The following is a 112,850-nucleotide window of genomic DNA, read 5'->3' on the forward strand; positions in this document are numbered from 1 at the left end:
ACCCTACGGGTTCGAGCTTAGTACGCCCCTCCGGGGCGCCAAAGCAATGCCGCCTTCTATGAAGGCGGATTTTTACTAACCCAATATCGTTAACCGATGATCAGGTTTCCTGCAGACCCAGCTTCTTCTCCAGATAGTGGATATTGGTACCACCATGCTGGAAGTTTTCGTCGGTCATGATCTTCTGCTGCAGTTCAACGTTGGTTTTGATGCCATCAATGATCAGTTCAGCCAGAGCGTTCTTCATGCGGGCAATCGCCACATCACGGTTTTCACCGTAGGTGATCAGCTTGCCAATCATGGAATCATAGTACGGCGGTACGGTATAGCCAGCGTAGATATGAGACTCCCAACGCACGCCGAAACCACCAGGAGCGTGGAAGCGGGTGATCTTGCCAGGGCTTGGCAGGAAGGTGTTCGGGTCTTCGGCGTTGATACGGCATTCCACCGCATGACCTTGCACCTTCACTTCGTCCTGTTTGATCGACAGCGGCTGACCGGCAGCGATACGCAGCTGCTCTTTGATCAGGTCCACGCCGGTGATCATTTCGGTTACCGGGTGTTCCACCTGGATACGGGTGTTCATTTCAATGAAATAGAACTCGCCGTTCTCATACAGGAACTCAAAGGTACCTGCACCTCGGTAGCCGATTTCCACACAGGCTTTTGAACAGCGTTCGCCGATGTAGCGGCGCAGCTCTGGGGTGATCCCTGGTGCTGGTGCCTCTTCGACCACTTTCTGGTGGCGGCGCTGCATGGAGCAGTCACGCTCAGCCAGATAGATGGCGTTGCCCTGGCCGTCTGCTAACACCTGAATTTCGATGTGGCGTGGGTTTTCCAGGTACTTCTCCATATACACCATGTCGTTGTTGAAAGCCGCTTTGGCTTCCGCTTTGGTCATGGAGATGGATTGTTCGAGGTCTTTGTCGCCGCGTACAACGCGCATGCCGCGACCGCCGCCGCCGCCGGACGCCTTGATGATCACCGGATAACCGATGCGCTTGGCGAAGGCACGGTTTTTGTCCATGTCATCGGTCAGCGGGCCGTCGGAGCCTGGTACGCAAGGTACGCCGGCTTTTTTCATCGCGCTGATGGCAGAAACCTTGTCGCCCATCAGGCGAATGGTTTCGGCGCGTGGGCCGATGAAGATAAAGCCAGAGCGCTCGACCTGCTCGGCAAAGTCGGCATTCTCAGACAGGAAGCCATAGCCCGGGTGGATCGCCACGGCGCCGGTAATTTCGGCGGCGGAGATAATGGCCGGGATGTTCAAATAGCTTTTCACCGACGGTGCAGGGCCGATACAAACGGTCTCATCCGCCAGCAGAACGTGTTTCAGATCGCGGTCGGCACTTGAGTGAACGGCAACGGTTTTGATGCCAAGTTCTTTACAAGCGCGCAGGATACGTAGCGCGATCTCGCCACGGTTGGCGATAACAATTTTATCTAGCATGGTGCGCCTCGTTATTCGATGACGACCAGTGGCTCGTCAAATTCAACCGGTTGGCCGTTTTCTACCATGATCGCTTTAACCACACCGGATTTGTCCGCTTCAATCTGGTTCATCATTTTCATGGCTTCAACAATGCACAGAGTATCACCGGCGTTCACTTTCTGGCCCACTTCCACGAAGGCTTTCGCGTCTGGGCTTGGGGTGCGGTAGAAGGTCCCTACCATTGGTGAACGAACGATATGGCCACTCATGGCCGCTGGTGCTGCTGGGGTTTCTGCGGCAGCAGGGGCAACGGCGTTGGCCAGAGCAGGTTGCTGCTGCTGGGCTGGCATTGCGTACTGTTGCATCATTGGGTAAGCCTGCACCGGTGCGGCACGGCTGATGCGAACCGACTCTTCGCCTTCAGAGATTTCCAGTTCAGAAATGCCTGATTCTTCAACCAGTTCGATCAGTTTCTTGATTTTACGAATATCCATGAGTGTGATTCCGTACTCTTTTTGTGTAGCAATTAGTGGGTTTTTGACAAACGGCGAACCGCTGCCTGTAAAGCAAATGTGTAGCCATCCGCGCCGAGGCCACAGATCACGCCTACCGCGATATCAGACAGGTAGGAGTGATGACGGAAAGGCTCACGAGCGTACACGTTGGACAGGTGGATCTCGATAAACGGGATCTGTACTGCCAATAGTGCATCGCGCAACGCCACGCTGGTGTGCGTGAACGCGGCAGCGTTAATCAGGATAAAATCCGTATTGCCGCGTGCCTGATGAATGCGATCGATGAGCGCATGCTCGGCGTTGGACTGCAGATGGCTCAGGGTGATATCTAGCGCGAGCGCCTGGTTTTCCAATCCGTTAACAATCTCTTCCAGCGTAGCGCTGCCGTACTTCTCCGGCTCACGCGTCCCCAGCAGATTCAGATTGGGGCCGTTCAGAAGCAAAATGTGAAACTTATCCGCCATTGTGCTGGTATCTCCGGCAATAAAACCATCATCGTAGAAAATAACCCGATGTCAGCGATTTGTCACCTGTTACGCGCAGATTTTGCTGCCGCGACAGGTTCAAGGTCGGGCATTATAACGATATCGTGGCAATTCGCAGCTAAATACTGGTCTTATCAGCGAAGATATTCAACCCTAAATCGGCAAACACCAAGTGCCGCTATTGGATTATGAGGGGTAGAACACAGAAAAGTTCCGTGCCCCGCCAGGGGATTTTTACCGTCAATCTTGCCGGTTTTAGCGCGGTTTACGCCACCACGAGCGGAATTTCTTGTAACGCAGAGCTAACAACAGCAGCGCCAGTGACGCGTAAATAAAAGGCTGCGGTGACAACGTTTTTACCGACCAAAGGTAGTGGATCGGTGCCAGGATCGCCACCAGATAGACGAAGTTATGCAGCTTCTGCCAGTTGGCCCCCAATTTACGCTGTGCCCATAGCGTTGAGGTGGCCGCCAGAGCCAGCAAGATCAACCAGCAGAGGATACCTAGCGTCAGATAGGGGCGAGTTACCAGCTCGCGCCCCAGCAGGCCTATGTTGCTCAGCCCCAGTTCCAGCGTCGAGTAGCTTACCAGATGCAGGGTTCCCCAAGCAAAACACCACAAACCCAGCAGGCGTCGGCAACGGATCAGCAATGGCTGGCGCGCGTAGCGGGCCAATGGAGTGACGAGCAGGGTGGCCAGCAGCAATTTCAACGTCATCCTGCCGGTAAAATGCTGGATATCCTTGGCCGGATCGGCACTGAACCAGCCCTGATCGACGGACAACACCAGCCACAGAAAGGGCAGGAATGCCGCCAGGTAGATGGCTACTTTTAGCCAGGTGATCTGCTTGGGGGTTAAGCGCACTCAGAAGTTCTCCCGTAAATCGAGGCCGCGATACAGCGAAGCTACCTGCTCGGCATAACCGTTGAACAGCAGCGTCGGCTGACGTTTCACATCCAAAATGCCACCTGAACCGATGAAACGTTCGGTAGCCTGCGACCAGCGCGGATGATCGACATGGGGGTTCACGTTGGCGTAAAAACCATATTCGTTGGGAGCAGACAGATTCCAGGTGGTTGGCGGTTGTTCGCGGGTCAGGGTGATCTGCACGATGGACTTGATGCCTTTGAAGCCATACTTCCATGGGGTGATCAGGCGTACCGGAGCACCGTTTTGCGGTGGCAGCATCTTGCCATACACGCCCACGGTTAACAGAGCCAGTGGATGCATGGCTTCATCAAGGCGCAAACCTTCGACATAGGGATACTTGAGGCCACCGCCGATAAAGCGATCTTTCTGGCCAGGCATCTGTTCTGGATCGTACAGCGTTTGGAAAGCCACGTAGCGCGCGTTGCTGTTGGGTTCGGCCAGCTTAAGCAGTTTGCCCAGCTCAAAGCCGATCCACGGCACCACCATCGACCAGGCTTCGACGCAGCGCATGCGATAAATGCGTTGCTCCAGCGGGAAACGCTTGAGTAAATCGTCGATATCCAGCGTCATTGGCTTGCCGACTTCGCCGTCGATTTTCACCTTCCAGTCCGCTGTTTTCAGGGAGCCGGCGTTGGCGGCGGGATCGGCCTTATCCAGACCAAACTCGTAGAAATTATTGTAACCCGAGACTTTCTCTTCTGGCGTCAGTGGCAGATTGGCTTGCCAGATTTCGGGTTTGCTGAAATCCAGCGCTTTGCCCGGAGGAGCCGCAGGCCGATCGTTACCTTTGAACCATGACAGCAAGCCGGCCTGTGCCTGGATGGGCAAAGCCAGCGAGGTTGCCGTGATCCCTAGCGCTTGGAGTACCTTGCGCCGTTGATAGAACACGCTTTCCGGTGTGACATCGGCTTCGGTCAGTTTTTGCTGTTGTTTCATTTTTTTCTCCGCAAGTGATGGTGTAAGCATGGCGTGAAAGCCAACTTTCTGCGAGAGGGTGGATGCAAATAGAGGTAAATGAGAGGTGATTTCTTGTGAGGAATAAGCAGGCACCGCATGCAGCGCCTGCGCCCCTACATGTTATGAATGGAGTTGAATCATTAACGGATCTTCACCAGGGTGCGGCCAGTGATCTGATTGTTCATCAGCGCGGTGGCTGCAGCGGGCGCGTCTTCCAACGGAATTTCCTGCGTGGCTTGCTCATAGAAGCTTTCTGGCAGGATCCCGGCCAGACGTTCCCAAGCGGTTTGACGACGATGCAGTGGCGTTAGCACCGAATCAACGCCTTGCAGACGCACGTTACGCAAAATAAACGGCATCACGGTAGTCGGTAACTGGTAGCCTCCCGCCAAGCCGCAGGCGGCGACGGTGCCGTTGTAATTCATCTGTGCCAGCACGCGAGCCAGTAATTTGTCGCCGACGGTGTCGATGGCGCCGGCCCACAGCTGTTTCTCCAGCGGGCGCGGTGTTTCAATATACTCGCTACGGGGCAGCACAGTTTTGGCTCCCAGGGATTGTAGATAGTCGGTATTGCTGTCGCGCCCGCTGATGGCGGTGACGCTATAGCCCAGAGCGGACAGCAGGGCGACCGCTGTGCTCCCCACGCCGCCGCTGGCTCCGGTGACCAGAACGTCGCCGTCCTCCGGTTTCACTCCGCCTTCTTCCAGTGCCATCACGCATAGCATGGCAGTAAAACCGGCGGTGCCTAGGATCATCGCTTTGCGTTCACATAGCCCTTTTGGCAGCGGTACCAGCCATTCACCGCTAACGCGGGCCTGCTCGCCCAACCCGCCCCAGTGATTTTCACCAACGCCCCAGCCAGTGAGCACTACGCTTTGGCCTGGTTTAAAACGCGGATCTTTGCTGCTGTGTACCTGTCCGGCAAAATCGATACCAGGAACCATTGGGAAGTGACGAATGATCTTGCCCGTGCCGGTGATCGCCAGAGCATCCTTATAGTTGAGGCTGGACCAGTTGACGTCGACCGTCACGTCACCTTCTGGAAGCCGATCATTGTCAATATCCTTGACTTGTGCCAGGGTTTTATCGCCAACTTGTTCCAACAATAATACACGCATGTCATTGTTCCCCGCTTTTTTCATATATTATATGAATGTATGGTTCAGTATTGTCTGACTATATGCATAATAAAAAAGCCTGTCCTGATAAAGGACAAAAAAATAGTGCTTAATGGTTTTCTTCGCCGGCCAGGCTTGATAGCTTTGTAAAGCTAACCTGATGCTTGGCAAAGAAATTGAAGTCGCTTCATGATTTTTAATATCAGGGTATTGCGTTGTTTTTATTCGAGCAGGAACGGGGCCTTGTCACATCAAAAGGTGACTCTTCATTTTATCATCGCGCAGAAGGCACAGGGATGAGATTTACAACCAAACTCTCTGCTCTAATCACCCTGCTCGTCGCATTGGCTATGTTTTTGATGCTGATGGGGTGTTCATACAGTTTCTTTTACGTGACCCAGGAGCGCCTCGAGCGCCGTTTTGAAGCCTTGGCAACCTCCATCGATCAGGCAATGCTGTTCCAACCTCTGCAGGCTCAGGATAACTGGTTGCCCTTGGTGATGCGGCCGCTAGGCATCGTTGCGATTCATGTAGATACCGAAACCAGCAACCTTTTCTCCTACAGCCTGCCGAGCATCAAAGCCCCTTGGGCATCGTTGGCCGGCTACCGGCAAACCTCGCTAACCATGATGCATCACCCCGGCACTCGGGTTAATGTCACCTACCTCGATCCGTTCGCCAGCGACGTGCGCTCATTGCAGTCCACGGCGGCGGTAACGCTGTCGATAGTCATCATGGTGGTGATCCTGCTGCTCAGCTTACGCTGGCTGCGCGAACAGGCGGTAGGTGAAGATCGCCTGGAGCGCCGAGCGCGGCGCATTCTCAACGGCGAGCGTGAACAGGTGCTGAAGGGTGACGTTCGCGAATGGCCCGCTAGCGTCAGCGGTGCGTTGGATCGCCTGCTGGCCGATCTGGCCGAAGCGCGTGAGGAGCGCAGCCGGGTGGATACCTTGATCCGTGCTTTTGCCGCTCAGGATGCGAAAACTGGCCTCAATAACCGCCTGTTCTTTGATAACCAGCTCACTACTCAGCTGGAAGATGTCGGGTCACACGGTATCGTCATGATGGTGCGCCTGCCGGATTTCGATACCCTGCGTGAAATTCACGGCAATGCGGCGGTGCAGGAGCTGATGTATTCGTTGGTCAACCTGCTGTCCACCTTTGTCATGCGTTACCCAGCCGCCTTACTGGCCCGTTATTTCCACAGTGACTTTACCGTTCTGTTGCCACACCGCACGCTGAAAGAAGCGGACGGCATCGCGGCGCAGTTGGTCAACGCGATCGACTCTTTACCCTCAACGGCGCTGATCGACCGTGAGGCGTTCTTGCATATCGGTATTGTTGCCTACCGCAGCGGGCAGACCACGGAAGAGATCATCGATTACGCCGAACAGGCGACCCGTCATGCCGTGCTGCAAGGTGAAAACGGCTGGTACGTCTATGATAGCGATGTGCCAGAGAAAGGGCGCGGCAGCGTTAAATGGCGTACGCTGCTTGAACAGGTGCTGGCACGTGGCGGCCCTCGTTTATATCAAAAACCGGCGGTGACGGTGGATGGAGATGTGCATCACCGTGAAATCATGAGCCGGATTTATGATGGCGCACAGGAACTGTTGCCTGCCGAGTATATGCCGCTGGTCAATCAGCTTGGTTTAGCTGAAAGCTATGACCGCCAGCAGATGAATCGGATTATTCCTTTATTGGCGCTGTGGCCGGAAGAGACTCTGGCGTTTCCGCTATGCGTTGATTCATTATTGCAGCGCAGTTTCCAGCGTTGGCTGCGCGATACCCTGTTACAGTGTGAAAAAAGTCACCGTCGACGAATTCTGATTGAACTTGCAGAGGCAGATGTGTGTCAACATATCGACCGTTTGCGTCCGGTGTTGCGATTGCTGACCGGAGTGGGCTGTCGTCTGGCGGTTTCTCAGGCCGGATTGACGGTGGTGAGTACCTCTTATATCAAGTCGTTACCGGTGGAGATCGTCAAGCTTCACCCAGGATTGGTGCGGAGTATTGACCGTCGGGATGAGAATCAGCTGTTTGTTCAGAGCCTGACCGGTGCCTGTGAGGGCACTCAAGCGAAGGTTTTTGCCGCCAGCGTGCGTACGCGCAACGAATGGCAGACGCTGAAAGAGCGCGGGATCCTCGGTGGGCAGGGGGACTTTTTCGCCTCGCCAGAGCCGATCGACATAGCTCGCAAAAAATATTCGCGTCGATATCGTGTTTAATCTGATGACCGGGCAAAAATTAACGTAGAATGGCCCGTCTTTTCCTGTGGGCGTCAGTAGGTGCTTACCACCGGTGACAATCAGGAAAAATGTTAGATTTTATGAGCTGTGTTACGCCGTTGGCATGTTGATTTGGTGGCTAGCTGAGCCTTTGTTGAGGGATATCAGGCCCCCATTCGCCTTCCGTGCATTCGGTCACAAATAACGCAGACTATTTTTCACCGAAGTAGGACGTTTTTGCGCCTTGTCGCTGCTTCGTGTGGTTGGTAAAGTAGGCGGATTTTATTTTCCGCCCCCAGCTTGCAGGATTATCCTTTCGTTATGTTTAAGAAATTTCGTGGCATGTTTTCTAATGACTTGTCCATCGACTTGGGTACCGCCAATACCCTGATTTATGTTAAAGGGCAAGGCATTGTACTAAATGAACCGTCGGTGGTTGCCATTCGCCAGGATCGTGCCGGTTCACCCAAGAGCGTTGCGGCCGTCGGTCATGACGCCAAGCAGATGCTGGGGCGTACGCCTGGCAATATCGCAGCTATTCGCCCGATGAAAGACGGCGTGATCGCCGACTTCTTTGTCACCGAAAAAATGCTGCAGCATTTCATCAAGCAGGTTCACAGCAACAGCTTTATGCGCCCAAGCCCGCGCGTATTGGTTTGCGTACCTGTTGGTGCCACCCAGGTTGAACGCCGTGCGATCCGTGAGTCCGCTCAGGGTGCAGGCGCGCGTGAAGTCTTCCTGATTGAAGAGCCTATGGCTGCGGCGATCGGTGCGGGTCTGCCAGTATCGGAAGCCACCGGCTCCATGGTGGTTGATATCGGTGGTGGTACCACTGAAGTGGCAGTGATCTCGCTTAACGGCGTGGTGTACTCTTCTTCCGTGCGTATCGGCGGCGACCGCTTTGACGAAGCCATCATTAATTACGTGCGCCGTAACTACGGTTCACTGATCGGTGAAGCTACCGCAGAACGTATCAAGCACGGTATCGGCTCGGCCTATCCGGATGACGAAGTACGTGAAATTGAAGTGCGTGGCCGTAACCTGGCTGAAGGTGTGCCGCGTGGGTTCACTATGAACTCCAATGAAATTCTCGAAGCTTTGCAGGAACCTCTGACCGGCATCGTCAGCGCGGTCATGGTTGCGCTGGAACAGTGCCCGCCGGAACTGGCTTCCGACATCTCCGAACGCGGTATGGTGCTGACCGGTGGTGGCGCATTGCTGCGTAACCTGGATCGCCTGCTGATGGAAGAGACCGGTATTCCGGTGGTGGTGGCAGAAGATCCTCTCACCTGCGTGGCTCGCGGTGGTGGCAAGGCGTTGGAAATGATCGACATGCATGGCGGCGATTTGTTCAGCGAAGAATAGTGAGCAGCCCCAGAATGGAGGGATCGTAGCGGATGACGGCATTTATCGGGCATCTGGTGCGTTCCCCTTTCTGTTGTCGAGGAACGTGCATAATTTATGAAGCCGATTTTTAGCAGGGGGCCTTCCCTGCAACTACGACTTTTCCTGGCAGTGATCGTGGCGATTGCGCTGATCGTTGCCGACAGCCGGCTCGGTACGTTCGTTAAAATACGAAACTACATGGATACCGCCGTCAGCCCTTTTTACTTCTTGGCTAATGGGCCGCGTAAAGTTTTGGACAGCGTATCGGAAACGCTGGCTACCCGCCAACAGCTAGAGCTGGAAAACCGTGCTCTGCGGCAGGAACTGTTACTCAAAAACAGCGATATTCTTCTTCTTGGCCAATTCAAACAGGAAAATGCCCGTTTGCGTGAGCTGCTAGGCTCGCCGTTGCGCCAGGACGAACATAAAATGGTCACCCAGGTGATCTCCACCGGTTCTGACCCTTATAGCGATCAGGTAGTGATTGATAAAGGCTCGGACAACGGGGTGTATGAAGGGCAGCCGGTTATCAGTGATAAAGGCGTGGTCGGGCAGGTGGTGGCGGTGGCTAAAATGACCAGCCGCGTCCTGCTGATCTGTGATGCTTCCCATGCGTTGCCAATCCAGGTCTTGCGCAATGATATCCGGGTGATTGCCGCAGGCAGTGGCTGCACCGATGACCTACAGTTGGAACACCTGCCGGGCAATACCGATATCCGCGTCGGGGATGTGCTGGTCACCTCTGGTTTGGGCGGGCGGTTCCCGGAAGGTTATCCGGTGGCTGTGGTGTCTTCGGTAAAGGTGGATAACCAACGAGCTTATACCGTGATCCAGGCGCGGCCAACCGCTGGCCTGCAACGCCTGCGCTATCTGTTGTTATTGTGGGGCGCCGATCGCAACGGCACCATGCCGCTGCCGCCAGAGGAAGTTCACCGCGTAGCCAATGAACGCCTGATGCAGATGATGCCGCAGGTATTGCCACCGGCCGATGCCATGGGCCCACCGGCTCCGCTACCAGCACCCGCTACTGGTACCGTTCAGCCTCCGGCGGGGGCAATCCGATGAATCGCTATCGCAGCAACGGGCGCTGGATTATCTGGCTGTCATTCTTGGTGGCATTAGTGCTGCAAATCATGCCGTGGCCGGAGCAGATCTACATGTTCCGGCCATCCTGGCTGCTGCTGATCCTCACTTATTGGGTAATGGCGTTGCCACATCGGGTTAACGTCGGCACCGGGTTTATCCTCGGGCTGATCATGGATCTGATCCTGGGTTCCACGCTCGGTGTACGTGCGCTGGCCATGGGCATTATTGCTTATCTCGTCGCGTTCAAATTCCAATTATTCCGCAATATGGCATTGTGGCAGCAAGCGCTAATCGTCGTGCTGCTGTCATTGGCTATGGACGTGGTGGTGTTCTGGGCTGAGTTTTTAGTGATCAACGTCTCTTTCCGCCCCGAGGTGTTCTGGAGTAGTGTGGTCAACGGCGTACTTTGGCCGTGGTTATTCCTGCTGATGCGCAAGATCCGCCGTCAGTTTGCCGTACAATGAGGTTATAACGATGTTTTCGCTCTATCTTGCTTCTGGTTCTCCCCGTCGTCATGAACTGCTGACTTTGCTCGGCGTACCGTTCGAAGTCATTTTGACGCATACTGAAGAGCAGCGGCAGGAAGGGGAAGCGGCGGAAAATTACGTTCGCCGTCTGGCGCAGGATAAGGCCAGGGCGGGTGTATCCCTGGCGCAACATGGTTGGCCCGTGCTGGGTGCAGATACTATCGTGGTGTTGAACGGCCAGGTGTTGGAAAAACCGCGGGATGAAGAGCATGCGGCACAGATGCTGACAGCTTTGTCCGGGAAACAGCATCAGGTGATGACCGCCGTGGCGATCGCCGATAAACAGGGCGTTTTATGCCAGCTGGTGGTCACCGACGTGACGTTCCGCAATCTGTCACCACAGGATATCTGCGACTATATCGCCACGGGCGAACCGATGGATAAAGCGGGTGCTTACGGAATTCAAGGCAAGGGTGGTTGTTTCGTCAGAACGATAACCGGCAGTTATCACGCGGTGATGGGATTGCCGTTGGTCGAAACACATGAGCTGCTCAGTCATTTTGTCGCATTACGAGAGGTAAGAACCGATTGATGTCACCACTAGATTTCCCGTCGCCGCCATAGCGTGAGCGCAGGAAAGATAAGGGGCAGGCGCTAACCGGCTCTGAGGAGAAAGCATGACAGCTGAGCTACTGGTAAATATTACGCCGTCGGAAACGCGGGTTGCCTATATTGATGGCGGCATTCTGCAAGAGATCCATATTGAGCGCGAAGCCAAACGTGGCATCGTGGGCAATATCTACAAAGGGCGTGTTAGCCGCGTGTTACCCGGCATGCAGGCGGCCTTTGTCGATATTGGCCTGGATAAAGCGGCCTTTCTGCACGCCTCCGATATCATGCCGCACACCGAGTGTGTTGCCGGTGATGAACAAAAGAATTTCTCCGTGCGTGATATCGCCGAACTGGTGCGCCAGGGGCAGGATCTGATGGTTCAGGTGGTGAAAGACCCGCTTGGCACCAAGGGGGCACGCCTCACTACCGATATCACTCTACCTTCGCGTTACCTGGTCTTTATGCCGGGCGCTGCGCATGTGGGGGTTTCCCAACGTATTGAAAGCGAAGCCGAACGCGAGCGTCTTAAGCGTGCGGTGGCGGGATATTGCGACGATCTGGGCGGCTTTATCATCCGCACCGCGGCGGAAGGGATCGGCGAAGAAGAGCTGGCGCAGGATGCGGCCTTCCTCAAGCGCTTGTGGACCAAGGTCATGGAGCGCAAAAAGCGTAACCAGACCAAGTACAAACTGTATGGCGAACTGGCCTTGGCGCACCGTATCCTGCGTGATTTTGCCGGGGCGGCGCTGGATCGTATCCGCGTCGATTCACGCCTGACGCACGACCAACTGGTGGAATTTACCGGCGAGTACATCCCGGATATCACCAATAAGCTGGAGCTGTATACCGGCAGCCAGCCGATCTTCGATCTGTACGACGTTGAGAACGAGATCCAGCGAGCGCTCGAGCGCAAGGTCGAGTTGAAGTCCGGCGGTTATCTGATTATCGATCAAACCGAAGCCATGACCACCGTGGATATCAACACCGGTGCCTTTGTCGGCCACCGCAATCTTGATGAAACCATCTTCAATACCAACATCGAAGCGACGCAGGCCATTGCCCGCCAGCTGCGGTTGCGCAATCTGGGTGGCATCATCATCATTGATTTCATCGATATGAACAATGATGAACACCGCCGCCGGGTATTGCACTCGTTGGAGCTGGCGCTGAGTAAAGATCGGGTAAAAACCACGATCAACGGTTTCTCTCAGCTAGGATTAGTGGAGATGACGCGTAAACGCACGCGTGAAAGTATTGAGCATGTGCTGTGTAACGACTGCCCGACCTGCCAGGGCCGTGGCACGGTGAAAACGGTGGAAACCGTCTGCTATGAGATTATGCGTGAGGTCGTGCGCGTGCATCATGCTTACGATTCAGATCGTTTCCTGGTCTATGCCTCTGCGGCTGTAGGTGAGGCGCTGAAAAGTGAAGAGTCACACGCGCTGGCGGAAGTGGAAATCTTCGTTGGCAAACAGGTTAAGGTGCAGATCGAACCGTTATACAGCCAGGAACAGTTTGACGTTGTGATGATGTAATCCGGGGCACAAGCGTTAGGTTATATATTTGGTCATTAAGGAGAAATGCGTGAGGCGACTGCCCGGGATCCTGTTAGCCACAGGCGCCAGTTTGATTGTTGTTGTGGCGTTGCTGATCAGCGGGTTGCGTTTGGTGCTGCCCGAGCTTAACCACTATCGCCCGTTATTGCTGGAGAAGGTGCAGGCCATCGCCGGGGTGCCTGTCGAAGCCGACTTTGTCCAGGGCAGTTGGGAAACCTTTGGCCCAACGCTGGAAGCCCGCAACATCCGTTTGGCCTTGCCAACAAGCAAGATCCAGATCGAACGGGTTACGCTGGCGCTGGACGTGTGGCAATCCCTGCTGCATTGGCGCTGGCAGTTCCGCGATCTCACCTTCTATCAACTGCAGCTCGATCTTGACGCGACGCTCGGGGGAGAAGGCAGCAATGGCAATGGCCTTACCCCGAACGGAGTCAGCGATCTGTTCCTGTATCAGCTGGATCACTTTGATCTGCGCAACAGCCGCCTCTCGTTCCTTACCCCATCAGGCTCCCGTGCTGAATTCCATATCCCGCAAATGACCTGGCTTAACAGCCATAATCGCCATCGCGCGGAAGGCCAAATCAGCCTGACCAGCCTGAATGGCCAGCACGGGGCGGTACAGCTACGCCTGGATCTGCGGGATGAACAGGGGTTGCTCAACACCGGCACCATCTATATGCAGGCCGATGCGATTGATATGAAGCCCTGGTTCAGCCGCTGGCTGCAAACCAATACCGGTCTCGAAAGCGCCGACTTCAGCCTGGCAGCCTGGCTCAATATCAAAAATGGCGACATCTACAGTGGTAATGCCCTGCTTAATAAAGGCACTGCCAGCTGGTCGGTGGGCAGCGACCAACACCGGCTGGACGTCGATAATCTGGCGTTGGCAATGAGCCGCGAGGGTAGCGGCTGGCAGGTACATGTGCCTGCCCTGAACCTGAAAACCGATGGTCAAGTCTGGGCACCAGGAACCCTTACTGCGCTGTGGCTGCCGGAAAATACCCAATTTATCGGGCCAAACCAGAGTGAAGAACTCCGTATCCGTGCCACCGGCATCCAGCTGGAACGGTTGGAAGCATTGCTGCCTACCTTCTCGTTCCTCAGCCCGGACGTGCTAGAGCACTGGAAAGACTTACAACCTCGCGGCATGCTCAGGGCGCTGGCGCTGGATATTCCGTTGCAGCAGCCGGAAAAAACCCGTTTTCAGGCATGGTGGCAGGATCTGAGCTGGCAACACTGGAAACTGTTGCCGGGCGTCGATCACTTTTCCGGTGCGTTAACCGGGGGGGTAGAAAACGGCCGTCTGACGCTGGGGCTGAACAACAGCACGCTGCCTTATGGCGATATGTTCCGAGCACCGTTGGAAATCAGCAGTGCCAGCGGGGCGCTGACCTGGCAAAACAACGATCAAGGCTGGCAATTGGCCAGTAAAAACCTGGATGTGCAAGCCAAATCCCTGTGGATTAACGGTGATTTCCGCTATCAGCAACCGGCCAACGGCGAGCCTTGGCTGGATATTCTGGCAGGCATCCGTTTGTATGACGGCGCTGATGCCTGGCGTTATTTCCCTGAACCGCTGATGGGTAAACATTTGGTGGATTATCTCAGCGGGGCGATCCAGGGCGGGCAGGTTGATAATGCTTCCCTGATTTATGCGGGCGATCCGCAGCACTTCCCGTATGAGAAGAACGAAGGGCAGTTTCAGGTGTTTGTCCCACTACGCCACGCTACCTTCCAGTTTCAGCCGGAATGGCCAGCGCTGAACGATCTGGCGATCGACCTCGACTTTGCCAACAATGGCCTGTGGATGAATGCGCCGCAAACCAAACTGGGCAACGCGACGGGCAGAAATATTAGCGCCGTCATTCCGGACTATAGCAAACAACGCCTGTTGATTGATGCCGACGTTGCGGGTACCGGGCAAGCTATCCACGACTATTTCATGCAGACCCCACTGGATGACTCTGTCGGGGCGGCATTAGATGAGCTGCAGGTGGGTGGCAATGTAAGTGGGCGCTTACATCTGAATATTCCGTTGGACGGTGAGCTGGTTAACGCCAGCGGTGAAGTGACGCTGAATAACAACTCGCTGTTGGTCAAGCCGCTGGAGAGCCAGCTAGAGAGAGTGAGCGGCAAGTTCCGTTTCGACAACGGCAACCTGCAGAGCGATACCCTGACGGCCAACTGGTTTGGGCAGCCGCTGACGGTCAACTTCGATACGCTGGAAGGCAAACAGGATTATAAGGTTAACGTTGGGCTGAAAGGCGATTGGCAACCGGCTAAGGTTGAAGGCCTGCCGCCAGAGTTTGCCAAAATGTTGGCAGGCAGCGCCGCCTGGCAAGGTAAAGTGGCGATCAACCTGCCGCATAAAGGCCAGCCGAGCTATGAGATTGGCGTGAATGCCGATCTGAAAAAAGTAAGCAGTCACTTACCTTCTCCCCTGAATAAAGCCGCAGGGGAAGCGTTACCGGTCAGCGTAAAAGTGAATGGCGGCCTGCAAGGATTTATGCTCAATGGCAGTGCTGGCAAGCAAAACCACTTCAACAGCGAATGGCTGCTGGCCAAACAGCAGGTGACGCTGGCACGTGCCGCCTGGCAAACCGGCGGTTTCTCGACCCCAACGTTACCCAAAGATAAATCCCTGGTGCTTAATCTGCCCGAGCTGGATGGCGAGCAATGGCTGGGGCTATTGGCACCGGCGATGAAGCAAAGCAGCGGTGCAGGCAAGGTGGGCAACTTTGTGTTCCCAACCAGCGTAACGCTCGAAACCCCACAGCTGACGCTGGGCGGACAGGCGTGGCATAACCTTCAGCTGGCGGTCGTGCAGCAGTTGGCGGGAACGACCGTCACCGCCAAGGGTAAAGAGATTGATGGTAGCCTGTCGATGCCGGATAAGGGCGTGTGGCGCGCGGATCTTGGCTATCTTTACTACAACCCGCAGTTTGCCAGCGGCGACGGCAGTGCTGGCGGAACCAACCCGCTGGACTCGGCGGAGCGGATCTCGTTACAGGATTGGCCTTCGTTGATGTTGCGTTGTAAATCCTGCTGGATGATGGGGCAGAATCTTGGCACGGTGGAGGCCGATCTCAAACGTGACGGTGACTCGCTAGTGCTAAGCCATGGGCTGGTGGATACCGGCTATGGTCGCGTGAGCGCCACCGGCCTGTGGAAACAGAACGCTCAGGAAGAGCGTAGTGCGTTAAAGGGCAAGCTGCTGGGCAGCAAAATCGATCGTACCGCCAGTTTCTTCGGCGTGATCATTCCATTAAAAGACGCACCCTACGATATCGATTTTGATCTGCACTGGCATGGGCAGCCATGGAAACCGCAGATCAACACGCTCAATGGCACCATGAAGGTCGATCTGGGGAAAGGCGAGATTGACAACGTCGGCGGTGGCCGGGCTGGGCAGTTGTTACGCCTGGTCAGCTTTGATGCCCTGCTGCGCAAATTACAGTTCGACTTCCGTGATACCTTCGGTAATGGATTTTACTTTGACTCCATACGCGGCACTATCTGGGCGAAAGATGGCATAATGCATACAGATAACTTTTTGGTGGATGGGCTGGCGGCGGATATTGCCATGAGCGGCCAGATCGACCTGGTGAAACGCCAGATTGATATGCAGGCCGTGATAGCGCCAGAGATCTCGGCGACGGTTGGTGTGGCGACCGCGTTTGTGATCAACCCGATTGTGGGGGCGGCGGTGTTTGCGGCCTCGAAAGTGCTGGGGCCGTTGTGGAGCAAGATCTCGTTTATCCGCTATGACATTACCGGTAGCCTGGACCACCCAAGTATTCATGAGGTGTTGCGTAAGCCAAAAGAGGATAAATCGCCATGAAAAATGCTAACGTTGCGTTATTACAGCTGTGTAGCGGTGAGCAGATACGGGACAACCTGGCCCAGATTGAGCAGCAGATCAAGCAGCTTAATCCCGGGATAAAACTGGTGATGACTCCGGAGAACGCCTTACTGTTTGCCAACTCGGCCGCCTACCGTGAACATGCGGAAACGGAAGGTCACGGGCCGTTGCAGCAAGCGGTGCGTGATATGGCTCGCCGTTATGGAGTATGGTTACTGGTTGGCTCTATGCCATTGATCAGCCGCGAAGATCCGACACGCATCACCACCAGCAGCCTGCTGTTTGACGATCAGGGCGAAATCCGTGGCCGTTACGACAAACTGCACATGTTCGACGTGGATATCAATGATATCCATGCCCATTATCGCGAGTCGGATACCTATCAGCATGGCCAACAATTAACGGTGGTTGATACGCCGGTTGGCCGCTTGGGCATGACGATATGCTACGACCTGCGCTTCCCTGGCCTGTATCAGGCGCTGCGTGCGCAAGGTGCGGAACTGATCTCGGTGCCCGCCGCATTTACCCGCGTGACCGGTGAGGCACACTGGGAGATTTTGCTGCGCGCCCGCGCTATCGAGAACCAGTGTGTGATCCTGGCTCCCGCGCAGGTGGGCCGCCACGGAGCTACCCGCCGCACCTGGGGCCATTCCATGGTGGTAGACAGCTGGGGCAATGTGTTGGCAGAAAACCCCGACGCGGTTTCCGCGCTGAAAGTGCGCGTGGATACCGGCAAGTTGCATACGGTGCGCAAGCAAATGCCGGTGATGCAGCACAACCGATTCCAGCCGACGCTGATTGCGCCGGTTGAAAACTCCTCCAATAAAGAGTGAAAAAATTATGAGCCTGTCGTTTGTCAGTGAGCAGTTACTCGCTGTGAATAAGCTGAGTCATCAAGACCTGTTCTCCGTATTGGGTCAACTGGCCGAACGCCGCCTCGATTACGCCGACCTCTATTTTCAGTCCAGCTACCACGAAGCCTGGGTGATTGAGGATGGCATCATCAAAGATGGCTCGTACAATATCGACCAGGGCGTTGGCGTACGCGCGGTCAGCGGTGAAAAAACCGGCTTTGCCTATGCGGACCAAATCACCCTGAACGCCCTGAACCAAAGCGCTCAGGCCGCTCGCAGCATCGTGCGTGACAGCGGTAATGGCAAAGTCCATACGCTGGGCGAAATCGGCTATCAGGCGCTGTATCCTTTGCTCGATCCGCTGCAAAGCCTGCCGAGGGAAGAAAAGATCGCGCTGTTGCACCGGGTAGACAAGGTCGCGCGTGCTGCAGACAAGCGCGTGCAGGAAGTGACGGCCAGCATCACCGGCGTATACGAACAGATACTGGTTGCGGCAACGGATGGTACCCTGGCGGCGGACGTTCGCCCGCTGGTGCGTTTCTCCGTCAGCGTGCTGGTGGAAGAAGACGGCAAGCGTGAGCGCGGAGCCAGCGGTGGCGGTGGTCGTTTTGGCTATGACTACTTCCTGGAAGTGGTGGATGGCGAAGTGCGTGCCGATGCTTTTGCTAAAGAAGCGGTGCGTATGGCGCTGGTTAACCTCTCTGCTGTGGCGGCCCCGGCGGGCACCATGCCTGTTGTACTGGGCGCGGGCTGGCCGGGCGTGTTGCTGCATGAAGCGGTCGGTCACGGACTGGAAGGTGACTTCAACCGCCGTGGCACTTCAGTATTCAGCGGCCAGATGGGTCAACTGGTGGCTTCTGAGCTGTGCACCGTGGTGGATGATGGCACCTTGCAAGGCCGCCGTGGTTCACTGGCGATCGATGACGAAGGCGTGCCGGGTCAATACAACGTGCTGATCGAGAACGGCATCCTGAAAGGCTATATGCAGGATAAACTCAACGCACGGCTGATGGGCGTGGCGCCTACCGGTAACGGCCGCCGCGAGTCTTATGCTCATCTGCCAATGCCGCGCATGACCAACACCTACATGCTGGCGGGCAAGTCGACGCCAGAAGATATTATCGCCAGCGTAGAATATGGCCTGTATGCGCCGAACTTTGGCGGTGGTCAGGTCGATATCACCTCCGGGAAATTTGTCTTCTCTACCTCTGAAGCCTATCTGATCGAAAATGGCCGCGTCACCAAACCGGTGAAGGGGGCCACGCTGATTGGTTCCGGCATTGAGGCGATGCAGCAGATTTCGATGGTGGGCAACGATCTGGCGCTGGATAAGGGCGTGGGCGTGTGCGGTAAAGAAGGGCAGAGCCTACCGGTAGGGGTTGGGCAACCAACGCTGAAGCTGGATTCACTCACCGTGGGCGGTACGGCGTAATAAGCGCGGTTTAATGTATCTTGGCCCTAACTCATGGTAGGTTAGGGCCAAAGCTAATAGCGTCAACTAAGAGCGAGGAGCGGACGTTACGCTTCCAGCAGGAATGGCATAGAAGTGTCTAGATTAGACGTGGCAATTCATTGGTCATTCCTTGGCTCATAACACTACGCTCACTGGAAAATCTGTAACGCTACGTAGAATTTCACGAATCAGCGCTTTGTTATGTCCCAAGAAACCATACTCAGACATGCAACTCTTTTTCTTTGATTTTAGTATATAGTTGAAAAATTCGATTAATAGATGCCTCATCTCCGAGTTCTACTCTCCAGCCAATTTTTTTAATTTCAGTCAAAAATGACTCGGGAGCACAATGACTTTCTCTAAGAAAAAGCATCATGTCATAGGATGTGACTCCATTGCTAAAACTATCTAGCACAAGTAACTCACCCTTGTGAACCATTTGAGCATATTCGTTGTATATATAGCTTCCCACGAACGATAAGCGGGATTCCAAACTAGAATAACCATTCTTTGTCTTTATGGCTCTCTCTGCCCAAAATTCAGCATACCTAGATGAATGATCTATAAGAAGTAAACCGCTTGCAGATATTTTAAGCCGCTCTGACCAATTAAGCTTGCCAACGACCAAGTCTCTACTGCTTGATAATCTAGGGTGCTGTCTTCGCAATAGGGCTATGGTACATTTATATAAAACTATCCATCCGCGCACTACTTTAATTAATTCGGCTTCAGGTACTTTCCTCAACCCCCCTTTTTCTTGACGACCTAATCTCCCTAAGAATACTTGATGAATATCCATAAAACGGCCAGCTAACTCTTGATCTGATATGTCGGCCTCAATATTTAAAACCCAATAAGCCGCAGTTAAATCGTTAAATAAAAATATAAACTTATCGTTCTCGACTGAATAGATGGCGTTATTAGTCAAAGCGGTTCCAACCTTTAGTCTCTAAGGGTCTAATTCTCCGCTGCTTGCGACTTTGTTGAATCACAGTGTCTGTAGCGCACTGTAAAACGATGACTTGCCGCGAGCATACAAGGCAGAGTTCCGTTACTACTCCGCCCCTCGGTGAGTAGGTTTTTTATTTTCACCAACCTTTCCACCCCCAATCACGAGCAAGTGAAACTTTTTCCTCATCAATATCAAGTTCTGCAATAACGTCGACTGGTAACCCGGAAGTGGTTTTAGGAACAACAGAAAGAGTTTGTCGCATGGCTGAGAAAAGACCAATTAGTTCTCCGGCGACGTTTAACTGGTCCTGTCTTTTCAATGAAAACACTGGCACTGTTATTACTGTATTGCTGCCTTTATTAACATTGAAAGCCTGAATGGGGTCAGTTGCGGACAAGATATGCACTGTTGCAGTAGCCGTGGCCGTGCGTCCTGTCTTAGGTCCGCTAGCTTCGTTGATTCCGAATGAAATGCTATTTCCTTGAATAATTACATCCAGACTTCCTTCTTGATTGTCCGATTCAAAATCGTATAGCACACCAATCAAGTAAATATTTCTTATTCTAAATATTGAAACATGCTGTACGCTTGCTTCTATTTTTTTCATTGTAATCTGCCTTTTTGTTTGAAGTGTTAGCAATTAAGGAAAAGCCATCATCTTCTGTGGCCGTATGGGATGCGCTAACCATTCATGAACTTTGAATCCATTGAGCCGAGCGCTTGAAAGCGACTATTAGCAATGGAATAAAAGCGACAAACCCGTATCAAGCGTAGTAAGCAATCAGCCAAGTGTCCACCCGTGGTCATGGTTTAGATGCTCCCTCTCAAACCTCAACTTCCCCAATCCGTTCCAACGCATCCACAATCAGATCCCAGAAAGCAGTCTGATAGGGTTTAACCACCACCTGAGCCTGCTCATACCTATGGCCGGAAAAACTCGAGCAGTTCGACCACAAATCATGCGGAGTTAATTAACCATCAGCCGCAAAGCCAAATTCTGCGGATAGGGGTCAAAGTATTTTTGCGTCAGCAGGTAGCGGTCTGGGTATTCGCCCAGGTAATGCTTAAGCAGCGTCAGCGGCGCGAGTATTGGCAGCAGCCCCTCGCGATAGTGGAGGATCACGTCGCGCAGCTCGCCGCGCTGACGCGCGTTCAGCTGGTTACGAAAATACCCCTGAATGTGCATCAGCACGTTGGTGTGGTTCTTGCGCGAGGCGGGTTCTCTCAGGATCGTCATCAGTTTTTCGCGATAAGCCACGAAGAATGCGTCCAGGTCTTCCCACTCGTGCAGCGAGGCGACAAACTGTCCAATTTCTCGGTAGCCCGCTTGATGGTGCGCCAGCAGCTGGAGTTTGTACCGGCTGTGGAAGTCCAGCAGCGCATGGCGGCTCAGACCGTTCGCCTTCAGGGTGTTCAACTCGTGCAGGGCGAAGATGCGCTCGACAAAGTTTTCCCGCAGCACCGGATCGTGCAGGCGTCCATCTTCTTCGACCGGTAACCACGAGTATTTCTCCAGCAGCGCCCTGGTAAAGACGCCCACCCCCTCTTTACGCCCGCGATTGCCCTTTTCATCATACAACCGTACGCGTTCCATACCGCAGCTCGGCGATTTGGCGCAGACGATAAAGCCCGACAGTTCGCCAAGACGTGAGAGATAGGAATCCGTGAATTCGGCCATTTTCTCCGTCATATCGTCGTGTGGTGCTTGGCTGAAGTGCAGCCGGAAATCCCCTTCGGTGGTCTGAACCAGGCGCAGGGCCGGACGGGGCGAGGGCAGACCGATAGCCATCTCCGGGCAGATGGGTTTGAAGGTCACCCACTGCGCCAGCCCGTCCATGACAAAGCTCATGCGTTTATGTCCGCCGTCAAACCGAACAGTCGAGCCGGTTAAACATCCGCTGATCCCAATGACGGGTTGCTTATTCATGTCGCGATCCTCTTACTGTTCTTTTCGGGTGAAGAAAAGCGTTACCTGACCGACGGTGATGCCGAATTTCTTCATCTCTGTTTTATTAAACAGATGCGTGTCATCTTGCAGGTACATCCAGTCATCAAAGTGAAGCAGCCAGGTACTGCCATTGGCTTTCACGTTCATGCTGTAACGCCAGTTAAAGGCATTGCCTTCCGCTACGCCAGTGGCCACACCTTCAATATCGCCTGCGGTGCCTTCGTAGCGATTGGCGCCGACGCGCCGGATATGCCACACCCGTTGCTGCTTCTCGCCATCGTCATAAACAAAGTGTTCATTTAGCGTCAGCGTGTCGCCGATGACCTTGCCACTGATTTCCACATGGAAGCGGCGCAGCTGTTTTCCGCTGCGGTCTTGTACCATGCCCCATGCCTCGGTTTTCCCCTGGAAGTAGCGGAAGATATCGAGCGGCGGTTGTTGATGCCGGTAGTCGCTGATGTCTGTGCTACAACCCACCAGAAGCATCATCAGCGCCAGGCCAATTATCAGAATGCGTTTCATTTTTCACCTCCGATCAACTGCTGACGTAGTTCGGGATATTGCGTGCGTGGATCGAGCCAGATGGCTAGAAAGTTGGTACTGAAGGTTGCAGACTGGCTGGGGCCGAGCGGGGTAAAGCTTTTTTCTGCCGCCGAGGAGCGATACCAGAACTGCCCCTGCTTACCGTTAAGAACAAAGACCAGTTGCGTGCCCGGCGTGGCGTCCGGCCAGAGTGACTGCAGCATGCGCAGCCAGGCTTCGCTCTGTGGTTCGCGCTCCAGGATACCCTGCGCCTGCCACTGGTCACGAGTGGCGTCGACCAACTGATCGCGGGCGATGTCGCGTTTGTAGGTAATAATCAGCGCCTGATCCTGCTCCGGCCCGTGATACCGACCATCCGGCGTGCTCAGTTGGGAGGTATAAACGGTAAACGGCCCCCATGTGAGGGTTGCATCACCCACTTTGCGCCAGCTTAACCAGTCGGCGGCATGGGCGACGGGCGTGATGGCCGCCAACCACAGCAACATCAGTAAAGAGGTTCTCATTGTCGTCTCCCCATCAGAATATGGAACAACAGCATCAGAACCAGCCAGCCCGGCGCCATCCAACTGACGACGATAAAGGTCGGCTCCCGGAAGATAATGGCGCCCAGACGTTCGCCAATCACATACGCTACGGGGCCGCCAGCGGTTGCCAGCAGAGCCAGCATCCACCCCGGCAGCGTGGTCGTGAGGGTCAAGTGGGTCCAGACGGTGGCGAACATCAGCCACAGCGCCATCATCCACAACGGCAACAGCGCGTCGCTGTTAAAGCCGATCAGCCCCGTCAGCACCCAGAAGGCATCCAGACCGCTGCCTGCCGCGGCCAGTAGCAGGGCGTAAACACGGTGTGCAGGCGACAGCATCAGACAGGCCAGGATCGCCAGGGCGAGCCACAGAAACAGGCCACGCTCGCGAAACAACACTACCAGCGTCCAGTAGAGATCGAACGCGAGAGCCATCAGCACGACCTGCACAGAGCGGTTCATACGCGCTCTGCGGTCAGTTGCACCACGCTGATGGTGCGTGCGTTAAAACCGGCTTCGCAGTAGCCAAAGTAGTAGAGCCACATACGGCGGAACCTTTCATCGAAACCGAGCTTTTCAATGTCCTGCCAGGCGTGCAGAAAACGCTGCCGCCAGTGCGTCAGCGTGCGGGCATAGTCTGGCCCCATATCGAACAGATTACGGACGACAAAATCGGTGTGACGCGTCATCAGTTCACTCATTGCCGTGATGCTCGGAAGGAACCCGCCGGGGAAGATGTAACGCTGGATAAAATCGACGCTTTTGCTGTAGTCGCGGTAGCGCTGATCCTGAATGGTGATGGCCTGAATTGCCATTTTGCCGCCCGGGCGCAGACGCGCCTGACAGGTGCGGAAGAAGTCCGGCAGGTAGCGTTTACCCACGGCTTCAATCATTTCAACCGATACCAGTTTGTCGAATTCTCCGGTCAGGTCGCGGTAGTCGCACAACAGAACCTGTACTCTGTCCTGCAATCCCGCGCGGGCAATCCGCTCTGTAGCCCAGATGTGCTGCTCCCGCGACAGCGTTGTGGTAGTGACGCGGCAGCCATAGTGACGGGCGGCGTATTCAGCCATTGCCCCCCAGCCGGTGCCGATTTCCAGCAGGTGATCGCTTGCGGTCAGCGCTAGTTGTTCGCACAGGCGCGCCATTTTTGCCTGCTGGGCTTGGGAGAGAGCCTGGTCGTCGGCGGTGAACAGTGCGCTGGAGTAGAGCAGCTCTTCATCGAGAAAGTGCGCATAGAGTTCGTTACCCAGATCGTAATGGGCGGCGATGTTTTCCCGCGCCTGTTTGCGGTAATTACGCCGCGTCCAGTGGCGAAGCCGCTCCATGGGATTGCCCAGCAGGCGAAAGCCACTTTCCAGCCTTCCCAGCACCTTGCCGTTGAGGGCCAGGATCTGCAAAAGCGGGGTTAACTGATGCGTTTCCCATTCACCCTCCATCCAGGATTCGGCCGCAGCGAGGCTGCCGCCGGTGAGCAGACGCCAGTAAACACCCGGCGCGAGGATCTGCACTTCAGCACGCAGCGCGGAAGACTCATCGCCAAAATGGAGGGTCTGCTGTCCTTCACGCACGGTGAGCGAGCCCTCGCGGATACCGCTCAGCAAACGAAAGAGTAGCCAGCGCGCGATACGGGCGTTACGAGGGATATCGGATTCAAGCGCAAAGGCAGGATCGGTCATGAGCGCTAACTCCTTCTAACGGGATGGTTGTACAACGGCACGCGTTTAAGCCACAGCCGTAACGCTTGCCAGTAAATCGCCAGGACGGTTTTCAGGGTCATCAGCGGTATGCGCAGCAATATCGATCTCAGGGTCGCGCACGTAAGGTGCTCACGGTGAAGCGCGAGCGTGGCGTCGAACACCTTCGACTCCTGATGATTTTCGATATGCATATGCAGTGTTTTGCCGGGGGCGTTGAAGCGCCAGTGATAGACCATATCCATCGGATTAAACGGGGAGACATGGAAGGCTTTCGGCTGCGGGCGAGCCGCTTGGCCATCCACCGCGTAGTAATGGCGCTCGTTCCACGGGGTGTTGCGCACTTCTGCCAGCACCCAGCGCAGGATGCCCGTACTGTCATAGCAGTAGTAGAGATTGATCGGATTAAAATGGAAGCCGAAATAACGAAGCTGTGTCAGGAGCATGACGCGGCCATCAGGACGTTGCCCGGTCAGGGTTTGCAGCCGGTTGAGGGCGTTCTCTTTAAGCGGTGTGCCGAGTGGATAATCCGCATCATGGAAGGCGGCCGCGGCAAATCGATTACGGCGGATCCCCGCCGACGGCAGCACGTCCAGTTCGTCCAGATCGAGCCAGGCCATAAACACGTTGTAGCGAAAATGGTGTGATTTCGGCTGGAAGCGACGATGGCGTAACACACCATGGTAAAGGCAGCTGTTCATGTTACAGGTCCTCCCCAGCAGCGATCCCCTTCACCACGTCCAGCGCGCTGCGTACCCCATCTTCGTGAAAACCGTTGTACCAGTAAGCTCCACAGAACCAGCTCCGTTGGTACCCGTTAATCTCGCCGCGGCGCGACTGGGCGCGCCAGCTTTTCGGATTAAACATCGGGTGCTCGTAGACAAAGCGTTTCCAGACGTAGCGTTCATCCACCGGCGTTTCCGGGTTTAGGGTGACGCAGAACAGGGGGCTACCCTCAGGTAACCCTTGTAAGATATTCATGTTGTAGGTGACGCAGGCGCTGACCTGGTCCCGTTCGCTCAGGCGATAGTTCCAGCTTGCCCAGGCACGCTCGCGCACCGGCAGCCAGCGTGGATCGCTGTGCAAAACCACCTCGTTATGCTGCCAGCCAATATCGCCCAGAACCTCGCTTTCTGCAGGAGTAGGATGAGCAAGCATCGCCAGCGCCTGTGAGGAGTGGCAGGCGAAGATCACCTGGTCGAACGTGTGGCTCGACTGCGCAAGCTGGATTTCAACGCCTTTGTTATGGCGGATGACCTGTTGCACCGGTGCGTTGAGGTGCAGGGTCAGGCGGTCACCTAACTGGGTCAAAATGGCGCGTACGTATTCGCGAGAACCGCCGGGCACCACATACCACTGCGGACGTTGGGTAACGTCCAGCAGGCCGTGATGCTCAAAGAAGCGCAAAAACAGCGGAAGCGGGAAGCGGCGCATCTCTTGCAGCGACGAGGACCAGATGGCAGCCCCCATCGGCAGGATATAATGACGCGCGAAAAACGCGCTGAAGCCGTGTTGTTCGAGAAAAGTCTCCAGCGTGGCGTTTTCGTTAACGTCGCCCGCCAACGCCTCTTTTGCCAGACGGTTGAAGCGCACGATATCTCTCAGCAGCCCCCAGAATGCCGGATTAACCAGGTTACGACGCTGTGCAAACAGCGAGGTAAGGGTGTGGCCGTTATACTCAAGCCCGCTTTGCGGATTATGTACGGAGAAGCTCATCTGCGTTTTTTGCCCGCTGATGCCCAACTCGCTGAGCAGGCCCATAAAGCGCGGATAGGTACGGTCGTTGTAGACGATAAACCCAGTATCGATGGCATACGTGCCCTGCGGCGTGCTGACATCTACCGTGGCGGTATGTCCACCCACCGTGGGTTCCGCTTCAAAAAGCGTGACCTGATGATGTCCGGCCAGCCGCCAGGCACAGGTGAGCCCTGCGATACCGCTGCCGATAATAGCGATGTTCATGAGCGAACCATCCTGCGCAACAGCCTGCGCTGAAGGAAATTCGGCAGCCCTGAAAGCAGCCTCATGACCAGGCTGAATCCGGTGGGAAAGGCGATGTGCTTTTTCCCTTTCGCCAGACCGCGTCGGATCGCCTTCACGGCATCGTCGACGCTCACCTGGCCGGGCATGGCAAAATCATTTTTACGGGTAAGCGGCGTATCCACAAAGCCCGGTGAGACAACCGTGACGGCAATGCCTTTGGGTTCCCAGTCAAGGCGCAGGCTATTGGCAAACCAGGTGAGGGCGGCTTTTGACGCGCCATACGCCTCTGCTCGTGGGAACGGCAGCCAGTGCGCCATCGAACTGACCAGCGCCACGCGGCTTCCTGGAAGGAGCTGGGTCTGAAGTGCGGCCAGACAGTTCACTGGCCCCAGGAAGTTGGTACTCATCACACGTTCCACCAGAGCGGCATCCACCACACCTTGCTCCAGGTATTCGCAGGTTCCCGCACAAAGAACGATCAGATCGGCACTGCAATCTGCAAGTGCCAGACGGCAGGCCTCCTTGTCCGTCATATCGAACAGGCGTACCGTGATATTCGGGTTGTACTGTTGCAGTGCTTCCAGCCTGACCCGGTCTCGCCCGCAGGCAATGACGTGGCAGCCGTCATCGGCCCAGGACTTCGCTAGCCCGGCACCAATGCCGGAGCTTGCGCCGGTGATGAGGACAGTCATCATGAGCGCATTCTCCTTTTTACACTTCGCACCGCCCAGCCAAGCAGGGGAAGATGTTCGTAGATCATCTCCCCGGCATCGTAGTAATCGCGCTGACGAATAATCAGGTCGTCTTGCACATCTACAATTGAGCATCCTGCGAGGACGAGTGTTTCTCCCCCTGAAATCCGCGGGTGAGACCAATGCATTGCCCAAGTTACGGCAAAACGATGGCCTTCGCAGAGGGGGGTATCGATGGTAAAGCTGCAATGCTTTACGTTGGCCAATAGATGAGTGAAGTAACGCTGGATCGCCAAAAGACCCTGATGCTCACCAAACGGATCGCTCAGCCTGGCATCAGTATGATAGATCTCCGCCAACGCAGATGGCGGCTGGTTATCCAGCTTGCTGTAGTAATCAACAAACTGGTTGATGATGGAGGGCATAGAGCTCATGAGTCTCACCTGGAAGTGAACAACGTAGCGTTATTGCATAGTTAAAACTTACACAATTATTTCTATTTGTCCAACTTTGGAAAGGTGATAATTATTTTCTCAGTAGCTTCAACGTATTAAGTTTGCATGCTCATGCTGTTAACTGCGCAACATGAGCATGCTTTAACTTTAACTTCCTTTGTAGGTAGAGTATCCATACTGACTTAACAGCAGTGGGATGTGCAGTTTTTCATTGGTCTTGGTGACGGTGAACTGAACTGGGATCTCAGGGAAGAACGACGTTTGCTGCTGTTGGTGGAAATAGTCACCGGTTTTGAAGGTCACTTTGTAAATTCCCGGCAGCATATCCTGGTCCTGTGGATAGAGAGATTTGATACGCCCGTCTTCGTCCGTTTTACCGCTAGCCAGCGTGACCCAGCTGTTTTGCTGCTCTTTTTCGAGCGTAACGGTAACGTTCGGCGAGGGAATACCTGTCTGTTGGTTTAGAATATGGACGCTCAGCGTGCCAGCAGGGGCACTGAATGCGGCAGGAACCATTGCCAGAGAGGTTAACAGAATAAGGCCGGTAGCTTTTTTCATCATGATTTCCTGTAGGGGTTAAACAAACAGGAAAAAGGTAGCATCTTGGTGAAAAATAAATATTCAACCTTTTGTGATAATTAAGGGCGGAACAACGTCAAAGTGTGATGACCTCAAGAGACATCACCTGTTGCTGCCACAGTTCAATCTGTTGTTTGCGGACGGGGGTGAGTTTACCTGTCATGACAAGTAGCCATTTTCGTTCAGGAAACAGCTCCGGAGCCAGACTGGCAGGCGGAACGGGAAGGACATCGATGTGCTGCCCTCGACCAGTACGCCTGAGCGCTTCCAGCCAGATTTCACACGGGTCTGACAGGTACCAGCCGGTGATCAGATAGTTATCCCCTGCCGTTTTTTTGTCCCTTTCGAGGCAAAATGAGGTATAGGATATGATAATGCCATCCAGGATCTCGCGCAGGGTCATCATCGCTGGAATATTGGCAGAGACTTTACTGCGCAGCGGGCGCAGCACTTCCGTGACCAACTCCGGGCGAGGATATTCGCGGCCAGAGTCGTAAATCTGCTGGCGCAGCGATTCGATTTTTCCCTCTTTAAGCAACTGCAGCATTCTCTCTTGCAGGATGAGCCAGTTGTTTGTCTGACCTTCTGCCGGGCGAGCCAGCAGGGGTTTAACCTGACTGATGGGCACCCCTTTTTTTACCCAGTCGAGAATTTTGAGCGCCTGCTGGATATCATCATCGCTATACTGGCGATGTCCACCATCGGTGCGCATCGGTTTAAGCAGGCCGTAACGACGCTGCCAGGCGCGTAATGTGGTTGCGTTTATTCCGCAAAGCCGGGCAAATTCGCCGATAGAGTAAGCCATGAGAGACATCCGATAACAAAGAACACTTTCAATATACTACGCATAATGCCGGCTTGAATGAAGTGTCGGACGTTTGCACGACACTTTACTCCTAACCGTGCCTCAAACCTCAACTTCACCAATTCTTTCCAACGCATCCACAATCAGATCCCAGAAAGCGGTCTGGTTGAGCTTCACAGCCACTTGAGTATGGCAATCTGCCGGGGCCGGGAAGCGGAAGTCCGCGACCGTCATCCCCAGCGTCAAGGTACCGGTCAGCTCAATATCGATGGGCACCTTACGCACCGTCATCACGTTGGGGTTGATCACATAGGCGACCGCGCAGGGATCGTGTACCGGTGGCGAAGTGAAACCCTGCGCCTGCTTATACATATGGCCGAAGAACTCGAGCAGTTCGACGACAAATTTCGCAGGACCGGTGCCAATGGCGGCGATGCGCGCGCTAACTTCTGGCGTGGCCAGCGCCTGATGCGTCAGATCCAGCCCAACCATGGTTAACGGCCAGGGTTCGTTGAACACGATATGCGCGGCTTCGGGATCGATTTTGATATTGAATTCAGCCACTGCGCTCCAGTTACCCACGTGGTAACCACCGCCCATCAGCACCACTTCCTTCACGCGTGTGGCAATGCGGGGTTCCTTGCGCACCGCCATGGCGATGTTGGTCAGGCCTGCGGTGGGCACCAGTGTTACGGTGCCTGGCGGGTGGGCCATGATTGTTTCGATGATCAGATCGACGGCATGGATATCGGCCAGTTGCAGAGTGGGTTCCGGTAAGACTGGGCCATCGAGTCCCGATTCGCCGTGGATGTCGGGTGCGACTTCAATTTGCCGTACCAGCGGCCGCGAGCAACCAGCGGCAAAGGGTACGCCGGTGATGTTGGCAATGCGCGCCACGGCCAGCGCATTACGCGTGACCTTCTCCAACGTTTGGTTGCCGACGACGGTGGTGACGGCCAGCAGCTCAATGTCTGGGTTGCCCCACGCCAGTAGCATCGCGATAGCATCGTCATGCCCCGGGTCGCAGTCCAGTATGATTTTCTTCATGATTTTTCCTGATGCAGGGGGATTTTTTCGAGCATAACCTAGCGGCGGGGGGAGGGGTATGAGTAGTGGGTCGTTTTGTTAACGTCATCAAAGGATTGAATAAATCTGCAGTTTAATAGTATTAAACGCTATATATGAGAGCCATTCCCCTGGAGAGCATCCCCCAGGGATAAAGGGGGTCAACGATAGCCCTGATACACTTCTGCCACACGTTTAAAGTATTCCGTCAGGTAATTGATACATACCTGCACCTTGAGCGGCAGCTTGTCCTTTTCGGTGTACAGTGCGTAAACCGGGCGGGGTTCTGAGTGGTAACGCTTGAACAGGATCTCAATCTCGCCGCGTTTGATCTCTTCAATCACCCACATCAGCGGTGCATAGGCAATCCCGGCCCCGGCCTTGAGCCAGCGGATCATGGTTTGCGAATCGTTGGTCACGAAGCGCCCCTGTGGGGAAATACGCGTGCTGATGCCTTCTGGGGCCATCAGTTCAAACTCACTGTCGGGCCGCACGCTGTATTCCAACCAGGAAAAATTCACCATATCCGCCGGTTTTTGCGGTGTGCCGTGTTGTGCGAGGTAGCTTTTGGCGGCGCAGACCACCATCGGCATTGAGCCTAGGCGTTTGGAAAACAGGCTGGAGTCCTGCAGTTCGCCAGTGCGGATCACCACGTCGAGGCCATCGGCAATCAGATCCGGGGCCGGAATGCCGGTGACCAGGTTGACCGTCAAGCCAGGATACTCTTGCAGCATGTCGGCGGTCATGGTCGCCAGGACGTTTTGCGCCATGGTGGAGGAGCTGCCGATACGCAGCGTGCCGATAGGCGTATTGTTCAGCGCATAAAGCTGCTCATGGACCTCGGTGGCTTCCTGCAACATGCGGCGGCAGCCCTGATAGTAGATTTTACCGGCCTCGGTCAGGCCGATACTGCGTGTGCTGCGGTTAAGCAGCTTCACTTGTAGCTCATTTTCCAGTTTGGACACTGTCTGGCTGATGGATGAAACGCTCATGTCGAGCTGGCGTGCCGCCGCGGTAAATGACCCACATTCAACGACTTTGGCAAACACGGACATCCGTTTTAGTCTTTCCATTGTTCACTCTGGCTTAAAAGTGATTTAGATCACAGATTATAGATGAGTTGATAGTAAGCAGGCTAATATAACGTGTCGGGTGTAAAGATCTTCTGAACGCTTGAGCGTGGTCAGCTATGCCGCGGTATACTGCCGTGGCCGCGCGATCCCTCCGGTCATCCATACATTCCCTCTCGTGGAAGCCTGCTCTTAGCTTAACCCTTTTTCAGGTTTGTGACCTGGTCAACTGCCAGATCATGACGTTTGGCGTCCGTGCGCTAGAATGTAAATGGAATGTGAAATCAGCAGGGAAACCCCCGGTGCAGTAAACAATTAAGGATAAAGTGATGAGTTTGCTTCCGGTTATGGTCATTTTTGGACTGTCGTTCCCGCCGGTATTTTTTGAGCTGTTAGCGTCGTTGGCCCTGTTCTTCGTCATACGTCGCCTGTTGCAGCCGACCGGGATTTACGATTTTGTCTGGCATCCGGCGCTGTTCAATACCGCGCTGTATTGCTGTTTGTTTTATCTGATTTCGTGTCTTTTCGTTTGAGGCTGCTGTGAAAACTCTGTCATTAAAAATAATCCGCGTAGCGATCACCCTGTTGCTAGTTCTGCTGGCAACCATCGCCGTGTTCAAGGCCTGGGCGTTTTACACCGAATCTCCGTGGACGCGTGATGCCAAATTCACCGCCGACGTGGTGGCGATTGCTCCGGACGTCAGCGGTTTGCTGACCGACGTGCCGATCATCGACAACCAACTGGTGCAACAGGGCCAGATCCTGATGGTGATCGACCAGCCACGCTACCAACAGGCGCTGGCCGAAGCCAACGCCGATGTGGCCTATTACCAGACGCTAGCGGCTGAGAAGAAGCGTGAGGCGGGCCGCCGTGTGCGCCTGGGGATCCAGGCGATGTCACAAGAAGAGATCGACCAATCCAATAACGTACTGCAAACCGTACAGCATCAGTTGGCCAAGGCGATCGCCGTGCGCGATCTGGCACAGCTGGATCTGGAACGGACCACGGTGCGTGCGCCAGCAGATGGGTGGGTCACTAACCTTAACGTCCACGCGGGGGAATTTATCACCCGTGGTTCTACGGCGGTGGCGTTGGTGAAGAAGAATAGCTTCTATGTCATTGCTTATATGGAAGAAACCAAGCTTGCTGGGCTGAGTAAAGGCGATCGTGCCGAGATCACCCCGCTGGGCAGCAACCGTATTATGCACGGTACTGTCGATAGCCTGGCTGCGGCGGTGAATAACAGCAGCAGCACCCCAAACAGCAAGGGGCTGGCATCGATCGACAGTAATCTGGAGTGGGTGCGTCTGGCACAGCGCGTGCCGGTGAAAATCATGCTGGATGAGAAAGATCAGCAACACTCTTACCCGGCGGGCACCACCGCGACCGTGGTCATTACCGGTAAGAACGATCGTAGCGTCGACAGCGGTTCGCCGTTTATCCGGCTGATGCATCGGTTGCGTGAGTTCGGCTAATGAACAGCCCAACTTTTCTGCGGCTGCGGTTTGCCTGCAAGCTCAGCTTTGCGATCGTCTTCGCCCTGTTTGTCGGTTTTCACCTCAATCTGGAAACCCCGCGCTGGTCGGTGCTGACGGCGGCCATTGTGGCTGCTGGCCCGGCTTTTGCCGCCGGGGGTGAACCTTTCTCTGGTGCCATTCGCTATCGTGGCTGGCTGCGTATTATCGGCACCTTTATCGGCTGTTTTGTCGGTTTGCTGATTATTGTGACCTGCGCCCGTGCACCGGTAGTGATGTTGATGCTTTGCTGTGTCTGGCTGGGGGTCTGTACCTGGATTTCCTCGTTGGTGAAGGTCGAGAACTCCTACGCTTGGGGGCTGGCGGGCTACACGGCGCTGATTATCATCGTCACCTCCGCAACCACCACAACTTCACTGTTGGACGCGCCACAGTTCGCCGTAGAGCGCTGTAGCGAGATCGTTCTCGGTATTCTCAGTGCGATATTGGCCGACTTGCTGTTTTCCCCGCGTTCGATCAAACAAGATATCGATCGCGCGGTAGATCAACTGCTGGTGGGGCAGTACAAGCTGATGCAGATGTGTATCAGCGATGCAGGGAAAGAGGATATCGATCGTGCCTGGAGCGATCTGGTAAAAAGCACCACCGCCATCAACGGGATGCGTAGCAATCTGATGTTGGAGTCGTCACGCTGGCAGCGGGTTAACAGCCGTTTGCATGCGCTGCATACACTCTCGCTGACGTTGATCACCCAGGCCTGTGAAACCTACCTGATTTTGCTCAACTATCCGGATGCGGTGAAGGAAAATATCCGCGAGCTGCTGATGGTCCCGGCGGAAACCGCGCAGGAAGTCCATAAGCGTCTGAAGTTGGTGCGCCAGGTGCTGGCAACCAACCGTAGCGATGAACATCTGCAAACGGTCACCGGTTGGGTGGGCGCGGCGACGCGTTATCTGCTGGTGGCAAAAGGCGTGCATACCAATAGTGGCATCAATGCGGTAGAAAACGAGATACTGGCCGGAGAGGTGGTGGTGAAAAGGCCATCGGCAGAAGGCCACCATGCGATGATTAACGGGCTGCGGGCCTGGGCGGCGACCTCAATAGGCTGCCTGTTCTGGTTGTGGACGGGCTGGACGTCCGGCAGCGGCTGTATGGTAATGATCGCCGTCGTAACCGCATTGGCGATGCGCACGCCAAATCCAAAAATGATGGCGCTCGACTTCCTGCTGGGCGTGCTGGTGGCGTTGCCGCTCGGTGCGCTGTTTTATATGTTTATCCTGCCGGAGACACAGCAGAGCATGTTTTTGCTGTGCCTGAGCCTGGGTATCATGTCCTTTGTCATCGGTATCGAAGTGCAGAAACGCCGTTTGGGATCGCTAGGCACCCTGGCAAGTACCCTTAATATCATCGTGTTAAGCAACCCGATGAGTTTCCATGTCTCGTCATTTATCGACAGCGCCATCGGCCAGATTATCGGCTGCTTCGTGGCGATGATCGTGCTGTTCCTGATCCGTGATACCTCACGTGAACGCACTGGCCGCACGCTGATGAATCAGTTGGTCAGCAGCGCCGTTTCTGCGTTGACCACCAAGGCGGCGCGCCGTAAGGAAAACCATCTGCCCGCGCTCTATCAGCGCCTGAACCAACTGCTGATGATGTTCCCGAACGACATTGCCAAATATCGGCTGGCGCTCAACCTGATTATTGCCCACCAGCGGATGCAGATGACCGAGATCCCGGAACGGGAAGAGCTTTCGGTGTTCCACAAGCAGATCCGCAGCACCGCCGACCATGTGGTCGCCGCCAAGAATGATGTGAAGCGGGCTTACTACTACGATCGTTTACTCAAAGAGATGAATGAATATCAACAAAAGCTGGTGGATAACCTCGCTCCGCTTAGCGTCACCGGGCCGGTAAAACGCCTGGCCGATATGCTGCATCGCTACCGCCACGCGCTGATTGATTGATATCTTCACTTTCCCGCCAAAGGCTATACTGCATGGTTTACGTCCCCCGACTACGGGGGCTAAAATGTATGTAGGAAGGCCTCACTAACCATAATAATTCCGTATCAATTGCGGCATTTGCTCGGGCGTCAGGCCTTTGGGCAGTGAAATGGTTATATCTTGGTCATCTTTGATTCATTAATTTTTGCTATATATGCAGGGACGGTATGAATAAACGTACGCTTATTGCGATGTTGATTGCTTTGCTGGTGGCGGGTTTCAGTGCGCTGCAGGGGGATGGCGATCGGGCACTGACCAATGATTCGACCCCGGCGGCAGAGAGCATTGAACAACTGACGCAGCAGCAGCGGGTGGTCAGCTATGTGCAACAGCACCAGCGCCTGCCTGATTACTACATCACCAAAAAACAGGCACGTGAACAGGGTTGGGATGCGCGTGACGGTAATCTGTGCAAGGTATTGCCGGGCAAGGCCATTGGCGGTGATCGTTTTTCCAACCGTGAAGGGCAGTTGCCTACCGCCAACAACCGGGTATGGCGCGAAGCGGATATCAACTACCAATGCGGCCGACGCGGTGCCGATCGGCTGTTGTATTCCAGTGACGGTCTGATTTATGTCACGCGCGACCATTATAAGAACTTCATGCGGATGGAGTGAGCCGATGGGAAAAATAGAGTTCGATTTTAACCAGATAGCGGACTTACCAGCGTTCTATCGCCACTTTGCCGAGCGGTTTGCACTGGGTGAAGGATTTGGCGCCAACCTGGACGCGCTGTGGGATGTGGTGACCGGCGACATCAGCCTGCCGGTCGAGATTGAATTTCTCAATCTCAACGCCCGCAGCAAACGCCGCTTTGGCGCCATTATTCTGTTGTTTGAAGAAGCGGAGGAAGAGCTGGAGGGCAACCTGCGGTTCAATATCCGTGAAACGAGCAGCACAGCGGTGCATCAGCGGGGATGAACGGGGTCCATCCCGCAGCGATGCCGCTGACGATCACTGTTGTGCCTCGGCCAGCTCTCGTAAGTACTGGAAGATTTGGCGGAATGATTTTGGCGGCTTGTTAGCGGCCTGCTCTTTCTGCGCGTTACGTATCAGGGCGCGCAACTGCTGGCGATCGGCCTCTGGATACAGATCCAGCACGGACGGGATCGCATCATCACCTTCTGCCACCAAACGATCGCGCAACGCTTCCAGCTTGTGGAACAGCGAAACCTGTTGGTTATGGCGGTTCTTCAGCTTGTCGAGCGCGGTTTGGATCGGTTCGACATCGCGGGCACGCAGCATCTTGCCGATCAGTTGGATCTGGCGGCGGCGGCCCTCTTTCTTGATCTTCTGCGCCAGTTCGATGGCAGCACGCAGATCTTCATCCAGCGGGATACGCTCCAACGCGTTTTTACCCAGTTCAACCAGTTCGGTTCCCAGGTCTTTCAGCGCTTCGGCATCACGTTTAATTTCACTTTTACTGACCCAGATAATCTCGTCATCGTCCTCGTTTTCGTTCTCCGGGACATCGTCGAGCCAGTCTTCAGGCTGTTTGTTCATGGTAGGCTCCGTTAAAAAGAGGCTAATCCTAACAGGTTGCCGGCTTTATGCGAAATTCCACGCGGTTCCTGTTAGACTCAAAAGTACATTGGGCTGTGGCCAGCGGGTGCAGCCTGAAATTATTTTGGCGCGTTATTGCGTGCAAAACCATGCCGACACGGCACTTTTCTCAACGATTTTCTGATTAAGTATGGCCGATTGATGAAAGTAGTCACCCAAGTTGCAGAACAGCGCAAAGCGCTGGAACACGCCGTTTCACAGGCACTGGAGCTGGCACGCGCCGGTTCCGATGCGGCAGAAGTTGCCGTGAGCAAAACCACCGGTATCAGCGTCAGTACCCGCTTCGGCGAAGTGGAGAACGTCGAATTCAACAGCGACGGCGCGTTAGGTATTACCGTCTATTATCAAAACCGTAAAGGCAGTGCCTCCTCCACCGATCTCAATCCGGATGCCATTGCCCGTACTGTGCAGGCGGCGCTGGATATCGCTCGTTACACTTCACCAGATCCCCATGCTGGCCCGGCGGAAAAAGATCTGCTGGCGTTTGACGCGCCGGATCTGGACCTGTTCCACCCCACCGAGCTGGATGCCGAACGCGGTATCGAGCTGGCAGCCCGGGCCGAGCAGGCTTCGCTGGCCGCCGACAAGCGGATTACCAATACCGAAGGCGGCAGCTTCAACAGCCATTACGGTATCAAAGTCTTCGGCAACAGCCACGGCATGCTGCAAAGTTATTGCTCCAGCCGTCACTCGCTCTCCAGCTGTGTGATCGCCGAGCATGATGGTGATATGGAACGGGATTACGCCTACACCATTGGCCGGGCGATGAATGATATGGCCAGCCCCGAGTGGGTTGGCCAGGAATGTGCCCGCCGCACGCTGGCGCGTCTTTCCCCACGTAAGCTATCAACCATGAAAGCGCCGGTGCTGTTCGCCTCAGAAGTGGCTACCGGTCTGTTTGGCCACCTGGTTGGGGCTATCAGCGGCAGCAGCGTTTATCGCAAATCCACCTTCCTGCTGGATTCGTTGGGTAAACAGATCCTGCCGGAGTGGATGACCATTGAAGAACATCCGCACTTGCTGAAAGGGCTGGCCTCTACGCCGTTCGATAGCGAAGGTGTACGCACCCAGCGCCGCGACATCGTCAAAGACGGCGTGCTGGAAACCTGGCTGCTGACCAGCTACGCCGCGCGTAAACTGGGGCTGCACAGCACCGGCCACGCGGGCGGGATCCATAACTGGCGCATTGCCGGGCAGGGCGATGACTTTGCTGGCATGCTCAAACAGTTGGGCACCGGTCTGGTGGTCACCGAGCTGATGGGGCAGGGTGTCAGCGGGATTACCGGCGATTATTCACGCGGGGCTTCTGGCTTCTGGGTCGAAAACGGTGAGATCCAGTATCCGGTCAGCGAGATCACCATTGCCGGTAACCTGAAAGATATGCTGCGCAATATCGTCAGCATCGGCAGCGATATCGAACTGCGCAGTAATATCCAGTGCGGTTCGGTGCTGCTGCCGGAAATGAAGATCGCCGGGCAGTAATTCCCTCACCCTAACCCTCTCCCACAGGGATAGGGTTAGGGTAGGGGTATCTCGGCTCCTCCCAACTCCCCGCTTCAACCTTCCTTACAAATATCCGGTATCGGTATTATCGTTCTATGCCTATGTTAATAACGGGGTAAATAAAACAATAACGGGAAGGTGAGCATGAAGAAGACATTGAAAGTGTTGGCAGCACTGACGCTGCTGGGAGCCAGTTCATGGGCGATGGCTGCCGATCTGGCCGATGATATGGATACGCTGGCCGCCAATTACAAAATCGTATTGAAAACCGACTCTACCGATACCTTCAAGCAGAGCCTGCAGAATATGCGCGCTGCTGCCACGGATGCCCAGAAAGGCACACCGCCGAAGTTGGAAAGCAAAGCGCCAGACAGCCCGGAGATGAAGGAATTTCGTCAAGGGCTGGCGACGTTGGTCGGGCAGATCGATCAGTCAATGGCGTTGGCGAATCAGGGCAAGCTGGAGGATGCACGTAAAGTGGCACAGGGCTTCAAGCAAACCCGCGATGCCAATCACAAGAAATTCCGCTAAACGTCAGAACATCCTTGGTGACCGCCGATGGCGGTCATCACCATTACCCCAGATAAGAAGACGGTGCTAACCCTAACACCCTACGGAACATCGCCGAAAAGGCCGCGCTACTCTCATAGCCCAACTCTATTGTCACCTGGGTAACGCTGTTGCCCGCCGCCAGGCGTGCCAGCGCTAATACCACACAGGCTCGTTGACGCCACTGCGGAAATGACCAACGACATTGAGGCGTTGTAGGGTAATGGCTGATATTTTACCTGTGCTGTTTACCGGCTTTTTGACCGGCATGACCACCATTTTGTTTGGTTTTGGTGGCGGCTTTGTGGTGGTGCTGATCGCGATTTGCCTGTAAAGGCGCAAACAGGGCGGCTGAATGGCCGCCCGGAAACCTGGCTTAGCGGTGATACTCGCCCGCAGCTTCAGGTTGATAGAGCAATTCCAGCACTTCAATGCGGGCTTCTTCGCCGTTTGGCAACTGCCAATTGATCTGTTTACCCACGTGCATTCCCAGCAGTGCAGCACCTAGTGGTGCCATCACCGACAGCTGTTCAGCGCTGTCTTTGAGCGAGGCAGGGTAAACCAGCGTGCGCACATGTTCTTCTGAAGTATGCAGATCGCGAAAGCGTACGCGGCTGTTCATGGTGACGACGTGTGCAGGGATCTGCGATGCCGGCACAATGTCAGCACGATCCAGTTCGGCGTTCAGCGCGGCGGCGACGTCAGTATTGGCAAAGGCTGGCTGTGCCAGTAGCGCATCCAGACGTTCCGCATCCAGCTCATTAATGGTAATGGTTGGTTTGGTCATTCCACTCTCCAGTCCAATCAAAGGGCGCCCTTTCTGCGCCATAAATTCGGAAAACAACACAAAAGCAACACCCCCGCACCTTTGGGAGCGGGGGTGTGAAAAATGTCGGTTTGTCCTACTGATAGTAGGCTGTTAGGGCAGGAAAAGAAAGAGATCTCGATCACGAAGTTTTTTGCGCCCCGACGCCAACTGGCAACTCTGCGTTGCAAACTCTTTTTGCAATCTCATTTACTTAGCGTAAAAACCCCCGGTTTTGCGAAATGGATCCCCTGGCGTCACTTAATTTCCAGTTCGAACTGGAAAAAAACGCGCTACACAAGCAATGCCCCAAAGGTTAGGGTAAAGACATCAAAGAAAGCGGGTAAAGGAAAAGCGCTTTACCGCTAACGGATAAATAGCTGGATCCAGAGGTGACTGCAAAGTGAATGACGGAACTGCTTCGGTAAGTAACAGGGAACAGACTGATATCAGTGAGGCCGCAGCGATTACCACTCAACTGCTGGCCGATATTACTGCCATGTTGGGTGAAGAAAATATTTATACCAATGCGGTGCAACAACAAATGTTGGAGTCTCATATCCGCGCGATGGTGTTGCGCTCAATAACGGGTGAACCCTTGCCGGAAGTTGATAAATCACTGTTTGATGAAATTTCTGCCGGTTCGATGCGGCTGGCAGAGCGAGTGGTAAATAAGTTTTCCACGTTACCGATTGAAGAGGCGTATCTGCTTTCGGTTCATTTTGAAGTGGCTAAAGATAACGACCAATAGCATTTAATCCATTAAAATTATTCAGGAGAAGAACCCCATGGGACAAATTACCGTAGTGATCGGCGATCGGCTGGGTAAAGGCCAGAAAGTGGGCCAGGGCGTTGAGAATGCAGGTGCCAAGGCGATTGTGATCCCTGGCATGGCGGCGGATATGAAGCTGGGCGATGTGATGAAAGCAGAGAATGCGCAATTGGGCATTTCCTTCTGTGGCAGCGGCGGTGCCGGGGCAATTACGGCACAAACCAAATATGGTTATAAATCCAGATATGGTATGCGTTCTATCGAAGAAGGCGTGACGGCAATTAACGAAGGCTGCAATGTATTAGGCTTTGGCTTTATGGATAAAGAAGAATTAGGCCAGCGGCTAGTAGAAGCGTATGTCAAAAAATACGGCAATCCTTAATGAAAGAAACTTATACCACCTCGGTTAACGTAGAGGGCAAAGGCGATAGTAAAGCTAAAGCCTTTGCCGGTGCATTAGCGAATGTACAGGGCGTGATTTTAAAATCCACCAATAATGTTCTGCTGCGTATCGAACCGCAGGACGTCAAAATATTAAAGGCGGAAGAGAAAACTACCAAAGAAAAATTTCTTTTCTTCTTCCTGGCACGCGAAAGAAAAAGCTATGCCGTTTCATTAGAAATAACCGTGAACGTGACGATCATCAATACCGAAAAGGTGGTCTTCACCCAGAAATAAAAACGTTATATCCGTCGTGTTTCAAGCTACAGCAGCTATGGCTGCGTCTTGGGATCCACTGGGCATGACATAAGAAGGATATTCTGATGTTTTTAATCATCTTATTTAAGTCGATTATTATCGGCGGGCTGGTTGGCGTCGGTGTAGGGGCTGGTGCCGCACGTATGTTCCACGCACCGACGACGCAGGGTATGGGGGCGTTCCGTACCTTGGGTGAGCTGAACTCCTGCGAAGGCGATCCGGCTTCTCATTTCTCATTTGGTCTGGGCTTCTTCTTCAACGCCTGGGCGTCTTCTGTGGCGGCGGGGGCCTTCACGCAGGACGTTGACCATCGCATCATTCCTAACTGGGGCGCAGCAGCCCTGATGATCAAAAACCGCAACGTTGCGGAAACCATGCACGATCCAAAAAAGATGGCCATCGCGTGCGGCATCATCGGCATTCTGGTCGTGGCCTTCCTTAATACCACCGCTTCGGCAGTGCCTGCGGCCTTGCAGGTTACGGCCATCAAAGTGCTGGTTCCGGCGGCCAACCTGCTGGTGAACACCGTCATGCCGGTGATCTTTTGGCTGGCGGCGATTGAAGCGGGCAAACGTTCTGGCTTCTGGGGCACCATCTTCGGTGGTCTGGCACAGCTGATCATGGGGAACGCCGTACCGGGTCTGGTGCTGGGTATCCTGATTGGTAAGGGCGTTGAAGAGAGCGGCTGGAATAAAGTCACCAAGATCATGATGGTGGCGATTGTGCTGCTGTTCGTGCTGAGCGGCTTCTTCCGCGGCTTTGATATGAAAGTTCTCGAGTCCTTCAGCCTGGGCGTGCCTGGCTGGCTGGATGCCATTCATAACACCCTGAGCGGAAAATAAGGAGCTGAATGATGGAAGCACAAGCAGACAAAGGCTTCTGGTATGCCGACTGGTCGTTCCCGATTTTTGTTGGCCTGCTCTCGTCCGGCGTGTTCGCCGGGACACACATGTATTACCTGTATGGCATAGGCGCGTTTAACGAAGTGGCTTTCGTTTCCATGCTGCGTGCCGGGATGGATACCGGAGTTTACGGTGCGGTGGCGGCGTTCGGTGCCAGCTTCCTGTTTGCCCGCATTATCGAAGGTTCTCTGGTAGGGATCCTGGATATTGGCGGGGCGATCCAGACCGGGGTTGGCCTGGGTGTTCCTGCGCTGTTGCTGGGCGCGGGGATTGTTTTCCCGGTAGCCAACTTTGCCGCCTCGCTGGTTACTGGCCTGGTCATTGGCCTGGCGATTGGTTACCTGATTATCCTGGCGCGTAAATTTACCATCAATCAGAGCAACTCCACCTACGGGGCGGACGTGATGATGGGGGCAGGTAACTCTTCCGGGCGTTTCCTTGGGCCGTTGATCATCCTGTCTGCCATGGCCGCTTCGATCCCGATTGGTCTGGGTTCCCTGCTGGGTGCGCTGCTGTTCTACATCTGGGGCAAGCCGATCACCGGCGGCGCGATCCTGGGGGCCATGATCTTGGGGGCATTCTTCCCGGTAGCCATTTCTTAATCAAGTGCCAACCCCTGGGTCAACCGCCCAGGGGTTGGCAAGGAGTAGCGAAGCATGTATGACCTAATCATCTGGCGCGCCAGGTTGGTGGACGACACCCTGGCCGATGTGGCTATTGAGGCCGGTAAGATTGCCGTAGTCGGGCAATTGGCGGCAGATGCCAGCGCCCACAAACAACTGGATCTGGCGGGGAACTACCGCCTGAGCGCTGGCTGGATCGACTCCCACGTACACTGTTATCCCTCTTCACCGATTTATCATGACGACCCGGACCTGGTGGGCGTGAGCAGCGGTGTCACCTCGGTGGTCGACGCAGGCAGCACCGGCACAGACGATATCGATGAATTCTATGCTCTGACGCGCAGCGCCAAAACCAACGTCTTTGCCTTTCTCAATATCTCGCGCATCGGCCTGTTAAGGCAGAATGAACTGGCCGATCTGGCGGATATCAACAAGCAGCGAGTCAAACAGGCCATCGCCGGTAAGCCGGGATTTGTCATTGGTATCAAGGCGCGTATGAGCAGCAGCGTCGTGGGCCAGAACGGCACCAAACCGTTGGTATTGGCCAAAGAGATCCAAGGGGAAAATCAGCAACTGCCGCTGATGGTACACATTGGTAACAACCCGCCGGATCTGGACGAGATTGCCGATCTACTGACTCAGGGCGACATCATCACTCATTGCTACAACGGCAAACCGAACCGCATTCTGACCCCGGCTGGTACGCTGCGTGAGTCGATCCAACGTGCGTTAAAACGTGGCGTGCTGCTCGACGTGGGCCACGGCTCGGCCAGCTTCAGCTTTGAGGTGGCCCGCCAGGCCATCGCGCTAGGGATCTTCCCACACACCATCAGTTCCGATATCTACTGCCGCAACCGTCTGGCTGGCCCAGTGCACAGCCTGGCGACGGTGATGTCCAAATTCTTTACCGTTGGGCTTTCTCTGGCGCAGGTCATTGGCTGCGTAACGGAAAATGCCGCTGCGGCGTTGCGCCTGACCACCAAGGGGCAGTTGAAACCTGGCTTTGATGCCGACCTGACCATTTTTGATCTCCGCCAGGGGCCGCAGGTGTTTGCCGACTCCGAAGGGGAGTCCGTGAATGGCGAACAGCTGTTGGTGCCGCTGGCTGCCGTGGTGGCCGGGGAAGTCCTATTAACCGATCAAGGGAAAGCCGCTCATGTCTTCAATCTATGAAAAATATAACTTAAAGCAGGTGATCAACACTTCCGGCCGCATGACCATTCTCGGTGTTTCGACGCCACGCCAGGAGGTGATTGACGCCGTGGATTATGGCCTGAATCATTACTTTGAAATCAAGGATCTGGTCAACAAGACCGGCGCCTATATTGCCGGTCTGTTGAATGTGGAAGACGCAGTGGTTGTTTCCTGCGCCTCTGCCGGTATTGCCCAGTCGGTGGCGGCGGTGATCGTCAAGGACAACGCCAACCTGTTGGTCAACCTGCATTCGGCCACGGTGAACGAACCACGCGAGATCGTGTTGCCGCGTGGCCATAACGTCAACTTCGGTGCTCCGGTGGATACCATGGTCGCTCTAGGCGGCGGCAAGGTGGTGGAAGCGGGCTATGCCAACGAATGTTCCCCAGAGCAGATTGAAGCCTGCATCAACCCGCAGACCGCGGCCATTCTCTACATCAAATCTCACCACTGCGTGCAGAAAAGCATTCTCTCAATCGAGCAGGCGGCCGTGGTGGCGCGTAAACATAACCTGCCGTTGATCGTTGATGCCGCAGCCGAAGAAGACCTGATGTGTTACTACCAGATGGGGGCCGATCTGGTGATCTACAGCGGTGCCAAGGCCATCGAAGGGCCAACCAGCGGGCTGGTGATCGGCAAGAAGCAATACGTGGCGTGGGTGAAGCTGCAGTCTGGCGGTATTGGCCGGGCGATGAAGGTGGGCAAAGAGGGCATCCTCGGCCTGACGCAAGCGATCGAAAGCTACCTGACGTCGGAGAAAACCACCGGTGCGCAAATGGTAGAGCGCATGACGCCGTTTATCAGCCAACTGAATACCCTGAATGGCATCAGCGCCAAAACCGTCTGGGACAGCGCAGGGCGCGATATTGCCCGCGTGGAAATCACCTTTGATGAAGCGGTGCTGGGGATATCGACCGTCGACATCGTCCAGCGGCTGAAAACCGGGGATATCGCCATCTATTTCCGTGGCTACAAGGCCAACGAAGGCAAGGTTGAGGTGGATGTCCGTAGCGTGAACGAGCAGCAACTGATGACCGTCTTTACCTGTATCAAAAATCTTTTTACGGAGACCCAAGCATGAAGCTGAAGCCTAATTACTATAAAGACCGAGTTTGCCTTAACGTACTGGCTGGCTCAAAAGCCAACGCGCAGGACATCTATAATGCGGCGCAGGGGCATGTGCTGGTGGGCGTTCTTTCCAAAAATTATCCTGACGTTGAGAGCGCGGTGGCGGATATGTCGCGTTATGCCAGCCTGATCGAGAACGCGCTTTCCGTGGGCCTGGGGGCTGGCGATCCCAAGCAGTCGAATATGGTCAGCCTGATCTCCGAGCACGTCCAACCCCAGCATGTGAATCAGGTATTCACCGGTGTCGGTGCCAGTCGTGCACTGCTGGGGCAAAACGAAACCGTGGTGAATGGTTTGGTCTCCCCGACTGGCCGCGTGGGCTGGGTGAAGATTTCCACCGGGCCGCTGAGTGCTCAGGCGCCGGATGGCATTGTGCCGGTAGAGACCGCGATTGCGTTGTTGAAAGATATGGGCGGCAGCTCGATTAAGTATTTCCCGATGGGCGGTCTGAAGCATCAGGACGAATATGAGTACGTGGCGAAAGCCTGTGCCGAGCATGACTTTATGCTGGAGCCGACCGGCGGCATCGATCTGGAAAACTTCGAACCGATCCTGGAGATTGCGTTGAAAGCCGGTGTGAAGCAGGTGATCCCACATATCTATAGTTCCATCATTGATTCCGCCAGTGGCGATACTCGTCCGCAAGATGTCAAAACTCTGCTGGAGATCACCAAGCGGCTGGTGGGGTAAACCCTGTACTCCTGAGCCGCATGCTCCCTTGGGGCATTTTGTTGCCCCTATCTATCGGTTAAAAGGATAACTATGCGAAACTGGCAGGCTTCGAATTTACGAATTGCTCCGCTGTGGAACGCGCTGTCCCTGGCGTTGTTGGCTATCGCCAGCCCGGCGTTACATGCTGAGGATGCAATGAAATCCACGTCGTCTCATTTTGCCTATATTGGTACCTATAACCCGAACGGTGAGGGGGTTTACCGTATGCAGGTGGATGCGAAAACCGGGGCGCTGAGTGCCAAGACGCTGGTCAGCAGCCTGCCTAATCCGGCCCAGCTGGTCGCCGATGCCAAAGGGCAGACGCTATACGTTGCCAGCGAGGTGGCAGATTTTAATGGCACCGAGCACGGGGGCATTGTCGCCTATCGCATCAACCCACAGGACGGCACCCTGACGCCGCTTAATCAGGTGGATTCACAGGGGGCGGGGCCGGTTTACCTTTCTCTGACGCCGGATGGCCGTCATCTGCTGGTGGCTAACTACGTCAGCGGCAGCGTTGCGGCGTTCCCGGTAGACAGCGAAGGCAAGTTAGGAGCCGCCAGTTCCGTGCAACAAGATGCAGGCCCGGCGGGAGCGGCCAAACCCGCCGCCGCAGTGGAAGGCAGCTTCGCCATCAGCGATCACAATGGCCCACATGCGCATATGATCGCCAGCGATCCGAGCGGCAGGTTTGTGTTCTCTACCGATCTGGGGCTGGATCGGATCTACCAGTGGCGTTTTGATGCCGCCAGCGGCAAGCTGACTCCGAACGATCCTCCGTGGATTGCTGCTTCTTCCGCAGGAGCCGGCCCGCGCCACTTCATATTTCACCCAAATGGTAAAATTGTCCTACTAATCAACGAGGAAGCATCTACACTAACCAGCTACCACTTTGATAGCCAAAAGGGGACGCTGACACAGTTGCATGCTGTTTCAACCTTGCCAGCCGATTATAAGGGCACCAGCTTTGCCGCTGGCATGGCTTTGGCAGCAGATGGTAAAAATTTGTATGTCGCCAACCGCCTGCACAACAGCATTGCGCAGTTCAGCGTAAGCGGCGAAGGTGAACTGAAACCGGTGGCGGAGACCTGGACGCGAGGCGATTACCCGCGCACCATCACCCTGGATCCGAGTGGCCGCTATCTGTATGCCATGAACCAGCGTAGCGATAACGTTACGCGCTTTAGCGTAGACCAGCTCAGCGGCAAGCTCAGTTTCGTGGAAGGCTACACTCCGGTGGGAAGCCCTTCACAAATGGTGTTCTTGCCAGCTGCGAAGTAATCAGTTGCCTGCCTGGGTACCCTCGGGTGGGCACGTTAATAACGGAAAGAGAATGGTGAGATTTCCCTACCCACGTTTGGCATCGCTGTTCGATGCTTTGCAGTCCGAAACGTTGCCACAGGACGAACTGGCAAAGCGTTTTGCCGTGTCTACCCGTACAGTACGTGCCGATATCACCGCGCTGAACGATATTCTGGAGAGTTATGGTGCGCAGTTTGTCCATAGCCGCGGGGCCGGATACCGCTTGCAGGTTGATGATGAGGCCCGGTTTAGTGCGCTCCAGCATCGGGAACGTAAACAGCACGCCACGCCGCGCAGCGCGCAGGAACGGGTGCATTATCTGTTGATTCGCTTTTTGACCTCAGCCTTCTCAATGAAGCTGGAAGATCTGGCCGATGAATGGTTTGTCAGCCGGGGTACGCTGCAAAACGACATGGCTGAGGTGAGGGAGCGTCTGGCGCATTACCAGTTAACCATCGAAACCAAGCCGCGCTACGGTATGAAGCTGTTTGGTGCGGAAATGGCAATCCGCGCCTGCCTGACTGATCTGTTGTTTCAACTGCATCTGGCGGATGCGGAAAACCCATTGCTGAACAATGATATCCTCCACCAGCCGCAGGTACGGACTTTTGCCGGGCTGCTGCACCCGCTGCTGTCACAATATGCCATTCGTCTGACCGATGAGGGTGAGCAATATCTGATCTTCTACTGTGCTGTGGCGCTGCGGCGCATCACAGACGGCTATCCGCTTCAGGATTTTGACGTGGAAGACGGTGATGATGCGGTGCGTAAAGCGTCCACCTGGCTGGCGGGTGAACTGAGTAAGGCCACGGGCAAAGAGATTGCGGCGGCGGAAGAGGCTTATTTGCGGGTCAACATCGCTGCCAGAAGGGTGCAAGAAGTGCAGCCGACCAAAATCAACGCCGATGATGAAGAGGCGCTGGTGGATTACATCCTGTCCTATATCAACTCGCACTATAACTACAACCTGCAGAGCGACAAGCAGCTACGGGCCGATCTGCTCACCCATATCAAAACCATGATCACCAGGGTGAAATACCAGATCAATATCCCTAACCCGCTGTTGGCCAACATCAAACAGCATTATCCGATGGCCTATGATGTGACGTTGGCGGCAGTCTCAAGCTGGGGAAAACACACGCCTTATACCCTGAGCGAGAATGAAATCGGCTATCTGGTGCTGCATATTGGCGTGGGCCTGGAGCGGCACTACAACATTGGCTATGAGCGCCACCCGCACGTGATGCTGGTGTGCGATACCGGTAACTCCACGGTGAGGATGATCCAGGCACAGATTGCGCGCAAGTACCCGCAGCTGGTGGTGACGCGCATCGTTTCGCTGCGTGATTACGAAATGCTTGGCAGTATCGACGAAGATTTTATCATTTCCAATGCGCGCATCAGTGAGAAGAACAAGCCGATCGTGGTGATGTCGCCGTTTCCAACGGAGTATCAGCTAGAGCAGTTGGGCAAGCTGGTGCTGGTCGACCGCACCAAGCCGTATATGTTGGAAAAATTTTTTGATGCCAGCCACTTCATGATCGTCAACGAGCCGTTAACGCAGGAGCAGCTGTTTAGCAAAGTTTGCGCTCAGTTGGAGCAGGAAGGTTATGTGGGCAGTGATTTTTACCCTTCGGTCGTTGAGCGGGAGGCCATTGTTTCTACCTTGCTGGGGGAGGGGATTGCTCTGCCGCACTCCCTGGGGCTGTTGGCGAAAAAGACCGTGGTGGTCACGCTGCTGGCACCGCAGGGTATTCCGTGGGGAGAAGGTGAGGTGGCACACGTCATTTTCTTGCTGGCGATCAGCAAAAGCGATTATGAGGAAGCGATGGCGATCTACGAGCTGTTCGTTACCTTTGTGCGCGAACGTTCGATGACCCGCTTGCTGGGTAGTGACAATTTCGACAGCTTCAAAGCGGTGGCGTTGGACTGCCTGAGCCGTATTTAACGGTTTTCCCCTCTGGATGCAGAGGGGGATCACCGCATTACTCGTCTTTCTTCTTGCCGAATATCTTCATCAGCGCACCGACGATCAGCCCCAGGGCGATGCCGCCTAAAATCCAGTCAACCAAACTCATTGTTGTTCCCCCCGCAATCCTATTGTTCTGATTATATTATCATTCAATCAAGAACGCCCCATCGATCATTAATCTCCGCTGCTCGGGGGTGTAGCTGAGCCAGGAATTCTTGCTGTTGGACTTCTCCAGTACGATGGCCAGTTCCGCTTTGCTAAGGGATAGCTCGTCTTGCCAGAACGGGGCGATGGCGTGGCGGGTGATAAAGTCGATCAAAAAGCGCGCCGGGCTGTCCTGCTCTTCAGGGAATAGCCGCAGGGCCAGTTCGGCCATTAACGTACGTTGCTGTGGCTGCTCGCTTTTCCCCAGCAATTCAAGGAACGGTAGCAGCAGGCGGCCGCAGATCTGACCGTGGTGGTAATCACGCAATGCACCTATCTCTCCCGCAATGCCGTGGATCACGCCCAGCCCCGCCATACTCAACGTAAGACCGCCCAGGTAGGAAGCCTGCATAATCGCTTCGCGGGCCTCATCGCTCTGTTTCAGCACCGGCCAGGCGCAGAGGAAGTGATGGATGCCGCTCAACGACATCTCGCGCGACAGGCCGCTGGCCGTCTTGGAAAGGTAGGCTTCAAACAGATGGGTGAAGGCATCGATAGCGCAATAGGCCAGTACATGATCTGGCGCTCCCTTCAGCAGATCAGGATCGAGGATCGCTATCTGCGGCACAAAGTTATTATGCCGCAATGAGGCTTTCACCTTGGTGACCTGAGTATCGGTGATCACCGCGTTTTGGGTTACCTCGCTGCCGGTGCCTGCGGTGGTGGGGATGGCGATCAACGGCAGCGTTGCGCCACTGATTTTGCTGTCACCCACTTTTTCCATGTAGCGCAGGGTTGGCAGCGGGTGTTCGATCAGGGCAGCGAACGCCTTGGCGGCATCCAGCACGCTACCTCCGCCGATGGCTACCACTCTTTGCACCTGACCTCGCCAGTGCGCTACCCATCGGTCTATTTCTTGCGGTGAGGCTTCATGGGTGACAATTTCTCTGCCTGCTAGCAACGGCGTCAGCGCCGGAGCCAGTTCAGCATAGAGGGTTCCGTTAAGAAATGATCGGCAGGTGAACAGCAGTGTGCTCTGCGGCTCGGCCTGGAGCAGTGGGATCAGTTGCTGGATGCTGCCCTTGCCAAACCAGGCCTGCCGGTTGGCGATCATCAGACTAGTGGTCATGCTCTCTCCTTGACGCATTTGGGCATTGAAGCCACAGCATAGTTCAGCCTGGGTGGGCGAACCAACGCTTTTACGTCACTTAACTCGAAATTGTTAAGATATTAACCAGCTCGGATTGTGTGGATAATCGTTGCAAGGGCCTAACTTGTGATTTGATTAACATGTAAACAATGACGCCCTTGCATTCTGGCCAATTGAATGCTTTTTATAGTCTGTTGGCCCAATATCGGTCGTGGATAAGTTGGGAAACGTTAATTGTTAATTTGTTAATGATTGCGGGGGCGAAATGAATATTCAGGTCGAAAGATTATCAGCGGTGATCGACGCAGTGGCGACCCGCCAATTCTATGCCAGCCTGCTGGGCTATCTGGAGGGCTTCTTCGCCTTTGATAATGCCATCGTCTATGCCTTCGAATATGGTCAGGCTCCGCGCTGTCTGATGAAAACCGAGAAAGAAAACAGCGATGCGGTAAACCAGATCTACCAGCAGGGCGCCTATCTTGAAGATCCCTTTTATCAGGCACTGAACGGTGGCGGCCATGGCGATGTGTTTACGCTGCGGCAACTGGCTCCTTGTGGTTTTTACCAGACGGATTATTACCGTAACTTTTACCGTAAAACCGGCTGGCACGACGAGGCTGGCGTACTGCTGCAACTGACGCCGGAACGCGGGCTAGGCATATTTTTCGGTTCGGCCCGGCAAACGGTCGGCGTGCGTTATCCCCAGCTAGCTGATCTGCGTGGCGCATTGACGCTGGTAAAAAGCGTGGCGCGGTTGCATGGGGAAGTGGTGGTCGCGGCTAATGTGCCTACTCCCTCCGCCCCGCTGGTAGATAGCGCAGCCCAGGCGCGCTATGCGTTAAGCTCGCGCGAACGTGAGGTCGTCGATCTGATACTGAGTGGCAACGGCTCGCAGCAGATCGCCGAACGGCTGTTTATCAGTCTGGGTACGGTAAAAAATCATCGTAAGAATATTTACGGCAAGCTGAATATTGGTTCTCAGGCCGAGTTGTTCAGCCTGTTCTTGAGTACCCCCCTGCGCCGTACGGCATAATGTTAAAAAAGTGTTGCTAATATCCCTAAAGGGACATAGCCGCCCGCTCAAGCTCTGCTGATAATCCAGGCTAAGGCAATGGGTAAAGGGAGTGCAGCAATGAATAATGAAATCGAATCGTTAACCTACTACGCGGCGACCAAGAAATACGATCTGCGCTTCCCCACGCTGGAAGAGGATCTGGATGTTGACGTGGTGATCATCGGCGGTGGTTTCTCCGGCATTAACACGGCGCTGGAACTGGCGGAAAAAGGCATCACCAATATCGCTATTCTGGAGGGCCGCTACCTGGGTTACGGCGGGACGGGCCGCAACGGTGGCCAAGTGATGGCCGGGATCGGCCACGATCTGGAGAAGATCAAACGCCACGTTGGCCCGGCAGGGTTAGAAACCATCTTCAAGATCAGCAACCTTGGTGCCGGGATTATCCGCGAGCGCATTAAAAAGTACGCCATTGACGCCGATTTCTGCTTTGGCTATGGCTACCTCGGCAGCAACGCCAGGCAGGAAAAGACCCTGCGTTCCTGGCTTAAAGAGTTCAAAGCGGTCTCACCGAATGAAGAGATCGAGCTCTATACCGGTTCCGAAGTGAAGCAGGTGGTGGGATCTGATGCTTATACCTGTGCGTTGAAACACATGGGCGGTGGCCACGTTCATTCGCTCAATCTACTGTTGGGAGAGGCGCAGGCGCTGAGCGGTTACGGGGTGAAGATCTTCGAAAATAGCAACGTGCTGAATGTGGAATACGGCCCGCGCATTACCGTGCGCACCGCCATGGGATCGGTACGCGCCAACAAGATGCTTTGGGCATGTAATGGCTTCCTCAACGGCATGGATCCCTTTATCTATAAAAAGACCATCAATACCTACGCCTTCCAGTTGGCGACAGAGCCGCTGTCTGACGAGCTGATCCGCCAGATCAGCCCGATCCGCGGGGCTTACAGCGACATTCGGCCGGTGATCGACTATTACCGCGTCACCAACGAGAACCGTCTGCTGTTCGGCAGCGCTACCCGACTGGTCGAATATATTCCTTCAGATCTGAAGGCCTGGAACCGCAACCTGATGCTGAAAGTTTTCCCCTATCTGAAGGACGTGAAGATCGACCTGGCTTGGGGTGGGCCGCTGTGTTGCAGCGCCAACCTGTTCCCGCAGATTGGCACCCTACCGCAGCACGATAACGTGTTTTACGTGCAGGGCTATTCCGGCTTTGGGGTAACGCCGAGCCATATCGTTTGCAAGGTGTTGGCGGAAGGAATGAGTGAGGGCTCTGATCGTTATGACCTGATGAGTTCGATCCCGCACGTGGATATTTTTGGTAAAGACAAGCTACGCCGTGTGATGACCACTGCGGGTAAGGTCTGGCACCAGACCTCCGGCTACTGGAAGGGTCGTCGTTAATTCTGACCACTAATCTAAAAGGAAAAACCATGAAACCATTACTGCTTAAGCAAGCGCTACCAGAACTGCAACAGATTGGCAGCGTCAGCAACCTGGGGGCCACGGTGGTTGCCGGTGAACCCAACGTCGGTGTGGCGATGATTTTTGGCGCGCCAACGGACAACCTGAACTGCGGTGTCTTCAGCTGCACCCGTGGCACCTTCCTGATGGAATACCCGTTTGCGGAACATGCCACGGTGTGGGAAGGTTCGGCGACGCTGACCAATGAGAACACCGGTGAGTCGGTAAAGTATCAGGCCGGGGATTCCTGGTTTGTTGAGAAGGGCACCCCGGTGCGCTGGGAAATCACCTCGGATCGTTTTGTGAAGCATTATCTGGCGATTGTCGAAGGCTAACCCACAAGGAGGGCGATGCGATGACGGATATTACACTGTTGCCACAGGTAACGGCCTTTCTGGACCGCCAGCAGGGCCACTACATTCACGGCCAACCCGTGGCCGGGGCTGGCGTAGAAAGGTTTGCAGTGGTTAACCCGGCTACCGGGCTGACCATTGCGCAGGTGAATGAAGGCGGCCAGGTTGAAGTCGATGCGGCGATGCAGGCAGCCTTTGGCGCTTTCCACGGTAGCTGGGCACAGGTTTCGCCATTGGAGCGTGGCAACTGCCTGACGCGCCTGGCCGATCTGCTGCAAACCCATCGTGAGGAACTGGCGCAGCTGGAAAGCCTGTGTTCTGGAAAGACCATTCAGCTGTCTCGTGGGCTGGAAATTGATATGGCCTCGCAGTTCCTGCGCTACTTTGCCGGCTGGTCGAGCAAAATCAGCGGGGAAACGCTGAACGTTTCGTTGCCTTCCTTCCAGGGTGAACAATACACCGCATTCACCCGGCGCGAGCCGTTGGGCGTAGTAGTCGGCATCATTCCGTGGAACTTCTCGATCATGATCGCCATCTGGAAGTTGGCTGCTGCGCTCACCTGCGGCTGTACCGTGGTGCTCAAACCGAGTGAATACACGCCGCTAACCATGCTGCGGGTAGCCGAGTTGGCAACGCAAGCGGGCATCCCGGCTGGTGCACTCAACGTGATCAACGGTTCAGGCGCACGTCTTGGCCCTATGCTTATCGCTCATCCACGCTGTGCCAAAGTGACCTTCACCGGCTCGGTGCCTACCGGGATCGCGGTAGGCAAAGCGGCAATGGAGCAAGGGATTGTACGTACTACGCTGGAGCTGGGGGGGAAGAATGCCGCCGCGTTTCTGGCCGATGTCTCGGTCGACAAGATGGTCGACGGCATTATCGAGGCGGGCTACCTGAACCAGGGCCAGATCTGTGCCGCAGCGGAACGTTTTTACTTGCCTGCCAGCCATATCGATGAGGTACTGGCAAAGCTGACGCAGCGCTTGGAAGCCATGAAGGTGGGGTCACCGCTGGATGAGACCACGGAAGTGGGGCCGCTGGCCAACGAGGCACATTACCGCAAGGTACTGGCGTTGTTTGACAAGGCACGGGCTGATGGCAGCCAGATCGTCTGCGGCGGTCAGGCGTTGGCAGGCCCTGGCTTCTTTGTTGCGCCGACGGCAATCCGCGCTAATGGGCCACATGACGCGTTAATGCGTGAGGAGACCTTTGGCCCGGTAGGCACTTTCCTGGCCTATGAGGATGAAGAGCAGATGATCGCCATGATCAACGATTCGCCTTATGGCCTGGCCGCCAGCCTGTGGACTAACGATCTCAGCAAAGCAATGCGCATGATCCCGCGGATTGAAGTGGGCACCTTGTGGATCAACATGCACACCTTCCTCGATCCGGCGTTGCCGTTCGGTGGGGTGAAATCGTCAGGGATGGGCAGAGAGTTCGGCAGCGCGTTTATCGAGCACTATACCGAGTTGAAGTCGGTGATGGTTCGGTATTAATCTATATCCCCGTCGCCTTTCGAGCCGTAGCGTTGTTGACTGCGTGCGTGAACCCCAGTCACTTACCTAAGTAAGCTCCTGGGGATTAACGCCCTTGTCGCCTAGCTACGACTCGAAATTCATAGGGGATAGACTTGGAGCAATCTGGATTACAGCTTGAGGGATAACGGCAATATATTAACTAATCCTCGTCGAAGCCTGAATTAAACAGCTCAATCACCGCTGCCAGCGCCTGCACTTCCTGCGGCCCGGTAGCTTCAATTTCGATCTGGCGGCCCTGGGCGGAATCCAGCATCAGCAGCGCGATCACGCTGCTGGCTTCCGCTTCGGTGCCGCTGTCATTACGCAGCAGCACTTCGGCGTCAAAACTCTGCACCAGCTCAAACAGCTTCATCGCCGGGCGTGCATGCATACCCAGCTTGTTCTTGATTTCAACCGTCTGCTTGACCGTCATTGTTGTTTACGCTTTTCCAGTGTGCGGTGACGTGATTGCACGTTCTTGCCGCGTGAACGGAAATAATCCGCCAACTGTTCAGCCACGTATACCGAACGGTGCTTACCGCCGGTACAGCCAATGGCGACGGTCAGATAGCTGCGGTTGTTGGTCTCCAACATCGGCAACCACTGTTCCAGGTAGCTACGGGTCTGGTAGATGAAGTTGTGCACTTCGGTGTGGCGATCGAGGAACGAGGCCACGGGCTTATCCAGGCCGGTCATCGGGCGCAGTTTAGGGTCCCAGTGCGGGTTGGGCAGGAAACGTACGTCGAACACGTAATCGGCATCAATAGGAATGCCGTGCTTGAAGCCGAAGGATTCGAACACCATCGTCAGCTCGCGCTCGCGTTTACCCAACAGGCGGGTACGCAGCATTTCCGCCAACTCGTGCACCGACATTTCCGAGGTATCGATGATCAGATCGGCACGGGAACGCAGTGGCTCCAGCAGATCGCTTTCTTCATCAATCGCGCTTTCCAGCGACAGGTTCTTGGCAGACAGAGGATGCAGGCGACGGGTGTCGCTATAACGGCGGATCAGGGTGTTGCGATCGGCATCAAGGAACAGCAGCTGTGGCGTGAAGCTCTCCGGTAGCTGGGTCATTGCATATTCAAACACTTCCGGCGATTCCGGCATGTTACGGACGTCGATGCTTACCGCAGCGGAGCTATTACGTTCGGCCAGCGTCTGGGCCAGCTGCGGCAACAACACCACGGGCAGGTTATCAACGCAGTAAAAACCCATGTCTTCCAGCGCCCGCAAGGCGACGGATTTCCCCGAACCGGAACGGCCGCTGACAATCATCAGCACCATGTGGTAACTCCCCTGGCATCTCAATGGCTCTCATCGCCACCGTTAGGATCTATTATCCGGGCCACGGCCCGGATATATCGTAAGTAAAACAGTAGCGTTTTCATGGCGGAAAGTCACGCCAGCCGCTGGTTACTCGGTGATGATCTGATACAGCTCTTCGTCGCTCAGCGCTGCGCGCAGGCGGCGGCACACGGTTTTGTCGGCCAGCCGTTTGGCAACCAGCGACAGCGTATGCAAGTGAGTTTTACATTGATCGGCCGGTACCAGCAAGGCGAACAGCAGATCGACCGGTTGATTATCAATGGCGTCAAAGGCGATAGGTTGCTCAAGGCGGATAAACACGCCAACGGCCCGCAAAGTGTCCTCTTCCAGTTTGCCGTGTGGGATCGCGATACCGTTGCCGATACCGGTACTGCCCATACGTTCCCGGGTGAGTACTGCGTCAAACACCACCTGCGAAGGTAGGTTAAGCTGCTTGGCCGCCAGCTCGCTGATAATTTCCAAAGCCCGTTTCTTGCTGGTGCAGTGTACCGAGCTTCTGGTGCACTCGATGTTTAACACCGAGCTTAATTGCATTATTTCGTTGTTCATCTCATCTTCACTTAAAACCGCGTCCTGTCGCTTTATTGCAAGCCTGCTTTACCATTGGAAAGCAGGCTTACGCTGATAACCTTCATGAAACGGTTTTTCGCCTGTTTAACCCTGATGGCTTATCAGCGCATACCTATACAGGTGATGCGCCGAGGGTTGCCGTGTAGCCAATTCGACTACGATGTGGGCCATTACGCATCGCATAACGGCCCAGAATGTCAGTGTTGCTTTAGTTTGTCTTTATGTTTGTTCAATTGACGCGCCAGTTTGTCGATCAGGCAGTCAATTGCGGCATACATATCTTCTTTTTCCGAGGTGGCGTGCAACTCGCCGCCATTCACATGCAACGTTGCTTCCGCAATCTGCTGCACTTTTTCCACACTGAGTACGACATAAACCTGATTAATGCGGTCGAAATACTGCTCGAGTTTGGCAAACTTGGTGTTGACGAACTCACGCATTGGTTCGGTGATCTCGATGTGGTGTCCGGTAATGTTGAGCTGCATAATGTCTTCCTTCTCTATAGAGGTCAAACCAACTGTTTACGCTGGTTGGACGGCGGGATGGACAAAGACTCTCGGTACTTGGCGACGGTGCGCCGCGCCACCATGATCCCCTGATCGGAAAGCATCGTGGTCAGCTTGCTGTCGCTAAGCGGTTTGGCAGGGTTTTCCGCCGCGATCAATTTCTTCACTAACGCCCTGATCGCCGTAGAGGAGGCTTCGCCACCGCTGTCGGTATTCACATGGCTGGAGAAGAAATACTTCAATTCGAAAATACCACGCGGGCTGTGCAGGAACTTCTGCGTCGTCACGCGCGAGATTGTCGACTCATGCATTTCCACGGCCTGGGCGATATCCGCCAGCACCATGGGCTTCATAAATTCTGCACCCTGTTCAAAGAACGCTTCCTGCTGTTCGACAATACAGCGGGTCACCTTGAGCAGCGTGTCGTTCCGGCTTTCCAGGCTCTTGATCAGCCACTTCGCTTCCTGCAAATTGCTGCGGATATACTGGCCGTCGGCATTGTTGCGCACCGTGTTGCCCAGTGCCGCATATTGCTGGTTGATTTTCAGCCTTGGGATGCTGTCTGCATTAAGCTCCACCACCCACTTATCCTGCACCTTACGTACCAGCACATCCGGGATCACATACTCGGATTCGCCGGTATTGATCGACTGCCCAGGGCGCGGATCGAGCGAATGGATCAACACCATCGCTTCTTTCAGTGTATCTTCTTTTAAGCGAGTTGTTCGCATCAGGCTGCGAAAGTCGTGGTTGGCCAGCAAATCCAAATGTTCGCTGACGATCAGGCGGGCTTCAGCCAGATAGGGCGTGTCTTTGGCGTACTGGGAAAGCTGGATCAACAGGCAGTCACGCAGATCGCGCGCCGCGACGCCGACCGGGTCAAAACGCTGCACGCGCTTCAATACCGCTTCGATCTCGTCCATCGTCACATTATTGTCACCCATACTCTCCAGAATGTCTTCTAGCGGTACGGTGAGATAGCCGGTGTCATCGACGGCGTCGACGATCGAGGTGGCGATGGCGGCATCGGTGTCAGAGAACGGCGTCAGATCCACTTGCCACATCAGGTAGTCCTGCAGCGTTTGCGTGGTTTCGCCCTGATAGACCGGAAGCTCGTCATCGCCATAGTCGGTACCGGTGCCGGAAGGGGTACCCGCGGTATAGATCTCATCCCAGGTGGCATCCAAAGGCAGCTCTTCGGGCATGTCCTTCTGTTCCAGCGCTTCGCGGGTGTCTAGCCCTTCGGTCTCGACGTTTTCTTTGGTGTCGATCTCTTCGTGCTGGTCTTCGGTCTGTTCAAGCAGCGGGTTGCTCTCTAGCGCCAGTTGGATCTCCTGCTGGAGCTCAAGCGTGGACAGCTGCAACAGGCGGATCGCCTGCTGAAGTTGGGGGGTCATGGCCAGTTGCTGGCTGAGCCTGAGTTGCAAACCTTGCTTCATAATCTTCTGCTACTTCCGTTAACGGTGGCCTGTAGGCCTGCCGCTGGAACCTATAGGCGGAACTCTTCGCCCAAATAAACGCGTTTCACCTGCTCATCGGCCAGAATGGCGTCCGGTGTGCCGTGGGCAATCAGCTTACCCTGGCTGACGATGTAGGCGCGTTCACACACGTCCAGCGTCTCGCGCACATTATGATCGGTGATCAGCACGCCAAGGCCACTGTCACGCAGGTGCTCGATGATTTTCTTGATATCGATAACAGAAATCGGGTCAACCCCGGCGAAAGGCTCATCCAGTAGGATAAATTTCGGGTTGGCGGCCAGCGCACGGGCAATCTCCACGCGGCGGCGTTCACCCCCGGAAAGCGATTGGCCCAGATTGTCACGCAGGTGGGAGATATGAAACTCTTCCATCAGCTCGATAGCCCGATCGTTGCGTTGCTCACTGGTGAGATCGTTACGGATCTCCAGCACCGCCATCAGGTTGTCGTAAACACTCAGGCGGCGGAAGATCGAGGCTTCCTGCGGCAGGTAGCCGATACCGCGGCGTGCGCGGGCATGCAGCGGCAGGATACTGATATCTTCGTCATCAATCACGATGCGCCCGGCATCGCGCTGAACGATGCCGACGACCATGTAGAAAGTGGTGGTTTTGCCGGCACCGTTTGGCCCCAGCAGGCCGACGATCTCGCCAGATTTCACTTTCAGGCTCACGTCTTCAACAACTTTGCGGCCTTTGTAGGCTTTCGCCAGGTTTTCTGCGATGAGTGTTGCCATAAGTAATTAGTTACTCTTCTTTTGACCGTTTTTGTCTTGCAACTGTGATGGCACCAGAACCGTGGTCACGCGTTTGCCTTTATCGCTGAACGCCTGCATCTGCTGCTGCGGCACCAGATAGGTAATACGGTCGCCTTTCACGTTGCTGTCGAGCTGTTCCAGATAGGCGTTGCCGGTGAGGGTGATCAGCTGTGGCGCGACGTCGTAACGGACTTTCTGCGCATGGCCTTTCACCGGCTTGCCATTGTCCTGCATCTGGTAGAAGGTTACCGGATTGCCGAACGCTTCAATATAGGTTTTGTTCTGATCGCCATCCGGGCGCGTGACCACGACCTTGTCGGCCTTGATCTCAATAGTGCCCTGTTTGATCACCACGTTGTCGGTAAAGGTGCTGACGTTGCTCTGCATATCCAGCGACTGTTTCAGCGAGTCGATACTTACCGGTTGGTCAGAGTCGGATTTCAACGCCAATGCGGGGGAGCTGGCGGTCAAAACGAGGCTGACGATCAACAGATTACGGAGTTGTCTTTTGGTTCTGAATTTCATAGTTGGTCTTGACCTTATCAATCAGCTCAGCGGTTTTGTTCCGCAGATTGCCACGCATTTTCATGCCGTTAGAGGTGAAATTCGTGCCGAACAGGGTCACTTCATCATCGGAAGAGACGTCCTGTGTGACCAGATTAATCTGGGCATTATCGGTTTTAATTTTTTCCAGCTGTGAGGTGGTTGTCAAACTGTTCACCTCCACGTGACCGTACAGATACAGCATGCGGTTTTTGGTCAGCTTGGCGCGATCGGCGCGTATCGACCAGGTGGCCACGGCATGCTCATCAAACAGCGTCATCACCGGCTGGGTGAACCAGCTTAACTCATCAGCGGTGTAATATTTAACCTCTTCTGCCACCAGCTTATAGCTTAGTTGCCCGGCCGGATTGTACACCACGGTTACGGTATGCTGGCTCTGATAGGTCGGGTCTTGGTTGTTGACCGGCACCGTGCTGCCGTCATCGCTGAAATCGGCCATGTTCCAACCAATCAGCGCCAGCGCGATCGCGGTCAGCAAAATGGTGGCCCAAAGTTTGGTTTTATTCATATTGACAGCCCTTTGGCGTCCTCCAGCTTGTTTTGCGCCAGCAGGATCAGGTCGCACAGCTCGCGTACCGCACCACGGCCACCGTTGATGCGGGTCACATAGTGGGCGCGAGGTAACAAAATTGGATGCGCATCAGCCACCGCGACGGCCAGACCGACTTCGGCCATGACCGGCCAGTCGATCAGATCGTCGCCGATGTAGGCGATTTCATCTGGCATCAGGGACAGTTTATCCAACAGTTCACGGAAGGCCAAAAGCTTATCGGACTGACCCTGATACAGATGGGTGATATCCAATGTTTTTGCCCGGTCTTCCAGCAACTTGGCCGAACGCCCGGTGATAATGGCCACCTCGATACCCGAGGTTTTCAGGCAGCGGATGCCGTAGCCGTCACGGACGTTGAAGGCTTTCAGCTCTTCACCGTTATTGCCCATGTAGATCAGGCCGTCTGACAGCACGCCGTCGACATCACAAATCAACAGGCGGATTTTCCCGGCGCGGGCCATGACTTCTTCAGCTACCGGCCCGTAACAGGTTTCAACCAGACTCATGCAGTTCGTTCCTTTCATTAAACGACGCCAGCGCGCAGCATGTCATGCATATGTACCACACCCAGCAATTGGTCGCCATCGGCAACCAGCACGGCGGTGATATGGCGTTGCTGCATCAGATTGAGCGCATCGACTGCCAGCAGGTTCGGGCGCACACGGATGCCGCCCAGCGTCATGACGTCGGTGATTTTGGCATTATTCAGATCGATGCCCATATCGAACACCCGGCGTAAGTCACCGTCGGTAAAAATACCGGCAATCTTCATCAGATCGTCGCAGATCACCACCATGCCCAGATTCTTGCGAGTGATCTCCAGCAGCGCGTCACGCAGTGAGGCTTCGGCGCTGACATGCGGAATTTCGTCGCCGTTGTGCATGATATCGCTAACACGCAGCAACAGACGGCGGCCCAATGCCCCACCAGGATGAGACAGGGCAAAATCTTCTGGGGTAAAGCCCCGGGCCTTCAGCAGCGCTACGGCTAACGCATCGCCCATGACCAAGGTGGCGGTGGTGCTGGTGGTAGGGGCCAGACCGAGTGGGCAAGCCTCCTGCGGTACCTTGATGCACAGATGTACGTCTGCCGCCTTGCCCATTGAGCTTTCCGGGTTGTTGGTCATGCAAATCAGTGGGATCTGCTGGCGTTTCAACACTGGGATCAGCGCCAGAATTTCGTTCGACTCACCGGAATTGGAGATCGCCAGCACGATGTCCTGTGCTGAAACCATGCCCAGATCGCCGTGGCTAGCCTCCGCCGGATGCACGAAGAACGCCGGGGTTCCGGTACTGGCCAGCGTGGCGGCAATTTTGCAGCCGATATGGCCGGATTTACCCATGCCCATGACCACGACTTTACCGCAACATCCGGCGATCGCCTCACAGGCCCGGGTAAAATCCGCATTGATGTACTGATCGAGCTGGGCCAGGCCATCACGCTCAATCTGAAGCACTTCTTTGCCGGCCTGCTGAAAGTCAAAGCCCGGTTGCAACTGGTTAGATGACATACTCATTCCCAACGGTTTACCCGTCATCCTTCAAGATACAGGGGTGTTGACTGCCTTCAATTACCCTGGTCACTTAGTGGACTAAGCTCCCAGGGATGCTTTCAGTTGCCGCCTACCTGTATCTCGAATGCTATAGGGTAAAGCTAAAGAGCTGAAAAGGGTTAAAGAACAGCACTGCAAGATACGCAATAAAGCCACATAATAACAGAGCTCCCGCCAGATGACCGATACGATGTTTGCGGCCAATACACAGCGCGGCAAGCAGGACACTGGCCGCCAGCATCACCCAGTAATCGCGCTGGAAGGCGGCGGGATCGATACTGCCTGGTGACAGCAGAGCAGGGACGCCCAGTACGATCACCGTGTTAAAAATTGTCGAGCCGATGATATTCCCTACCGCCATATCATCTTCGCCTTTTAGTGCTCCGGCGATTGAGGTGGCCAATTCGGGCAGGCTGGTGCCGATGGCGATAATCGTCAGGCCAACCACCAGTTCGCTCAGGCCAAAGTAGTGGGCAATCACCGATGCGTTATCGATGATCATCCTTGATGACAGCGGCAGAATAATGAAGGCCAACACCAGCCAGAGAATGGCTACGGTGTTGCTGCTGTCCTGCGGCAGTTCGGCGAGCTGCTCCACCGTCAGGCTGTCGTTGCCTTCACGTTGCGCCAGCCTGGCGATTTTCAGCATCAGCAGAATAAAACCGGTAGCGGCCAACAGCAGCAGCACGCCATCGAAGCGGCTCAGGGTGTTATCCATCAGCACGTAGCCGCATAACAGGATAACCCCCAGCATCAGCGGCAATTCACGCCGCAACACTTCGGAGCGAACCGACAGTGGATGGATCAGGGCCGCCATCCCCAGGATCAGTAAAATATTGGTGATGTTGGAGCCAATCACGTTGCCCACCGCCAGGTTGGTCTGCCCATTGAGGGCGGCGGTGACCGACACAATCAATTCTGGCAACGAAGTGCCGATACCGACTATCGTCATGCCGATAATCAACGGGGGAACCCCCAGCGAGCGGCTAATCACCGCCGCACCATAAACCAATCTATCTGCCCCATACACCAGTAAAAATAAACCAACGATCAACAGTACTATTGCGAGAAACATTCAGGGTCCTATATTGGGTATACCCGTCGTCTTTCAAGCTGCAGCGTTGTTATCTGCACTCGCCCACCCCAGTCACTTACAAAAGTAAGCTCCTGGTGATGAACGAGCTTGTCGCCTAGCCGCAGCTTGAAATCTATAGGGTATGATAATCCCGTTTCGTTGGTTAAACGCCGTCACCGGCCTCCACGTTGTGCAAAACAACGAATTTTCCCGGTTGAAATTCGAACAATTTTATTTTTTTGCGTTATTTCCTAATTTTGACCGTCTGGAGCCTAAAAGTAAAACCTATGGCATCATTGATAGCGAATTGGCAGTAAGCTTTGGTAAAAATAGGACGTATCGCCCCTATTTGCTTTACCATCAGGGATGATTTGGCAAAAAAACAGCCTGTACAGGATCAATAAACATGCACCAGAAGGCAGATAATCTGGTCGAAGTGCGCGGCATGAGCTTCTCTCGCGGCGATCGGCTGATATTCGAAGACATCAACCTGACGGTTCCCCGTGGCAAAGTGACGGCCATCATGGGGCCGTCCGGCATTGGTAAAACCACGCTGTTACGCCTGATTGGTGGCCAGTTGACCCCGGACTGCGGTGAGATCTGGTTTGATGGGGACAACATCCCGGCGCTGTCGCGCCATCAGCTGTATGAGTCACGCAAGAAGATGAGCATGCTGTTTCAGTCGGGAGCGCTGTTCACCGATCTGACGGTATTTGAGAACGTGGCTTACCCGCTGCGTGAGCACAGCCGCCTGCCGGAGCCGATCCTGCGCAGCACGGTGTTGATGAAGCTGGAAGCCGTAGGGCTACGTGGCGCGGCAGATCTGATGCCGAACGAACTTTCTGGCGGTATGGCCCGGCGAGTTGCCCTGGCGCGTGCTATCGCGCTTGATCCGACATTGATCATGTTCGACGAACCCTTCGTTGGTCAGGATCCGATCACCATGGGCGTGCTGGTCAAGTTGATCGATGAGCTGAATCACGCGCTCGGGATCACCTGCATCGTGGTATCCCATGATGTGCCAGAAGTATTGAGTATTGCGGATTACGCCTATATTGTGGCGGATCACCATGTGATTGCCGAAGGCTCGGCAGCGCAATTACAGAACAATCCTGATGCGCGAGTGCGTCAGTTTCTGGATGGTATTGCCGATGGGCCGGTACCATTCCGTTACCCTGCCGGTGATTATCAGACTGAGCTTTTAGGGGAAGGGAGTAAATAACCTCATGTTTTTAAAGGCGTTAGCGTCGTTAGGGCGCCGTGGTATCAACACCAGCGCAGCCTTTGGACGCGCCGGGCTGATGCTGTTCCACGCGCTGATCGGGCGCCCGGAGCCGCGCAAACAATGGCCGCTGCTGCTCAAACAGCTACACAGCGTTGGCGTTCAGTCGCTGTTGATCATCATGGTTTCCGGCTTGTTTATCGGCATGGTGTTGGGGCTGCAAGGTTACATCGTCCTCACCACCTACAGTGCCGAGGCGAGCCTGGGCATGATGGTGGCGTTGTCATTGCTGCGTGAGCTGGGGCCGGTCGTTACCGCTCTGTTGTTCGCTGGCCGTGCCGGTTCGGCTCTGACGGCCGAAATCGGTCTGATGAAGGCCACCGAGCAGATCTCCAGCCTGGAAATGATGGCGATCGATCCGCTGCGGCGTATTGTTGCCCCGCGTTTCTGGGCCGGTCTTATCAGTATGCCGTTGCTGACGATTATTTTCGTGGCCATCGGTATCTGGGGTGGCGCGATTGTCGGCGTAGACTGGAAGGGGATCGACAGTGGTTTCTTCTGGTCGGCCATGCAAGGGGCCGTGGAATGGCGTCAGGATTTACTTAACTGCCTGATCAAGAGCGTGGTGTTTGCCATTACCGTTAGCTGGATTGCGATCTTCAATGGTTACGATGCCGTACCGACCTCTGAAGGGATTAGTCAGGCAACGACAAGGACCGTGGTACATTCGTCACTGGCGGTGTTGGGATTGGATTTCGTGCTGACTGCACTGATGTTTGGGAATTGATTCGATGCAAACGAAGAAGAGTGAAATCTGGGTTGGGGCGTTTATGCTGATTGCGCTGTGCGCCATCATCTTCCTCTGCCTCCAGGTGGCCAATATTAAATCGATCGGTAATGAACCGACTTACCGTATCTACGCCACCTTCGATAATATCGGTGGTTTGAAAGCGCGTTCACCTGTGAAGATTGGTGGGGTGATGATTGGCCGGGTTGCGGCTATCTCCCTCGATCCTAAGACCTACACGCCACGCGTGGCGCTGGATATTCAGCAACAATACAACCAGATCCCGGATACCAGCTCGCTGGCGATCCGCACCTCCGGCCTGCTGGGTGAACAGTATCTGGCGCTGAACGTCGGTTTTGAAGATCCCGAGATGGGCACGACTATCCTTAAGGATGGCGGGACCATTCAGGACACCAAATCAGCCATGGTGCTGGAAGACTTGATCGGCCAGTTCCTCTACAAGAGCGGTGGTCAGGATAGCCCGAATTCACCGGATGGCTCTGTTGCAGCTCCGGCACCGGATGCCGCTGCGCATTCCGCTACAACTCACTAATCGAGGAAACCTGCATGTTTAAACGTTTTTTAATGGTTGCCCTGCTGGTGGTTGCACCGCTAGCTAATGCGGTCGATCAGACTAACCCATACAGCCTGATGCAAGACGCTGCGCAGAAAACCTTCACCCGCCTGAAAAGCGAGCAGCCAAAAATCAAGCAGGATCCCAACTACCTGCGCACCATCGTGCATGAAGAGCTGATGCCGTTCGTGCAGGTAAAATATGCCGGTGCGTTAGTGCTGGGCCGTTACTATAAAGACGCCACACCTGCACAGCGTGATGCCTACTTTACTGCCTTCCAGGCTTATCTGGAGCAGGCGTATGGCCAGGCGTTAGCCATGTACCAGGGCCAGACCTATCAGATCGAACCGGAACAGCCGCTAGGCAATGCCGATATCATCGCGATCCGCGTAACCATCATCGACAAAGGTGGTCGCCCGCCGGTACGTCTGGACTTCCAATGGCGCAAGAACAGCAAAACCGGCCACTGGCAGGCGTATGACATGATTGCTGAAGGCGTCAGCATGATCACCACCAAGCAGAATGAGTGGGCATCAACCCTGCGCCTCAAAGGCGTAGACGGTTTGACCCAGCAGCTGCAAGCGGCCGCCAAACAGCCGATCACCCTGGATCAGAAAAACTGATGGCCGCAGCGCTGAGCTGGGTATCACAACAGCAAACGCTGGTGTTGAGCGGCGAGCTGGACCGTGAGACGTTATTGCCGCTGTGGCAGCAACGTGAGTTGTTGTTGGCGGATAAAACCGTGATTGATGTCGCTCAGCTGCAGCGCGTGGACTCTTCTGGTCTGGCCCTGCTGCTGCATTTACGTGAGCAACGGCACCCGCAGGGAATTGAGATAAAAATTTCCGGCATCACCGAACGGTTGCAAACGCTGATCACGCTCTACAATTTGTCAGCAATAATGCCTGTTGAAACCGCTAGTTAGCCACATTTTTGGCTGTTCTACCGGGAAAAATCAGTTAAAGGCCCCTGTTGCTCAGGGGCTTTTTCTTTGGTTTAAGAAAGCGGCGGATTCCACTAAGATAGACGCCAAGAGGTCGCCCCGGGTGACTATGATCCTTCGATGCAGAATTGGATACTATGGAAAATAGCGAAATTAAAGACGTGCTGATGAAGGCGTTGGCACTGGAAGAGGCGCATGTGACTGGCGATGGTAGCCATTTTCAGGTGATCGCCGTGGGTGAACTGTTCGCCACCATGAGCCGCGTCAAGAAACAGCAGGCCGTCTATGCGCCGCTGATGGAATACATCGCGGACAACCGCATTCATGCTTTGTCGATCAAGGCATATACCCCAGAAGAGTGGCAGCGGGATCGCAAACTCAACGGATTTTAAGGCTGTTTGCCCGGCGGGCAGGCAGCTCAGAACAGATAACAGAGAGTAGTTAAATGGATAAATTTCGTGTGCATGGCCGGACCCGTCTTAGCGGTGAAGTGACCATTTCCGGGGCGAAAAACGCCGCCCTGCCGATCCTGTTTGCCGCTTTGCTGGCGGAAGAGCCTGTCGAACTGCAAAACGTCCCGAAGCTGAAGGACATTGACACCACCATCAAACTGCTCGGCCAGTTGGGCACCAAGATCGAGCGTAATGGCTCGGTCTATGTTGATGCCAGCGGCGTGAACGAGTTTTGTGCTCCTTACGATCTGGTGAAAACCATGCGTGCCTCCATTTGGGCGTTGGGGCCGCTGGTTGCACGCTTTGGCCGTGGTCAGGTATCGCTGCCAGGCGGCTGTGCTATTGGCGCACGTCCGGTTGACCTGCACATTACCGGCCTGGAGCAGCTGGGTGCGGAAATCAAACTGGAAGAGGGCTACGTCAAGGCCTCTGTGGAAGGGCGCTTGAAGGGCGCACATATCGTGATGGATAAGGTCAGCGTAGGCGCGACCGTCACCATCATGAGTGCCGCAACTCTGGCGACCGGCACCACCGTCATCGAGAATGCGGCGCGTGAGCCGGAAATCGTCGATACTGCCAACTTCCTCAACACGCTGGGTGCCAAAATCAGCGGCGCAGGCACGGACAGGATCACCATCGAAGGCGTGGAGCGCTTGGGTGGTGGGGTTTACCGTGTGCTGCCAGACCGTATCGAAACCGGTACCTTCCTGGTTGCCGCTGCCGTTTCCGGTGGTAAGGTGTTGTGCCGCAACACCCGTCCAGATACGCTGGATGCGGTGTTGGCCAAACTGCGTGAAGCAGGGGCCGATATCGAAGTCGGTGAAGACTGGATCAGCCTGGACATGCATGGAAAACGCCCGAAAGCGGTAACCCTGCGCACGGCTCCACACCCTGGTTTCCCAACCGATATGCAGGCGCAGTTCAGCCTGTTGAATCTGGTAGCGGAAGGGACCGGCGTGATCACCGAGACGATCTTCGAAAACCGCTTTATGCACGTGCCTGAGCTGATCCGTATGGGCGCACACGCAGAAATCGAGAGCAACACCGTGATTTGCCACGGCGTAGAGCAGCTGTCTGGTGCACAGGTGATGGCGACCGATCTGCGTGCCTCTGCCAGCCTGGTATTGGCGGGTTGTATTGCCGAAGGCGTAACGGTGGTAGATCGTATTTATCACATCGACCGTGGCTACGAGCGTATCGAGGACAAACTGCGTGCGCTGGGTGCCAATATCGAACGTGTGAAAGGCGAGTAATCGACAGTTTTAGCCTGTTTGTGCGAATAGAGCCCGGCTTGCCGGGCTTTTTGCTGCCTAACTATTATCCTCCGGGAATTCACCCACCGTCATATGCAGCGTAATGCGTTGCCCATCGCGTAGCACCACTACCGGGATCTCTGTCCCAGGGCGGATCTCCGCCACCTGGTCCATCGTCTCCAATACCGAAACCGCCGGTTTGTTATCGACGTTAATGATGATGTCATTAATATGGAACGCTGCATTGGCGGCCGGGCCGTTAGGAGTAATTTCGGTCACGATGATCCCTTGTAGGCGATCGATGCCGGTCGCTGAGGTGCGCACCGGGATAATCTCTTTTCCCTGAATACCAAAGTAGCCGCGGATCACCCGGCCATCACGGATCAGCTTATCCATGATCTTGGTTGCCAGTTCTACCGGGATGGCAAAGCCTAGCCCCTCAGGCGTTTCGCCATCGGTGATCTTGTCATAGGTCAGCGTATTGATGCCCAACAGCTCACCCAGGGAATTAACCAGCGCACCGCCGGAGTTACCCCGGTTGATTGAAGCATCGGTTTGCAGGAAGGTTTGTCGCCCGGTGGTGCTCAGGCTGATACGCCCGGTGGCGCTGATAATGCCCTGGGTAACGGTTTGCCCCAGGTTGTACGGGTTACCGATCGCCAGCGCCACATCACCGATGCGTGCGGGGCGTGCGGTATTGATTGGGATCACTGGCAAGTTGCCCGGATCGATTTTAAGTACGGCAAGGTCGGTCAGACTATCGGAGCCGACCAATAACGCTTCATAGCGGCGGCCATCTTGCAGTACGGCGGTGATCTGCTGGGCGTCTTTGATCACGTGACGGTTGGTAATGATGTAGCCGCGATCGTTCATGATCACACCGGAACCCAGAGAGAGCACGTTGGTCGCGCCGCTGATGTTGCGGTTATAGATGTTGACGACGGCAGGGGCAGCCCGGCGCACGCCGGTATTAAAGCTGACCGGCGTTTGATCGCTGGTATTCTCGGATTTGCTGGCGAATATGTTATTGGCGGAACGCAATACGGGCAGGGCGGCCAGCAGTATACCGGCGACGACCAAACCAATAACAATAGAACGCAAGAGCTTAGCAAACATAGAGTTTTAGTTAGTGTTGGGGAAGATGAACGGAGGATAGCACGAGTTAACCGGGCGCAGTATGCTGGCGCGCCCGGTTTCGCAACAAATTAACGCAGCAACAGATAAATGTTTTCGTCACCACGTACGATGTTCAGCGCCATTACCGCTGGCTTCGCCTCAAGGAGCTTACGTAGTGCGTTGATGTTTTCAACGCGCTGACGGTTAACACCGATAATCACGTCCCCTTTCTGCAAGCCAAACTGCGCTGCCGGGGTGCCTTTATCCACCTTGTCGATCTTCACGCCTTTATCACCGTTTGGCAGCGCACCGTTGGTGAGTGCTGCACCTTGCAGCGCAGGCGACAGCGTTTCGGCGTTGGTTGATACGCTTTCGCTGTTATCCAGGGTGACGGCAACATCCATTGGTTTGCCTTCACGCAGCAGCCCCACTTTAACGGTGGTGCCCGGTGCAGTGGTGCCCACTTTGGCACGCAGCTCGGCAAAGCTGCTGATCGGCTTGCCGTCCAGAGAGACCAGGATATCACCGGATTTGATCCCGGCTTTGGCTGCGGCAGATTTTGGCATCACTTCGCTGACAAAGGCCCCGCGTTGGGCATCCGTATTGAATGCTTTTGCCATATCGGCGGTCATTTCACTGCCTTTGATACCCAGCAGGCCGCGCTTCACTTCGCCAAACTCAATCAGCTGCTTGCTCAGGCTCTGCGCCATGTTACTTGGAATGGCGAAGCCGATGCCGATGTTGCCGCCGCCCGGTGCCAGGATCGCGGTGTTGATACCGATCAGCTCACCATTCAGGTTCACCAGCGCGCCGCCGGAGTTGCCACGGTTGATTGAAGCATCGGTCTGGATGAAGTTTTCCAACCCTTCCAGGCTCAGGCCGCTACGGCCCAGTGCGGAGATGATGCCGGAGGTTGCCGTCTGGCCAAGGCCGAACGGGTTACCGACGGCTACGGCGAAGTCACCGACACGCAGCTTGTCGGAGTCGGCGATTTTTACCGCCGTCAGGTTTTTGACATCGCTGACCTGCAATAGGGCAATGTCAGACTGTTCGTCGCGGCCAATCAGCTTGGCGTCATATTCGCGGCCATCATTGAGCTGCACGCTGATCTTGTCGGCGTTATTGATGACGTGGTTGTTGGTGAGGATGTAGCCCTTCTGCGCATCGATAATCACACCGGAACCCAGCCCTTCAAACGGGCGAGTGCTTTCTTTCGGTGCAGGCATGTTCGGGCCAAAGAAGAATTTAAACTGCTCTGGCAGCTGTGGCTGGCGCTGTACCTGAGTGCCTTCTATACGCACGCTAACCACGGCGGGCAGCACTTTTTCCAGCATTGGCGCCAGGCTTGGCAGCGTCTGGCCCGCCACTGCGGTAGGCATGGCTGCGTTGGCTGCCGGAACGGATGCGAATGCCAGGCTAATGCTCATTGCTAATGCGCTAAGAATTAAAGATCTTTTCTTCATTGGTTATAGCTCTCTCAAAATCTGCCAGATGAAATTTTTGACAATATTGCCATAGCGATATCATTTGTGAAGTCTAGGACAATGAATTTACGCGAAAAGTTCACTTAATCGTCAAGAGTAAGCATAGTCACAGTGGGGAATTAGGGACGAACCAAGTGAACAACCCGTGGGATTACCCCACGGGTCAGTATAACGGGGAATTAATTATCACGTGGTGCGCCGCGCAGCAGGCCGGAGGCCCCTTCGGAATAGTCACGTGGCATTTCTACTGGAGCCTGATCGTTATCCGCTTCCGATTCGGACAGGCGGTAGCGGAACGGGTTGTCCTGCATCGGCAGATCCGGCAGCAGGTTATTGGAGCTTTTCGCCATATGTTGATACAGCTGGCGATAGTCGCGCGCCATGTTATCCAACAGTTCGGCACTGCGGGCAAAATGGCCAACCAACTCCTGACGGTACTCTTCAAGCTCGGTTTTGCTTTTATCCAGTTCGTTTTGCAGCGCCTGCTGCTGACGTAATTTACTGTTACCAAAACGCATCGCTACCGCACCTATCACGATACCGACCACCAAACCAATCAGCGCATACTCCCAGGTCATGATGACTCCTATTTTGACTTCGTTGTTCCGCAGGGATTTTTCACTTAATAATATCCACTATAACCGTTAACCTTGTCCGAGTGGAATCCTGATAAGCCAATACCTGTCGTTTGCAGGGGTTTTCTTGGGGCACGACGCCGATAAATGTGTCGATCAGGGTGCGAAGCGGCTGCCATCCGCCGCGAAAATTGGATAAATAAATTCTCAGCGTTGTTAGGGATTGCGAATACATGCAGGCACAGTCACCGTTATCACGCTACCAGCAGGCGCTGGATGCGGGGGAATATCAGGCCGATGCGGTTCAGCGCCAGGCCGTTACGCAGTTGGATCAGATCTATCAGGCCTTACAGCAGCTACCGGCTCCCGCTAACGCTGGCAAGCGCCGTAACCTGTTTAGCCGCTGGTTAGGTAAGAGTGAGGAAACCACTACACAGCGGCCGGTGCAGGGGTTGTATATGTGGGGCGGCGTTGGTCGTGGCAAGACTTGGCTGATGGACCTGTTTTTCCACAGTCTGCCCGGCGAGCGCAAACTGCGGCTGCACTTTCACCGCTTTATGCTGCGGGTACATGAAGAACTGACGGAACTGCAAGGGCAGGAAAACCCGCTGGAGATCGTCGCCGACGGCTTCAAGGCGCAAACGGACGTGCTGTGTTTTGACGAGTTCTTTGTTTCCGACATCACCGATGCCATGCTGCTGGCAACGCTGTTGCAGGCGCTGTTCGCCCGCGGTATTACGCTGGTGGCTACCTCTAACATTATTCCTGACAACCTCTACCGCAACGGGCTGCAACGCGCGCGTTTCCTTCCTGCGATCGATTTGATCAACGAGTATTGCGACGTGATGAACGTGGATGCGGGCATCGATTATCGGTTACGTACCCTGACGCAGGCCCATCTGTATCTGACACCGCTCAATCAGCAAACGCAGGACACGATGGATCACATCTTCCTCAAGCTGGCCGGCCACGCCGGGGAAGAGGCTCCGGTGCTGCAAATCAATCACCGGCCAATGCCCACCTTGCGCGCGGTGGAAGGGGTATTGGCGATCGATTTTCACACCCTGTGTGAAGAGCCGCGTAGCCAACTCGATTACATCGCGTTGTCACGCCTCTATCACAGCGTAATGCTGTATAATGTGCACATTATGGGGCCGCTGAAGGAAAACACCGCCCGCCGCTTCCTGGCGCTGGTGGACGAGTTTTACGAGCGCCACGTCAAACTGGTGATCGCCGCTGAAGCCTCGATGTTTGAGATCTACCAGGGCGAACAGCTGAAGTTCGAGTTTCAGCGTTGCCTGTCCCGCCTGCAGGAGATGCAGAGCGAGGAGTATCTGAAGCTGCCTCATCTGCCGTAAACGGCGTCGGGCCTGGCTTTCAGGCCCAGTTTCATCCCCGATTATCGTCGCCAAATCGGTCCCCAGCGCTAAATCCGTTTTCCCGGTAAAAACAGGTCGACCTTTGTGAGCGACTTCTCTATAATCTTGCGACCCCACGTTACAACAAAGTTTTTTTCCCAAAACTTTGTATAGTGCCGGCAATGGCTATTCGAAGGGGTAGGTTTGCTGGACTTGTATGGTCGTGTGAGCCTCAACTGTTTTCGAGCGTTGGGTGAACACCTACGTGTAACTAAATTATTGGGTAAGCTTTCTAATGAAAACTTTTACAGCTAAACCAGAAACCGTAAAACGTGACTGGTATGTTGTTGATGCAGACGGTAAAACTTTAGGCCGTCTCGCTACTGAACTGGCTCGTCGTCTGCGCGGCAAGCATAAAGCGGAATACACCCCGCACGTTGATACCGGTGACTACATCATCGTTCTGAACGCAGAAAAAGTTGCTGTAACCGGCAACAAGCGTACAGACAAAGTGTATTACCGCCACACTGGCCACATCGGTGGTATCAAGCAAGCGACCTTTGAAGAGATGATTGCCCGCAGTCCTGAGCGCGTGATTGAAATCGCGGTTAAAGGCATGCTGCCAAAGGGTCCGTTGGGTCGTGCGATGTTCCGTAAACTGAAAGTTTACGCGGGCACCGAGCACACTCACGCGGCACAGCAACCGCAAGTTCTTGACATCTAATCGGGATTATAGGCAATGGCTGAAAATCAATACTACGGCACTGGTCGCCGCAAAAGCTCCGCCGCTCGCGTTTTTATCAAGCCGGGCAGTGGTAACATCGTTATTAACCAGCGCAGCCTGGAACAGTACTTCGGTCGCGAAACTGCCCGCATGGTAGTTCGTCAACCGCTGGAACTGGTCGACATGGTTGGCAAACTGGATCTGTACATCACCGTTAAAGGTGGTGGCATCTCTGGTCAAGCTGGCGCTATCCGTCACGGTATCACCCGTGCACTGATGGAGTACGACGAGACTCTGCGTGGTGAATTGCGTAAAGCTGGCTTCGTCACTCGTGACGCGCGTAAAGTTGAGCGTAAGAAAGTCGGTCTGCGTAAAGCACGTCGCCGTCCGCAGTTCTCCAAGCGTTAATTTTTTCTGCTTCGGCAGGACGATTTACGCGAAAAACCCGCCTCTTTGGCGGGTTTTTTTATGCCTGCGATAAGATTAAATTTAATTTAAATCAGTGGCTTATGTGATAAATCAATGCATAATCACCACAAAACAGTCAAAATCTGGTAAACTATCATCCACTTTTGCGCCTGTTCGCCGTGCAGTGCTGTCAGTCTACCTCCGAGGCCGTTGTCCAGACCTAAGGTTTATCTGTGAGCTGCGGGCTTGCGGTCACGATTATTCAGGATAGCAGCCTGATATACCCAATCAATTTCACGTCGCAGCCAGGCGGCAACAACGCAATGGCTCGTGGAGTGATGGATATTTTGGCTATTCGCCGTATTTTCTAGATAACTTGGAGGTTTTCATGGCTGTCGCTGCCAACAAACGTTCGGTAATGACGCTGTTCTCTGGCCCGACCGACATCTTTAGCCATCAAGTACGTATCGTACTGGCGGAAAAAGGCGTCAGCGTCGAGATCGAGCAGGTAGAACCCGATAATCTGCCGCAGGATCTGATCGACCTCAACCCATACCAGACGGTACCGACGTTGGTCGATCGCGAGCTGACGCTGTATGAATCCCGTATCATCATGGAATACCTTGATGAGCGTTTCCCTCACCCGCCGTTGATGCCGGTGTATCCGGTAGCACGTGGTGAAAGCCGTCTGATGATGCTGCGTATCGAGAGAAACTGGTACACGCTGATGTACAAAATCGAGCAGAGCAACGGCCAGGAAGCTGAATCAGCACGCCGTCAACTGCGCGAAGAGCTGCTGGCGATTGCGCCAATCTTCGGCCAGACCCCGTATTTCATGAGCGAAGAGTTCAGCCTGGTAGACTGCTACCTGGCGCCTCTGCTGTGGCGTTTGCCGCAACTGGGTATCGAACTGAGTGGTGCCGGCTCCAAAGAGCTGAAAGGCTACATGACCCGCGTCTTCGAGCGTGATGCATTCCTGGCCTCTCTGACCGAAGCCGAGCGCGAAATGCGCCTGCAGACTCGGGGCTAAGCATCATGGATATGTCTCAGATGACCCCGCGCCGTCCTTATCTTTTGCGGGCATTCTATGACTGGCTGTTGGATAACCAACTGACTCCGCATCTGGTCGTAGACGTGATGCGGCCAGATGTGCAGGTTCCGATGGAGTTTGCACGTGATGGTCAGATTGTGCTGAACATTGCTCCGCGTGCCGTTGGCAACCTGCAACTGGGCGACGACGAAGTGACCTTCAACGCGCGCTTTGGTGGCGTACCTCGTCAGGTACTGGTACCAATGGCGGCCGTGCTGGCGATTTATGCACGAGAGAACGGGGCCGGTACCCTGTTTGAACCGGAAGCCAAGTACGAAGATGAAGGGGCTTTTGAAGGTCTGGAAGAGGTGTCTGGCCCAACGGGTAGCCTGATGTCAGTGGTTGATAGCGATCGTCAGGATAGCGTTGAAGACGATAACGGCCCTGATGATGAACCGCCACAGCCGCCACGCGGTGGTGGTGGCCGTCCGGCGTTGCGTGTCGTGAAGTAAGCTACGGCAGGCAGGGAAAAAGGTGCAACTCAGGTTGCGCTTTTTTATTGCCTGTAGATCGGCAAGTTGGGTATCCGGAAGGTAAAAGCAAAGGGCCGGCAAGCCGACCCTTTGGGAGAACGTAGAGGTGTAAATCACACTTCCAGATAACACATGATGCCTTCGGCAGCTTTGCGCCCTTCGGCAATCGCGGTAACCACCAGATCGGAACCGCGAACCGCATCGCCACCGGCGAAGATTTTCGGGTTGCTGGTCTGGAAGGCGTTATCGACCGATTCTGGTGCCACGATGCGGCCCTGTTTGTCTAATTGCACGTCATGCGCGGCCAGCCAGTCCATCTGGTGTGGGCGGAAGCCAAAGGCCATCACCACCGCATCGGCGTCGATCACGTGCTCAGATCCAGGTACCTGCTCGGCAACCTGGCGGCCATTGGCATCCGGGGCACCCAACTGAGTGCGCACCATCTTGACGCCCGCGACGCGCCCCGCACCGTTAAGCTCAATGCTCAACGGTTGCAGGTTGAACTGGAACTCGACCCCTTCCTCGCGCGCATTCTTCACTTCGCGTTTGGAACCGGGCATGTTTGCTTCATCCCGGCGATAGGCACAGATGACCTGAGTCGCACCTTGACGAATGGAGGTACGCACGCAGTCCATCGCGGTGTCACCACCGCCCAGCACGACCACACGTTTGCCTTCCATGCTGACATACGGTTCGTGCTGTTCTGGCTGATAGCCCATCAGCTGTTTGGTGTTGGCGATCAGGAACGGCAGCGCATCGTACACGCCCGGTGCCTCTTCGTTCTCCAATCCACCACGCATCGATTGGTAGGTACCTACGCCGAGGAACACCGCATCGTATTCGTTCAACAGCGCATCCATGGTGATGTCTTTACCGACTTCGGTATTGAGCTGGAACTCGATACCCATCTCGCTGAAGATGCCGCGGCGTTTGATCATCACCTCTTTTTCCAGCTTAAAGGCCGGGATGCCGAAGGTCAGCAGGCCGCCGATCTCTGGATGACGATCATAAACCACCGCTTTGACGCCGTTACGGGTCAATACGTCGGCACAGGCCAGGCCCGCCGGGCCAGCGCCAATAACGGCCACCCGCTTACCCGTTGGGTGCACGTGGGACATATCCGGCTTCCAGCCCATCTCGATCGCTTTATCGCTGATGTAACGCTCGATATTGCCGATGGTCACCGCGCCAAACTCGTCGTTCAGGGTGCAGGAACCTTCGCACAGGCGATCTTGCGGACAAACGCGGCCACACACTTCCGGCAGGCTGTTGGTCTGGTGTGCCAGATCCGCTGCCTCCATGATGCGGCCTTCATTCGCCAGCTTCAGCCAGTTCGGAATATAGTTATGAACTGGGCATTTCCATTCGCAATAGGGGTTACCGCAGGACAGGCAACGATCGGCCTGTGATTTCGCTTGGGTTTCCGAAAAGGGTTCGTAGATCTCTACAAACTCAATTTTGCGGATCTTCAGCGGTTTCTTCGGCGGATCAACACGCTGCAGGTCGATAAATTGATAAACGTTCTGACTCATTCAATGACCCCTTACTGCGCCTGAACCCGCAGCTCGGCTGCGGAACGACTACGGTGACCCAACAATGCTTTGACATCACTGGACTTCGGTTTGACCAGCGCAAACTTCGGCGCCCAAACCGGCCAGTTGGCCAAGATCTCTTCTGCCCGTGATGAACCGGTCAACTGCACGTGTTCGGTGATCAAACCGCGCAGGTGCTCTTCATGGATCGCCAGTTGATCGACGTCCAGCACTTCCACCAGTTCCGGGTTGACGCGTTTGCGGAACTCGCCGTCTTCGTCCAGAACGTAGGCGAAACCGCCGGTCATACCTGCACCAAAGTTGATGCCGGTTTTACCCAATACGCAGACGATGCCACCGGTCATGTATTCACAACCGTTATCGCCAATGCCTTCAACCACGGTGATTGCCCCGGAGTTACGCACGGCGAAACGCTCCCCGGCGCGGCCTGCGGCGAACAGCTTGCCACCGGTTGCGCCGTACAGGCAGGTGTTGCCGATGATGCTAGCCTCGTGGCTGCGGAAGGCAGAACCCACCGGAGGACGCACGGCGATACGGCCACCGGCCATCCCTTTACCGACGTAGTCGTTGGCATCGCCGGTCAGGGTCAGCTCAACGCCGCCAGCATTCCACACGCCGAAGCTCTGGCCAGCGGTACCGGAGAAATGCGCCTTGATCGGATCGGCCGCCATCCCTTGATCGCCATGCAGTGTGGCAATCGCCCCTGACAAGGTCGCGCCGACGGAACGATCAGTGTTACGGATATCGAAATAGAAGGTCTTGCTGTGCTTGGCCTCGATATGCGGCTGTGCCTGTGCCATCAGCTCCTTGTTCAGCACGCCCTGATCGAACGGTGGGTTGCTGCTTTCGGTGCAGTGCAGGGCTTTGCCCGCGTGTGGCGTGGCGGTTTTCAGCAACGGCGACAGATCCAGCTTGTTCTGCTTGGCGGAGATCCCGTCGAGCTCGGTCAGGAACTCGGTGCGGCCAATCAGATCGACCAGTTGGCTGACGCCCAGTGTAGCCATGATCTCACGGGTTTCCCGAGCGATAAACTGGAAGTAGTTGGTCACGCGCTCTGGCAGGCCGTGATAGTGATCGCGGCGCAGTTTTTCATCTTGAGTTGCCACGCCGGTCGCGCAGTTGTTCAAGTGGCAGATACGCAGGTATTTACAGCCCAGAGCTACCATCGGGCCGGTGCCGAAGCCGAAGCTCTCTGCACCCAGAATGGCGGCCTTAACAATATCGACGCCGGTTTTCAGCCCACCGTCCACCTGTAGGCGGATTTTGTGGCGCAGACCGTTGGCTACCAGCGCCTGCTGGGTTTCCACCAGGCCAAGCTCCCATGGGCAGCCAGCATATTTAACTGAAGATAACGGGCTTGCCCCAGTGCCGCCGTCGTAACCGGCAATGGTGATCAGATCGGCATAGGCTTTCGCTACGCCGGTGGCAATGGTGCCCACGCCCGGCTCGGAAACCAGCTTCACCGAAATCATCGCCTTCGGGTTCACCTGTTTCAGATCGAAAATCAGCTGTGCCAAATCTTCAATCGAATAGATATCGTGATGCGGCGGAGGCGAGATCAGGGTAACGCCCGGCACCGAATAACGCAGTTTGGCGATATACGGCGTGACCTTATCACCAGGCAACTGACCACCTTCACCCGGTTTGGCACCTTGGGCGACCTTTATCTGGATCACGTCGGCGTTCACCAGATAGGCTGGTGTCACACCAAAGCGGCCAGAGGCCACCTGCTTGATACGGGAAACCTTGTTGGTGCCGTAGCGCGCAGGATCTTCACCGCCTTCACCGGAGTTGGAGAAACCGCCCAGGCTGTTCATGGCAATCGCCAGCGACTCATGGGCCTCCGGGCTGAGTGCCCCGATGGACATGGCGGCGGTATCGAAGCGTTTGAACAGCGATTCGGCCGGTTCAACCTGATCGACCGGGATCGGTGCGCCTTTCGGGGTGATCGCCAGCAGATCGCGCAGTGTGGCAATCGGGCGCTCGTTCACCAGCTTGGCATAAGCCTGGTAATCGCTGTATTCACCGCTGTGCACTGCTTTTTGCAGCGAGTTCACCACGTCTGGGTTATACGCATGGTATTCGCCATTGTGGACGAACTTCAGCAGGCCACCTTGATCCAGCGGTTTGCGTTTCAGCCAGGCGCGTTTGGACAGGTTTTGCAGATCCTGCTGGAAGTCGCTGAAGCTGGCACCGCCGATGCGGCTGACCACGCCCTGGAAACAGAGATCGGACAGGTCACGGTGCAGGCCAACGGCTTCAAACAGTTTGGAACAGCGATAAGAGGCGATAGTCGAGATGCCCATTTTGGACATGATCTTGTACAGCCCTTTATTGATGCCGTTGCGGTAGTTGAGCATCACGTCGCGGTATTTCTTGTCGATCGCCTGGCTGTCAACCAGCTTGGCCAGCGTTTCGTAGGCCAGATACGGGTAGATGGCGGTAGCGCCAAAGCCCAGCAACACGGCGAAGTGGTGCGGGTCGCGGGCGCTGGCGGTTTCAACGATGATGTTGGCATCGCAACGCAGGTTTTTGTCCACCAGGCGGGTCTGGATTGCCCCCACCGCCATTGGCGCTGGTACCGGCAGACGCTGGTTGTTGATGGCTCGGTCGGACAGCACCAGCAGCACTGCGCCGTCACGGACTTTACGTTCCGCTTCGTCGCACAGGGCGTGGATGGTCTGCTCCAGATCCTGCTCCGCCGGATCGAAGGTCAGGTCGAGTGTGTCGGCACGATAATATTCACCTTCCAGCGTCGTGAGCTGCTTGAAGTCTGAATACAAAAGGATCGGCGATTTGAAGCTCAGGCGGTGAGCCTGGCCTTCGGCTTCGCAGAACACGTTCATCTCGCGGCCGATGCTGGTGGCCAGAGACATCACGTGGGCTTCACGCAACGGATCGATCGGCGGGTTGGTGACCTGAGCGAACTGCTGGCGGAAGTAGTCATAAATGATGCGAGGACGGCTGGAAAGCACGGCGAATGGGGTATCGTCACCCATCGAACCGGTGGCTTCCTGGCCGATCTCGCCCAGTACGCGGATCACCTGGTCTAGCTCTTCGCTGCTGTAGCCGAACTGCTTCTGGTAGGTTTCCAGCGTGGCGTCATCCAGCTCGCGGCTGCCCACCTGATCTTCCGGCAGATCTTCGAACGGCACCAGACGCTTAACGTTCTTCTCCATCCACTCTTTATACGGGTGGCGGCTTTTCAGATCGTTGTCGGTTTCGGCGGAGTGCAGGATCTTGCCGCTGCGGGTGTCGATCACCATCAGCTCGCCTGGCCCGACGCGGCCTTTTTCGATGACCTCATCCGGCTGGTAATCCCAGATGCCGACTTCTGAAGCACAGGTGATCAGCTTGTCTTTGGTGATGACGTAGCGCGCCGGACGCAGACCGTTACGGTCCAGGTTACAGGCGGCGTAGCGGCCATCGGACATCACGATGCCTGCCGGGCCGTCCCACGGCTCCATGTGCATCGAGTTGAAGTCGAAGAAGGCGCGCAGATCGGTGTCCATATCCGGGTTGTTCTGCCAGGCTGGTGGCACCAGCAAACGCATGGCACGGATCAGATCCATACCGCCTGCCAGCAACAGCTCCAGCATGTTGTCCAGCGAGCTGGAGTCGGAGCCTGTTTCGTTAACGAAAGGCGCAGCGGCTTGCAAATCCGGGATCAGCGGGGTCTGGAACTTGTAGGTACGCGCACGTGCCCACTGGCGGTTACCGGTGATGGTGTTGATTTCACCGTTGTGTGCCAGATAGCGGAACGGCTGTGCCAAAGGCCAGCGCGGTACGGTATTGGTAGAGAAGCGCTGGTGGAACAGGCAGATGGCCGATTCCAGCCGCAGATCGGCCAGATCCAGATAGAAGCGTGGCAGATCGGCTGGCATGCACAGACCTTTGTAGATCGTCACCAGGTTGGAGAAACTGCACACATAGAAGCTGTCGTCCTGGACGCGCTTCTCGATACGGCGACGGGCCACAAACAGGCGGCGTTCCATATCACGTGGACGCCAGCCCGCAGGGGCGTTCACGAAAATCTGTTCAATACGCGGCAGGGAAGAGAGGGCGATCTCACCCAGAACGTCCGGGTTGGTAGGAACTTCGCGCCAGCCGACGATTGACAGCGTTTCGTTCTGCAGCTCTTCTTCAACAATGCGGCGGCTGGCACGGGCTTCCTCTTCGTTCTGGCTGAGGAACATCATGCCAACGGCGTAGTTTTTGGCTAAACGCCAGCCGCGTTCTTGCGCCACCATGCGGAAAAAACGATCGGGCTTTTGCAATAACAGGCCGCACCCGTCGCCAGTCTTACCATCAGCAAGAATTGCACCACGGTGTTGCATGCGGGCCAGTGCGTGAATAGCGGTCCTCACCACTTTGTGGCTAGGTTCGCCTTCTATGTGGGCGATCAGGCCGAAACCACAGTTGTCCCTCTCATGGGATTTATCGTACAGCATATCAGTGAACCTCCCCAGGCTCTGTGTGACTCTTACAACCCACTGCGAAGGGCCTGCTCAATTTCAGGCAGAAGTCCAATCAGCAAGGTTAATATCGCCAATCTGCTTTTCCGCCCTCCATCAATGGCCTCTCGTGACGGTTCTCACAAGTGGTAAATGACTTGTTTTAAGAGGGAGTCTTAAATTACTGCATAATTATGACGAGACGTTTGCTCGTCCAGAAAGCTTCCAGCGGATATCCAACTTAGCGAGAAAGAATACGCAGGTCAAATATGGGCTTAACAGGGATTTCGATGGCTTGCATGAGGTTTATGATGATGAAAAATAAGTTTTTTCAGACCTTTTTGGCTCGATGGGAAGGCAGGGGGAGTGCCGCAAAAATGTGAGCTGTCTCACTATAGTGCAATGCTTGAATCTCTGCACCATGCTAGTGCTGGTGGCAATGCCAGAATTTTATTCTGGTAAATTTGTATTTATTGTTTTTTATAACTGTTTTTCATCGCTTTGTCATAAAGCTGTTAACAGTGCGCTGAGGATTAGAAACTTTCATTGAGATAAAAATGATTTTATTTGCACTAATAATGAATAGTTATGCCTGTGGCGGCCTTTGGGGAAAAGCGTTGATCCCTGTCATCGCGGGAAAAGCCTTATTATCATACCCTATGGAGTTCAAGTTGCAGCTAGGCGGCCAGCTTGCTCATCCCCAAGAGCTTACTTTTGGGTAAGTGACTGGGGTGTGCAAGTGCAGTCAACAACGCTGCGGCTTGAAATACGACGGGTATAGCATAACGGCCTTCAAACACAGAGAGACACCAAGATTATGCAGTTGCCGCAATTAGTCAATATGTTTGGTAGCGATCTTCAGCGCCGTTATGGGGAGAAGATCCACAAACTCACGCTGCACGGTGGGTTTAGCTGCCCAAACCGCGACGGTACGCTGGGGCGCGGCGGCTGTACTTTCTGCAACGTGGCCTCTTTTGCCGATGAACAGATGCAGCAGCAAAGCATTGCGGAGCAGCTGGCCATTCAGGCGCAGAAGGTTAACCGGGCAAAACGCTATCTGGCCTATTTCCAGGCCTATACCAGCACCTATGCCGAAGTTGAACTGTTGGCCAACATGTACCAGCAGGCGCTGACGCAGGCCGAGATGGTGGGTATCTGTGTCGGCACCCGGCCAGACTGCGTGCCTGAAGCGGCGCTCGATCTGCTGGCTGGCTACCGTGAGCAGGGCTTCGAGGTGTGGCTGGAGCTGGGGCTGCAAACGGCGCATGATAAAACGCTAAAGCGCATCAACCGTGGCCACAATTTCTCCTGTTACCAGCAGACTAGCCGTCTGGCGCGGGAACGTGGCCTGAAGGTATGCAGCCACCTGATCGTTGGCCTGCCCGGAGAGACGCATCAACACCATCTGGCTACGCTGCAAGCGGTGGCTGAGAGCGGGGTGGACGGCATCAAGCTGCACCCGCTGCATATTGTCACCGGTAGCACCATGGCGCGAGCCTGGCAGGCGGGGCGTTTGCCTGAGTTGTCGCTGGAGGATTACGCATTCAGCGCCGGGGAAATGATCCGCCATACGCCGAAGGAGATTATCTACCACCGCATTTCGGCCAGCGCCCGACGGCCCACCCTGTTGGCACCATTATGGTGCGAAAACCGCTGGAATGGCATGCAGGCCGTCGGCGGCTATCTTCAGAGCCATGGCGGCCAGGGTTCGGCACTGGCGGCAGACCAGCAATACCTGCCTTAAAATCCCGCTCTCAGGTTGCGAATTGCAACCATTCCCACACTTCACAGTAAGGTTTCTTATCTTAACCGCATTTTACGGTATGATTTGAGCGATTATGTCTGTTGGGAATGGCTCATGAAGCAAATCCGGGTGTTAGCCCAGTACTACGTTGATTTGATGGTAAAACTGGGGCTGGTGCGCTTTTCACTGTTGCTGGCTTCAGCGCTAGTGATACTGGCGATGGTGGTGCAGATGGCGGTCACCATGCTGCTGCGTGGTGAAGTGGAAAGCATCGACGTGGTGCGCTCTATCTTCTTCGGCCTATTGATCACGCCTTGGGCGGTGTACTTCCTTTCGGTGGTGGTAGAGCAACTGGAGGAGTCGCGTCAGCGTCTGGCTCGGCTGGTGGATAAGCTTGAGGAGATGCGCAATCGCGATCTCGCGCTAAACCAGCAGATGCAAGAGAACATCAGCCAGCTCAATCAGGAAATTGCCGACCGTATCAAGGCAGAACAAGATCGCCAACAGGTGATGGATAAGCTGACCGAAGAGATGGAGCAGCGCGAACAGGCACAGGTGGAATTGGGCCAACAATCGGCATTGCTACGCTCCTTCCTGGATGCCTCCCCCGATCTGGTTTACTACCGTAACGAAGAAAAAGAGTTTTCCGGCTGCAACCGGGCGATGGAGCTGCTGACCGGCAAGAGCGAAAAGCAGCTGATTGGCCTGACTCCCTTTGATGTCTACGGCAAAGAGATCGCCGAAAAAGTCATCGAAACCGATGAGAAAGTATTCCGGCACAACGTCTCCCTGACCTATGAACAATGGCTGGTGTACCCAGACGGGCGCAAAGCCTGTTTTGAACTGCGCAAGGTGCCGTTTTACGACCGCGTGGGCAAACGCCATGGGCTGATGGGCTTTGGCCGCGATATAACCGAGCGTAAGCGCTACCAGGACGCGCTGGAGAACGCCAGCAGGGACAAGACCACCTTTATCTCAACGATCAGCCACGAGCTGCGTACGCCGCTTAATGGCATCGTCGGCCTGAGCCGTATTCTGCTCGATACCGAACTGAACGATGAGCAACTGAAGTATTTGAAAACCATCCACGTCAGCGCCATCACCCTGGGCAATATTTTCAACGACATTATCGAGATGGATAAACTCGAGCGGCGTAAGGTCCAGTTGGACAATCAGCCGGTCGACTTTACTGGCTTCCTGGCGGATCTGGAGAACCTCTCCGGTCTGCTGGTGCAGCCGAAAGGGCTGCTGTTCGTGATGGAACCTGAGTTACCGCTGCCGCAGAAAATCATTACGGACGGCACACGCTTGCGGCAGATCCTGTGGAACCTGATCGGCAACGCGGTGAAATTCACCCAGCAAGGCCAGATCGTGGTGCGCGTCAGGCGCGAAGGGCAGGAACAGATCGTGTTTGAGGTTGAAGACTCAGGCATGGGGATCCCGCAGGATGAGCAAGACAAGATTTTCGCCATGTATTATCAGGTCAAAGACCAGAACGGCGGCCGCCCGGCGACCGGCACCGGGATCGGTCTGGCGGTCTCTAAACGACTGGCGCAGAGTATGGGCGGGGATATCACGGTAAACAGTGCGCAAGGGCACGGTTCTTGCTTCACCCTGACCATCAAGGCGCCGGTGGTGGAGGAAGTGGTCAATGAGGTCCAGGCGGTGGAAGAAATGCCGCTGCCGGCGTTGCATATCCTGCTGGTGGAAGATATCGAACTGAACGTGATCGTAGCGCGTTCGGTGTTGGAGAAACTGGGCAACAGCGTTGCGGTGGCGATGAACGGCCGCGATGCATTAGCCATGTTCGACCCGGACGAATTCGACCTGGCCCTGTTGGATATCCAACTGCCGGATATGAGCGGGCTGGATATCGCCCGTGAGTTGCGCGAGCGTTATGCGGGCCGCTCACTGCCACCGTTGATTGCGTTGACAGCTAATGTACTGAAAGACAAGAAAGAGTATCTTGAAGCGGGCATGGACGATGTACTGAGCAAGCCGTTGTCGGTACCGGCCTTGACCAAGATGATCAAACATTACTGGGATCACCAACCCCAACATACCACAAAGAAAACGGAGCAAAAGTCGATGCAGATTAATGAATCGTTATTGGATACCGCAATGCTGGAGCAGTACATGGATCTGGTGGGGCCGCAGCTGATCCATCAGAGCTTGGCAATGTTTGAACAGGTGATGCCGGGGTATCTGGCGGTGCTGGATTCCAACATGACCGCGAAGGACGAGAAAGGGATCACCGAAGAAGGGCACAAAATTAAGGGTGCCGCTGGCTCTGTCGGGCTAAAACATCTGCAACAGCTTGCCCAGCAGATCCAGACGCCAACGCTACCGGCCTGGCAAGACAACGTACAAGAGTGGGTCGATGAGCTGAAGCAGGAATGGCGCAATGATGTGGCGGTGCTGCGAGCTTGGGTAGAGAACGCTGAAAAAAAATGACCCCAGCCTAGGCCGGGGTGCGCGAATATTGCGCCAACACCAGGGAAATCATTAACCTGCGTATTGGTTTTTAGCGTTCTGGTAGAGCAGGTGTTTCAGAAGTCGTGTACATCATACAGCGAATAACATAGCAAATGTAAGCGCTCTTGTTAGAAGAATCATTAAAATATGTGATGTAGTTAGTATTTGTTGTCTCTGGGCCCGTCTTTGCTGGCGGTCCTGGCTGGGAGAATATCGATGAAACAGGTCGCTGTAGTGCTGAGTGGCTGTGGTGTTTATGACGGGGCAGAAATCCATGAGACGGTGCTCACCTTACTGGCTCTGGATCGTGCGGGTGCACAAGCGGTCTGCTTTGCGCCGGATAAACCACAACTACATGTTATTAATCATTTATCCGGCGAGGAAATGCCAGAGAACCGCAACGTTTTGCTGGAGTCGGCACGTATCGCTCGTGGTAAAATTCAGGCGCTTTCGCAGGCCGATGCCGAGCAGTTGGATGCCCTGATTGTGCCCGGTGGATTTGGTGCCGCGAAGAATCTGAGCAGCTTTGCCATGCAAGGGGCAGAATGTTCAGTGGATACTGATTTGTCTAAGCTTATTCGAGAAATGCATAAGAGAAATAAACCAATGGGTTTTATGTGTATTGCGCCAACGCTGTTGCCGAAAGTGATCGATCAGCCGTTGCGTTTGACCATTGGTAACGATCCCGACCTGGGAGAAGTGATTGATGCCATGGGGGGGGAGCCGGTGACCTGCCCGGTTGATGATATCGTGGTTGATATTGAAAACAAGGTCGTCACGACCCCAGCCTACATGTTGGCCCAGTCGATCGGCGAGGCGGCGCAGGGAATTGATAAGCTGGTGTCACGAGTGCTGGATCTGGTGGAATGATAAGGTTTTCTCGTAAATCGTGGGTGGCTCGTCTGTGGTTTTGGTTTAAGCGAGGTATTCTTGCTGTTGTTGGCCTTTGGCTGGCAGGGATTATCCTGTTTTCTTTTCTGCCGGTGCCGTTTTCTGCCGTCATGGTGGAGCGGCAACTCGGTGCCTGGCTGAGCGGTGATTTCGGCTATGTGGCGCATTCCAACTGGGTGGCGATGGATGATATTGCTCCTTCAATGGCCTTGGCGGTGATGGCGGCGGAAGATCAGAAATTCCCCGATCACTGGGGGTTCGACGTCGCGGCGATTGAAAAGGCCATCAGCCACAATGAAAAGCGGCCAACGCGCATCCGTGGTGCTTCAACGCTTTCCCAGCAAACGGCAAAGAACCTGTTTTTGTGGGATGGGCGTAGTTGGGTGCGCAAAGGGTTGGAGGCTGGACTAACGGCGGGAATTGAGCTGGTTTGGACCAAGCGGCGTATTTTGACGGTGTACCTGAATATCGTCGAGTTTGGTGACGGCATCTTCGGCGTGGAAGCGGCTGCACAGCACTTTTTCCACAAGCCGGCAAGCCGCCTGACGGCGTCTGAAGCGGCCCTACTGGCGGCGGTGCTGCCTAATCCGCATCGTTTTAAGGCCGATGCTCCTTCGGGGTATGTGGCCCAACGCCAACAGTGGATTATGCGTCAGATGCGCCAGTTGGGTGGGGAAGGATTTCTTAAGGCGAACGATCTGAAGTGATCGTGATACAGGGTCTATGGGGTATCTGGATCACCCCAAGACCCGACTCACGAGATTATTTAACGTAGGTAAACGCCGTCGTCACGTGCTTCACGCCGCTAACCTGGCTGGCGATCTGCGCCGCAGACTGGCCTTCTTGCTGTGTCACCAAACCTAACAGGAACACTTCGCCATTTTCGGTTGTCACCTTCACGTTTGAAGACTTGACGGTATCACTGGTCAGGATCTGCGAACGCACCTTGGTGGTGATCCAGGTATCGGAAGAGGCTGTGCCCAGGCTGACCGGCGTGCCCTGGCGGATCTCGTTATACACCTCGGCGGCACCATCGACGCCAAGTGCGATTTGCTTCGCCCGGCTGGCGAGCTCGGTGGTAGGAGCCTGGCCGGTTAGCAGCACTTTGCCCTGATAGGCCGTTGCCACGACGCGGGTTTCTTTCTTCAGTTGCTGATCTTTGCTGATGGCATTTTCGACCCGGGCTTCCAACGTGCCGTCATCGACCTGTGTGCCTACGGTGCGTGGATCGGTCGCCGTTTTGGTGGCAACCGCGGCGCTGCCAACGACAACGCTCGCGATGCAACCCTGCAACAGTAGGGCGCTGCACAGTACTGCAAATGTGGCTCTTAGCTTCATCTCAGTTCCTTTAATCGTCCTGGTGGGGGAACAATGTGTTATCAATCAGGTCGCATAGGCAATTGACGGTAAGCATATGCATCTCCTGAATGCGTGCACTGCGGTGTGAGGGGATACGTATCTCCACATCCTGCTGGCCGAGTAAACCCGCCAGCTCTCCGCCATCGTAGCCGGTAAGCGCAACAATGGTCATATCACGCGTTACCGCAGCTTCGACCGCTTTCACAATATCACGGCTATTGCCGCGGGTGGAAATAGCCAGCAGCACGTCACCGGTGTGGCCGAGAGCCCGCACCTGTTTAGCATACATTTCATCATGCAGACGATCGTTGCCGATGGCGGTCAGCACCACGTTATCGGCGTTTAGCGCGATCGCGGGCAGGCTGGGGCGTTCGGTTTCAAAGCGGTTGATCATGCAGGCGGCAAAATGCTGAGCGTTGGCCGCCGAGGTGCCGTTACCACAGCACAGGATTTTGTTGCCGTTCAATAACGATTGAACCAGGGTCATCGCGGCACGGGATATCGCGTCAGGCAAGGCTTCCGCCGCCGCAATCTGGGTTTGGATACTCTCGGTAAAGCAGACTTTGATTCTATCCAGCACGTTGTTTTAATCCACTAAGTCAAAGGGCCGTCAGGCACCGGTATACCCGTCACCTTTCAAGCTGCAGTGTTGTTATCTGCACTTACTCACCCCAGTTACTTACGGAGTCAATCTCCCGGGGATGAGTGAGCTGGTTGCCTAACTGCAACTCGAAATTCATAGGGTATAAATAATGTTTAATCCGCATTGAAGGCATTGGGTATCCATTCTAACTGGCTACCGGTAATGGCTAAAACATCAAAACGGCAAGATGATGTGTCAAAACTGGCTCCTCGCCCCGCCAGCCAAACGGCGGCGGCATGCAGCAATCGCTGTTGCTTACGGTAAGTCACGCTGGCCGCTGCGTCACCAAAGGCGGCACTGCGGCGGTAGCGGACTTCAACAAACACCCAGGTTTGACCATCACGCATGATGAGATCGAGCTCACCCCCACGTACCGCCACGTTGGCGGCGGTGAAGGTAAGCCCCGCGCGCTCCAGGTATTGGCGGGCCTGGATCTCATAGCCCGCTCCCTTGGCGCGTTGACTCAGGAGACCGGAACGACCAAGCCCTGGCGGTATTGCAGCCAAGTCAGTTTCCTGGTGATCACACAGTTAGGTGAAGATGTCAGCACACCGGTGGTTCCTGAAATCTGGAATCCTGGCAACTGGCGCATTTGAGCAAAGTGGTTGGCCAATGTCCAGGCATCCATCCCCATGGCGTAGAGGCGCACCAGGGAATAGTCGTTGCGGAATTTGGCGGTGGCTTGCTGCTGTAACTGTGGATTGGCCCCTGCCAGCAGAGGAATATCACTGAATTGCAGGCCTTCCATTTCCAGACGGAAGTCCGGGCCAGCGCCGGCCTGATAGCTGCGTGAGCTGGCAAACATGGCAGGCTTGCTGCGAGAGCTGGTGGTCATGTCGATCATCGGCTTGATCAGCATCAGCTGGTCCTGCGTGGCGACAATATACACCGAGTCCACGCCACCGCCGGTAGAGGCCGGGATATCGCTTGGTGGCGCTGGAATAGTCAGGCCAGCGATAGTCACCGACTGCTGCGCCGGAGCCTGTGAGGCCACTGGGGTGCCGCTCATGCGGATCCCGCCGCTGTTGACCATCTGGCGTAGCTCACCGGCAGAACCAATCCCTTGTTGCAGCACGGTCTGGCCACCGAGTTTTTGCCACTCTTCGGCGAAGGCTTTGGCAATGCGATCGCCAAACGCGCCGCGTGGCAGCAGCAGTAACGGCTGGCGTTTTTGCTGTTCCCAGATATGGCGGGCGGCATCGCGGGCTTCATCTTCCGGCGACAGGGCGAAGTAACAGATATTCGGGCTGTCCTTCGGCTGCTCAGGCTGGTTGAGTGCCAGCACGTTCAGCGTCGTTGGGGTAGTGGCGAGCTGATCGACGTTGGCCTTCAGTAGTGGGCCTACGATCAGGGTTGCACCATCCTGCTGTGCTTGAGCCAACAACGCTGGCAGAGGCTGGCTGGTGGTATCGTAGACTTTCACCTGCCCGCCGGTTGCCGGGGCTGGAGTAACAGGAGCTGGGGTAGCGGGTTGTACTGCGGCTACCTGAGTTGCATCCGCTTCAGGTGCTGAAGTACTGACGGCACCGTTGGCATTGTCTGGCGTTGCCGCCACGGTCTGGTCGGGATTAGTGGTTGGTTCCATTGCCTGAACAGGCGCGGCGAGTGCTATGCCACTTTGCGCAGCGTTAAAACCCTGCTGGATCGCATCGGCAAACACTTTGGCCTGGCCGTTCAGCGGCAGCAGCAGGGCGATATGCGAAGTCGAAGCCTGGGTGAAATTCAGCACCTGATGCAATTGGGTTGGCAGGTTTTTCGCCGCCGGATTTTGCGGATAGCGGTTCTGCCAGTCTTTAATCCCGGCCTTCAGCAGATCGGGATCCTGACGGTTGTCCTGATAGACACGTAACAGATCCAGCCAGCCTTGCAGCACGTTTTCGTTGGCGTTAATCACCAGGCTGTTCATGTCGGCCGGTTTCAGGCCAAGCAGCGTTTGCCAGGTTTTATCCAGATTACCTTGATGAGCCTGGCCGCTTAGTAACGGCTCCTGGGCAATATAGGCGCGGATCAGCGGCAGTGAGGCTTGGCCCTGGTTAGCCGCGATCTGCGCCTGATACAGGCGAACCAGCTGATTCGGAGACAGCGCGCTGCTGTCGATGTTATTTAACGCCTCGCGGGCTGCGCCTAAATTCTTGTTGGCCACCTGCAGTTCTGCGCTCAAGAGTTGGCGCTCAAGCTGTTGGGTATCCGTCAGGTTTTGCGGCAGCGCGCTCAGTTGTTCAGTGGCCTGCGGCAGTTTGCCTTCGCGAGTTAATGCGCGAATCGCAAGTAATTGCCAGTCAGCCTTGTTATCATCGCTGCTTTGCTGCAACTGCTGCAGATAGTAATCAGAGTTGGCACTGGCTTCGTCCTGGATATTTGAGGGCGGAGTCTGTTGAACCTGACTTGGACAACCAGCTAACAGCAAGGCTGCCAGTACAACAGGTACTAATCGACCTGCTTTGGTACGAAGGAATGTTGAGGAAAGCATACTGTATCCAGTGATGTTTTTTTCAAGATGCTCAATATTAAATCGGCAATCCGGATGAAACAATGAATCAACACCAACAATCAGCTATTTCTGCATCGACACTGTACGTGGTGCCCACCCCCATCGGTAACCTGGGGGATATGACTCATCGGGCAGTAGAGGTACTGAAAAGCGTCGATCTGATTGCGGCGGAAGATACGCGCCATACCGGGTTGCTGCTGCAACACTTTGCTATTAGCGCGCGGTTGTTTGCGCTGCATGACCATAACGAACAGCAGAAGGCGGACCAACTGCTGGCAAAACTGCAGGAAGGCCAAAGCATAGCATTGGTTAGTGACGCAGGCACGCCACTGATTAACGATCCGGGTTATCACCTGGTGCGCCGTTGCCGTGAAGCGGGGATCCGCGTCGTGCCGCTGCCGGGCGCCTGTGCTGCCACCACCGCGCTGTGTGCCGCCGGTGTCGCTTCCGATCGTTTCTGCTATGAAGGCTTCCTGCCAGCCAAAACCAAAGGCCGTAAGGATACCCTGCTGGCGCTGGCAGAGGAACCGCGAACGCTGATTTTCTATGAATCTACCCACCGTTTGCTGGAAAGTTTGCAGGACATGGTCACCGTGTGGGGGCCGCAGCGTTATGTGGTGCTGGCGCGTGAACTGACCAAAACCTGGGAATCGATTCACGGTGCCCCGGTGGGGGAACTGCTGGCCTGGGTGCTGGAAGATGAGATGCGCCGCCGGGGGGAGATGGTGCTGATTGTGGAAGGCCACAAGGCGCAGGAAGACGATTTGCCGCTCGAAGCGCTGCGTACCTTGGCTCTGCTGCAAAAAGAGCTGCCGCTGAAAAAGGCGGCGGCGTTAACCGCCGAGATCCACGGCGTGAAGAAAAATGCGTTGTATAAACATGCGCTGGGGCAGCAGGAAGAGTAAAGCTGTTGACCTGCTGGCGCAGCAACGCTACTATCCGCGCCGGAGTTGACCAGACAGTCGCCGCTTCATTGCCGTCCTCTTCGGGGGAGACAGATGGAGGGGAGGAAAGTCCGGGCTCCGTAGGGCAGGGTGCCAGGTAACGCCTGGGAGGCGCAAGCCTACGACTAGTGCAACAGAGAGCAAACCGCCGATGGCCCGCGCAAGCGGGATCAGGTAAGGGTGAAAGGGTGCGGTAAGAGCGCACCGCGCGGCTGGCAACAGTCCGTGGCACGGTAAACTCCACCCGGAGCAAGGCCAAATAGGGGTTCACATGGTACGGCCCGTACTGAACCCGGGTAGGCTGCTTGAGCCAGTGAGCGATTGCTGGCCTAGAGGAATGACTGTCCACGACAGAACCCGGCTTACCGGTCAGCTCCCTCTATAAATAGATAACCCCGCGTGACGAGAGTCGCGCGGGGTTTTTCTTTTGCCTATACCGGTAAATCAATCAGCAGCGCACGTAGCGGCGCTTCCGCCTGGATGGTGAGGCGGTTTTCCTCGCGGATAAACGCACCGTCTCCACAGGTCAGGCGCTGTCTCTGGTGATGGTCGCCATTGACCTCAACGGTGCCGTGGATCGATTGCAGGTAGGCGCGTGGCCCATGCAAGGTAAGCGTCTGCTGCGCTCCCGCCGGTAAGTTCAAATGATGGATCCAGACCTGTTGGCGCAGTTGCAGGCTGCCTTGGGTACCATCCGGTGAGGCCAGTAGCGTATAGGGCTGACCTGCCAGGCTCAAACGCTGCACTCGCTCATTGCTACGCTCTGGGCAGGCATCCAGCCACAGCTGCATCCGGGTCAGTGGCGTGCTGCTGCTGACGTTCTGTTCGCTATAGCTAAGCCCCGGCTGAGTAGCCAGCAACAGTGCCTCTCCTGCGGTTGCGCGTACGGTATTGCCGTCGCTGTCCCGGTATTCGGCTTCACCCTGCAGGATCAGATTCAGGATATCAACGTTGGGATAGGTGCGCGGTTGGAAGGCGGCATCCGGTGCCAAGACCTCTTGGTTCAGTACCCGCAGCGAGGCATAGCCCATCAGTTTGGGATCGAAGTAGTGGCCAAAGGAAAAGGTATAACGAGCCTGCAGCCAACCAAAGTCAGCTTGCCCGCATTGTTGTGCTGTTCTGCATGTGATCATGACAATCGGCTCTTTAAATTCATTCTCTTGATGGTAAGCATCTGGACGGCGGATTGTTAGCCAGTTAATCTGGTCGGTATATTCAAATTTCCTGAAAGAGAGTTTCGATGGCCAGAGATCGGGCGTTAACGCTTGAAGCACTTAGGGTAATGGATGCGATCGACCGTCGTGGCAGCTTTGCCGCCGCCGCCGATGAACTGGGGCGAGTGCCCTCGGCGCTCAGCTACACCATGCAAAAATTGGAAGAAGAACTGGATGTGGTGCTGTTTGACCGCTCTGGGCATCGCACCAAATTTACCAACGTTGGGCGCATGTTGCTTGAGCGTGGCCGCGTATTGCTCGAGGCTGCGGATAAGCTGACGACTGATGCAGAGGCATTGGCACGTGGGTGGGAAACCCATCTCACCATCGTCAGCGAAGCGCTATCCCCTGCCTACAAGCTGTTCCCTTTGATCGATAAGCTGGCGTTGAAGGCCAATACCCAGGTTTCGATCTTTACCGAAGTATTGGCCGGGGCGTGGGAGCGGTTGGAGCAAGGGCGGGCCGATATTGTTATTGCGCCGGATATGCACTTTCGCGCTTCTTCTGAAATCAACACCCGCAAGCTATATAAGGTGATGAGCGTGTACGTTGCTGCACCGGAGCATCCGATCCATCTGGAGCCGGAGCCGCTGTCGGAGCTGACTCGGGTAAAATACCGTGGTATTGCGGTGGCGGATACTGCGCGGGAGCGGCCAGTGTTGACGGTGCAATTGCTGGATAAACAGCAACGCCTGACGGTGAGCACCATCGAAGATAAGCGCCGTGCTTTGCTGGCCGGGCTGGGGGTTGCCACCATGCCTTATCAGATGGTGGAGAAAGATATCGAACAGGGGCGCTTGCGCGTAGTAGGGCCGGAATACAGCCGTGAGGCGGACATTATCATGGCTTGGCGGCGCGACAGCATGGGCGAGGCTAAATCCTGGTTCCTACGTGAGATCCCGCGCTTGTTTGCACGCGAGGAGAATCAGTAATTTCTTCGCATTTTCGCATTGGGTGAGGGCAAATGGCGGCTACGGAATAACCGACAGCACGCTATTCTCTCACCTGGCTTATCAACCAAAGCGCACATCGCGCCCGTGGGGTTCATCCAGATCCTGTGCGGGGCCGATCGAAATGATCCCGTGCGGGTTGATGGTGGCATGGCTGCGATAATAGTGGTTGCGGATATGCGCCATATCGACCGTTTCGGCAATCCCCGGCATCTGGTAGATATCGCGCAGGAAGCCGTACAGGTTGAGATAGTCGCTGATGCGGCGCTGGTCACATTTGAAATGAGTGACGTAGACCGGATCGAAACGGATCAGCGTGGTCCACAGGCGCAGATCGGCCTCGGTGAGTCGATCACCTGTCAGATAACGGTGCTGGCCAAGGATCTGTTCAAGCCGCTCCAAAGAGGCAAACACGCCGTTCACCGCCTCGTCATAGGCATCCTGGCTGGTAGCAAAACCGGCCTTGTACACTCCGTTGTTCACCGAATCGTAAATCCAGCCGTTGAGCGAATCGATCTTTTCACGCAGTTCTACCGGATAGTAATCCCCAGCTCGCGCGCCGACGGCGTCAAAAGCGCTGTTGAACATGCGGATGATATCGGCAGACTCATTGCTGACGATAGTCTGCTGCTGTTTATCCCACAGCACCGGCACGGTAACGCGGCCGCTGTACTGCGGATCGGCCCGTAGATAGAGCTGGTAAAGAAAATCGGAGTTATACAACGCATCTCCGGTTGCCGCGGGGAAATCCTGGCCAAAGGTCCAGCCGTTTTCCAACATCAGCGGATGCACCACGGAAACCGGGATGCTTTGCTCCAGCCCTTTCAGCTTGCGCATCAGCAGGGTACGGTGCGCCCAAGGGCAAGCCAGGGAAACATACAGGTGGTAGCGATCTTGCTCGGCCTTGAAACCCGCTTTGCCATGTTCCCCCGCAGCGCCGTCCGGCGTGACCCAATTGCGAAACTGAGAGGTTGAACGCTTGAAACGGCCCCCGGTGGATTTAGTGTCATACCAGGTGTCTTGCCAAACGCCATCAACGAGTTGTCCCATGAGGTCCTCCAATATATCCGAGAGTGAAAGTCAAAAGGCCCGGCATGAAGAGCCGAGCCTTTATACCCGTCGCCTTTCAAGCTGCAGCTTGAAATCCATAGGGTATGCTTTATAAACTTACCACTTTTTGTTCAAAATGCGGTCAATGCTGAAGCCGCCAGGGCCTGCAACCGCCAGCACGATGAAGCCACCGGCAATGGTCAGGTTCTTCATAAACATTAGCTGGTTCACGTCGTCGGCAAAGTTGGTGTGGAACAGCAACGCGGTCAGGATGGTGAAACCGGCAGTGAACAGCGATACGGTACGGGTCAGGAAGCCGAACAGAATTGCCAGGCCACCGCCGAACTCCAGCAGGATGGTCAGTGGCAGCAAGAAGCCAGGTACGCCCATCGACTGCATGTATTGTTGGGTGCCTGCATAGGCATCACCCATTTTGCCGTAACCTGCAACGATAAACAGGATTGGCATCAGAATACGAGCAACCAGCAAACCTGCATCTTCTAATTTCTTCATTTTAACTCCAAAAAGTGTTGTTGCTTGCCAATCTTGGCATTGGTACCGCCAGGGGGCCTGTTGCCGCCATGTCCGGTTGATGGAGTGAATGTTAGACGGGAACGCTGCGGGTTGTTAGCAAGTAAAATTGTCGTAATTTTTCAAAAAATCTGAATATTAGCCATGAAATAAAAACAGTTACAAATCAGTGTGTTAAGTGTTTTTAATGGATGTTTAGGTAAAAACCATGCAGAGTGAGGGGATTAGCAACGGGATAATTGAACCTGTTGGCGCACGGTTATTTTTTGGGAAGGGCGTTACGGATCAGACGAACGGTACCCCAGACGCTGAGCGCCCGCCGTGACCAGCGGATCAACTTGCTAGGATGGCGGATGCCGTACAGCGCGATCACGCTGGAACCGATAGCCATATATTTACGCAGCCCATACAAGGTCTGCCAACTGCGATCGAAGGATTCGGTTTTTTGCAGCCACTGGTTTTTGTTGGCGGCCAGATCCAGGCGTTGCTGCTGGATCTGCCGGATGAGTTGCTCTTTTCTGCGTTCACGGTACTGGCGGTGATTCATGTTTCTCCTCCAGCTCAGCACGGTCGAGTTCCAATTGCTGACGTGTTGCCCCTAACAGCGTTGAACGGCGAGCCTTGGACAGTGTCCAGACGATGCCCACAACGGCCAGGAACAGCAGAACGGCGGTAGTCGTACCCAACGCCATCAGGCGATAAGCGGGGTCGATGGCCCAGAAGATGAGGATTAACAGGCTCATCAGGCCGAAGGCGGTAAACAGTAGGGTAAGCCCCGCCATCATCAGCAACTGAATGAGGTTGGCTTTCTCCTCTTCCAGCTCGATAACGGCCAGACGCACCCGGGTTTCCACCATGCCGACCATAATGGTGACAATCCGTTGGGCGATGTCCAGGACCCCTTTACCAGGGCCCTGTGCGCGCGTTTGCGGCTGCTCTGCCATAATCAGCGGCGCGCGAGCAGAACGCCTAACACCACGCCAACCGCAGCGCCGATACCGATACCGGTCCACGGGTTTTCACGCACGTAATCATCGGCCTGACCAGCCATCTGCTTGGTTTGGTGAGCCAGTTTGTCACCGGCATCGCTCAGACGGGCACGAGTTTCTTTCAGTGCACCTTCTGCTTTGGAACGCAGTTTGTCCAGTTCAGCTTTAGGTTTATCGGTGGAAGAGTTCAGCACTTCTTCCAGCGTATCGGCCAGGGACTTCAGTTCAGCGCGTAAGTTTTCTGCATTTGAATCATGTGCCATTTCGATAACTCCTTAACATTAACTTCGACAGACTTTTAACATAGCGGATTTATTCACTTAAGCAAAGGGCTTATCCCCGGTGGATATCACTAACCAATGTCACTATTGGCTGCTAAAATCCCGCCGGATGGGCCTCCTATCGATAAATCCGCTAATATAAAAAATTATTCGGTCTGCGCGGCTTTCAGCTCAGCCTGGGCTTCTGCCAGCTTTTTCTGCTTGTTGGCGATTTTATCTGCCTTGCCGGTTTCCTGAGCCTCTTTCAGCTCCTGCTCACGCTCGGCAACTTTCTCCTGCTTATCAGCAATCTTCTTCTGGCGATCGGCCTGTAAACCGGCCTCGGTGCAGTGGGTTTGTACTTCGCTGAGGGCTTTCTGCAGGCCTGCCACGCGGTGGCTGTTGCCGTGCTTAGTGGCATAATCGATCTGGGTCTGGATCTCCTGGGCTTTGCTGGCACAAGTCTCGACCGCTGCTTGTGAAAGCGCAGAAAAAGTGAACAGGGGGATAGCCAGTAATAATGTGTGGCGTAATTTCATGATTTCAATTCCTTAATGCTGGGAGATAACAAGGATGCTCCCGGTTTCCTGCTGCCCAAGGGGCAGTGCGACAGGTGGCCTACGCGGCTGACCCATGCTGACAATCAGCATAGTCACAAATTGCGTAGAACCCCAAAAGTTGAGACTGCCGGTATTTCTCATTCGGCTCAAGGTGAAGGGGCGCTGCATGCTGCGCCCACTTAGGCAATCCCTGCAATGTGAAGGGATTATCCCAGATTAAGTGGCGCACGTGCAAATTTACGCACCCAGCGGCCGGGGAGAGGAGACTCGTTCAGGGCAATGGTATAACCGGGGGGCAGGATGTTTTCCAGGGCTTCACGGGCCAGCAGCTGCTGTTCAGGGGAATCCAGGCGGATCACCAGGCCATCGCCCTCCGGCGTAATGCTTTTGATGCGGATACCGCGTTCATCCAGGCGCTGATAGACGTAAAAACCATCTGGTAACGATAAGCCCTGCTGAACCACGTGAATACGCAGCTCGTTTTCCGTACGCAAGATGTAAGGCGCCAGCACGGCGGCCAATGCCAGCAATGGCAATAAAAGCATCAGCGTGTATTGCCAGCGTGGGCGTTTGGCTATCACGCGTCTTTCCCTGCACGGTCGGTGCGTTTTTTGCGCCACAGTACCACTAGCGAACCGACCAGCCCGGCGACCAGTAGCACCAGTGGCAGCATCATCAGGCCAAACATCAATTGGTCTTCATACTTGCGGAACATCGGGGTTTTCCCGAGGGCAAAACCGACCGAAACCAGGATCAGTACCCACAGCAAACCGCTCATCCAGTTAAAGAACTGGAAGCGGGTATTGCTCAAACCGGACAGGCCGGCAATGGTTGGCAACAGCGTACGTACGAAGGCCAGGAAACGGCCAACCAACAGGGCCGACAGGCCATGGCGGTGGAACAACTGGTGGGCACGCTGATGGTAATGGGCCGGTAAATGAGCTAGCCAACCTTGTACCGTAGGCGTATTGCCTAGCCATCGGCCTTGTATGTAGCTAACCCAGCACCCGAGGCTGGCCGCTGTGGTCAGGATCAGAATGGTCATCGGGAAGTTCATGGTGCCTTTGGCAACCAGGACACCGACCAGGATCAGCAGGCTATCGCCCGGCAGGAAGGCGGCGGGCAGCAGGCCATTTTCCAGAAATAAAATCATAAACAGCAAGACGTACAGCGTCCAGACCAACGAGGGGTTGGCCAGCGTTTCAAAGTCTTGCTGCCACAAGGCATCCAACAGTTGCTTAATGATATCCATCCGGTGTTCCTAAAAACGTCATTGTTATTTTCGTTCAGCGGCTGGGGGCGGTAAGCTCGCGGAGGGCCCTGGCTGCTGAAGATGATGATCGGTGTTGCTTTATTCTTTGGTTCTATACCCGTCGTCTTTCACGTTGCAGCGTTGTTATCTGCACTTAGCTACTCGACCCATCCCTGGGCCTCGCCCCTTCGGGGCCGCTGTGTACAGCGTTCAAATCTGTTCCTGACAGATTTGTCACCCCAGTCACTGACTAAAAAGCTCCTGGGGATGAGCAAGTTTGTCGCCTAGCTGCAACTTGAAATCCATAGGGTATAACGGGGCGACACCGGATCATGAGTGATACGTTAGCGAGCCACGGTAAAGTATGTTGCTTTCTTTCCAACCCCCCAGTCTGCTTTGCTGCTGCGGGAAGTTGAGCGTCCAATTGACCTGCCGCAACCGGTTAGGGGCTGGGTTATCTGCCTGCCGTTGGAGCCACTGACGGTAGCCCAAATCCGTTGCTAAAGTATAGGCCGGAACCGACTGGGTCGGAGCCTGCAACGAGCAGGGATAGGAATGCATCCGGGGCAAAGACAGCAGTAGCTTGCTGAGGGGCTTGCGGCGGAGTTCACTGTGCGGACGGTAATGCTGATCGTAGGGGGAAACCACATGCTCATCAAATAATGCCTGAGCACTTAACACGGAGGCTAAGGCTGCGGTTTGTGCTGCATAGAGCTTTGGGCCGGAGACCGAACCGGTCCAGCAGGAAAGAGCAATAAGCATGGCAAACAACCAGCGCATGTATTCGCGTTCCGCCCCCAAAGTCAGTCGATAAAAAAGTGGCCTAACTCTACCAAAATAGCATGATTGGCAACAGGGAAATCTACGCGGTCGCTGGGGAAATATCGTGCAGTGGGCGGCTGTACCGGGATCGATTCAGCCGTTTTTACAATACCTGACATTCGGTGCGATTTCTTGACGCCAAAACCCTATTTGGTGGTGGTGGCCATGTTATCCAAATGGATCACCGGATTCTCGGCAAATAGGTAGCGATCGGCGTTGTATTCGAAATCATCGGTGGTGGCATTGAACAGCATCTGCTTGGTGTTTTCCAGATGTTGCCACATGGCCAGTTTGGCACCGTGAGGATCTTTACGTATCAAAGCCTTAAGGATCTCATCGTGATCGTCGCACCAGCTGGCAATGGAACGATCATCGATGTGTTCGTGCAGTTTGATCCAGTAAGGGTTGTTGACACGCTGAGCCCACATTTTTTCCACTATGGTGGCCATGGCGGTATTCTGGGTCGCTAACGCGACCTGCACGTGGAATTTGAGATCCCACTGCGAATCGCGGAAGCGATCTTCTTTGCGGGCCTGCTCCTGGATCTCCATCAGTTGGACGATATCCTGCTTAGTCACCTGAGTGGCGGCGAATTCGGCAATGTTACTTTCGATCAACTGGCGTGCCTGCAGCAGTTCAAATGGCCCTGCTGTGGCAAATTCGAGGCTTTCAGCCGGTACTACCAGGTGTTTTTGTTGGTTGGAGATCACATGGATGCCCGAGCCTTTGCGCACTTCTACGTAACCTTCCACCTCCAGCATGATGATCGCCTCACGCACTACGGTGCGGCTAACGTTCATCTCTTCGGCGATATAACGCTCGGCTGGCAGTTTCTCCCCGACCAGGTAGACCCCGCCCTCAATGCGCCGTTTTAGCTCGGCGGCCAATTGCTGATAAAGGCGTCTGGTTTCAGTGAATTCCATAGTGAATGCTCGGTGGTAGAAGGGCAGACCTGTTATACCACTTATCCGCTGTAGCTGCTAGCGAGTCAGATGCCAAAAGCCCGGCACAAGGGCCGGGCTTTTGGGGGCTAACTGCTGGCATCTGCCGTTTGTAATCGCTCCTGTTCCAGCTCGGAAACCGGCTTGTTTTGCAGCACGGTCCAGATCACGATGGCGGCCAGAATATCGAACACCGACAGGGCGGCGAACAGCGGGCTGAAGCCTATGGTGTCAGCCAATGCGCCGACCACCAGAGCGAACATGGTGCTCGCCGTCCATGCGGCCATACCGGTCAGCCCGTTGGCGGTAGCGACTTCGTTGCGGCCAAAGACGTCTGACGACAGGGTAATCAGCGCCCCGGACAGTGCCTGGTGGGCAAAGCCCCCGATGCACAGTAAGGCGATGGCGACATAAGGACTGGTGAACAAGCCGATCATGCCTGGGCCAATCATCAACACTGCGCCCAGTGTGACCACCAGTTTGCGTGAGACGATCAGGTTGACGCCGAAATGCTTTTGGAAGAATGGCGGCAGATAACCCCCCAGGATGCAGCCGAAATCGGCGAACAGCATTGGCATCCAGGCGAACATGGCAATTTCTTTCAGGTTAAAGCCGTAAGCCTTGAACATGAACAGCGGGATCCAGGCGTTGAAGGTCCCCCAGGCAGGTTCTGCCAGGAAACGCGGCAGCGCGATGCCCCAGAACTGACGGTTACGCAGGATCTGCCAGGCGGACATCTTCTTGGCATTGCTGGTCTGGTGATGCGCTTCCTGACCGTCCAGAATGTAGCTGCGCTCTTCGGAGCTGAGTTTCTTCTGGTCTTTCGGGTGCTTATAGAAGATCAGCCAGCAGATGGCCCAGATCAGGCTCAAGACGCCGGTAATGATAAACGCCATTTCCCAGCTGTGAGCCACAATTGCCCAGACCACCAAGGGGGGGGCGAGCATCGCACCCACAGAGGAGCCGACGTTAAAGTAACCCACGGCAATGGAGCGCTCTTTGGCCGGGAACCACTCGCTACTGGCTTTCAACCCGGCAGGGATCATGGCCGCTTCGGCCATACCGACCGCACCACGGGCCATAGCCAGACCGACCCAGCTGTTGGCCAGCGCGGTGCCCATACAGAAGATGGCCCACAGGATGGCAAACATCGCATAGCCGATTTTAGTGCCGAGCACGTCGAGGATATAGCCTGCAACGGGTTGCATCAGGGTATAACAGGCTGAATAGGCGGCAACAATATAGGAATACTGCTGAGTGGTTATCCCCAGCGAGCCTTCCAGCGAGGGTGCTGCGACGGACATCGCATTGCGGGTCAGATAACCGAGCACGGTGCCGATCGTCACCAGGCCGATCATATACCAGCGTAAGCCTTTAATTTTACGCATCCCAAATCTCTCCCAGTCTTAAAATTTCGGCCACCGGCAAGCCCGTGGCGGTCATGGTGGTGATTCCCTTTCATCTGGTTGCCGGCATTCCGGTTACCGACGCTGCCCTGCGAGTTGCCATTTATGAGTGGTTATAAATCAGTAGCAGGGTGGCGAAAAGATAACTTGTCATACAGATTTAAAAGTTGAGTGATATCACAAAAGCCATTATTTTTTTAGGTGATAATGCTTAGCATCATAGGATGTTGTTTTAATGGGTAGCGTCTGGATATGAGCTTGGAAACCGCAATGATAGGGCTAGCCAAGGTAAAATTCAGCTAGACTCCGCAGTAAATTGGTGTGATAACTTTCGGAAAGTTGACAGCAAGGCTAGCCAGGAAAAAGGTGAGGAACCCGTTATGGCCACGTTTTTGAGCGATGATTTCTTGTTAGACAGTGAATTTGCCCGCCGCCTGTATCACGACTATGCGGTGGATCAGCCTATTTTCGATTATCACTGCCATCTGCCGCCGCAACAGATTGCCGAAAACACTCGTTTTAAGAACATGTACGATATTTGGCTGAAGGGCGATCACTATAAGTGGCGTGCGATGCGCACTAACGGCGTGGCGGAACGCCTGTGCACTGGCGATGCTTCTGACCGAGAAAAATTTGATGCCTGGGCGGCAACGGTACCGCATACCATCGGCAACCCGCTGTATCACTGGACGCACCTAGAACTGCGCCGTCCGTTTGGCATCACCGGTAAGCTGCTCTCCCCGACTACCGCCGATGAAATCTGGCAGCGCGGTAATGAACTGCTGTCGCAGGAGGCTTTCAGCGCTCGGGGCATCATGAAACAGATGAAGGTAAAAATGGCGGGTACCACCGACGATCCGATCGACGATCTGCGTCACCATAAAGCCATCGCTGCCGATAGCAGCTTCGATATTAAAGTATTGCCTAGCTGGCGCCCTGACAGGGCCTTCAATATTGAAGCCGCTGGGTTTAATGACTATATGCAACAGCTAGAAGCAGCCGCAGACATTTCCATCAGCCGCTTCAACGATTTGTGCGATGCGCTCAAAAAACGCCTGGATCACTTTGCCGCTCACGGCTGTAAGGTTTCCGATCACGCATTAGACGTGGTGATGTACGGCGAGGCCGATGAGGCCACGTTAGACAAGATCCTGGCCCAGCGCCTCAGCGGGGAGTTGCCAACGCCACACCAGGTTGCTCAGTTCAAGACTGCCGTCCTGCTGTTCCTGGCTGCTGAATATCAGCGCCGCGAATGGGTGCAGCAATACCACATCGGCGCGCTGCGTAATAACAACAGCCGGATGTTCAAGACCATCGGCCCGGACATTGGCTTCGACTCCATTAACGATCAGCCGGTAGCCGAATCACTGTCTCGCCTGCTGGATGCTCAGGCCAGGCAGGGCGCGTTGCCGAAGACCATTCTTTACTGCCTCAACCCACGAGATAACGAAGTGATCGGCACCATGGTCGGCAACTTCCAGGGCGAAGGTACGCCGGGCAAGATCCAGTTTGGCTCAGGCTGGTGGTTTAACGATCAGAAAGACGGTATGCAGCGTCAGATGACGCAGTTGGCACAGCTTGGGCTACTTAGCCGCTTTGTTGGCATGCTGACCGACAGCCGCAGCTTCCTTTCTTATACGCGTCACGAATACTTCCGCCGCATCCTGTGCCAGATGATTGGCCGCTGGGTGGAAGATGGCGAAGCACCGGCGGATATAGCGTTGCTGGGGGAGATGGTGAAAAACATCTGCTTCGACAATGCCAAGCACTATTTCGCTATCGAATTAGCGTAGTTACAGCTCGAGGTTGGTTTATGCAAAGCATCATAAAGATCCATGCAAAAGATAATGTGGCGGTCGCACTGTGTGATTTGGCTGCTGGCGACCAGCCAGCCTGGGAAGGACAGGCGATCACACTGGCGCAAGACGTTGCTCGAGGGCACAAATTTGCTCTTGAACCAATCGCAGCCGGTGAGATGATCGTCAAATATGGCTTACCGATTGGCCATGCGCTGGTTGCCATCGTGGCGGGTGAGCACATTCATTCGCAAAATACCAAAACCAACCTGAGCGATCTCGATAGCTATCAGTATCAACCGGAGTTCCAGACCTTACCGGCGCAGGCGGCAGATCGTGACGTACAAATTTACCGCCGCAGTAACGGTGAGGTAGGGATCCGCAACGAACTGTGGATCATCCCGACCGTGGGCTGTGTGAACGGTATCGCTCGTCAGATCCTGCAACGTTTTCTGAAGGAAACCGGGGAAGCAGCAGGGATTGACGGCGTGCATCTGTTCAGTCACCCCTTCGGCTGTTCGCAGCTCGGTCAGGATCATGAAAATACCCGTACCATGCTGCAAAATATGGTGCGTCACCCCAATGCAGGTGCGGTTCTGGTGATTGGCCTGGGCTGTGAGAACAACCAGGTGGATGCCTTCCGCAGTACGCTGGGTGAATTTGATGAGCAGCGCGTGCGTTTTATGGTCTGCCAGCAACAGGATGATGAAGTTGCCGACGGATTGGCACATTTGCATGCGCTATACCAGATTATGCGCGACGATCGCCGCCAGGCGGGCAAGCTCAGCGAGCTGAAGTTTGGTCTGGAATGCGGGGGGTCGGATGGTTTATCGGGGATCACGGCCAACCCGTTACTGGGCTGCTTCTCGGACTATGTGATTGCCAACGGGGGCACCACGGTGCTGACCGAAGTGCCGGAAATGTTTGGTGCCGAGCGCATTCTGATGAGCCGCTGCCGCGATGAAGATACCTTTGAAAAAACCGTCAGCATGGTCAACGACTTCAAACAGTATTTTATTGCCCACAACCAACCGATTTACGAGAACCCTTCACCGGGCAACAAGGCCGGAGGCATCACCACGTTAGAAGAGAAATCCCTGGGCTGCACCCAAAAAGCCGGGCAGAGCCAGGTGGTGGACGTATTGAAATACGGTGAGCGCCTGCGTCTGCCGGGTCTGAACCTGCTGAGTGCGCCGGGCAATGATGCGGTTGCTACCAGCGCGCTGGCGGGGGCCGGGTGCCACATGGTGTTGTTTAGCACCGGGCGGGGGACGCCTTATGGTGGCTTTGTGCCAACGGTGAAGCTGGCAACCAACTCGGAGCTGGCGGCGAAGAAACCGCATTGGATCGATTTTGACGCAGGCCGCCTGATCCACGGCTTGCCGATGGCACAGATGCTGGAGCAGTTTGTCGATCTGATCGTGGACATTGCCGATGGCGAACCGGCGCGTAATGAAGTGAATGATTTCCGCGAGTTGGCGATCTTTAAAAGCGGTGTCACGTTGTAAAGCCTAGCCGGCGGGAGTAGCATAAAACGGTGTTTTACTTTAAACGCTTTGTTACTACCGCCCCAGGATCCCCTAATGACGTTTTATTGGTTTGCGCAGTCCGTTGGCGTGCTGGCTTTTTTAGTAGGCATCACCAGCTTTTTTAATCGCGATGACCAGCGTTTCAAACTGCAGCTGTCGGGCTACAGCCTGATTATCGGCATCCACTTTATCCTGATGGGGGCGAATGCCGCAGGGAGTAGCGCACTGCTTAGCGCCTGCCGCAACCTGGTCTCGATGAAGACTCGCAGCCTATGGGTGATGTGGATCTTCATCACCCTCACGCTCATCATCGGCTTATCCCGGTTCCACCACTGGATCGAACTGCTACCGATCTGTGGCACCACTATCAGCACCTGGGCGTTGTTTCGCACACGGGGTCTGACCACTCGCTGCGTAATGTGGTGCTCAACGGCCTGTTGGGTCACCCACAACATCTGGCTTGGCTCGATCGGTGGTTCGCTGATTGAAGGCAGTTTCCTGCTGATGAATGGCTTCAATATTATCCGCTTCCGCCGCCTGCAATTGCGCGGCATCGACCCTTTTGCGGTCGAAAAAAAAGCGCCCGTTGCAGAAGGGCGCCAGCCAGTTAAGCAATAAAGTGCAGGTTGCTGAGATTACCTCCTCTCTTACAACAGAGCAGAGGCTATCAGCTCCCTCTCCCTGTGGGAGAAGGGGGAGGGGACTTAACGAACTTTCAGCGGATCTTCATTGGCCAAACGTTGGTCTTCTGCCTGACAGGCCGCTGCGGTAAACAGCACGTCGGTGGAGGAGTTAAGCGCGGTTTCAGCCGAGTCTTGCAGTACGCCGATGATAAAGCCGACGGCAACCACCTGCATCGCAATTTCGTTAGGAATACCGAACATGTTGCAAGCCAGCGGGATCAACAGCAGTGAACCACCGGCCACGCCGGAAGCCCCACAGGCACAGATCGCGGCAACCACGCTCAACAGCAGTGCAGTCGGCACATCGACAGGAATACCCAGCGTATGAACCGCCGCCAGCGTCAGCACGGTGATGGTGATCGCGGCACCGGCCATGTTGATGGTCGCCCCCAGCGGGATAGAAACCGAATAGGTATCTTCGTTCAGATTCAGCTTTCTGCTCAGTTCCATATTCACTGGGATGTTGGCGGCAGAGCTGCGGGTAAAGAAGGCGGTAACGCCGCTTTCACGCAGGCAGGTGAACACCAGTGGATAAGGGTTACGGCGGATCTTCCAGTAAACGATCAGCGGGTTCAGCACCAGCGCCACCAGTAGCATACAGCCGATTAGCACGAACAGCAGTTGGGCATAGCCCCACAGCGCGCTAAAGCCAGTATCGGCCAGGGTCGATGCCACCAGGCCAAAGATACCCAGCGGCGCACAGCGGATCACCGCGCGTACCACCATGGTCACGGCATGAGACATGTCATTGATTAGCGACTTGGTGGTTTCAGAGGCATGGCGCAGCGCCAGCCCCAGACCCACGGCCCAGGCCAGGATGCCGATATAGTTGGCGTTGATCAGCGCATGGAATGGATTCGCCACCACGCTCATCAGTAAGCCTTTGAGCACTTCAACGATGCCACCCGGCGGGTTGATGTCGGTGCTGCCTACGGCCAGTGCCAGCGTGGAAGGGAAAATAAAGCTGACCAACACGGCGGTAAGCGCGGCGGCAAAGGTGCCCAGCAGGTAAAGGAACAGGATAGGGCGGATATTGGTTTTTTGGCCCTGCTTATGGTTGGCGATGGAAGCCATGACCAACACCAGCACCAACAGAGGCGCAACGGCCTTTAAGGCGCCAACGAACAGCGTCCCGAGCAGGCCAACGGCGGCTGCGGCATCTGGCGAAACCAGTGCCACCACAATGCCCGCCACTAGGCCGATCATTATTTGTTTAACCAGACTGCCCTGAGTGATGCGTAGTAAGAGTTTATTCATGATGCTTTTGCGTTTCCGCTCCCTGAAATGTGGCGTACAGATTGCTGCGCCTCGGCTGAAACGTGGCCGGGCAACTTATCGTCATATCTGTAACTAAGTGTGTTTGCTATGCCAGTATTCAGTAAACGGGGAATATTGGAAAGGGGAGAAGGTGAAATTACCAGTACAGATCAATGATTGATAACATACTGTTTACATTTGTGTGATCGCCATAACATTTGGCGTTTATGGCTATTTGCCAAATAATCGCGGGGCGTCTAGCGCCCCGGATAACAGATTATGATGGTCAACCTTAACCCACTTCGGCCAACGACTGTTGTGCCCCCAGGCTGGCGACAAAGTCTTGCAGCAACAGCTGGCTGAATGGCGTATCGCTCACCCGCTGCTGTTTAAGCCGATAAGCTGGCTGATTGGCCGGTTCCAATTCACTGAGCCAGTTTAGATAGCGCTGCATGATCGCCCCGTTAAATTCTGGGTGGAACTGAGTGGTCAAGGCGTTAGCGCCGTAGCGCAGGATTTGGCAGGCGTCGTGTTGCGAGCGGGCCAGGACTTCGGCCCCTGGCGGCGGCGTTAATACGCTTTGCGCATGGATCAGGTTCACGTTGAAGCGTGGGGGCAGGCTGGCGAGGCGCTTATCAGAGTGGGCGGCTGGCAGTAGCTCAATCTCCAGAGTGCCGACTTCCATGCCCTGCGGGTGGTAGCCTACCTCGCCGCCCAGCGCATAAGCCAGAAGCTGGTGGCCGTAGCATACGCCAAAGATCGGCAGATTGATTTGCATTGCCTGGCGTAGCCACTCTGCCGCCCGTTCGCTCCAGGGGAGTCGTTCAGTCACCATAGCGGCTGAACCGGTGATCACCACGCCGCAGTAATCTTCCGGGGGCAGCGGTGTCTCACCAGCGAGAACGTGCACGATATGTACTCGATTGGCGTCGATATTCCCCTGTTTTAGGAACATCTGCTCAAAATTGGCCTGCTCCTGCTGGATCATCTGCGGCGCATCACCGGTTTGCATCAACAACAGCGGTTTCATTTTATTCTCCGTCTGCGGGGAACACTACGCCAGTCTGGCGGCGGATTTCCGTCAGCAGGCTGGCGACGATCAGGGAATTTTCCAGGCCCACATGCTCGACCTGCCGTTTTTCCACCAGTTCGGCAAACACTTGCGCTTCATATAGCATGGTATTGATGTGTTGCGGCTGGGTCAGCACTTGGCTATTTTCACCGCGTGGCGTCAGCACCACGCCTTGGGCTTCGGAGATTTTTTCGATCACCAGCGTGCCCTCTTCGCCCTGGATCTCGCTCGGAATGTCCGAGTTGCTGACCTTGGAATGGCTGATCACCACGTCAAAGTCACCATAGTTCAGGCACACGCTGCCGTGGGCATCCACCCCGGTATCGAGCAATGTTGCGCTAGCCAATACCGTTTGCGGTGCACCAAACAGTGCCACGGTGCTGGCTACGCAGTAATAGCCAATGTCCATGATCGAGCTGTTGGAAAAGTGCGGGTTGAAGGTGTTCGGGTTTTCACCAGCCAGGTAACGCGGATAGCGAGAGGAGTATTGGCAATAGTTGATAAATGCCTTACGTAGTTTACCAATCTTCGGCAATGCCTGTTGCAGGATAAGAAAATTGGGTAAATGGGCGCTTTTGAACGCTTCAAACAGTACCACCTGGTGTTCCCGTGCGCAGGCTACCAGCTGTTCCACTTCGCGCAGATTTGACGCCAGCGGCTTCTCGCAAATCACATGCTTTTTATGGCTGAGGAACAGCAGAGATTGTTGGCAGTGCAGAGAGTTGGGGCTGGCAATATACACCGCATCAATAACGTCGGATTGCGCCAGCGCTTCCAGCGAGTCAAAGAAGTGTTCGACCGGATAGTTGGCGCCAAAGGCCTGCGCCTGTTCGAGCTTACGCGAATAGATGGCGGTCAGCCTCATCTTGCCGCTTTCGTGAGCTGCATCGATAAAACGTTCGGTGATCCAGTTGGTGCCGACAACAGCAAAGCGAATCATGGGTGACTCCGATTTCCACAGGAAGATAGCTCAAGGAACCAGATTATCACGCCGCAGAGATTAGGCGAATATTTGCTTAAAACTGCTGATTATTCATAGAGTTCACCGAATAATGAGAGATGGGTCAGATACAGACGGGTATCAAACTCCAACTGGTGATAGCTGGGTTCCATATGGCAGCACAGGCTGTAAAACGCCTTGTTGTGGTCTTTCTCTTTCAGGTGTGCCAGTTCGTGGACTACGATCATGCGCAGGAAAGGCTCCGGGGCGTTTTTAAACACCGTCGCCACGCGGATCTCGGCTTTGGCCTTCAGCTTGCCACCTTGCACCCGGGAAATGGCGGTATGCAGCCCCAAGGCGTGCTTCATCACCTGGATCTTGCTGTCGTAGGCCACCTTGCTCAGTGGTTGAGCATTACGCAGATACTGATTTTTCAGATCGACGGTAAACTGATAAAGCGACTTGTCGGTGGTGCAGCCATGAACCTGCGGATAGCGTTGTAACAAAACCTCGCCTAGCCGCTGTTGCTGGATGAGTTGTTGCACCTGCATTTGCAGATGATCGGGGTAGCCTTGCAGGTAGCTCAGTTCGGACATGTTATTCAGTATTCACTGGTAAACCGGGGCGAGCATTGTATGACGTTTTGTTGCTCAAATCCTGCAAAGGGCAATTAATCCCAAAAAACATTTTACTGCTGAGCGTTTTTAGGGGATAAACAGCCCAAATTTACTATTCAGGAGGGGCAATGAGCCAACTCGATCTGGGAACACAGCAACTTGAGCTGGAGCGTTATCCCCAACAGGAAGAAGCCACCCAGTTGCAGGCGTGGGAAGCGGCGGACGAATATCTGCTGCAACAGTTGGAAAATGTCGATATCGGTGAACGCCCGGTACTGATTTTCAACGACAACTTTGGCACGCTGGCCTGTGCCCTGCATGGCTATAAGCCTTACAGCATCAGCGATTCTTATATGAGCCAACTGGCGACGCGCCATAACCTCAAGCTGAATGAGCTCGATGTTGAACAGGTCACCTTGCAAGACTGCCTGGCCGAACTGCCTGCCAACCCGGCGGTGGTGCTGATCCGCATCCCGAAAGCGCTGGCGCTGCTGGAGCAGCAATTACGTGCCCTGCGTGACGTGGTGGCACCCGATACGCTGATCGTGGCCGGTGCCAAAGCGCGTGACGTGCATACCTCGACCATGCAAGTGTTTGAGCGGGTGCTTGGCCCAACCCGCACCAGCCTGGCCTGGAAAAAGGCCCGCCTGATTTATTGCCAGGTAGCTGACATCGTGCCACCGGCAGCGCCGGAAACCACCGACTGGCTGCTCGACGGCACGGACTGGCTGATCCACAACCATGCCAACGTGTTCTCACGCGGCAGCCTGGATATTGGCGCACGCCTGTTCTTGGAAAACCTGCCGAAGGATTTGCAGGGCCATATTGTCGATCTCGGCTGTGGCAACGGCATTATCGGGATGCGTGCCTTGGTGCAGAACCCGCAAGCGCAGATGACCTTCGTCGATGAGTCCTACATGGCGGTGGCGTCCAGCGAACTGAACGTGGCGCACAATCTGCCGCAGGAGATGGATCGCTGTCAGTTTGAAGTGAACAACTCGCTGGCGGGCATTGAGCGTGAAAGCCTGCAGGCGGTACTGTGTAACCCACCGTTCCACCAGCAGCATGCGATCACCGATCACACCGCCTGGCAGATGTTCTGCGACGCCAAGCGCTGCCTGCAAGTGGGTGGCGAGCTGTGGATCGTGGGCAACCGCCATCTGGATTACTACCAGAAGCTGAGGCGTTTGTTCGGCAACTGCACCACCGTGGCTTCTAACCAGAAGTTCTTGATCCTTAAAGCGATCAAGTCTGGCGCTCGCTATTAATTGAGTTGGCCTTCGGGCGTATCGTTACGCCCCGAAGGTTACAGTGCCATGGCTAGCCGCGTGCCCTGATCGATAGCGCGGCGGGCATCCAGCTCGGCAGCCACGTCGGCACCGCCAATCAGATGTACCGTTTTCCCCATCTCCAGCAGCGGCTGCTGCAATTCACGGCGCGGTTCCTGCCCGGCACAAATCACCACCGTATCTACCGGCAAGCAGCTTTCCTGCTCGGCGCGTAGGATATGCAGACCTTCGTCGTCAATCCGTTGATAGTTCACGCTATTGAGCATCTTCACGCCGCGTACCGCCAGGCTGGTGCGATGGATCCAACCGGTGGTTTTACCCAGGCCTTCACCTACCTTGCTGGTTTTGCGTTGCAACAGAAATATCTGGCGTGGCGAGGTTGGTACTTCCGGCCCTTGGGCGCTCAGCCCCCCGCGTTGCTCTAGCTGCGAATCGATCCCCCATTCGCGGTTAAACGCTGCCGGATCCAGGCTACTGGAGGTGCCGTGCTGGCTGAGGTATTCGGCGACGTCGAAGCCAATTCCCCCGGCCCCGATGATAGCGACCCGTTGCCCAACCGGTTTTTTATCGCGTAAAACATCGAGATAGTTCATCACCTTGGCGTGTTCGATGCCCGCAATCGCTGGCATACGCGGCACGATACCGCAGGCGAGGATCACCTCATCGAAATCAGCCAGATCCTGCGGTTGCACCTGCTGTCCCAGTTTCAGTTCCACTTCATTGAGCGCCAACTGACGGCGGAAATAGCGCAGCGTCTGGTGAAACTCCTCCTTGCCGGGGATTTGCTTGGCGATATTGAACTGGCCACCGATCTGCTCGGCGGCGTCAAACAGGGTTACCTGATGCCCACGGCTGGCGGCGGTGGTGGCAAACGCCAACCCGGCAGGCCCGGCGCCCACCACGGCCAGTTTTTTAGGCATTGCCGTGGCGATGAGTGGCATTTCGGTTTCGCGGCAGGCGCGAGGGTTGACCAGGCAGGAAGTGAGTTTGTGATCGAAAATCTGATCCAGGCAGGCCTGATTGCAGCCGATGCAGGTGTTGATTTCGTCAGCACGTCCTTCCGCGGCTTTCTGCACGAACGCCGCATCTGCCAAGAACGGGCGTGCCATGGAAACCATGTCGGCACAGCCGTCGGCTAAAACCTGCTCTGCCACCGCCGGATCGTTGATGCGGTTGGTGGTGATCAGCGGGATCTTCACTTTGCCCATTAGCTTGCGCGTCACCCAACTGAACCCGGCGCGCGGCACCATGGTGGCGATGGTGGGAATGCGTGCTTCGTGCCAGCCGATACCGGTGTTGATCAGTGTTGCGCCAGCCTGTTCGATCGCCACGGCAAGCTGTTCGATCTCCTGCCAACTGGAGCCATCCTCCACCAGATCGAGCATCGACAGGCGGTAGATGAGAATAAATTCCGGCCCGGTCGCTTCGCGCACGGCCCGCACAATCTCGACGGCGAAACGCATGCGGTTGCTGAAACTGCCGCCCCATTGGTCGGTGCGCTGGTTGGTGCGCGAGACCAGGAACTGGTTAATCAGGTAGCCCTCAGACCCCATGACTTCCACGCCGTCATAGCCAGCCTGCTGCGCCAATGCCGCACAGTTGGCGAAGTCGGCAATGGTTTGTTCAACTTCTTGGGTGGTCAGCGCCGCTGGGCTGAATGGGTTAATCGGCGCTTGCAGCGCCGAAGGCGCTACCGGCTGTGGTTGATAGCTATAACGCCCGGTATGCAGGATTTGCAGGGCAATCTTGCCCCCAGCCTGATGGACGGCATCGGTCACGATCCGGTGATGGGCTACCTGCTGTGGCTGGTTCAGGACCGATGCTCCGCGATACACCACGCCTTGTTCATTGGGGGCTATACCGCCGGTCACGATCAGGGCGACACCGGCAGCGGCCCGCTCGGCATAGAACGCCGCCATACGCTCGGGGCCATTAGGCAGTTCTTCCAGGCCGGTATGCATCGATCCCATCAGCACCCGATTTTTCAGGGTGGTGAAGCCAAGATCCAGCGGCGCAAGCAGGTTGGGGTAAGCACTCATTGCAGTCTCCACAATATATACCCGTCGTCTTTCAAGCTGCAGCGTTGTTACCTGCGCTTGCTCACCCCAGTCACTTACCCAAAAGTAAGCTCCTGGGGATGAGCAAGCTTGTCGCCTAGCTGCAGCTTGAAATCCATAG

The 112,850-nt window shown here is 55.2% G+C and carries 114 protein-coding genes and 1 other RNA gene; 53 read left to right on the plus strand and 62 right to left on the minus strand.

Going from position 1 to position 112,850, the window contains the following annotated elements; all coding sequences use genetic code 11:
• Positions 1-100: 100 nt before the first annotated feature.
• From accC to acuI, 6 genes are all read right to left on the minus strand, one after another.
• Positions 101-1,450 (minus strand): acetyl-CoA carboxylase biotin carboxylase subunit, encoded by a 1,350-nt coding sequence (gene accC, locus KAJ71_RS09325; protein WP_021180772.1) that lies wholly within the window; start codon positions 1,448-1,450, stop codon positions 101-103.
• Between the two features lie 11 nt (positions 1,451-1,461).
• Positions 1,462-1,926: an acetyl-CoA carboxylase biotin carboxyl carrier protein gene (accB, locus tag KAJ71_RS09330; protein WP_248945469.1), complete on the minus strand. Its 465-nt coding sequence runs from the start codon at positions 1,924-1,926 to the stop codon at positions 1,462-1,464.
• 32 nt (positions 1,927-1,958) lie between these two features.
• Positions 1,959-2,411 (minus strand): type II 3-dehydroquinate dehydratase, encoded by a 453-nt coding sequence (gene aroQ / locus KAJ71_RS09335; protein ID WP_248945470.1) that lies wholly within the window; start codon positions 2,409-2,411, stop codon positions 1,959-1,961.
• 276 nt (positions 2,412-2,687) lie between these two features.
• Positions 2,688-3,296 carry a protein-methionine-sulfoxide reductase heme-binding subunit MsrQ gene (gene msrQ / locus KAJ71_RS09340; protein ID WP_024527968.1) on the minus strand — a complete coding sequence of 203 codons (609 nt, stop codon included), beginning with the start codon at positions 3,294-3,296 and terminating at the stop codon, positions 2,688-2,690.
• Positions 3,297-4,298, minus strand: a complete 1,002-nt coding sequence (gene msrP / locus KAJ71_RS09345; RefSeq protein WP_248945471.1) for a protein-methionine-sulfoxide reductase catalytic subunit MsrP — start codon at positions 4,296-4,298, stop codon at positions 3,297-3,299. It lies immediately after the preceding gene.
• 161 nt (positions 4,299-4,459) lie between these two features.
• On the minus strand, positions 4,460-5,437 hold the full coding sequence (gene acuI, locus KAJ71_RS09350; RefSeq protein WP_248945472.1) for an acrylyl-CoA reductase (NADPH): 978 nt from the start codon (positions 5,435-5,437) through the stop codon (positions 4,460-4,462).
• 296 nt (positions 5,438-5,733) lie between these two features.
• Here acuI and csrD point away from each other — a divergent pair, with 296 nt between their 5' ends.
• The 9 genes from csrD to tldD all read left to right on the plus strand — a co-directional run bounded on the left by csrD (position 5,734) and on the right by tldD (position 18,920).
• Positions 5,734-7,665, plus strand: coding sequence for an RNase E specificity factor CsrD (gene csrD, locus KAJ71_RS09355; protein ID WP_248945473.1), 1,932 nt, complete (start codon positions 5,734-5,736; stop codon positions 7,663-7,665).
• A 321-nt stretch (positions 7,666-7,986) separates the two neighbouring features.
• Complete coding sequence (mreB, locus tag KAJ71_RS09360; protein ID WP_021180765.1) at positions 7,987-9,030, plus strand: rod shape-determining protein MreB; 1,044 nt, start codon at positions 7,987-7,989, stop codon at positions 9,028-9,030.
• 96 nt (positions 9,031-9,126) lie between these two features.
• The gene (gene mreC / locus KAJ71_RS09365; protein ID WP_248945474.1) at positions 9,127-10,116 is read left to right on the plus strand and encodes a rod shape-determining protein MreC; all 990 of its coding nucleotides are present in this window, start codon (positions 9,127-9,129) and stop codon (positions 10,114-10,116) included.
• Positions 10,113-10,601, plus strand: coding sequence for a rod shape-determining protein MreD (gene mreD, locus KAJ71_RS09370; RefSeq protein WP_024483772.1), 489 nt, complete (start codon positions 10,113-10,115; stop codon positions 10,599-10,601). Before mreC ends, mreD begins: the two co-directional genes overlap by 4 nt.
• A gap of 10 nt (positions 10,602-10,611) precedes the next feature.
• Positions 10,612-11,196, plus strand: coding sequence for a Maf family protein (locus tag KAJ71_RS09375; RefSeq protein ID WP_248945475.1), 585 nt, complete (start codon positions 10,612-10,614; stop codon positions 11,194-11,196).
• A gap of 85 nt (positions 11,197-11,281) precedes the next feature.
• Positions 11,282-12,751, plus strand: a complete 1,470-nt coding sequence (rng, locus tag KAJ71_RS09380; protein ID WP_248945476.1) for a ribonuclease G — start codon at positions 11,282-11,284, stop codon at positions 12,749-12,751.
• A gap of 49 nt (positions 12,752-12,800) precedes the next feature.
• Positions 12,801-16,613: an AsmA2 domain-containing protein YhdP gene (gene yhdP / locus KAJ71_RS09385; RefSeq protein ID WP_248945477.1), complete on the plus strand. Its 3,813-nt coding sequence runs from the start codon at positions 12,801-12,803 to the stop codon at positions 16,611-16,613.
• Entirely contained in the window at positions 16,610-17,467 is an 858-nt protein-coding gene (gene nit1 / locus KAJ71_RS09390; protein ID WP_248945478.1) for a deaminated glutathione amidase, read from the plus strand. Before yhdP ends, nit1 begins: the two co-directional genes overlap by 4 nt.
• A gap of 7 nt (positions 17,468-17,474) precedes the next feature.
• Positions 17,475-18,920 carry a metalloprotease TldD gene (tldD, locus tag KAJ71_RS09395; RefSeq protein ID WP_121607966.1) on the plus strand — a complete coding sequence of 482 codons (1,446 nt, stop codon included), beginning with the start codon at positions 17,475-17,477 and terminating at the stop codon, positions 18,918-18,920.
• Between the two features lie 241 nt (positions 18,921-19,161).
• On the opposite strand, the gene KAJ71_RS09400 is transcribed toward tldD, so the two are convergent.
• The 15 genes from KAJ71_RS09400 to aaeR form a co-directional block, all read right to left on the minus strand.
• A complete protein-coding gene (locus tag KAJ71_RS09400) occupies positions 19,162-19,869 on the minus strand; it encodes a hypothetical protein (protein ID WP_248945479.1) in 708 nt (235 codons plus the stop codon).
• 160 nt (positions 19,870-20,029) lie between these two features.
• Entirely contained in the window at positions 20,030-20,500 is a 471-nt protein-coding gene (locus tag KAJ71_RS09405; protein WP_248945480.1) for a hypothetical protein, read from the minus strand.
• 360 nt (positions 20,501-20,860) lie between these two features.
• The gene (locus tag KAJ71_RS09410; protein WP_248945481.1) at positions 20,861-21,820 is read right to left on the minus strand and encodes a YbgA family protein; all 960 of its coding nucleotides are present in this window, start codon (positions 21,818-21,820) and stop codon (positions 20,861-20,863) included.
• A 12-nt stretch (positions 21,821-21,832) separates the two neighbouring features.
• Positions 21,833-22,363, minus strand: a complete 531-nt coding sequence (locus KAJ71_RS09415; RefSeq protein ID WP_248945482.1) for a DUF3833 domain-containing protein — start codon at positions 22,361-22,363, stop codon at positions 21,833-21,835.
• The gene (locus KAJ71_RS09420; RefSeq protein WP_248945483.1) at positions 22,360-22,887 is read right to left on the minus strand and encodes a hypothetical protein; all 528 of its coding nucleotides are present in this window, start codon (positions 22,885-22,887) and stop codon (positions 22,360-22,362) included. The genes KAJ71_RS09415 and KAJ71_RS09420 overlap by 4 nt, the downstream gene beginning before the upstream one ends.
• Positions 22,884-23,369, minus strand: coding sequence for a DUF2878 domain-containing protein (locus tag KAJ71_RS09425; protein ID WP_248945484.1), 486 nt, complete (start codon positions 23,367-23,369; stop codon positions 22,884-22,886). The genes KAJ71_RS09420 and KAJ71_RS09425 overlap by 4 nt, the downstream gene beginning before the upstream one ends.
• Positions 23,366-24,586 (minus strand): SAM-dependent methyltransferase, encoded by a 1,221-nt coding sequence (locus KAJ71_RS09430; RefSeq protein WP_248945485.1) that lies wholly within the window; start codon positions 24,584-24,586, stop codon positions 23,366-23,368. The genes KAJ71_RS09425 and KAJ71_RS09430 overlap by 4 nt, the downstream gene beginning before the upstream one ends.
• A 5-nt stretch (positions 24,587-24,591) precedes the next feature.
• A complete protein-coding gene (locus tag KAJ71_RS09435) occupies positions 24,592-25,305 on the minus strand; it encodes a DUF1365 domain-containing protein (RefSeq protein WP_248945486.1) in 714 nt (237 codons plus the stop codon).
• Position 25,306: 1 nt separating this feature from the next.
• On the minus strand, positions 25,307-26,566 hold the full coding sequence (locus KAJ71_RS09440; RefSeq protein WP_248945487.1) for an NAD(P)/FAD-dependent oxidoreductase: 1,260 nt from the start codon (positions 26,564-26,566) through the stop codon (positions 25,307-25,309).
• On the minus strand, positions 26,563-27,282 hold the full coding sequence (locus KAJ71_RS09445; protein WP_248945488.1) for an SDR family NAD(P)-dependent oxidoreductase: 720 nt from the start codon (positions 27,280-27,282) through the stop codon (positions 26,563-26,565). Before KAJ71_RS09445 ends, KAJ71_RS09440 begins: the two co-directional genes overlap by 4 nt.
• Positions 27,279-27,713 (minus strand): nuclear transport factor 2 family protein, encoded by a 435-nt coding sequence (locus KAJ71_RS09450; RefSeq protein ID WP_248945489.1) that lies wholly within the window; start codon positions 27,711-27,713, stop codon positions 27,279-27,281. The genes KAJ71_RS09445 and KAJ71_RS09450 overlap by 4 nt, the downstream gene beginning before the upstream one ends.
• A 168-nt stretch (positions 27,714-27,881) precedes the next feature.
• Entirely contained in the window at positions 27,882-28,292 is a 411-nt protein-coding gene (gene uraH / locus KAJ71_RS09455; protein ID WP_248945639.1) for a hydroxyisourate hydrolase, read from the minus strand.
• A gap of 97 nt (positions 28,293-28,389) precedes the next feature.
• Positions 28,390-29,118, minus strand: coding sequence for a MerR family transcriptional regulator (locus tag KAJ71_RS09460; protein WP_248945490.1), 729 nt, complete (start codon positions 29,116-29,118; stop codon positions 28,390-28,392).
• 102 nt (positions 29,119-29,220) lie between these two features.
• Positions 29,221-30,165 carry a uridine-preferring nucleoside hydrolase UriH gene (uriH, locus tag KAJ71_RS09465; protein ID WP_248945491.1) on the minus strand — a complete coding sequence of 315 codons (945 nt, stop codon included), beginning with the start codon at positions 30,163-30,165 and terminating at the stop codon, positions 29,221-29,223.
• Between the two features lie 179 nt (positions 30,166-30,344).
• Positions 30,345-31,256, minus strand: coding sequence for an HTH-type transcriptional activator AaeR (gene aaeR, locus KAJ71_RS09470; protein WP_248945492.1), 912 nt, complete (start codon positions 31,254-31,256; stop codon positions 30,345-30,347).
• 326 nt (positions 31,257-31,582) lie between these two features.
• Here aaeR and aaeX point away from each other — a divergent pair, with 326 nt between their 5' ends.
• From aaeX to KAJ71_RS09495, 5 genes are all read left to right on the plus strand, one after another.
• The gene (gene aaeX, locus KAJ71_RS09475) at positions 31,583-31,786 is read left to right on the plus strand and encodes a p-hydroxybenzoic acid efflux pump operon protein AaeX (protein ID WP_021180732.1); all 204 of its coding nucleotides are present in this window, start codon (positions 31,583-31,585) and stop codon (positions 31,784-31,786) included.
• Positions 31,787-31,793: 7 nt separating this feature from the next.
• Complete coding sequence (gene aaeA / locus KAJ71_RS09480) at positions 31,794-32,729, plus strand: p-hydroxybenzoic acid efflux pump subunit AaeA (RefSeq protein WP_248945493.1); 936 nt, start codon at positions 31,794-31,796, stop codon at positions 32,727-32,729.
• Positions 32,729-34,696 (plus strand): p-hydroxybenzoic acid efflux pump subunit AaeB, encoded by a 1,968-nt coding sequence (aaeB, locus tag KAJ71_RS09485; protein WP_248945494.1) that lies wholly within the window; start codon positions 32,729-32,731, stop codon positions 34,694-34,696. Before aaeA ends, aaeB begins: the two co-directional genes overlap by 1 nt.
• Positions 34,697-34,902: 206 nt before the next feature.
• A complete protein-coding gene (locus KAJ71_RS09490) occupies positions 34,903-35,352 on the plus strand; it encodes a ribonuclease (protein ID WP_021806977.1) in 450 nt (149 codons plus the stop codon).
• A gap of 4 nt (positions 35,353-35,356) precedes the next feature.
• On the plus strand, positions 35,357-35,656 hold the full coding sequence (locus tag KAJ71_RS09495) for a barstar family protein (protein WP_161739218.1): 300 nt from the start codon (positions 35,357-35,359) through the stop codon (positions 35,654-35,656).
• Between the two features lie 33 nt (positions 35,657-35,689).
• Here the strand turns inward: KAJ71_RS09495 and yjgA are convergent, their stop codons facing one another.
• Positions 35,690-36,238 carry a ribosome biogenesis factor YjgA gene (yjgA, locus tag KAJ71_RS09500; RefSeq protein WP_248945495.1) on the minus strand — a complete coding sequence of 183 codons (549 nt, stop codon included), beginning with the start codon at positions 36,236-36,238 and terminating at the stop codon, positions 35,690-35,692.
• Between the two features lie 201 nt (positions 36,239-36,439).
• Between yjgA and pmbA the strand changes: the two genes are divergently transcribed.
• Together pmbA and cybC are read left to right on the plus strand one after the other, a co-directional pair.
• Positions 36,440-37,780 carry a metalloprotease PmbA gene (pmbA, locus tag KAJ71_RS09505; RefSeq protein ID WP_021180725.1) on the plus strand — a complete coding sequence of 447 codons (1,341 nt, stop codon included), beginning with the start codon at positions 36,440-36,442 and terminating at the stop codon, positions 37,778-37,780.
• Positions 37,781-37,945: 165 nt separating this feature from the next.
• Positions 37,946-38,332, plus strand: a complete 387-nt coding sequence (cybC, locus tag KAJ71_RS09510) for a cytochrome b562 (RefSeq protein WP_248945496.1) — start codon at positions 37,946-37,948, stop codon at positions 38,330-38,332.
• A 43-nt stretch (positions 38,333-38,375) separates the two neighbouring features.
• On the opposite strand, the gene KAJ71_RS09515 is transcribed toward cybC, so the two are convergent.
• On the minus strand, positions 38,376-38,582 hold the full coding sequence (locus KAJ71_RS09515) for a helix-turn-helix domain-containing protein (protein WP_375540732.1): 207 nt from the start codon (positions 38,580-38,582) through the stop codon (positions 38,376-38,378).
• Between the two features lie 144 nt (positions 38,583-38,726).
• Entirely contained in the window at positions 38,727-39,137 is a 411-nt protein-coding gene (rnk, locus tag KAJ71_RS09525; RefSeq protein WP_021180723.1) for a nucleoside diphosphate kinase regulator, read from the minus strand.
• A 466-nt stretch (positions 39,138-39,603) separates the two neighbouring features.
• On the opposite strand from rnk, the gene KAJ71_RS09530 reads away from it, so the two are divergent.
• From KAJ71_RS09530 to KAJ71_RS09575, 10 genes are all read left to right on the plus strand, one after another.
• Positions 39,604-39,906: a glycine dehydrogenase gene (locus KAJ71_RS09530; protein WP_375540733.1), complete on the plus strand. Its 303-nt coding sequence runs from the start codon at positions 39,604-39,606 to the stop codon at positions 39,904-39,906.
• A 37-nt stretch (positions 39,907-39,943) separates the two neighbouring features.
• Positions 39,944-40,309 (plus strand): glycine-rich SFCGS family protein, encoded by a 366-nt coding sequence (locus KAJ71_RS09535; RefSeq protein ID WP_248945498.1) that lies wholly within the window; start codon positions 39,944-39,946, stop codon positions 40,307-40,309.
• Positions 40,309-40,605 carry a DUF4312 family protein gene (locus KAJ71_RS09540; protein ID WP_248945499.1) on the plus strand — a complete coding sequence of 99 codons (297 nt, stop codon included), beginning with the start codon at positions 40,309-40,311 and terminating at the stop codon, positions 40,603-40,605. Before KAJ71_RS09535 ends, KAJ71_RS09540 begins: the two co-directional genes overlap by 1 nt.
• An 86-nt stretch (positions 40,606-40,691) precedes the next feature.
• Complete coding sequence (locus tag KAJ71_RS09545; RefSeq protein WP_021180718.1) at positions 40,692-41,468, plus strand: DUF4311 domain-containing protein; 777 nt, start codon at positions 40,692-40,694, stop codon at positions 41,466-41,468.
• A gap of 11 nt (positions 41,469-41,479) precedes the next feature.
• Positions 41,480-42,130, plus strand: a complete 651-nt coding sequence (locus KAJ71_RS09550; RefSeq protein ID WP_024483730.1) for a DUF4310 family protein — start codon at positions 41,480-41,482, stop codon at positions 42,128-42,130.
• 54 nt (positions 42,131-42,184) lie between these two features.
• Positions 42,185-43,324: an amidohydrolase/deacetylase family metallohydrolase gene (locus KAJ71_RS09555; RefSeq protein ID WP_248945500.1), complete on the plus strand. Its 1,140-nt coding sequence runs from the start codon at positions 42,185-42,187 to the stop codon at positions 43,322-43,324.
• Entirely contained in the window at positions 43,308-44,426 is a 1,119-nt protein-coding gene (locus tag KAJ71_RS09560; protein ID WP_248945501.1) for a DgaE family pyridoxal phosphate-dependent ammonia lyase, read from the plus strand. The genes KAJ71_RS09555 and KAJ71_RS09560 overlap by 17 nt, the downstream gene beginning before the upstream one ends.
• Positions 44,423-45,163 (plus strand): 2-dehydro-3-deoxy-phosphogluconate aldolase, encoded by a 741-nt coding sequence (dagF, locus tag KAJ71_RS09565; RefSeq protein WP_248945502.1) that lies wholly within the window; start codon positions 44,423-44,425, stop codon positions 45,161-45,163. The genes KAJ71_RS09560 and dagF overlap by 4 nt, the downstream gene beginning before the upstream one ends.
• Before the next feature lie 72 nt (positions 45,164-45,235).
• A complete protein-coding gene (locus KAJ71_RS09570; protein WP_248945503.1) occupies positions 45,236-46,465 on the plus strand; it encodes a lactonase family protein in 1,230 nt (409 codons plus the stop codon).
• 52 nt (positions 46,466-46,517) lie between these two features.
• The gene (locus KAJ71_RS09575; RefSeq protein WP_248945504.1) at positions 46,518-48,434 is read left to right on the plus strand and encodes a BglG family transcription antiterminator; all 1,917 of its coding nucleotides are present in this window, start codon (positions 46,518-46,520) and stop codon (positions 48,432-48,434) included.
• Positions 48,435-48,603: 169 nt separating this feature from the next.
• Here the strand turns inward: KAJ71_RS09575 and KAJ71_RS09580 are convergent, their stop codons facing one another.
• Positions 48,604-49,731 (minus strand): iron-containing alcohol dehydrogenase, encoded by a 1,128-nt coding sequence (locus KAJ71_RS09580; protein WP_248945505.1) that lies wholly within the window; start codon positions 49,729-49,731, stop codon positions 48,604-48,606.
• A 286-nt stretch (positions 49,732-50,017) separates the two neighbouring features.
• Between KAJ71_RS09580 and KAJ71_RS09585 the strand changes: the two genes are divergently transcribed.
• The 4 genes from KAJ71_RS09585 to KAJ71_RS09600 all read left to right on the plus strand — a co-directional run bounded on the left by KAJ71_RS09585 (position 50,018) and on the right by KAJ71_RS09600 (position 54,095).
• A complete protein-coding gene (locus KAJ71_RS09585) occupies positions 50,018-50,785 on the plus strand; it encodes a response regulator transcription factor (protein WP_248945506.1) in 768 nt (255 codons plus the stop codon).
• Between the two features lie 99 nt (positions 50,786-50,884).
• Positions 50,885-52,186, plus strand: coding sequence for an NAD(P)/FAD-dependent oxidoreductase (locus KAJ71_RS09590; protein ID WP_248945507.1), 1,302 nt, complete (start codon positions 50,885-50,887; stop codon positions 52,184-52,186).
• Between the two features lie 29 nt (positions 52,187-52,215).
• Positions 52,216-52,581, plus strand: coding sequence for a cupin domain-containing protein (locus KAJ71_RS09595; protein ID WP_248945508.1), 366 nt, complete (start codon positions 52,216-52,218; stop codon positions 52,579-52,581).
• A 20-nt stretch (positions 52,582-52,601) separates the two neighbouring features.
• Entirely contained in the window at positions 52,602-54,095 is a 1,494-nt protein-coding gene (locus KAJ71_RS09600; protein ID WP_248945509.1) for an aldehyde dehydrogenase family protein, read from the plus strand.
• A 181-nt stretch (positions 54,096-54,276) separates the two neighbouring features.
• Here KAJ71_RS09600 and npr read toward each other — a convergent pair whose 3' ends face one another.
• From npr to KAJ71_RS09655, 11 genes are all read right to left on the minus strand, one after another.
• The gene (gene npr, locus KAJ71_RS09605; RefSeq protein ID WP_142016712.1) at positions 54,277-54,549 is read right to left on the minus strand and encodes a PTS phosphocarrier protein NPr; all 273 of its coding nucleotides are present in this window, start codon (positions 54,547-54,549) and stop codon (positions 54,277-54,279) included.
• Positions 54,546-55,403 carry an RNase adapter RapZ gene (rapZ, locus tag KAJ71_RS09610; protein WP_021180704.1) on the minus strand — a complete coding sequence of 286 codons (858 nt, stop codon included), beginning with the start codon at positions 55,401-55,403 and terminating at the stop codon, positions 54,546-54,548. Before rapZ ends, npr begins: the two co-directional genes overlap by 4 nt.
• 129 nt (positions 55,404-55,532) lie before the next feature.
• Positions 55,533-55,994 carry a PTS IIA-like nitrogen regulatory protein PtsN gene (gene ptsN / locus KAJ71_RS09615; RefSeq protein WP_024483720.1) on the minus strand — a complete coding sequence of 154 codons (462 nt, stop codon included), beginning with the start codon at positions 55,992-55,994 and terminating at the stop codon, positions 55,533-55,535.
• 218 nt (positions 55,995-56,212) lie between these two features.
• Positions 56,213-56,500 (minus strand): ribosome hibernation promoting factor, encoded by a 288-nt coding sequence (gene hpf, locus KAJ71_RS09620; RefSeq protein ID WP_248945510.1) that lies wholly within the window; start codon positions 56,498-56,500, stop codon positions 56,213-56,215.
• Positions 56,501-56,523: 23 nt separating this feature from the next.
• Complete coding sequence (rpoN, locus tag KAJ71_RS09625) at positions 56,524-57,960, minus strand: RNA polymerase factor sigma-54 (RefSeq protein WP_248945511.1); 1,437 nt, start codon at positions 57,958-57,960, stop codon at positions 56,524-56,526.
• Between the two features lie 50 nt (positions 57,961-58,010).
• Positions 58,011-58,736: an LPS export ABC transporter ATP-binding protein gene (gene lptB / locus KAJ71_RS09630; RefSeq protein WP_248945512.1), complete on the minus strand. Its 726-nt coding sequence runs from the start codon at positions 58,734-58,736 to the stop codon at positions 58,011-58,013.
• A 6-nt stretch (positions 58,737-58,742) separates the two neighbouring features.
• Positions 58,743-59,282 carry a lipopolysaccharide ABC transporter substrate-binding protein LptA gene (gene lptA / locus KAJ71_RS09635; RefSeq protein WP_248945513.1) on the minus strand — a complete coding sequence of 180 codons (540 nt, stop codon included), beginning with the start codon at positions 59,280-59,282 and terminating at the stop codon, positions 58,743-58,745.
• On the minus strand, positions 59,251-59,829 hold the full coding sequence (lptC, locus tag KAJ71_RS09640; RefSeq protein WP_248945514.1) for an LPS export ABC transporter periplasmic protein LptC: 579 nt from the start codon (positions 59,827-59,829) through the stop codon (positions 59,251-59,253). Before lptC ends, lptA begins: the two co-directional genes overlap by 32 nt.
• On the minus strand, positions 59,826-60,380 hold the full coding sequence (gene kdsC, locus KAJ71_RS09645) for a 3-deoxy-manno-octulosonate-8-phosphatase KdsC (protein WP_248945515.1): 555 nt from the start codon (positions 60,378-60,380) through the stop codon (positions 59,826-59,828). Before kdsC ends, lptC begins: the two co-directional genes overlap by 4 nt.
• A 17-nt stretch (positions 60,381-60,397) precedes the next feature.
• On the minus strand, positions 60,398-61,384 hold the full coding sequence (gene kdsD / locus KAJ71_RS09650) for an arabinose-5-phosphate isomerase KdsD (protein ID WP_248945516.1): 987 nt from the start codon (positions 61,382-61,384) through the stop codon (positions 60,398-60,400).
• A gap of 130 nt (positions 61,385-61,514) precedes the next feature.
• Complete coding sequence (locus KAJ71_RS09655; RefSeq protein WP_248945517.1) at positions 61,515-62,501, minus strand: calcium/sodium antiporter; 987 nt, start codon at positions 62,499-62,501, stop codon at positions 61,515-61,517.
• A 406-nt stretch (positions 62,502-62,907) separates the two neighbouring features.
• Here KAJ71_RS09655 and mlaF point away from each other — a divergent pair, with 406 nt between their 5' ends.
• The 7 genes from mlaF to murA all read left to right on the plus strand — a co-directional run bounded on the left by mlaF (position 62,908) and on the right by murA (position 67,732).
• Entirely contained in the window at positions 62,908-63,723 is an 816-nt protein-coding gene (gene mlaF, locus KAJ71_RS09660; RefSeq protein ID WP_248945518.1) for a phospholipid ABC transporter ATP-binding protein MlaF, read from the plus strand.
• Positions 63,724-63,727: 4 nt separating this feature from the next.
• On the plus strand, positions 63,728-64,510 hold the full coding sequence (mlaE, locus tag KAJ71_RS09665; protein WP_021180693.1) for a lipid asymmetry maintenance ABC transporter permease subunit MlaE: 783 nt from the start codon (positions 63,728-63,730) through the stop codon (positions 64,508-64,510).
• Between the two features lie 4 nt (positions 64,511-64,514).
• Positions 64,515-65,063 (plus strand): outer membrane lipid asymmetry maintenance protein MlaD, encoded by a 549-nt coding sequence (gene mlaD, locus KAJ71_RS09670; RefSeq protein WP_248945519.1) that lies wholly within the window; start codon positions 64,515-64,517, stop codon positions 65,061-65,063.
• Between the two features lie 14 nt (positions 65,064-65,077).
• The gene (gene mlaC, locus KAJ71_RS09675; RefSeq protein WP_248945520.1) at positions 65,078-65,707 is read left to right on the plus strand and encodes a phospholipid-binding protein MlaC; all 630 of its coding nucleotides are present in this window, start codon (positions 65,078-65,080) and stop codon (positions 65,705-65,707) included.
• A complete protein-coding gene (gene mlaB, locus KAJ71_RS09680) occupies positions 65,707-66,009 on the plus strand; it encodes a lipid asymmetry maintenance protein MlaB (RefSeq protein WP_248945521.1) in 303 nt (100 codons plus the stop codon). Before mlaC ends, mlaB begins: the two co-directional genes overlap by 1 nt.
• Positions 66,010-66,164: 155 nt before the next feature.
• A complete protein-coding gene (gene ibaG, locus KAJ71_RS09685; protein ID WP_021180689.1) occupies positions 66,165-66,419 on the plus strand; it encodes a BolA family iron metabolism protein IbaG in 255 nt (84 codons plus the stop codon).
• Positions 66,420-66,472: 53 nt separating this feature from the next.
• Positions 66,473-67,732 (plus strand): UDP-N-acetylglucosamine 1-carboxyvinyltransferase, encoded by a 1,260-nt coding sequence (gene murA, locus KAJ71_RS09690; RefSeq protein WP_248945522.1) that lies wholly within the window; start codon positions 66,473-66,475, stop codon positions 67,730-67,732.
• Between the two features lie 57 nt (positions 67,733-67,789).
• On the opposite strand, the gene degS is transcribed toward murA, so the two are convergent.
• The 3 genes from degS to zapG form a co-directional block, all read right to left on the minus strand.
• Complete coding sequence (degS, locus tag KAJ71_RS09695) at positions 67,790-68,848, minus strand: outer membrane-stress sensor serine endopeptidase DegS (RefSeq protein WP_248945523.1); 1,059 nt, start codon at positions 68,846-68,848, stop codon at positions 67,790-67,792.
• Between the two features lie 89 nt (positions 68,849-68,937).
• A complete protein-coding gene (degQ, locus tag KAJ71_RS09700) occupies positions 68,938-70,311 on the minus strand; it encodes a serine endoprotease DegQ (RefSeq protein WP_248945524.1) in 1,374 nt (457 codons plus the stop codon).
• A gap of 200 nt (positions 70,312-70,511) precedes the next feature.
• On the minus strand, positions 70,512-70,910 hold the full coding sequence (zapG, locus tag KAJ71_RS09705; protein WP_248945525.1) for a Z-ring associated protein ZapG: 399 nt from the start codon (positions 70,908-70,910) through the stop codon (positions 70,512-70,514).
• A gap of 230 nt (positions 70,911-71,140) precedes the next feature.
• On the opposite strand from zapG, the gene zapE reads away from it, so the two are divergent.
• From zapE to sspB, 5 genes are all read left to right on the plus strand, one after another.
• Positions 71,141-72,265 (plus strand): cell division protein ZapE, encoded by a 1,125-nt coding sequence (zapE, locus tag KAJ71_RS09710; RefSeq protein ID WP_248945526.1) that lies wholly within the window; start codon positions 71,141-71,143, stop codon positions 72,263-72,265.
• A gap of 295 nt (positions 72,266-72,560) precedes the next feature.
• Positions 72,561-72,989, plus strand: coding sequence for a 50S ribosomal protein L13 (rplM, locus tag KAJ71_RS09715; RefSeq protein ID WP_248945527.1), 429 nt, complete (start codon positions 72,561-72,563; stop codon positions 72,987-72,989).
• Positions 72,990-73,004: 15 nt separating this feature from the next.
• Positions 73,005-73,397, plus strand: a complete 393-nt coding sequence (rpsI, locus tag KAJ71_RS09720; RefSeq protein WP_024530629.1) for a 30S ribosomal protein S9 — start codon at positions 73,005-73,007, stop codon at positions 73,395-73,397.
• Positions 73,398-73,785: 388 nt separating this feature from the next.
• On the plus strand, positions 73,786-74,427 hold the full coding sequence (sspA, locus tag KAJ71_RS09725; RefSeq protein ID WP_024483694.1) for a stringent starvation protein SspA: 642 nt from the start codon (positions 73,786-73,788) through the stop codon (positions 74,425-74,427).
• 5 nt (positions 74,428-74,432) lie between these two features.
• On the plus strand, positions 74,433-74,939 hold the full coding sequence (sspB, locus tag KAJ71_RS09730) for a ClpXP protease specificity-enhancing factor (RefSeq protein ID WP_248945528.1): 507 nt from the start codon (positions 74,433-74,435) through the stop codon (positions 74,937-74,939).
• 134 nt (positions 74,940-75,073) lie between these two features.
• On the opposite strand, the gene KAJ71_RS09735 is transcribed toward sspB, so the two are convergent.
• Both KAJ71_RS09735 and gltB read right to left on the minus strand, forming a co-directional pair.
• Complete coding sequence (locus tag KAJ71_RS09735) at positions 75,074-76,492, minus strand: glutamate synthase small subunit (protein ID WP_248945529.1); 1,419 nt, start codon at positions 76,490-76,492, stop codon at positions 75,074-75,076.
• Between the two features lie 11 nt (positions 76,493-76,503).
• Entirely contained in the window at positions 76,504-80,964 is a 4,461-nt protein-coding gene (gltB, locus tag KAJ71_RS09740) for a glutamate synthase large subunit (protein ID WP_248945530.1), read from the minus strand.
• An 820-nt stretch (positions 80,965-81,784) separates the two neighbouring features.
• On the opposite strand from gltB, the gene mnmL reads away from it, so the two are divergent.
• The 4 genes from mnmL (at position 81,785) to mtgA (ending at position 86,784) form a co-directional block, all read left to right on the plus strand.
• On the plus strand, positions 81,785-82,711 hold the full coding sequence (gene mnmL / locus KAJ71_RS09745; RefSeq protein ID WP_248945531.1) for a tRNA modification radical SAM protein MnmL/YtqA: 927 nt from the start codon (positions 81,785-81,787) through the stop codon (positions 82,709-82,711).
• Positions 82,712-82,825: 114 nt separating this feature from the next.
• Positions 82,826-85,165: an aerobic respiration two-component sensor histidine kinase ArcB gene (gene arcB / locus KAJ71_RS09750; RefSeq protein ID WP_248945532.1), complete on the plus strand. Its 2,340-nt coding sequence runs from the start codon at positions 82,826-82,828 to the stop codon at positions 85,163-85,165.
• Positions 85,166-85,402: 237 nt separating this feature from the next.
• Entirely contained in the window at positions 85,403-86,056 is a 654-nt protein-coding gene (gene elbB, locus KAJ71_RS09755; RefSeq protein ID WP_248945533.1) for an isoprenoid biosynthesis glyoxalase ElbB, read from the plus strand.
• A complete protein-coding gene (gene mtgA, locus KAJ71_RS09760; protein ID WP_248945534.1) occupies positions 86,053-86,784 on the plus strand; it encodes a monofunctional biosynthetic peptidoglycan transglycosylase in 732 nt (243 codons plus the stop codon). Before elbB ends, mtgA begins: the two co-directional genes overlap by 4 nt.
• Before the next feature lie 55 nt (positions 86,785-86,839).
• Here the strand turns inward: mtgA and dolP are convergent, their stop codons facing one another.
• From dolP to KAJ71_RS09780, 4 genes are all read right to left on the minus strand, one after another.
• Positions 86,840-87,415, minus strand: a complete 576-nt coding sequence (gene dolP / locus KAJ71_RS09765; RefSeq protein ID WP_248945535.1) for a division/outer membrane stress-associated lipid-binding lipoprotein — start codon at positions 87,413-87,415, stop codon at positions 86,840-86,842.
• A gap of 10 nt (positions 87,416-87,425) precedes the next feature.
• A complete protein-coding gene (gene diaA, locus KAJ71_RS09770) occupies positions 87,426-88,016 on the minus strand; it encodes a DnaA initiator-associating protein DiaA (RefSeq protein ID WP_021806942.1) in 591 nt (196 codons plus the stop codon).
• 176 nt (positions 88,017-88,192) lie between these two features.
• The gene (locus tag KAJ71_RS09775) at positions 88,193-88,546 is read right to left on the minus strand and encodes a YraN family protein (RefSeq protein WP_248945640.1); all 354 of its coding nucleotides are present in this window, start codon (positions 88,544-88,546) and stop codon (positions 88,193-88,195) included.
• Positions 88,543-90,549, minus strand: coding sequence for a penicillin-binding protein activator (locus tag KAJ71_RS09780; protein WP_248945536.1), 2,007 nt, complete (start codon positions 90,547-90,549; stop codon positions 88,543-88,545). Before KAJ71_RS09780 ends, KAJ71_RS09775 begins: the two co-directional genes overlap by 4 nt.
• A gap of 62 nt (positions 90,550-90,611) precedes the next feature.
• Between KAJ71_RS09780 and rsmI the strand changes: the two genes are divergently transcribed.
• Positions 90,612-91,475, plus strand: coding sequence for a 16S rRNA (cytidine(1402)-2'-O)-methyltransferase (gene rsmI, locus KAJ71_RS09785; RefSeq protein ID WP_248945537.1), 864 nt, complete (start codon positions 90,612-90,614; stop codon positions 91,473-91,475).
• Positions 91,476-91,516: 41 nt separating this feature from the next.
• An RNA gene (rnpB, locus tag KAJ71_RS09790) (RNase P RNA component class A) lies at positions 91,517-91,895 on the plus strand.
• 50 nt (positions 91,896-91,945) lie between these two features.
• On the opposite strand, the gene KAJ71_RS09795 is transcribed toward rnpB, so the two are convergent.
• Positions 91,946-92,647 (minus strand): pirin family protein, encoded by a 702-nt coding sequence (locus KAJ71_RS09795; RefSeq protein WP_248945538.1) that lies wholly within the window; start codon positions 92,645-92,647, stop codon positions 91,946-91,948.
• A gap of 107 nt (positions 92,648-92,754) precedes the next feature.
• Between KAJ71_RS09795 and KAJ71_RS09800 the strand changes: the two genes are divergently transcribed.
• Entirely contained in the window at positions 92,755-93,660 is a 906-nt protein-coding gene (locus KAJ71_RS09800) for a LysR family transcriptional regulator (RefSeq protein ID WP_248945539.1), read from the plus strand.
• A gap of 81 nt (positions 93,661-93,741) precedes the next feature.
• On the opposite strand, the gene KAJ71_RS09805 is transcribed toward KAJ71_RS09800, so the two are convergent.
• The 11 genes from KAJ71_RS09805 to KAJ71_RS09855 form a co-directional block, all read right to left on the minus strand.
• A complete protein-coding gene (locus KAJ71_RS09805; protein WP_248945540.1) occupies positions 93,742-94,728 on the minus strand; it encodes a glutathione S-transferase family protein in 987 nt (328 codons plus the stop codon).
• 117 nt (positions 94,729-94,845) lie between these two features.
• A complete protein-coding gene (locus KAJ71_RS09810) occupies positions 94,846-95,241 on the minus strand; it encodes a DoxX family protein (RefSeq protein ID WP_248945541.1) in 396 nt (131 codons plus the stop codon).
• 277 nt (positions 95,242-95,518) lie between these two features.
• Positions 95,519-95,806, minus strand: a complete 288-nt coding sequence (locus KAJ71_RS09815) for a YqjK-like family protein (protein ID WP_248945542.1) — start codon at positions 95,804-95,806, stop codon at positions 95,519-95,521.
• The gene (locus KAJ71_RS09820) at positions 95,784-96,203 is read right to left on the minus strand and encodes a phage holin family protein (protein WP_024528176.1); all 420 of its coding nucleotides are present in this window, start codon (positions 96,201-96,203) and stop codon (positions 95,784-95,786) included. The genes KAJ71_RS09815 and KAJ71_RS09820 overlap by 23 nt, the downstream gene beginning before the upstream one ends.
• A gap of 2 nt (positions 96,204-96,205) precedes the next feature.
• Positions 96,206-96,511, minus strand: a complete 306-nt coding sequence (locus KAJ71_RS09825) for an ElaB/YgaM/YqjD family protein (protein WP_025120023.1) — start codon at positions 96,509-96,511, stop codon at positions 96,206-96,208.
• Between the two features lie 164 nt (positions 96,512-96,675).
• Positions 96,676-97,047, minus strand: coding sequence for a DUF1090 domain-containing protein (locus KAJ71_RS09830; RefSeq protein WP_248945543.1), 372 nt, complete (start codon positions 97,045-97,047; stop codon positions 96,676-96,678).
• A gap of 227 nt (positions 97,048-97,274) precedes the next feature.
• Positions 97,275-97,646 carry an EnvZ/OmpR regulon moderator MzrA gene (gene mzrA / locus KAJ71_RS09835; RefSeq protein WP_248945641.1) on the minus strand — a complete coding sequence of 124 codons (372 nt, stop codon included), beginning with the start codon at positions 97,644-97,646 and terminating at the stop codon, positions 97,275-97,277.
• The gene (locus KAJ71_RS09840) at positions 97,646-98,320 is read right to left on the minus strand and encodes a DedA family protein (protein ID WP_248945544.1); all 675 of its coding nucleotides are present in this window, start codon (positions 98,318-98,320) and stop codon (positions 97,646-97,648) included. Before KAJ71_RS09840 ends, mzrA begins: the two co-directional genes overlap by 1 nt.
• Positions 98,321-98,650: 330 nt before the next feature.
• Positions 98,651-99,100, minus strand: coding sequence for a hypothetical protein (locus KAJ71_RS09845; protein WP_248945545.1), 450 nt, complete (start codon positions 99,098-99,100; stop codon positions 98,651-98,653).
• A 188-nt stretch (positions 99,101-99,288) separates the two neighbouring features.
• Positions 99,289-100,065, minus strand: a complete 777-nt coding sequence (exuR, locus tag KAJ71_RS09850) for a transcriptional regulator ExuR (RefSeq protein ID WP_248945546.1) — start codon at positions 100,063-100,065, stop codon at positions 99,289-99,291.
• A gap of 107 nt (positions 100,066-100,172) precedes the next feature.
• The gene (locus tag KAJ71_RS09855; protein WP_021806933.1) at positions 100,173-101,471 is read right to left on the minus strand and encodes an MFS transporter; all 1,299 of its coding nucleotides are present in this window, start codon (positions 101,469-101,471) and stop codon (positions 100,173-100,175) included.
• Between the two features lie 398 nt (positions 101,472-101,869).
• Here KAJ71_RS09855 and uxaC point away from each other — a divergent pair, with 398 nt between their 5' ends.
• The 3 genes from uxaC to KAJ71_RS09870 all read left to right on the plus strand — a co-directional run bounded on the left by uxaC (position 101,870) and on the right by KAJ71_RS09870 (position 105,432).
• Positions 101,870-103,282 carry a glucuronate isomerase gene (gene uxaC / locus KAJ71_RS09860; protein WP_248945547.1) on the plus strand — a complete coding sequence of 471 codons (1,413 nt, stop codon included), beginning with the start codon at positions 101,870-101,872 and terminating at the stop codon, positions 103,280-103,282.
• Between the two features lie 20 nt (positions 103,283-103,302).
• Positions 103,303-104,793 (plus strand): UxaA family hydrolase, encoded by a 1,491-nt coding sequence (locus KAJ71_RS09865; protein WP_248945548.1) that lies wholly within the window; start codon positions 103,303-103,305, stop codon positions 104,791-104,793.
• 75 nt (positions 104,794-104,868) lie between these two features.
• Positions 104,869-105,432: a YgjV family protein gene (locus tag KAJ71_RS09870; RefSeq protein WP_248945549.1), complete on the plus strand. Its 564-nt coding sequence runs from the start codon at positions 104,869-104,871 to the stop codon at positions 105,430-105,432.
• 86 nt (positions 105,433-105,518) lie between these two features.
• On the opposite strand, the gene sstT is transcribed toward KAJ71_RS09870, so the two are convergent.
• The 4 genes from sstT to KAJ71_RS09890 all read right to left on the minus strand — a co-directional run bounded on the left by sstT (position 105,519) and on the right by KAJ71_RS09890 (position 109,362).
• Positions 105,519-106,754: a serine/threonine transporter SstT gene (gene sstT, locus KAJ71_RS09875; protein WP_248945550.1), complete on the minus strand. Its 1,236-nt coding sequence runs from the start codon at positions 106,752-106,754 to the stop codon at positions 105,519-105,521.
• 292 nt (positions 106,755-107,046) lie between these two features.
• A complete protein-coding gene (locus KAJ71_RS09880) occupies positions 107,047-107,784 on the minus strand; it encodes a glutamine amidotransferase (RefSeq protein WP_248945551.1) in 738 nt (245 codons plus the stop codon).
• Between the two features lies 1 nt (position 107,785).
• Positions 107,786-108,766 (minus strand): Gfo/Idh/MocA family protein, encoded by a 981-nt coding sequence (locus tag KAJ71_RS09885; protein WP_248945552.1) that lies wholly within the window; start codon positions 108,764-108,766, stop codon positions 107,786-107,788.
• A gap of 89 nt (positions 108,767-108,855) precedes the next feature.
• On the minus strand, positions 108,856-109,362 hold the full coding sequence (locus tag KAJ71_RS09890) for a M48 metallopeptidase family protein (protein WP_021806929.1): 507 nt from the start codon (positions 109,360-109,362) through the stop codon (positions 108,856-108,858).
• A gap of 149 nt (positions 109,363-109,511) precedes the next feature.
• Here KAJ71_RS09890 and rlmG point away from each other — a divergent pair, with 149 nt between their 5' ends.
• Entirely contained in the window at positions 109,512-110,651 is a 1,140-nt protein-coding gene (gene rlmG / locus KAJ71_RS09895) for a 23S rRNA (guanine(1835)-N(2))-methyltransferase RlmG (protein WP_248945553.1), read from the plus strand.
• A 38-nt stretch (positions 110,652-110,689) separates the two neighbouring features.
• Here the strand turns inward: rlmG and KAJ71_RS09900 are convergent, their stop codons facing one another.
• Complete coding sequence (locus tag KAJ71_RS09900; RefSeq protein ID WP_248945554.1) at positions 110,690-112,711, minus strand: NADPH-dependent 2,4-dienoyl-CoA reductase; 2,022 nt, start codon at positions 112,709-112,711, stop codon at positions 110,690-110,692.
• Between the last annotated feature and the right edge of the window lie 139 nt (positions 112,712-112,850).

This window comes from Serratia silvae, from assembly GCF_023282985.1.
GTDB classification, from domain to species: domain Bacteria; phylum Pseudomonadota; class Gammaproteobacteria; order Enterobacterales; family Enterobacteriaceae; genus Chania; species Chania silvae.

Excerpts from the sequence above, each read along its gene's own strand:
- accC (WP_021180772.1), bottom strand. The coding sequence starts at position 1,450 with ATGCTAGATAAAATTGTTATCGCCAACCGTGGCGAGATCGCGCTACGT.
- accB (WP_248945469.1), bottom strand. The coding sequence starts at position 1,926 with ATGGATATTCGTAAAATCAAGAAACTGATCGAACTGGTTGAAGAATCA.
- aroQ (WP_248945470.1), bottom strand. The coding sequence starts at position 2,411 with ATGGCGGATAAGTTTCACATTTTGCTTCTGAACGGCCCCAATCTGAAT.
- msrP (WP_248945471.1), bottom strand. The coding sequence starts at position 4,298 with ATGAAACAACAGCAAAAACTGACCGAAGCCGATGTCACACCGGAAAGC.
- acuI (WP_248945472.1), bottom strand. The coding sequence starts at position 5,437 with ATGCGTGTATTATTGTTGGAACAAGTTGGCGATAAAACCCTGGCACAA.
- csrD (WP_248945473.1), top strand. The coding sequence starts at position 5,734 with ATGAGATTTACAACCAAACTCTCTGCTCTAATCACCCTGCTCGTCGCA.
- mreB (WP_021180765.1), top strand. The coding sequence starts at position 7,987 with ATGTTTAAGAAATTTCGTGGCATGTTTTCTAATGACTTGTCCATCGAC.
- mreC (WP_248945474.1), top strand. The coding sequence starts at position 9,127 with ATGAAGCCGATTTTTAGCAGGGGGCCTTCCCTGCAACTACGACTTTTC.
- mreD (WP_024483772.1), top strand. The coding sequence starts at position 10,113 with ATGAATCGCTATCGCAGCAACGGGCGCTGGATTATCTGGCTGTCATTC.
- KAJ71_RS09375 (WP_248945475.1), top strand. The coding sequence starts at position 10,612 with ATGTTTTCGCTCTATCTTGCTTCTGGTTCTCCCCGTCGTCATGAACTG.
- rng (WP_248945476.1), top strand. The coding sequence starts at position 11,282 with ATGACAGCTGAGCTACTGGTAAATATTACGCCGTCGGAAACGCGGGTT.
- nit1 (WP_248945478.1), top strand. The coding sequence starts at position 16,610 with ATGAAAAATGCTAACGTTGCGTTATTACAGCTGTGTAGCGGTGAGCAG.
- tldD (WP_121607966.1), top strand. The coding sequence starts at position 17,475 with ATGAGCCTGTCGTTTGTCAGTGAGCAGTTACTCGCTGTGAATAAGCTG.
- KAJ71_RS09405 (WP_248945480.1), bottom strand. The coding sequence starts at position 20,500 with ATGAAAAAAATAGAAGCAAGCGTACAGCATGTTTCAATATTTAGAATA.
- KAJ71_RS09410 (WP_248945481.1), bottom strand. The coding sequence starts at position 21,820 with ATGAATAAGCAACCCGTCATTGGGATCAGCGGATGTTTAACCGGCTCG.
- KAJ71_RS09415 (WP_248945482.1), bottom strand. The coding sequence starts at position 22,363 with ATGAAACGCATTCTGATAATTGGCCTGGCGCTGATGATGCTTCTGGTG.
- KAJ71_RS09420 (WP_248945483.1), bottom strand. The coding sequence starts at position 22,887 with ATGAGAACCTCTTTACTGATGTTGCTGTGGTTGGCGGCCATCACGCCC.
- KAJ71_RS09425 (WP_248945484.1), bottom strand. The coding sequence starts at position 23,369 with ATGAACCGCTCTGTGCAGGTCGTGCTGATGGCTCTCGCGTTCGATCTC.
- KAJ71_RS09430 (WP_248945485.1), bottom strand. The coding sequence starts at position 24,586 with ATGACCGATCCTGCCTTTGCGCTTGAATCCGATATCCCTCGTAACGCC.
- KAJ71_RS09435 (WP_248945486.1), bottom strand. The coding sequence starts at position 25,305 with ATGAACAGCTGCCTTTACCATGGTGTGTTACGCCATCGTCGCTTCCAG.
- KAJ71_RS09440 (WP_248945487.1), bottom strand. The coding sequence starts at position 26,566 with ATGAACATCGCTATTATCGGCAGCGGTATCGCAGGGCTCACCTGTGCC.
- KAJ71_RS09445 (WP_248945488.1), bottom strand. The coding sequence starts at position 27,282 with ATGATGACTGTCCTCATCACCGGCGCAAGCTCCGGCATTGGTGCCGGG.
- KAJ71_RS09450 (WP_248945489.1), bottom strand. The coding sequence starts at position 27,713 with ATGAGCTCTATGCCCTCCATCATCAACCAGTTTGTTGATTACTACAGC.
- uraH (WP_248945639.1), bottom strand. The coding sequence starts at position 28,292 with ATGAAAAAAGCTACCGGCCTTATTCTGTTAACCTCTCTGGCAATGGTT.
- KAJ71_RS09460 (WP_248945490.1), bottom strand. The coding sequence starts at position 29,118 with ATGGCTTACTCTATCGGCGAATTTGCCCGGCTTTGCGGAATAAACGCA.
- uriH (WP_248945491.1), bottom strand. The coding sequence starts at position 30,165 with ATGAAGAAAATCATACTGGACTGCGACCCGGGGCATGACGATGCTATC.
- aaeR (WP_248945492.1), bottom strand. The coding sequence starts at position 31,256 with ATGGAAAGACTAAAACGGATGTCCGTGTTTGCCAAAGTCGTTGAATGT.
- aaeX (WP_021180732.1), top strand. The coding sequence starts at position 31,583 with ATGAGTTTGCTTCCGGTTATGGTCATTTTTGGACTGTCGTTCCCGCCG.
- aaeB (WP_248945494.1), top strand. The coding sequence starts at position 32,729 with ATGAACAGCCCAACTTTTCTGCGGCTGCGGTTTGCCTGCAAGCTCAGC.
- KAJ71_RS09490 (WP_021806977.1), top strand. The coding sequence starts at position 34,903 with ATGAATAAACGTACGCTTATTGCGATGTTGATTGCTTTGCTGGTGGCG.
- KAJ71_RS09495 (WP_161739218.1), top strand. The coding sequence starts at position 35,357 with ATGGGAAAAATAGAGTTCGATTTTAACCAGATAGCGGACTTACCAGCG.
- yjgA (WP_248945495.1), bottom strand. The coding sequence starts at position 36,238 with ATGAACAAACAGCCTGAAGACTGGCTCGACGATGTCCCGGAGAACGAA.
- pmbA (WP_021180725.1), top strand. The coding sequence starts at position 36,440 with ATGAAAGTAGTCACCCAAGTTGCAGAACAGCGCAAAGCGCTGGAACAC.
- cybC (WP_248945496.1), top strand. The coding sequence starts at position 37,946 with ATGAAGAAGACATTGAAAGTGTTGGCAGCACTGACGCTGCTGGGAGCC.
- rnk (WP_021180723.1), bottom strand. The coding sequence starts at position 39,137 with ATGACCAAACCAACCATTACCATTAATGAGCTGGATGCGGAACGTCTG.
- KAJ71_RS09535 (WP_248945498.1), top strand. The coding sequence starts at position 39,944 with ATGGGACAAATTACCGTAGTGATCGGCGATCGGCTGGGTAAAGGCCAG.
- KAJ71_RS09540 (WP_248945499.1), top strand. The coding sequence starts at position 40,309 with ATGAAAGAAACTTATACCACCTCGGTTAACGTAGAGGGCAAAGGCGAT.
- KAJ71_RS09545 (WP_021180718.1), top strand. The coding sequence starts at position 40,692 with ATGTTTTTAATCATCTTATTTAAGTCGATTATTATCGGCGGGCTGGTT.
- KAJ71_RS09550 (WP_024483730.1), top strand. The coding sequence starts at position 41,480 with ATGGAAGCACAAGCAGACAAAGGCTTCTGGTATGCCGACTGGTCGTTC.
- KAJ71_RS09555 (WP_248945500.1), top strand. The coding sequence starts at position 42,185 with ATGTATGACCTAATCATCTGGCGCGCCAGGTTGGTGGACGACACCCTG.
- KAJ71_RS09560 (WP_248945501.1), top strand. The coding sequence starts at position 43,308 with ATGTCTTCAATCTATGAAAAATATAACTTAAAGCAGGTGATCAACACT.
- dagF (WP_248945502.1), top strand. The coding sequence starts at position 44,423 with ATGAAGCTGAAGCCTAATTACTATAAAGACCGAGTTTGCCTTAACGTA.
- KAJ71_RS09570 (WP_248945503.1), top strand. The coding sequence starts at position 45,236 with ATGCGAAACTGGCAGGCTTCGAATTTACGAATTGCTCCGCTGTGGAAC.
- KAJ71_RS09575 (WP_248945504.1), top strand. The coding sequence starts at position 46,518 with ATGGTGAGATTTCCCTACCCACGTTTGGCATCGCTGTTCGATGCTTTG.
- KAJ71_RS09580 (WP_248945505.1), bottom strand. The coding sequence starts at position 49,731 with ATGACCACTAGTCTGATGATCGCCAACCGGCAGGCCTGGTTTGGCAAG.
- KAJ71_RS09585 (WP_248945506.1), top strand. The coding sequence starts at position 50,018 with ATGAATATTCAGGTCGAAAGATTATCAGCGGTGATCGACGCAGTGGCG.
- KAJ71_RS09590 (WP_248945507.1), top strand. The coding sequence starts at position 50,885 with ATGAATAATGAAATCGAATCGTTAACCTACTACGCGGCGACCAAGAAA.
- KAJ71_RS09595 (WP_248945508.1), top strand. The coding sequence starts at position 52,216 with ATGAAACCATTACTGCTTAAGCAAGCGCTACCAGAACTGCAACAGATT.
- KAJ71_RS09600 (WP_248945509.1), top strand. The coding sequence starts at position 52,602 with ATGACGGATATTACACTGTTGCCACAGGTAACGGCCTTTCTGGACCGC.
- npr (WP_142016712.1), bottom strand. The coding sequence starts at position 54,549 with ATGACGGTCAAGCAGACGGTTGAAATCAAGAACAAGCTGGGTATGCAT.
- rapZ (WP_021180704.1), bottom strand. The coding sequence starts at position 55,403 with ATGGTGCTGATGATTGTCAGCGGCCGTTCCGGTTCGGGGAAATCCGTC.
- ptsN (WP_024483720.1), bottom strand. The coding sequence starts at position 55,994 with ATGAACAACGAAATAATGCAATTAAGCTCGGTGTTAAACATCGAGTGC.
- hpf (WP_248945510.1), bottom strand. The coding sequence starts at position 56,500 with ATGCAGCTCAACATTACCGGACACCACATCGAGATCACCGAACCAATG.
- rpoN (WP_248945511.1), bottom strand. The coding sequence starts at position 57,960 with ATGAAGCAAGGTTTGCAACTCAGGCTCAGCCAGCAACTGGCCATGACC.
- lptB (WP_248945512.1), bottom strand. The coding sequence starts at position 58,736 with ATGGCAACACTCATCGCAGAAAACCTGGCGAAAGCCTACAAAGGCCGC.
- lptA (WP_248945513.1), bottom strand. The coding sequence starts at position 59,282 with ATGAAATTCAGAACCAAAAGACAACTCCGTAATCTGTTGATCGTCAGC.
- lptC (WP_248945514.1), bottom strand. The coding sequence starts at position 59,829 with ATGAATAAAACCAAACTTTGGGCCACCATTTTGCTGACCGCGATCGCG.
- kdsC (WP_248945515.1), bottom strand. The coding sequence starts at position 60,380 with ATGAGTCTGGTTGAAACCTGTTACGGGCCGGTAGCTGAAGAAGTCATG.
- kdsD (WP_248945516.1), bottom strand. The coding sequence starts at position 61,384 with ATGTCATCTAACCAGTTGCAACCGGGCTTTGACTTTCAGCAGGCCGGC.
- KAJ71_RS09655 (WP_248945517.1), bottom strand. The coding sequence starts at position 62,501 with ATGTTTCTCGCAATAGTACTGTTGATCGTTGGTTTATTTTTACTGGTG.
- mlaF (WP_248945518.1), top strand. The coding sequence starts at position 62,908 with ATGCACCAGAAGGCAGATAATCTGGTCGAAGTGCGCGGCATGAGCTTC.
- mlaE (WP_021180693.1), top strand. The coding sequence starts at position 63,728 with ATGTTTTTAAAGGCGTTAGCGTCGTTAGGGCGCCGTGGTATCAACACC.
- mlaD (WP_248945519.1), top strand. The coding sequence starts at position 64,515 with ATGCAAACGAAGAAGAGTGAAATCTGGGTTGGGGCGTTTATGCTGATT.
- mlaC (WP_248945520.1), top strand. The coding sequence starts at position 65,078 with ATGTTTAAACGTTTTTTAATGGTTGCCCTGCTGGTGGTTGCACCGCTA.
- mlaB (WP_248945521.1), top strand. The coding sequence starts at position 65,707 with ATGGCCGCAGCGCTGAGCTGGGTATCACAACAGCAAACGCTGGTGTTG.
- ibaG (WP_021180689.1), top strand. The coding sequence starts at position 66,165 with ATGGAAAATAGCGAAATTAAAGACGTGCTGATGAAGGCGTTGGCACTG.
- murA (WP_248945522.1), top strand. The coding sequence starts at position 66,473 with ATGGATAAATTTCGTGTGCATGGCCGGACCCGTCTTAGCGGTGAAGTG.
- degS (WP_248945523.1), bottom strand. The coding sequence starts at position 68,848 with ATGTTTGCTAAGCTCTTGCGTTCTATTGTTATTGGTTTGGTCGTCGCC.
- degQ (WP_248945524.1), bottom strand. The coding sequence starts at position 70,311 with ATGAAGAAAAGATCTTTAATTCTTAGCGCATTAGCAATGAGCATTAGC.
- zapG (WP_248945525.1), bottom strand. The coding sequence starts at position 70,910 with ATGACCTGGGAGTATGCGCTGATTGGTTTGGTGGTCGGTATCGTGATA.
- zapE (WP_248945526.1), top strand. The coding sequence starts at position 71,141 with ATGCAGGCACAGTCACCGTTATCACGCTACCAGCAGGCGCTGGATGCG.
- rplM (WP_248945527.1), top strand. The coding sequence starts at position 72,561 with ATGAAAACTTTTACAGCTAAACCAGAAACCGTAAAACGTGACTGGTAT.
- rpsI (WP_024530629.1), top strand. The coding sequence starts at position 73,005 with ATGGCTGAAAATCAATACTACGGCACTGGTCGCCGCAAAAGCTCCGCC.
- sspA (WP_024483694.1), top strand. The coding sequence starts at position 73,786 with ATGGCTGTCGCTGCCAACAAACGTTCGGTAATGACGCTGTTCTCTGGC.
- sspB (WP_248945528.1), top strand. The coding sequence starts at position 74,433 with ATGGATATGTCTCAGATGACCCCGCGCCGTCCTTATCTTTTGCGGGCA.
- KAJ71_RS09735 (WP_248945529.1), bottom strand. The coding sequence starts at position 76,492 with ATGAGTCAGAACGTTTATCAATTTATCGACCTGCAGCGTGTTGATCCG.
- gltB (WP_248945530.1), bottom strand. The coding sequence starts at position 80,964 with ATGCTGTACGATAAATCCCATGAGAGGGACAACTGTGGTTTCGGCCTG.
- mnmL (WP_248945531.1), top strand. The coding sequence starts at position 81,785 with ATGCAGTTGCCGCAATTAGTCAATATGTTTGGTAGCGATCTTCAGCGC.
- arcB (WP_248945532.1), top strand. The coding sequence starts at position 82,826 with ATGAAGCAAATCCGGGTGTTAGCCCAGTACTACGTTGATTTGATGGTA.
- elbB (WP_248945533.1), top strand. The coding sequence starts at position 85,403 with ATGAAACAGGTCGCTGTAGTGCTGAGTGGCTGTGGTGTTTATGACGGG.
- mtgA (WP_248945534.1), top strand. The coding sequence starts at position 86,053 with ATGATAAGGTTTTCTCGTAAATCGTGGGTGGCTCGTCTGTGGTTTTGG.
- dolP (WP_248945535.1), bottom strand. The coding sequence starts at position 87,415 with ATGAAGCTAAGAGCCACATTTGCAGTACTGTGCAGCGCCCTACTGTTG.
- KAJ71_RS09780 (WP_248945536.1), bottom strand. The coding sequence starts at position 90,549 with ATGCTTTCCTCAACATTCCTTCGTACCAAAGCAGGTCGATTAGTACCT.
- rsmI (WP_248945537.1), top strand. The coding sequence starts at position 90,612 with ATGAATCAACACCAACAATCAGCTATTTCTGCATCGACACTGTACGTG.
- KAJ71_RS09795 (WP_248945538.1), bottom strand. The coding sequence starts at position 92,647 with ATGATCACATGCAGAACAGCACAACAATGCGGGCAAGCTGACTTTGGT.
- KAJ71_RS09800 (WP_248945539.1), top strand. The coding sequence starts at position 92,755 with ATGGCCAGAGATCGGGCGTTAACGCTTGAAGCACTTAGGGTAATGGAT.
- KAJ71_RS09805 (WP_248945540.1), bottom strand. The coding sequence starts at position 94,728 with ATGGGACAACTCGTTGATGGCGTTTGGCAAGACACCTGGTATGACACT.
- KAJ71_RS09810 (WP_248945541.1), bottom strand. The coding sequence starts at position 95,241 with ATGAAGAAATTAGAAGATGCAGGTTTGCTGGTTGCTCGTATTCTGATG.
- KAJ71_RS09815 (WP_248945542.1), bottom strand. The coding sequence starts at position 95,806 with ATGAATCACCGCCAGTACCGTGAACGCAGAAAAGAGCAACTCATCCGG.
- KAJ71_RS09820 (WP_024528176.1), bottom strand. The coding sequence starts at position 96,203 with ATGGCAGAGCAGCCGCAAACGCGCGCACAGGGCCCTGGTAAAGGGGTC.
- KAJ71_RS09825 (WP_025120023.1), bottom strand. The coding sequence starts at position 96,511 with ATGGCACATGATTCAAATGCAGAAAACTTACGCGCTGAACTGAAGTCC.
- KAJ71_RS09830 (WP_248945543.1), bottom strand. The coding sequence starts at position 97,047 with ATGAAATTACGCCACACATTATTACTGGCTATCCCCCTGTTCACTTTT.
- KAJ71_RS09840 (WP_248945544.1), bottom strand. The coding sequence starts at position 98,320 with ATGGATATCATTAAGCAACTGTTGGATGCCTTGTGGCAGCAAGACTTT.
- KAJ71_RS09845 (WP_248945545.1), bottom strand. The coding sequence starts at position 99,100 with ATGCGCTGGTTGTTTGCCATGCTTATTGCTCTTTCCTGCTGGACCGGT.
- exuR (WP_248945546.1), bottom strand. The coding sequence starts at position 100,065 with ATGGAATTCACTGAAACCAGACGCCTTTATCAGCAATTGGCCGCCGAG.
- KAJ71_RS09855 (WP_021806933.1), bottom strand. The coding sequence starts at position 101,471 with ATGCGTAAAATTAAAGGCTTACGCTGGTATATGATCGGCCTGGTGACG.
- uxaC (WP_248945547.1), top strand. The coding sequence starts at position 101,870 with ATGGCCACGTTTTTGAGCGATGATTTCTTGTTAGACAGTGAATTTGCC.
- KAJ71_RS09865 (WP_248945548.1), top strand. The coding sequence starts at position 103,303 with ATGCAAAGCATCATAAAGATCCATGCAAAAGATAATGTGGCGGTCGCA.
- KAJ71_RS09870 (WP_248945549.1), top strand. The coding sequence starts at position 104,869 with ATGACGTTTTATTGGTTTGCGCAGTCCGTTGGCGTGCTGGCTTTTTTA.
- sstT (WP_248945550.1), bottom strand. The coding sequence starts at position 106,754 with ATGAATAAACTCTTACTACGCATCACTCAGGGCAGTCTGGTTAAACAA.
- KAJ71_RS09880 (WP_248945551.1), bottom strand. The coding sequence starts at position 107,784 with ATGAAACCGCTGTTGTTGATGCAAACCGGTGATGCGCCGCAGATGATC.
- KAJ71_RS09885 (WP_248945552.1), bottom strand. The coding sequence starts at position 108,766 with ATGATTCGCTTTGCTGTTGTCGGCACCAACTGGATCACCGAACGTTTT.
- KAJ71_RS09890 (WP_021806929.1), bottom strand. The coding sequence starts at position 109,362 with ATGTCCGAACTGAGCTACCTGCAAGGCTACCCCGATCATCTGCAAATG.
- rlmG (WP_248945553.1), top strand. The coding sequence starts at position 109,512 with ATGAGCCAACTCGATCTGGGAACACAGCAACTTGAGCTGGAGCGTTAT.
- KAJ71_RS09900 (WP_248945554.1), bottom strand. The coding sequence starts at position 112,711 with ATGAGTGCTTACCCCAACCTGCTTGCGCCGCTGGATCTTGGCTTCACC.